Source organism: Bradyrhizobium sp. USDA 4472 (assembly GCF_054058595.1).
Window position 1 is genome coordinate 4,590,446 of the sequence record NZ_JBSSAM010000001.1, and the last position, 115,343, is coordinate 4,705,788.

At 59.8% G+C, this 115,343-nt stretch carries 104 protein-coding genes, 1 tRNA gene and 2 pseudogenes (2 of these 107 running past the window's edge); 76 read left to right on the forward strand and 31 right to left on the reverse strand.

Translation table 11 applies throughout. The annotated features are described in order from the left end of the window. Both ACVWZ4_RS21315 and ACVWZ4_RS21320 read left to right on the forward strand, forming a co-directional pair. Positions 1–1,533 carry the 3' portion of a sensor histidine kinase gene (locus tag ACVWZ4_RS21315; RefSeq protein ID WP_456736464.1) on the forward strand. It extends 18 nt beyond the left edge of the window, so 1,533 of the gene's 1,551 nt are visible here — the last part of the coding sequence; its start codon lies beyond the left edge, outside the window; it ends in the stop codon at positions 1,531–1,533. A 1,001-nt stretch (positions 1,534–2,534) separates the two neighbouring features. Continuing rightward, positions 2,535–3,083 carry a MarR family winged helix-turn-helix transcriptional regulator gene (locus tag ACVWZ4_RS21320; protein ID WP_456736463.1) on the forward strand — a complete coding sequence of 183 codons (549 nt, stop codon included), beginning with the start codon at positions 2,535–2,537 and terminating at the stop codon, positions 3,081–3,083. Positions 3,084–3,592: 509 nt separating this feature from the next. On the opposite strand, the gene ACVWZ4_RS21325 is transcribed toward ACVWZ4_RS21320, so the two are convergent. Further along, positions 3,593–4,105: a hypothetical protein gene (locus ACVWZ4_RS21325; protein WP_456736462.1), complete on the reverse strand. Its 513-nt coding sequence runs from the start codon at positions 4,103–4,105 to the stop codon at positions 3,593–3,595. A gap of 450 nt (positions 4,106–4,555) precedes the next feature. Between ACVWZ4_RS21325 and ACVWZ4_RS21330 the strand changes: the two genes are divergently transcribed. Further along, a complete protein-coding gene (locus tag ACVWZ4_RS21330) occupies positions 4,556–5,320 on the forward strand; it encodes an outer membrane protein (RefSeq protein ID WP_456736461.1) in 765 nt (254 codons plus the stop codon). 71 nt (positions 5,321–5,391) lie between these two features. Here ACVWZ4_RS21330 and ACVWZ4_RS21335 read toward each other — a convergent pair whose 3' ends face one another. From ACVWZ4_RS21335 to kaiC, 6 genes are all read right to left on the reverse strand, one after another. Further along, positions 5,392–6,072 (reverse strand): helix-turn-helix domain-containing protein, encoded by a 681-nt coding sequence (locus tag ACVWZ4_RS21335; RefSeq protein ID WP_456790509.1) that lies wholly within the window; start codon positions 6,070–6,072, stop codon positions 5,392–5,394. Between the two features lie 576 nt (positions 6,073–6,648). After that, positions 6,649–7,008, reverse strand: coding sequence for a hypothetical protein (locus tag ACVWZ4_RS21340; protein ID WP_456736460.1), 360 nt, complete (start codon positions 7,006–7,008; stop codon positions 6,649–6,651). Positions 7,009–7,300: 292 nt separating this feature from the next. Beyond that, entirely contained in the window at positions 7,301–9,868 is a 2,568-nt protein-coding gene (locus tag ACVWZ4_RS21345) for a PAS domain-containing protein (protein WP_456748950.1), read from the reverse strand. A gap of 312 nt (positions 9,869–10,180) precedes the next feature. Further along, complete coding sequence (locus ACVWZ4_RS21350) at positions 10,181–11,668, reverse strand: sensor histidine kinase (RefSeq protein ID WP_456736459.1); 1,488 nt, start codon at positions 11,666–11,668, stop codon at positions 10,181–10,183. Then, positions 11,668–11,955 carry a circadian clock KaiB family protein gene (locus ACVWZ4_RS21355; RefSeq protein WP_453982610.1) on the reverse strand — a complete coding sequence of 96 codons (288 nt, stop codon included), beginning with the start codon at positions 11,953–11,955 and terminating at the stop codon, positions 11,668–11,670. The genes ACVWZ4_RS21350 and ACVWZ4_RS21355 overlap by 1 nt, the downstream gene beginning before the upstream one ends. A gap of 3 nt (positions 11,956–11,958) precedes the next feature. Beyond that, positions 11,959–13,656, reverse strand: a complete 1,698-nt coding sequence (kaiC, locus tag ACVWZ4_RS21360) for a circadian clock protein KaiC (protein ID WP_456736458.1) — start codon at positions 13,654–13,656, stop codon at positions 11,959–11,961. 369 nt (positions 13,657–14,025) lie between these two features. Here kaiC and ACVWZ4_RS21365 point away from each other — a divergent pair, with 369 nt between their 5' ends. The 3 genes from ACVWZ4_RS21365 (at position 14,026) to ACVWZ4_RS21375 (ending at position 15,296) form a co-directional block, all read left to right on the forward strand. Beyond that, positions 14,026–14,190, forward strand: coding sequence for a hypothetical protein (locus tag ACVWZ4_RS21365; protein WP_456736457.1), 165 nt, complete (start codon positions 14,026–14,028; stop codon positions 14,188–14,190). A 654-nt stretch (positions 14,191–14,844) separates the two neighbouring features. After that, complete coding sequence (locus ACVWZ4_RS21370; protein WP_456736456.1) at positions 14,845–15,033, forward strand: hypothetical protein; 189 nt, start codon at positions 14,845–14,847, stop codon at positions 15,031–15,033. Positions 15,034–15,092: 59 nt separating this feature from the next. Beyond that, positions 15,093–15,296, forward strand: coding sequence for a hypothetical protein (locus ACVWZ4_RS21375; RefSeq protein ID WP_456736455.1), 204 nt, complete (start codon positions 15,093–15,095; stop codon positions 15,294–15,296). Between the two features lie 463 nt (positions 15,297–15,759). Here ACVWZ4_RS21375 and ACVWZ4_RS21380 read toward each other — a convergent pair whose 3' ends face one another. Next, complete coding sequence (locus ACVWZ4_RS21380) at positions 15,760–15,936, reverse strand: hypothetical protein (protein WP_456736454.1); 177 nt, start codon at positions 15,934–15,936, stop codon at positions 15,760–15,762. 867 nt (positions 15,937–16,803) lie between these two features. Between ACVWZ4_RS21380 and ACVWZ4_RS21385 the strand changes: the two genes are divergently transcribed. Then, positions 16,804–17,007, forward strand: coding sequence for a CsbD family protein (locus tag ACVWZ4_RS21385; RefSeq protein WP_035701108.1), 204 nt, complete (start codon positions 16,804–16,806; stop codon positions 17,005–17,007). Between the two features lie 272 nt (positions 17,008–17,279). After that, on the forward strand, positions 17,280–17,525 hold the full coding sequence (locus tag ACVWZ4_RS21390) for a hypothetical protein (protein ID WP_456736453.1): 246 nt from the start codon (positions 17,280–17,282) through the stop codon (positions 17,523–17,525). A 1,410-nt stretch (positions 17,526–18,935) separates the two neighbouring features. On the opposite strand, the gene ACVWZ4_RS21395 is transcribed toward ACVWZ4_RS21390, so the two are convergent. The 4 genes from ACVWZ4_RS21395 to ACVWZ4_RS21410 all read right to left on the reverse strand — a co-directional run bounded on the left by ACVWZ4_RS21395 (position 18,936) and on the right by ACVWZ4_RS21410 (position 21,978). After that, positions 18,936–19,193: a PilZ domain-containing protein gene (locus ACVWZ4_RS21395; protein ID WP_456738245.1), complete on the reverse strand. Its 258-nt coding sequence runs from the start codon at positions 19,191–19,193 to the stop codon at positions 18,936–18,938. Positions 19,194–20,121: 928 nt separating this feature from the next. Then, positions 20,122–20,310: a hypothetical protein gene (locus tag ACVWZ4_RS21400; RefSeq protein WP_456736452.1), complete on the reverse strand. Its 189-nt coding sequence runs from the start codon at positions 20,308–20,310 to the stop codon at positions 20,122–20,124. A gap of 288 nt (positions 20,311–20,598) precedes the next feature. Continuing rightward, positions 20,599–20,940 (reverse strand): hypothetical protein, encoded by a 342-nt coding sequence (locus tag ACVWZ4_RS21405; protein ID WP_456736451.1) that lies wholly within the window; start codon positions 20,938–20,940, stop codon positions 20,599–20,601. Positions 20,941–21,195: 255 nt separating this feature from the next. Beyond that, the gene (locus ACVWZ4_RS21410; RefSeq protein WP_456736450.1) at positions 21,196–21,978 is read right to left on the reverse strand and encodes an EAL domain-containing protein; all 783 of its coding nucleotides are present in this window, start codon (positions 21,976–21,978) and stop codon (positions 21,196–21,198) included. A gap of 134 nt (positions 21,979–22,112) precedes the next feature. On the opposite strand from ACVWZ4_RS21410, the gene ACVWZ4_RS21415 reads away from it, so the two are divergent. Continuing rightward, complete coding sequence (locus ACVWZ4_RS21415) at positions 22,113–22,316, forward strand: Myb-like DNA-binding domain-containing protein (protein ID WP_456736449.1); 204 nt, start codon at positions 22,113–22,115, stop codon at positions 22,314–22,316. A 16-nt stretch (positions 22,317–22,332) separates the two neighbouring features. On the opposite strand, the gene ACVWZ4_RS21420 is transcribed toward ACVWZ4_RS21415, so the two are convergent. Continuing rightward, a complete protein-coding gene (locus ACVWZ4_RS21420; RefSeq protein WP_456736448.1) occupies positions 22,333–22,569 on the reverse strand; it encodes a DUF6894 family protein in 237 nt (78 codons plus the stop codon). A gap of 106 nt (positions 22,570–22,675) precedes the next feature. Between ACVWZ4_RS21420 and ACVWZ4_RS21425 the strand changes: the two genes are divergently transcribed. The 6 genes from ACVWZ4_RS21425 to tnpC (ACVWZ4_RS21450) all read left to right on the forward strand — a co-directional run bounded on the left by ACVWZ4_RS21425 (position 22,676) and on the right by tnpC (ACVWZ4_RS21450) (position 26,580). Then, positions 22,676–22,849 (forward strand): DUF2934 domain-containing protein, encoded by a 174-nt coding sequence (locus ACVWZ4_RS21425; RefSeq protein ID WP_456736447.1) that lies wholly within the window; start codon positions 22,676–22,678, stop codon positions 22,847–22,849. A 336-nt stretch (positions 22,850–23,185) separates the two neighbouring features. Next, positions 23,186–23,368 carry a hypothetical protein gene (locus ACVWZ4_RS21430; protein ID WP_456790324.1) on the forward strand — a complete coding sequence of 61 codons (183 nt, stop codon included), beginning with the start codon at positions 23,186–23,188 and terminating at the stop codon, positions 23,366–23,368. A 279-nt stretch (positions 23,369–23,647) separates the two neighbouring features. After that, positions 23,648–24,040: a hypothetical protein gene (locus tag ACVWZ4_RS21435; protein WP_456741115.1), complete on the forward strand. Its 393-nt coding sequence runs from the start codon at positions 23,648–23,650 to the stop codon at positions 24,038–24,040. Between the two features lie 94 nt (positions 24,041–24,134). Beyond that, positions 24,135–24,536 carry an IS66-like element accessory protein TnpA gene (gene tnpA, locus ACVWZ4_RS21440; RefSeq protein ID WP_253624599.1) on the forward strand — a complete coding sequence of 134 codons (402 nt, stop codon included), beginning with the start codon at positions 24,135–24,137 and terminating at the stop codon, positions 24,534–24,536. A gap of 23 nt (positions 24,537–24,559) precedes the next feature. Continuing rightward, on the forward strand, positions 24,560–24,880 hold the full coding sequence (gene tnpB, locus ACVWZ4_RS21445; RefSeq protein ID WP_430642467.1) for an IS66 family insertion sequence element accessory protein TnpB: 321 nt from the start codon (positions 24,560–24,562) through the stop codon (positions 24,878–24,880). 47 nt (positions 24,881–24,927) lie between these two features. Next, positions 24,928–26,580, forward strand: a complete 1,653-nt coding sequence (gene tnpC / locus ACVWZ4_RS21450; protein ID WP_456790325.1) for an IS66 family transposase — start codon at positions 24,928–24,930, stop codon at positions 26,578–26,580. A gap of 1,952 nt (positions 26,581–28,532) precedes the next feature. On the opposite strand, the gene ACVWZ4_RS21455 is transcribed toward tnpC (ACVWZ4_RS21450), so the two are convergent. The 4 genes from ACVWZ4_RS21455 to tnpA (ACVWZ4_RS21470) all read right to left on the reverse strand — a co-directional run bounded on the left by ACVWZ4_RS21455 (position 28,533) and on the right by tnpA (ACVWZ4_RS21470) (position 31,316). Next, on the reverse strand, positions 28,533–28,823 hold the full coding sequence (locus tag ACVWZ4_RS21455) for a hypothetical protein (protein WP_456700490.1): 291 nt from the start codon (positions 28,821–28,823) through the stop codon (positions 28,533–28,535). Continuing rightward, entirely contained in the window at positions 28,823–30,478 is a 1,656-nt protein-coding gene (gene tnpC, locus ACVWZ4_RS21460; RefSeq protein ID WP_456700491.1) for an IS66 family transposase, read from the reverse strand. The genes ACVWZ4_RS21455 and tnpC (ACVWZ4_RS21460) overlap by 1 nt, the downstream gene beginning before the upstream one ends. 71 nt (positions 30,479–30,549) lie before the next feature. Then, positions 30,550–30,897, reverse strand: coding sequence for an IS66 family insertion sequence element accessory protein TnpB (gene tnpB / locus ACVWZ4_RS21465; protein ID WP_141340086.1), 348 nt, complete (start codon positions 30,895–30,897; stop codon positions 30,550–30,552). Then, entirely contained in the window at positions 30,897–31,316 is a 420-nt protein-coding gene (tnpA, locus tag ACVWZ4_RS21470; protein ID WP_310880253.1) for an IS66-like element accessory protein TnpA, read from the reverse strand. The genes tnpB (ACVWZ4_RS21465) and tnpA (ACVWZ4_RS21470) overlap by 1 nt, the downstream gene beginning before the upstream one ends. Positions 31,317–31,849: 533 nt before the next feature. Here tnpA (ACVWZ4_RS21470) and ACVWZ4_RS21475 point away from each other — a divergent pair. The 3 genes and pseudogenes from ACVWZ4_RS21475 to ACVWZ4_RS21485 all read left to right on the forward strand — a co-directional run. Further along, complete coding sequence (locus ACVWZ4_RS21475; protein WP_456790326.1) at positions 31,850–32,887, forward strand: HD-GYP domain-containing protein; 1,038 nt, start codon at positions 31,850–31,852, stop codon at positions 32,885–32,887. 193 nt (positions 32,888–33,080) lie between these two features. After that, positions 33,081–34,058 (forward strand): DUF2336 domain-containing protein, encoded by a 978-nt coding sequence (locus ACVWZ4_RS21480; RefSeq protein WP_456736443.1) that lies wholly within the window; start codon positions 33,081–33,083, stop codon positions 34,056–34,058. A 59-nt stretch (positions 34,059–34,117) separates the two neighbouring features. Next, positions 34,118–34,405: pseudogene (locus ACVWZ4_RS21485) on the forward strand (Ku protein); the annotation flags it as partial. 1,825 nt (positions 34,406–36,230) lie between these two features. Here the strand turns inward: ACVWZ4_RS21485 and ACVWZ4_RS21490 are convergent. Next, positions 36,231–37,634: a tyrosine-type recombinase/integrase gene (locus ACVWZ4_RS21490; protein ID WP_456736442.1), complete on the reverse strand. Its 1,404-nt coding sequence runs from the start codon at positions 37,632–37,634 to the stop codon at positions 36,231–36,233. Positions 37,635–38,623: 989 nt separating this feature from the next. On the opposite strand from ACVWZ4_RS21490, the gene ACVWZ4_RS21495 reads away from it, so the two are divergent. The 8 genes from ACVWZ4_RS21495 (at position 38,624) to ACVWZ4_RS21530 (ending at position 48,031) form a co-directional block, all read left to right on the forward strand. Further along, positions 38,624–40,186 carry a 2-isopropylmalate synthase gene (locus ACVWZ4_RS21495; protein ID WP_456698911.1) on the forward strand — a complete coding sequence of 521 codons (1,563 nt, stop codon included), beginning with the start codon at positions 38,624–38,626 and terminating at the stop codon, positions 40,184–40,186. Positions 40,187–40,368: 182 nt separating this feature from the next. Beyond that, positions 40,369–41,370: a TRAP transporter substrate-binding protein gene (locus ACVWZ4_RS21500; protein ID WP_456698910.1), complete on the forward strand. Its 1,002-nt coding sequence runs from the start codon at positions 40,369–40,371 to the stop codon at positions 41,368–41,370. Between the two features lie 192 nt (positions 41,371–41,562). Continuing rightward, positions 41,563–42,168: a Spy/CpxP family protein refolding chaperone gene (locus tag ACVWZ4_RS21505; RefSeq protein ID WP_456741117.1), complete on the forward strand. Its 606-nt coding sequence runs from the start codon at positions 41,563–41,565 to the stop codon at positions 42,166–42,168. A 168-nt stretch (positions 42,169–42,336) separates the two neighbouring features. Next, positions 42,337–42,412 (forward strand) — tRNA-Lys (locus ACVWZ4_RS21510). A 1,719-nt stretch (positions 42,413–44,131) separates the two neighbouring features. After that, complete coding sequence (locus ACVWZ4_RS21515) at positions 44,132–45,412, forward strand: CaiB/BaiF CoA transferase family protein (RefSeq protein WP_456741118.1); 1,281 nt, start codon at positions 44,132–44,134, stop codon at positions 45,410–45,412. A gap of 19 nt (positions 45,413–45,431) precedes the next feature. Continuing rightward, entirely contained in the window at positions 45,432–46,640 is a 1,209-nt protein-coding gene (locus tag ACVWZ4_RS21520; RefSeq protein ID WP_456741119.1) for an acyl-CoA dehydrogenase family protein, read from the forward strand. Positions 46,641–46,793: 153 nt separating this feature from the next. Further along, on the forward strand, positions 46,794–47,783 hold the full coding sequence (locus tag ACVWZ4_RS21525; RefSeq protein WP_456741120.1) for a 3-hydroxyacyl-CoA dehydrogenase NAD-binding domain-containing protein: 990 nt from the start codon (positions 46,794–46,796) through the stop codon (positions 47,781–47,783). Then, positions 47,780–48,031, forward strand: a complete 252-nt coding sequence (locus tag ACVWZ4_RS21530; RefSeq protein WP_456741121.1) for a hypothetical protein — start codon at positions 47,780–47,782, stop codon at positions 48,029–48,031. Before ACVWZ4_RS21525 ends, ACVWZ4_RS21530 begins: the two co-directional genes overlap by 4 nt. Before the next feature lie 6 nt (positions 48,032–48,037). On the opposite strand, the gene ACVWZ4_RS21535 is transcribed toward ACVWZ4_RS21530, so the two are convergent. After that, positions 48,038–48,967, reverse strand: coding sequence for a LysR substrate-binding domain-containing protein (locus ACVWZ4_RS21535; RefSeq protein ID WP_456741122.1), 930 nt, complete (start codon positions 48,965–48,967; stop codon positions 48,038–48,040). A 435-nt stretch (positions 48,968–49,402) separates the two neighbouring features. Between ACVWZ4_RS21535 and ACVWZ4_RS21540 the strand changes: the two genes are divergently transcribed. The 4 genes from ACVWZ4_RS21540 to ACVWZ4_RS21555 are packed head-to-tail and all read left to right on the forward strand — an operon-like array spanning position 49,403 to position 53,411. Beyond that, positions 49,403–50,215 carry an acetoacetate decarboxylase gene (locus ACVWZ4_RS21540; protein ID WP_456741123.1) on the forward strand — a complete coding sequence of 271 codons (813 nt, stop codon included), beginning with the start codon at positions 49,403–49,405 and terminating at the stop codon, positions 50,213–50,215. A gap of 30 nt (positions 50,216–50,245) precedes the next feature. Further along, positions 50,246–52,249: an FUSC family protein gene (locus ACVWZ4_RS21545; protein ID WP_456741124.1), complete on the forward strand. Its 2,004-nt coding sequence runs from the start codon at positions 50,246–50,248 to the stop codon at positions 52,247–52,249. Continuing rightward, positions 52,246–52,455, forward strand: coding sequence for a DUF1656 domain-containing protein (locus ACVWZ4_RS21550; protein ID WP_456741125.1), 210 nt, complete (start codon positions 52,246–52,248; stop codon positions 52,453–52,455). The genes ACVWZ4_RS21545 and ACVWZ4_RS21550 overlap by 4 nt, the downstream gene beginning before the upstream one ends. A gap of 2 nt (positions 52,456–52,457) precedes the next feature. Next, entirely contained in the window at positions 52,458–53,411 is a 954-nt protein-coding gene (locus tag ACVWZ4_RS21555) for an efflux RND transporter periplasmic adaptor subunit (RefSeq protein WP_456741126.1), read from the forward strand. A gap of 43 nt (positions 53,412–53,454) precedes the next feature. Here ACVWZ4_RS21555 and ACVWZ4_RS21560 read toward each other — a convergent pair whose 3' ends face one another. Then, the gene (locus tag ACVWZ4_RS21560; protein ID WP_456742247.1) at positions 53,455–53,952 is read right to left on the reverse strand and encodes a winged helix-turn-helix transcriptional regulator; all 498 of its coding nucleotides are present in this window, start codon (positions 53,950–53,952) and stop codon (positions 53,455–53,457) included. A gap of 111 nt (positions 53,953–54,063) precedes the next feature. Between ACVWZ4_RS21560 and ACVWZ4_RS21565 the strand changes: the two genes are divergently transcribed. From ACVWZ4_RS21565 to ACVWZ4_RS21590, 6 genes are all read left to right on the forward strand, one after another. Further along, the gene (locus ACVWZ4_RS21565) at positions 54,064–54,690 is read left to right on the forward strand and encodes an isochorismatase family cysteine hydrolase (RefSeq protein ID WP_456741127.1); all 627 of its coding nucleotides are present in this window, start codon (positions 54,064–54,066) and stop codon (positions 54,688–54,690) included. Between the two features lie 31 nt (positions 54,691–54,721). After that, positions 54,722–55,936, forward strand: a complete 1,215-nt coding sequence (locus ACVWZ4_RS21570; RefSeq protein ID WP_456741128.1) for an MFS transporter — start codon at positions 54,722–54,724, stop codon at positions 55,934–55,936. 14 nt (positions 55,937–55,950) lie between these two features. Further along, the gene (locus ACVWZ4_RS21575; protein ID WP_456741129.1) at positions 55,951–56,244 is read left to right on the forward strand and encodes a putative quinol monooxygenase; all 294 of its coding nucleotides are present in this window, start codon (positions 55,951–55,953) and stop codon (positions 56,242–56,244) included. Positions 56,245–56,349: 105 nt separating this feature from the next. Next, the gene (locus tag ACVWZ4_RS21580; RefSeq protein ID WP_456741130.1) at positions 56,350–56,493 is read left to right on the forward strand and encodes a hypothetical protein; all 144 of its coding nucleotides are present in this window, start codon (positions 56,350–56,352) and stop codon (positions 56,491–56,493) included. A 262-nt stretch (positions 56,494–56,755) separates the two neighbouring features. Then, complete coding sequence (locus ACVWZ4_RS21585) at positions 56,756–57,214, forward strand: tautomerase family protein (protein ID WP_456763330.1); 459 nt, start codon at positions 56,756–56,758, stop codon at positions 57,212–57,214. A gap of 174 nt (positions 57,215–57,388) precedes the next feature. After that, on the forward strand, positions 57,389–57,664 hold the full coding sequence (locus ACVWZ4_RS21590; protein ID WP_456741132.1) for a hypothetical protein: 276 nt from the start codon (positions 57,389–57,391) through the stop codon (positions 57,662–57,664). A gap of 367 nt (positions 57,665–58,031) precedes the next feature. On the opposite strand, the gene ACVWZ4_RS21595 is transcribed toward ACVWZ4_RS21590, so the two are convergent. Then, positions 58,032–58,172: a hypothetical protein gene (locus tag ACVWZ4_RS21595; protein WP_456741133.1), complete on the reverse strand. Its 141-nt coding sequence runs from the start codon at positions 58,170–58,172 to the stop codon at positions 58,032–58,034. 218 nt (positions 58,173–58,390) lie between these two features. Here ACVWZ4_RS21595 and ACVWZ4_RS21600 point away from each other — a divergent pair, with 218 nt between their 5' ends. The 4 genes from ACVWZ4_RS21600 to ACVWZ4_RS21615 all read left to right on the forward strand — a co-directional run bounded on the left by ACVWZ4_RS21600 (position 58,391) and on the right by ACVWZ4_RS21615 (position 60,526). Beyond that, positions 58,391–59,287, forward strand: a complete 897-nt coding sequence (locus ACVWZ4_RS21600) for a LysR family transcriptional regulator (protein ID WP_456742248.1) — start codon at positions 58,391–58,393, stop codon at positions 59,285–59,287. Positions 59,288–59,427: 140 nt separating this feature from the next. Continuing rightward, entirely contained in the window at positions 59,428–59,610 is a 183-nt protein-coding gene (locus ACVWZ4_RS21605) for a hypothetical protein (RefSeq protein ID WP_456741134.1), read from the forward strand. Positions 59,611–59,658: 48 nt separating this feature from the next. Further along, the gene (locus ACVWZ4_RS21610) at positions 59,659–59,985 is read left to right on the forward strand and encodes a hypothetical protein (protein WP_456741135.1); all 327 of its coding nucleotides are present in this window, start codon (positions 59,659–59,661) and stop codon (positions 59,983–59,985) included. A gap of 55 nt (positions 59,986–60,040) precedes the next feature. Next, positions 60,041–60,526, forward strand: a complete 486-nt coding sequence (locus tag ACVWZ4_RS21615) for a hypothetical protein (protein WP_456741136.1) — start codon at positions 60,041–60,043, stop codon at positions 60,524–60,526. Positions 60,527–61,005: 479 nt separating this feature from the next. Here ACVWZ4_RS21615 and ACVWZ4_RS21620 read toward each other — a convergent pair whose 3' ends face one another. Then, on the reverse strand, positions 61,006–61,488 hold the full coding sequence (locus tag ACVWZ4_RS21620) for a winged helix-turn-helix transcriptional regulator (protein WP_456742249.1): 483 nt from the start codon (positions 61,486–61,488) through the stop codon (positions 61,006–61,008). 205 nt (positions 61,489–61,693) lie between these two features. On the opposite strand from ACVWZ4_RS21620, the gene ACVWZ4_RS21625 reads away from it, so the two are divergent. The 12 genes and pseudogenes from ACVWZ4_RS21625 (at position 61,694) to ACVWZ4_RS21680 (ending at position 75,725) form a co-directional block, all read left to right on the forward strand. Further along, positions 61,694–62,332, forward strand: coding sequence for a DsbA family protein (locus tag ACVWZ4_RS21625; protein ID WP_456741137.1), 639 nt, complete (start codon positions 61,694–61,696; stop codon positions 62,330–62,332). A gap of 59 nt (positions 62,333–62,391) precedes the next feature. Then, positions 62,392–63,939: a class I adenylate-forming enzyme family protein gene (locus tag ACVWZ4_RS21630; RefSeq protein WP_456741138.1), complete on the forward strand. Its 1,548-nt coding sequence runs from the start codon at positions 62,392–62,394 to the stop codon at positions 63,937–63,939. 47 nt (positions 63,940–63,986) lie between these two features. Further along, a complete protein-coding gene (locus tag ACVWZ4_RS21635; RefSeq protein WP_456741139.1) occupies positions 63,987–64,724 on the forward strand; it encodes an SDR family oxidoreductase in 738 nt (245 codons plus the stop codon). A 12-nt stretch (positions 64,725–64,736) separates the two neighbouring features. After that, a complete protein-coding gene (locus ACVWZ4_RS21640; RefSeq protein WP_456763329.1) occupies positions 64,737–65,918 on the forward strand; it encodes an acyl-CoA dehydrogenase family protein in 1,182 nt (393 codons plus the stop codon). Between the two features lie 105 nt (positions 65,919–66,023). Continuing rightward, complete coding sequence (locus ACVWZ4_RS21645) at positions 66,024–67,154, forward strand: acyl-CoA dehydrogenase family protein (RefSeq protein ID WP_456741140.1); 1,131 nt, start codon at positions 66,024–66,026, stop codon at positions 67,152–67,154. 15 nt (positions 67,155–67,169) lie between these two features. Further along, positions 67,170–68,357, forward strand: coding sequence for an acetyl-CoA C-acyltransferase (locus ACVWZ4_RS21650; RefSeq protein ID WP_456741141.1), 1,188 nt, complete (start codon positions 67,170–67,172; stop codon positions 68,355–68,357). A gap of 19 nt (positions 68,358–68,376) precedes the next feature. Then, entirely contained in the window at positions 68,377–69,384 is a 1,008-nt protein-coding gene (locus ACVWZ4_RS21655) for an NAD(P)H-dependent flavin oxidoreductase (RefSeq protein WP_456741142.1), read from the forward strand. 83 nt (positions 69,385–69,467) lie between these two features. Then, positions 69,468–70,673: an ABC transporter substrate-binding protein gene (locus ACVWZ4_RS21660; RefSeq protein ID WP_456763328.1), complete on the forward strand. Its 1,206-nt coding sequence runs from the start codon at positions 69,468–69,470 to the stop codon at positions 70,671–70,673. A 71-nt stretch (positions 70,674–70,744) separates the two neighbouring features. Then, complete coding sequence (locus ACVWZ4_RS21665) at positions 70,745–71,914, forward strand: iron-containing alcohol dehydrogenase (RefSeq protein ID WP_456790327.1); 1,170 nt, start codon at positions 70,745–70,747, stop codon at positions 71,912–71,914. 74 nt (positions 71,915–71,988) lie between these two features. After that, entirely contained in the window at positions 71,989–73,809 is a 1,821-nt protein-coding gene (locus tag ACVWZ4_RS21670) for an AMP-binding protein (protein WP_456741144.1), read from the forward strand. Positions 73,810–73,893: 84 nt separating this feature from the next. Next, a pseudogene (locus ACVWZ4_RS21675) lies at positions 73,894–74,722 on the forward strand (enoyl-CoA hydratase-related protein). A 301-nt stretch (positions 74,723–75,023) separates the two neighbouring features. Continuing rightward, the gene (locus ACVWZ4_RS21680) at positions 75,024–75,725 is read left to right on the forward strand and encodes an SDR family NAD(P)-dependent oxidoreductase (protein WP_456741145.1); all 702 of its coding nucleotides are present in this window, start codon (positions 75,024–75,026) and stop codon (positions 75,723–75,725) included. A 564-nt stretch (positions 75,726–76,289) separates the two neighbouring features. Here ACVWZ4_RS21680 and ACVWZ4_RS21685 read toward each other — a convergent pair. From ACVWZ4_RS21685 to tcuC, 3 genes are all read right to left on the reverse strand, one after another. After that, positions 76,290–77,201, reverse strand: a complete 912-nt coding sequence (locus tag ACVWZ4_RS21685) for an ABC transporter substrate-binding protein (protein ID WP_456704964.1) — start codon at positions 77,199–77,201, stop codon at positions 76,290–76,292. 308 nt (positions 77,202–77,509) lie between these two features. Further along, positions 77,510–78,325 (reverse strand): substrate-binding domain-containing protein, encoded by an 816-nt coding sequence (locus ACVWZ4_RS21690; protein WP_456741146.1) that lies wholly within the window; start codon positions 78,323–78,325, stop codon positions 77,510–77,512. A gap of 14 nt (positions 78,326–78,339) precedes the next feature. Further along, the gene (gene tcuC / locus ACVWZ4_RS21695; protein ID WP_456741147.1) at positions 78,340–79,644 is read right to left on the reverse strand and encodes a tricarballylate/proton symporter TcuC; all 1,305 of its coding nucleotides are present in this window, start codon (positions 79,642–79,644) and stop codon (positions 78,340–78,342) included. Positions 79,645–79,995: 351 nt separating this feature from the next. On the opposite strand from tcuC, the gene ACVWZ4_RS21700 reads away from it, so the two are divergent. From ACVWZ4_RS21700 to ACVWZ4_RS21775, 16 genes are all read left to right on the forward strand, one after another. Next, positions 79,996–80,661 (forward strand): response regulator, encoded by a 666-nt coding sequence (locus ACVWZ4_RS21700; RefSeq protein WP_456704961.1) that lies wholly within the window; start codon positions 79,996–79,998, stop codon positions 80,659–80,661. Then, on the forward strand, positions 80,661–82,055 hold the full coding sequence (locus ACVWZ4_RS21705; protein WP_456704960.1) for a sensor histidine kinase: 1,395 nt from the start codon (positions 80,661–80,663) through the stop codon (positions 82,053–82,055). The genes ACVWZ4_RS21700 and ACVWZ4_RS21705 overlap by 1 nt, the downstream gene beginning before the upstream one ends. 265 nt (positions 82,056–82,320) lie before the next feature. Further along, positions 82,321–85,017 (forward strand): aconitate hydratase AcnA, encoded by a 2,697-nt coding sequence (gene acnA, locus ACVWZ4_RS21710; RefSeq protein WP_456741149.1) that lies wholly within the window; start codon positions 82,321–82,323, stop codon positions 85,015–85,017. A 33-nt stretch (positions 85,018–85,050) separates the two neighbouring features. After that, complete coding sequence (locus tag ACVWZ4_RS21715) at positions 85,051–86,073, forward strand: isocitrate/isopropylmalate dehydrogenase family protein (protein WP_456704958.1); 1,023 nt, start codon at positions 85,051–85,053, stop codon at positions 86,071–86,073. Between the two features lie 26 nt (positions 86,074–86,099). Next, a complete protein-coding gene (locus ACVWZ4_RS21720; protein WP_456704957.1) occupies positions 86,100–87,752 on the forward strand; it encodes an acetolactate synthase large subunit in 1,653 nt (550 codons plus the stop codon). A gap of 95 nt (positions 87,753–87,847) precedes the next feature. Continuing rightward, complete coding sequence (locus tag ACVWZ4_RS21725; RefSeq protein WP_456705350.1) at positions 87,848–89,038, forward strand: iron-containing alcohol dehydrogenase; 1,191 nt, start codon at positions 87,848–87,850, stop codon at positions 89,036–89,038. Then, a complete protein-coding gene (locus ACVWZ4_RS21730; RefSeq protein WP_456704956.1) occupies positions 89,031–89,681 on the forward strand; it encodes a poly(R)-hydroxyalkanoic acid synthase subunit PhaE in 651 nt (216 codons plus the stop codon). Before ACVWZ4_RS21725 ends, ACVWZ4_RS21730 begins: the two co-directional genes overlap by 8 nt. Further along, positions 89,678–90,766, forward strand: a complete 1,089-nt coding sequence (phaC, locus tag ACVWZ4_RS21735; RefSeq protein WP_456741150.1) for a class III poly(R)-hydroxyalkanoic acid synthase subunit PhaC — start codon at positions 89,678–89,680, stop codon at positions 90,764–90,766. The genes ACVWZ4_RS21730 and phaC overlap by 4 nt, the downstream gene beginning before the upstream one ends. 4 nt (positions 90,767–90,770) lie before the next feature. Continuing rightward, entirely contained in the window at positions 90,771–92,723 is a 1,953-nt protein-coding gene (locus ACVWZ4_RS21740; protein ID WP_456704954.1) for an acyl CoA:acetate/3-ketoacid CoA transferase, read from the forward strand. A 290-nt stretch (positions 92,724–93,013) separates the two neighbouring features. Next, entirely contained in the window at positions 93,014–93,931 is a 918-nt protein-coding gene (locus ACVWZ4_RS21745) for an alpha/beta fold hydrolase (protein ID WP_456790328.1), read from the forward strand. A 48-nt stretch (positions 93,932–93,979) separates the two neighbouring features. After that, on the forward strand, positions 93,980–95,926 hold the full coding sequence (gene acs / locus ACVWZ4_RS21750) for an acetate--CoA ligase (RefSeq protein ID WP_456742251.1): 1,947 nt from the start codon (positions 93,980–93,982) through the stop codon (positions 95,924–95,926). Between the two features lie 13 nt (positions 95,927–95,939). Further along, positions 95,940–96,479 (forward strand): inorganic diphosphatase, encoded by a 540-nt coding sequence (ppa, locus tag ACVWZ4_RS21755; protein WP_456704952.1) that lies wholly within the window; start codon positions 95,940–95,942, stop codon positions 96,477–96,479. 12 nt (positions 96,480–96,491) lie between these two features. Then, the gene (locus ACVWZ4_RS21760; RefSeq protein WP_456741152.1) at positions 96,492–97,064 is read left to right on the forward strand and encodes an adenylate kinase; all 573 of its coding nucleotides are present in this window, start codon (positions 96,492–96,494) and stop codon (positions 97,062–97,064) included. A gap of 186 nt (positions 97,065–97,250) precedes the next feature. Beyond that, positions 97,251–97,649 (forward strand): hypothetical protein, encoded by a 399-nt coding sequence (locus tag ACVWZ4_RS21765; protein ID WP_456741153.1) that lies wholly within the window; start codon positions 97,251–97,253, stop codon positions 97,647–97,649. Beyond that, positions 97,649–98,665: a patatin-like phospholipase family protein gene (locus tag ACVWZ4_RS21770; protein WP_456741154.1), complete on the forward strand. Its 1,017-nt coding sequence runs from the start codon at positions 97,649–97,651 to the stop codon at positions 98,663–98,665. The genes ACVWZ4_RS21765 and ACVWZ4_RS21770 overlap by 1 nt, the downstream gene beginning before the upstream one ends. A gap of 65 nt (positions 98,666–98,730) precedes the next feature. Further along, the gene (locus ACVWZ4_RS21775) at positions 98,731–98,892 is read left to right on the forward strand and encodes a transposase (protein WP_456741155.1); all 162 of its coding nucleotides are present in this window, start codon (positions 98,731–98,733) and stop codon (positions 98,890–98,892) included. A 1,861-nt stretch (positions 98,893–100,753) separates the two neighbouring features. Here the strand turns inward: ACVWZ4_RS21775 and ACVWZ4_RS21780 are convergent. Continuing rightward, a complete protein-coding gene (locus tag ACVWZ4_RS21780; protein ID WP_456735936.1) occupies positions 100,754–102,061 on the reverse strand; it encodes a caspase family protein in 1,308 nt (435 codons plus the stop codon). A 7-nt stretch (positions 102,062–102,068) separates the two neighbouring features. Beyond that, positions 102,069–102,977 carry a DUF4399 domain-containing protein gene (locus ACVWZ4_RS21785; protein WP_456735935.1) on the reverse strand — a complete coding sequence of 303 codons (909 nt, stop codon included), beginning with the start codon at positions 102,975–102,977 and terminating at the stop codon, positions 102,069–102,071. A gap of 260 nt (positions 102,978–103,237) precedes the next feature. On the opposite strand from ACVWZ4_RS21785, the gene ACVWZ4_RS21790 reads away from it, so the two are divergent. Together ACVWZ4_RS21790 and ACVWZ4_RS21795 are read left to right on the forward strand one after the other, a co-directional pair. Beyond that, entirely contained in the window at positions 103,238–104,110 is an 873-nt protein-coding gene (locus ACVWZ4_RS21790) for a formylglycine-generating enzyme family protein (protein WP_456704944.1), read from the forward strand. A 20-nt stretch (positions 104,111–104,130) separates the two neighbouring features. Then, complete coding sequence (locus tag ACVWZ4_RS21795) at positions 104,131–104,544, forward strand: hypothetical protein (protein ID WP_456704943.1); 414 nt, start codon at positions 104,131–104,133, stop codon at positions 104,542–104,544. Positions 104,545–104,907: 363 nt separating this feature from the next. Here ACVWZ4_RS21795 and ACVWZ4_RS21800 read toward each other — a convergent pair whose 3' ends face one another. Together ACVWZ4_RS21800 and ACVWZ4_RS21805 are read right to left on the reverse strand one after the other, a co-directional pair. After that, a complete protein-coding gene (locus tag ACVWZ4_RS21800; protein WP_212488974.1) occupies positions 104,908–105,141 on the reverse strand; it encodes a DUF6894 family protein in 234 nt (77 codons plus the stop codon). Positions 105,142–105,591: 450 nt separating this feature from the next. Next, positions 105,592–105,735, reverse strand: coding sequence for a hypothetical protein (locus ACVWZ4_RS21805; protein ID WP_456741156.1), 144 nt, complete (start codon positions 105,733–105,735; stop codon positions 105,592–105,594). A gap of 286 nt (positions 105,736–106,021) precedes the next feature. Here ACVWZ4_RS21805 and ACVWZ4_RS21810 point away from each other — a divergent pair, with 286 nt between their 5' ends. From ACVWZ4_RS21810 to ACVWZ4_RS21835, 6 genes are all read left to right on the forward strand, one after another. After that, positions 106,022–106,246, forward strand: coding sequence for a hypothetical protein (locus ACVWZ4_RS21810; RefSeq protein ID WP_456704942.1), 225 nt, complete (start codon positions 106,022–106,024; stop codon positions 106,244–106,246). A 942-nt stretch (positions 106,247–107,188) separates the two neighbouring features. Then, complete coding sequence (locus ACVWZ4_RS21815; RefSeq protein ID WP_209296633.1) at positions 107,189–107,404, forward strand: hypothetical protein; 216 nt, start codon at positions 107,189–107,191, stop codon at positions 107,402–107,404. 618 nt (positions 107,405–108,022) lie between these two features. Further along, entirely contained in the window at positions 108,023–108,235 is a 213-nt protein-coding gene (locus ACVWZ4_RS21820; protein ID WP_456735934.1) for a hypothetical protein, read from the forward strand. 295 nt (positions 108,236–108,530) lie between these two features. Beyond that, positions 108,531–108,746 (forward strand): hypothetical protein, encoded by a 216-nt coding sequence (locus tag ACVWZ4_RS21825; protein ID WP_456704940.1) that lies wholly within the window; start codon positions 108,531–108,533, stop codon positions 108,744–108,746. A gap of 1,163 nt (positions 108,747–109,909) precedes the next feature. Further along, the gene (locus ACVWZ4_RS21830) at positions 109,910–110,122 is read left to right on the forward strand and encodes a hypothetical protein (RefSeq protein WP_456704939.1); all 213 of its coding nucleotides are present in this window, start codon (positions 109,910–109,912) and stop codon (positions 110,120–110,122) included. A 26-nt stretch (positions 110,123–110,148) separates the two neighbouring features. Continuing rightward, on the forward strand, positions 110,149–110,361 hold the full coding sequence (locus ACVWZ4_RS21835) for a hypothetical protein (protein WP_456704938.1): 213 nt from the start codon (positions 110,149–110,151) through the stop codon (positions 110,359–110,361). 473 nt (positions 110,362–110,834) lie between these two features. On the opposite strand, the gene ACVWZ4_RS21840 is transcribed toward ACVWZ4_RS21835, so the two are convergent. Together ACVWZ4_RS21840 and ACVWZ4_RS21845 are read right to left on the reverse strand one after the other, a co-directional pair. Then, entirely contained in the window at positions 110,835–113,738 is a 2,904-nt protein-coding gene (locus ACVWZ4_RS21840; protein ID WP_456741157.1) for an NHLP bacteriocin export ABC transporter permease/ATPase subunit, read from the reverse strand. Continuing rightward, positions 113,735–115,343, reverse strand: partial view of an NHLP family bacteriocin export ABC transporter peptidase/permease/ATPase subunit gene (locus tag ACVWZ4_RS21845; protein ID WP_456704935.1) — the 3' portion only. It continues 614 nt past the right edge of the window; 1,609 of the gene's 2,223 nt are visible here — the last part of the coding sequence; the start codon falls outside the window, past its right edge — the gene reads right to left on this strand; its stop codon occupies positions 113,735–113,737. Before ACVWZ4_RS21845 ends, ACVWZ4_RS21840 begins: the two co-directional genes overlap by 4 nt.

The window sequence follows — 115,343 nt, forward strand, 5'->3', positions numbered from 1 at the left end:
TTTTCCACCTATGACGAAATGCTGCCAATGATGCGTGGCGGCAGCCAGCAGGAGACCTACTGGAACTACAGCATTAGCCCGATCCGCGGCGAAGATGGCGAGGTTGCGGGCATCTTCAATCAAGGGAACGAAACAACTCAAATCGTCCTGGCGCGGCGTAGTGCCCAGCAGGAGATTGCGCGTCTCTCTCTTATGTTCGAACAGGCGCCAGGCGCGACGGCCATTCTGCGCGGGCCCCGTCATGTCTTTGAAATCGCGAACCCCGCTTACCTGCAGTTGGTGGGCCGTAACGACATCCTCGGCAAATCGGTCGATCAGGCCCTGCCCGAGGTGGCGTCGCAAGGTTTCACCGAACTACTCGACACCGTCTACCAGAGCGGAGTGCCTTACGCCGGGCGCGCCATCCCGGTCGTCCTGGATCGAAGTGGAACTCGCGAGCAACGGCATCTCGACTTCGTCTATCAGCCAATAAGCGACGGCGCAGGCGATCGGTACGGCATCTTCGTGCAAGCGACCGATGTGACGGACACGATCCGGGCGGTGGCTGCTCTTCGCGAGAGCGAGGAACGTTACCAGGCCATCGTGAACTCTATTGACCAGATGATCTGGTCGACGCTGCCCGACGGTTATCACGATTATTACAACGACCGCTGGTACGAATACACAGGCGTGCCCAAAGGTTCGACCGATGGTGAGGCCTGGAACGGAATGTTTCACCCCGACGACCAGGAGCGAGCCTGGAAAGTTTGGCGCCACAGCTTGGCTACGGGCGCCCCCTATCACATCGAGTATCGGCTGCGGCACCGATCGGGCGAATATCGCTGGGTGCTCGGACGTGCACAATGCATCCGCAACGAGGCGGGCGAGATCATCCGCTGGTACGGCACTTGCACCGATTTGCATGAATTAAAAATGGCCGAGGAGGCTCGCCAACTGCTGATGCAAGAACTGAATCATCGGGTGAAGAACCTCTTCTCGCTCTTCAGCGCCATGGTGTCCATGACGGGCCGATCGACCAACACGGCGGCTGAAATGAGCGCCGCCCTTAACCAGCGTTTGCAGGCGCTATCTCGGGCACATGACCTCGTCCGGGTCGGCGCGGCGGACTCGATGCCGGCGCATTCGGTGTTGCTCATCCATCTTGCTGAACAAATATTGGCACCGCATTTGAGTGGCGCGCAGCATGGCAAAGTGAGCTTGACCGGACCGGAAATCCTTCTCGGCGAAAAATCAGCCACTTCAATGGCGCTCATCCTGCATGAGCTTGCGACGAACGCTATCAAGTATGGCGCACTGGGTCGTGCAGACGGGAAGGTGATGATCGGCTGGAAATCTGCTGGAGATGTTCTGGTTCTGACTTGGAGCGAGCACAGTTTCTCTGCTGCGATCGGCAAGCCGACCTCGACCGGTTTCGGCAGCAGGCTCATTAAGTCTGCAGTCGAAGGGCAGCTCAGCGGAAAGGTCGATATCGTTTGGAAGCCTTCTGGCGCACAAGTCCGCCTGGAGCTAAGCCGGGCACGGCTGCGCGACTGATCTGGTCGGCTCGCTTCGTTCAACGCAGAAGTGGGTCACTGGTACGTGCTTCAGCGCGAAATACGATGTACTCCAGTCGCGTCCTTAGAGCCGACTTTGTCTGATGTCTCAAGGAGTCAACTGCGACGTCAGCCTTTTTTGGCGCTGATCCGGTCTACGTCGGATAGCAGACCCTGCGGAGGTTCGCGCGAAGGCAAAGATTTTAGGCAAGCAAATCTGGCCTGGTCTGGCGTAATGAGCGGACCTATCTCAGACACGTCACAACTTCGCAGATGCGCTAAAGGCGAGCATGAGCCGAGAGATATCAGTTAAAGCCTTCGATGTATTCTCGCACTGCCCTTGTGTCGCCAGCCGCGGCGGCACAGATGCCCAGTGCATGGATTTCATGAGGCAATGAGGGACTCGGGCTGTTGAGGATATCCATCATCATCCGAGAAACGGCCTCGCGTATGCGGCCGTCGCTTAGGAGTGCGAGAGCGTTTTCCTTGCTACGTTCAAGATATTCTTCTCGCGTTAGCATTGAGGTCCAAACCCGGGGATGAGGTGAAAAGCCTGTTCCTCGCGGCCTTGGCAGTCAATACCTTGAGAGTGCCAAAGAGCGGAGCCCATGACGGATTCTCCGCAAGGTTGCGGTGAGTAACAGGGGCGGTTTAACCCGGTTTAAGTTACGTCCGGTCGTTCACGCCCGACATATTCTCGCCAAGCGCTGCGGCAGCGACGGGCCACAAGGGGACTTGCCGCAGTAGCTTGCAGAAAAAGGCTTGTTCCTGGCGACTTGAGTCCGAACGGTGTTTTTCGACAAGAGCCGCTTGACCCCAAATGACAAATCATTGGCGTGCAATCACAAGATGATACACGGGACGGTCTCCTAAATCTCACCAGCAAGCCCTTTAGCGCCCTAGCTGCGACCTTCAAAAAGCAGCAGCGTATTCTGTCTTGATCCGGTTCAACCTAATCCCTGTCCTCAAACTGACCATGCCTCTCATCCTTGAACGGTTGACTTGTTGCTGCAAGCGGCCAAGGCCTGCCAAGCTCCGAACGATCTGCGCGGATTGCGATATCGGGAATGGAAGGCGCTGCGCTTTCTCGCCCGTGCAAACAGATTCTCTAAAAGCCCGACGGCAGTAGCCGACTATATCGGCACGACCCGAGCCACGGCGACGCAGGTAATCAAGGCTCTAGAAGATAAATCATATATTGTTCGCGAGGCCGCAGCACACGACAAGCGCTCCGTGATGCTCTGCGTTACGCCGCAGGGCGAGAAGATGCTTGCTCACCACGATCCGATCTGCGGCATGGTGAACGCGATAGAAAAGCTAGTTGCGGAACATCGTTCGCAGTTAAGGAATACGTTGAATGAGATACTGAGGCGGATCGACGCAACGGGCTCCAAAATTAGCGTTGGTTGTTGCATCGATTGTCTCTTTCTTCGCAGAGGTGCAGTAGCGCGCCACGGCAAAGCCCGCCCCGACTTCATATGCCGACTTCACGGTGCCCGGCTCGCCGCAAATGAGACCGAGTTGCTATGCACCAGCTTCGAACGCGCATGATGGGGGGGCAGCTAATGGCGACAACGCACAGTTCGTTGCTGTATGGAAGTCAACCTGGGCTGAATGAAAGGGGTTCGCCAACTCAGCGGCTCAAAGGGCGGCTGGTCCTTCATCGCGTTGAAGCGAGGGGCGCCTGGAGTAGATGCGCTGCAGCCGCGCCAACGCAGCGCGAGCATGAAGACATGCCTCCTCGTCGCCGGTTTGTTCGATCTCTTCGATTGCCCAAGTCAAATACTGGATGGCGGCGTCAGCACTAGGTTTGTAGGCGGTCCCCATTGTTTATTCCATAAATGATTGCTCAAACAACTTCGCACGGCCCCAGTTGTATACGCCAGCCTACACGCGCTGAGGAATAAAGCAATCAGGCCCGTCACCAGCGTCGTTAGCACAATTGCGGAGCGCTTCCAGCATGACCCAAAGCTCTGGAAATCTAGCTGCGATGCGCCACCGGAGGCGACGGGTCAATCGCGACGGTTTGGTCCGATTTAAGTTAGGTCCGGCACACCCGGTCAATCACGATAACGGCAGAACTCATCTCCGTTTTCGTATTCGACGCAGGTTTTCACGCGAGGACGGGGGCGGGCTTCATAGTAGTAGCGCCCTTCGTTCCGCTCCGCATACCCACGACCGCGATCCATGTCGTTGTCGTCCAGACGCCAGTTGCGTCCCACGGTTCGATGATCCTCGTCTTGATCCATCATGCGGCCCATCTGGCGTTGACGCATCCGGTCGCTGTCCATCCGATCCTCGCCGCGCTGCCGTGTAGTCCAGTCGCGATTGATCCTTGTGTCCTCGGCGCTCTTGCGATCTCGCTCACGGGACTGGTCTGACTGCTGCGGTGTCCGTTCAGGCTGAACCGGGTTGTTCTGCGCTTGGGCTTGATCGGATCGTTGTGGGTCCCGCTCTCCTTGGACTTCGCTTTGCGATTGGTTCGCGTCTCTTTCGTTTTGCTGAGCAGATGCAGTGGTGGGATAAAGGCTCGCAACCACGAGCAGGGGGAGGATAAAATCTGAACGACGCATGGCCATACCTCGCAGGGTTTGCTGTTTAACAGCGCACCTGAGCGTTCGTTCTTAGCCGCGAAAGAATTCCGCTCGCCGGTCGGATGGTCAACGCTGCTGACCAAGCAACAGAGGTAAACTCATCGGACGAAGTCCGCGTTGTGCAAATGCTCAGCCTCGCCGACCAATGTCTCAGCGTTGCGGATCGCACTATCCACCCTCACCGAGTGCCGTCCTTCAAACGTAGCGCTCAGCATCTGACGGGCGCATTGCTCTTTTCTATCGGAAGCCGGTTCCAAAGCGTATGCACGTTGTCGGGCATAACTCCTTAATCGAAATTAGGAATCTCGGCCGAACAAATGCGCGCAGTGTTGCCTCCGCACTACATCAACCTGCAGGCGCAAACCGTAACGTGGATTCGGCAGGTGGGTATTCGTGTCGTATTCGAACTTCGTGGGGAGATCGCTTGTAATGAAGAAGCTTATGATAATCGCGGCCGGAGTGATGGCCGTATCTGCGCCCGCGTCGGCCGCTGACTTGGCTGCACGGCCCTATACCAAGGCACCGCCGCCGGTGGTTGCCTCGGTCTATGACTGGACCGGTTTCTACATCGGAGCCAACGGCGGATGGGGCCAAAGCCGTGGATGCGTTGATTTCGTGACACCGGCGGGAACCGTCGCTGCAGGCTGTGCGACGCGCTCGGGGGGCCTCGTGGGCGGACAAATCGGCTACCGCTGGCAAACGAGCCAGTACGTGTTCGGCTTAGAGGCACAAGGCGATTGGGCAGACATCAAAAACACGCGCGTGACCTTGGTTGATCCGCTGATTTCGACCACAGGCAAGACTGATGGCATCGGCCTGTTCACGGCTCAACTCGGCTGGGCATGGAATGCATCCTTGCTCTACGTGAAGGGCGGCGCTGCTGTGACCCACAATCGACTTGACGTCTTCAACAATCTCACCGGCGTCGGTCTGGACTCGGCAAGTCACACGCGCTGGGGCGGTGCACTTGGCGTTGGCTGGGAATACGGCTTCACGCCAAACTGGTCGGTCGGTGTTGAATATGACCACCTCTGGATGGGGCATGACACTCGCACCTTTGCAGGCGCAGGTCTCGTCACCCCCGGTGGTGTGACTCTCTTGAGCGACCGGGTAAGCCAGGACGTCGATATGGTCACGTTGCGGTTGAACTATCGCTTCGGTGGCTATGGAGCTCCGATCGCCGCTCGCTACTAGTCGGTATAATCTACAAAATGAAAGCCCCGGTTCGCCGGGGCTTTTTTGTACCTATCGTGTGCGGCAGAACGTCAATTCGGCGTATCGAAGGCCATCAGGCGGTCGTGGTCGAGCACCACGAGATCGCGCTGCGTATTGCTGAGGAAGCCTATCACGCCGTCCGCATGGAGTTGGGACATCGCGCGGGATACGGTTTCTAAAGTCAGTCCCAAATAGTCGGCGATGTCCCGGCGAGACATCGGCAGCGACATCACCCCTGCCGCTGTCGAGCGAGCATTCATGTCGCGCAGAAACGCAGCAACGCGCTCCATCGCGGTTTTGCGACCGAGCAGGAGCAGATGGTCTTCGACGTGCTGCAAGTTGGATGAGGTCATCGTTCGCAGGTTGCGCGCAACAACTGCGTCTGACTCCGCGAGATTTTCAAGGGTGGTTCGCAGGATCAGGCGGACAGTAGTTTCCACCACCGCCTCAGCGGTAAACCGATGAAGTGCTGCGTTCTCCAGCCCGAAAATGTCTCCGACCAAATGAAATGCGCCGATTTGCCGACGCCCATCCGAGAGTAGCTTGTGAGTTCGTACTGCCCCGCGTTTGACTTGGTAGACATATTCGGTTGGCTCTTTCTCGCCAAAAATCTCAGTACCCTTTTTGTACGTGAACTCATTCAAGCTGATGGGTTGCTGGGTGCAGCTGGCGATGCCGAAGTTGCTGAGCAAAGTAGCGCGATGTGCTGCATCTTTTGTTCGGACCAATATGGGAGACTCCCACCAGTAGCGAGTGCGCCTTAACGCAGGTTAGTCTTCCGTCATGTTCAAGGTCAACAGGTGGTTGTGTTCCCGAGAGGGACCAGCTCAGAATCTAATCCATTTTGCGGCGCAGCTTCCGAAGCATCTCTCGCAACTCAGCGGCGTAATCATCTATGACTTTGCGCGCTTCCTCCAAGCTCGATGGCCTTTGCCCATCCCGCGCCTCCCTGTGGTTGGTGTCATCTTCCTGCATCGGGAACTCTCCCGGTCTGTTTGTCCACTAATGTACACATTCAACAGGAGACGCCCGTCTTGGCCGGCAGTTCCTGTAAGGAAGCTTGCGCTGTCGGGCGGTTGAAGAGAACTTGCAGAAATCAACCGGTCAAGGCCGTATGCGACATAAGGTTCGCCTATAGAGGGAGTGCGAGGAGCCTCTCCGTCAGCCTTCTGTGCATCGTCAGACGCCAGCGCGCCGCGAACGCTCTCATACATCATCGTGAGGCTGTCATTGGTGAACGCGCGATAGTCCATTCAAATCCTGAAAATCGTTCGCCTAGCTAGATGGGTAAGCGTCAAGGTAAGCCCTTAGATGTTGGCATGGAATTGTTTGACTACAAGCGTTCGGATCGAAACGAACGCTTTCCAAATTGTGGCGAACCAAGGAATCATGAGCAGCTTCGGCTTCACCATGACGAAAAGCCGCTCCACGACCAGAATGCTGACCGCGTAGCACCCCACGACCATCGCGGTGCCAGTGATCCAATGACCTTCTCCTGCCACCGCCACCGCAACGAGCTTCAAGGGCTCGACGATCGCGACCGGCACCGCGAGCAAAAACAATGAAGGGTAGGGGCCAAGCCTTTCGATCGACCGTTTTACGCTCATTGGATGCTCCTTCCGACGGAGAATTGCCGCCGCCCGCCGTTGTTCCTCGAGGCGGAACATCTATCGTCTCACGTCGTTATGCTCGCAGCACCAAAGGGAGAATAAGAGATGCAGTCGGCGGCCGACCACGATGGCGAGGGGACCTCTGTGGCCTTGAGCTTGGAAGAGGAGGTGGCTGCCTGGCGCAACAGGCGGGGCCCACGACAAGGGGCCACGACCGGCAGGATCCAAGTCGTTCGCATATCGAAACGTGCGGTCATGTCGCGTGAGCCGTTCCAAAGCTTTCCACCAAGGCCAAGGCCGTAGTCGAGCAGCGAAGGTACTTCTCGAAAAGGTGTTTGCGTCTTTGGCGCTATGCGCTGGCGCCGTTGATCGCACTTGGTTTCAGAGTTGCAAGGCAGGTCATCAGTTCGTCTTTTCGAAATGGCTTCGTCAGCCTAGGCAGGTCCGAGGCTATGCCTTCCACCTCTGAATAACCTGAAATAATCAAGACCGGAATATCAGGAGAGATCGCGCGAATCGTGCGCGCCAACTCAGCGCCGCTCATGCCGGACATGAGATGATCTGTCACTATCAAGTCGATCGGAGTTTTATCCTGCACCACTTCGAGTGCCTGTTCGGCCGACGTCACCTCTATGACGCGATAGCCAAGGTCGACTAGCATATCCGCCGTGCTTAAGCGAACGAACTCCTCATCATCTACTAACAATGCCGTACCGCGGCCTCGCACTGAGTGGACATCGCGTGAGATATTGGGTACGTCCGGGGTAGGCTCGGTTTGAGGCAGCCAAAGCTCGATGTTGGTACCGAGACCCAGCTTGCTGTTGACTATCAATGCACCGCCGAGCTGGGAAGCTAGACCGTGGACCATGCTGAGGCCCAAGCCAGTGCCCTTCCCTAGGCCCTTGGTAGAGAAGAACGGTTCGACCGCTCGAGCGAGCGTTGCCTCGTCCATGCCGATCCCAGTATCAGCCACGGAAATTCGAACGTACTGTCCCGGCAATATCCTCCGGTCCGCCTCCAATTGGGTTTCAACTGACGCGCTTATCCGGAGCGTGCCTCCATTCGGCATAGCGTCGCGAGCATTCACTGCTAGATTTAGAAGAGCCATTTCTAGCTGGTTGTGGTCCGCCTTGGCTGGCGGCAGGTCATCTTCTACGTCGACTACAACTTTGATCTGCGGACCCGTCGTGCTCGACATAAGCTCAGCCATGTTTTCAACCAGCTTGGACACGTCGACCGCAACCGGTTGAAGCGGCTGACGCCGAGCAAAGGCGAGTAGCCGCTGGACAAGGACCTTCGCTCGCTCCGCCGATTGCGCAGCACCGGCTATCAGGCGCTTTTCACGATCACCACCGACCTCGCGGCGCTGCAGCATATCGAGCGCACCGACAATCGGCGTAAGCAGATTATTAAAATCATGAGCAACGCCTCCAGTGAGCTGCCCCATCGCCTCCATCTTCTGACTTTGACGCAGTGCTTCTCGCGCAACTTCGAGTTCAGCTTCGCGAGATTTGGTGGCACTGAGATCGCGACCAACCGCAATGAAGTTTTCACCGTCTGGCTCCGGCGCGACAGTCCACTCGATATGTTTCCAGCCGCCCTGCACAGTCGCGATGCGATTTTCGAACCGACTCGGCTGACGTGTCTTGGCCATCCGAGCAATCGCTCTCAGCGTAGATTGCCGGTCATCTGGATGCATGAAAGTCGAGTAGCCACGTGCAAGGAGCTCCGCTTCGCTCCATCCCAGTATTTGCGTCCAAGCAGGGCTCACCGCAGACATCATGCCGGCGTAGTCGGCGCGCGCGAGCATGTCCTGAGAGAGATTCCAGAGGCGGTCGCGCTCCGCCGAACGGGCCGCAACCTGAGCTGCCAGTGTTTCGCTCAACTGCCGTAAGCGGCCCTCGCTCAGTCTTAGCTCATGCTCTGCTGCGCGTCTGGCTATCGCAGCGTGCGTGCGCTCTGCAAAGTCGCGAACGAGAGTAACTTCCTCGACGCTCCAAACGCGCGGTACCGGCGAATGGACAAACATTTGACCAACGGTTCGCCCATTCTCCGTAATGGGTAAATCCAGATGTGCTCTAATTCCAAGCGCTCGAAACGCACCTGCATTCACGGCAGTGCGCGGATCTTTCTCGACATCAACGTTCGTAACCACGCGGCCTTGCCGTAGGTCGTCGATATACGACCCGTAATCTGAAAAATGATGAAGTCCGGCAAGATTATCGTATCCAGGGGCGAACCAATTCCTTTCAACAAAAGTAGTTCCGGCCTCGTGATCAATCGCACCATACCCCACTCGCGAAGCCCCTAAGACCTTGCCCAGCAGTTCAGACGCAGTGAACGAGATGTCTGCGGTGTCCGCGACGTTGCGAAGACGCTCATCGAGTTGCAAAAGCGCATCCCGCCGCCGCGCTGCCAAGACCTGGCTCGTCGTCTCGGCGACGGCGCAGAACATCCCTGCGACGTGACCTCTCTCATCGCGCACCGGCGAGTAAGAAAAGGTAAACCAAGTGTCCTCGTTGTGACCGTGCCTGTTCATTGTCAGGGGCAGGTTCTCACGGTATGTCGCCTCACCGGCCATGGCGGCGTCGATCAACGGCGAAATGTCAGGCCAGATTTCTGACCAGATGTCGAAGAAGCGCGCGCCAAGTGCGCGCGGGTGCTTGGCACCGAGTATTTCCGCGTACGCGTCGTTATAGAGAAATCCTAGCTGTTCGCCCCAAGCTACGAACATTGGAAATTTGGAATTGAGCAAAAGGCCAACGACTGACCGCAAGGACTGCGGCCAATCTTCGGGTTGACCAAGTGGTGAATTCGACCAGTCGTGAGAGCGCATAAGCGCCCCGACGGTGCCGCCGCCGTTCAGGAAGTTGAATTGTCCGGTCCAGTCGGCTCTTCCGGACATCCAATCGGCCATATGCCCTCACAGTCGCAAAAGTTGACCCGTTGCGGAAAACGATGACGGGAAGAATGCATCCAAATAATACGCAACGCGAGAGGTCTTTGATTGCAGCATTGCAGCAATTACTCAAAATTAGCCAACGGAGGTACGCGATTGAGATCGTTCGGCCGTAATCCTGCTCTGGCGATCCCGGAGAAGGTTGACCCACATTTTAAGTCAGTCACGTCGCTTTGCTCGTGCGCTACTTTCCCGCTACGGGCAACTCGTAACCGGGCACAAGCGGGAGCGATAATCAAATTCCTAGACAGAGAGCTATTGCTATTTTCGCTAATGCGAATGGAAATGGCCGTACTTCGGGATTACGATCTGGCAGACGACCCCGCTGGGCCGGTACTCGAGCTTTGTCCCTCCGCTCGGTCCACTGCCCAGGCTTCGGGAGATGAGCGTCTGGCCGAAGCCGGATGAGGTCGGCGGCGTCACCAAGGGGCCCTCGCGCTCCTCCCATTCGATCTGCAGAGCACCGTCATCGAGCAGGCCGATCCGCCGCACAGACAGCTTGCCGGATCGGGTCGAGAGCGCGCCGTATTTCACCGCGTTAGTCGTCAATTCGTGGAACACCAGCCCGAGGGAGACCGCTGTCTTGGAATCGATGGAAATGTCCAATCCTTCCATCGTGATGCGTCCGCCGGAAAGCGTCGCATACGGCGCGAGCTCGACCCGGAGCACATCCTTGATCTGCAGGTTTTCCCAGGAGGCATTGGACAGCAGCGTGTGGGTGGCGGCCAGCGCCTGGATGCGGCCCGAGAATGATTTCTGAAAGTCCTCAATAGTGCGTTCGTGAGATGCGGTACGCGCGGAAATCGCCAGCACCATGGCGAGCGTATTTTTGACACGGTGGTCGAGCTCGCCCATCAGAAGAGCCTGGCGGCGCTCGGCGGCTTTGCGTTGCGATAGGTTGATCAACGTCACCACGCAACCTTGCGTCCGATCGCCGGTTACGACGAGTGGCGCCGCGCTTATCATAACGTCAGTGACGTCGCGGGTCGACGTCTTCACGGCGGCTTCGAGCCCCTGCACGGGCGTACCGCTCGCAGCCATTGCCACGATGTCGGCGCCCGACATCAACTCGGATGCATCGGCAAAACTCAGCTCGATGGCCTCCCCAAACGGCCTTCCGATTGGAGCCTCCTCGCATATCCGTTCGGCGGCCGCATTAATGTGAGTCACCCGGCCAGCGCGGTCGCAGACGATGACGGCCTCGTTGGCGGAGGCGAGAACCGACCGCGCCAACCGCTCCGACTCCTTGGCGGCAGCGATTTGTTCACGCTCACTGATATCCGTAAAGGTAATCGCGACGCCGCTCACGATGCCAAAATCGATCGGGGCTCCGGTGAGAAGGAAGCTGCGATCGCTGTCGCCGACGCGAACGTGGATTTCAGACGATTGCCGCTCGCTCAACGCTTGCGTTAGAAGGCGGCGGAACGTGGTCTGATTGACGGCGTCGAGCATGCCAAGCAGTGCTTGTCCCGACAGCGCGCCGGCCGGACGGTCCAGCAACACGCACAGGGAATGATTGGCATAGAGCAATTGTCCCTCGGCATCGAACGCAGCCGCGCCGATGTCCATCGCCTCCATGAATGTGCGGTAGGATTGCCCATCGCCTTCAAGAGTGAAGACCTGTTCGGTAGGCCCACCCTTGATGACGACGGCGTCGATTTCGCCCTCGCGTATGGCCCGGAGCGTCTCCTCGGCCTCGTAAAGCCGAGCCTCGAGTTCGTCCCGGGTCAACGCAGATACGAGCGATACCACCGTCATTATTCCTCAACCGACAGATGAACTAGAACCTTTTGGGTGTCGGAAAGGTCCCCGATAATCTTGCGGATGGGGACCGGGAGCTCTTTGACCAGGGTCGGGATCGCGACAATTCCGTGTTCGCGGGCGAGCTGCGGCTGCTTCTTGAGATCAACGACCTCAACCTTGTACTTGCCGGCAAGGTGTTCCGAGCAGATCTTTTCGAGGTTACGGATCGCGGCGAGCGATTTAGGTGTCTCGCCCGCGACATAGAGGACAAGCTTAACGGGATCTTTGCTTGATGCGACCATGACTTAGTCCTGTTTCGTCTTGCCGGCAGGGAGGTCCAATCCCCGTCCGCGCGCCATTTCGGCGGCGTCTTGCCGGCTCTGTCTGAGATAAACATCTTCAGCCTTGACGATCCGTTTGAGCTCGGCCTCGTCGGCATCAATATCGGCCCTGAGCGCCTCGATCTGGGCGAGCGCGCGTCGTCGTCGCTGGCTGATCTGGTCCTGGACCCGCGCGACCTCGGCCAGCCGACCGACTTCGGCACGTCGCGCGCGAGCCTCCTCGTTGCGCCGGGCCGACCCGGTCAAGGCGCCACCTTCACCGAGATAGGGTTCAAGCAGGTGGATACCGTCGTTTGACATGACGAACTCGCGTACCTGATTAGAATGCGAGATGCCTCGCGCCTTCAGCAAGTAAAGTTCGCGATTGAACTCGCCGTTTGCCTCGCGATTGAGAAGCAGGATCCAGCCGTCCATTAGAGACGACAGCCCGGCATCGGTCTCGGCCTGCTGGACGTTTGCCAGGTGGGTGAACACGGCCGTGATACCGTAGGACTTGAGAAAATCGACGATGCGCAGCAGCATCGCCTGTACCTCGCTGATGTCCGCGGAGCCGGTAAAGGCGGAGATTGGATCAAGCACGACAAGCTGTGGTTTGAACTTGCCGACCTCGCGCAGCATGATCGCAAGGTGCATCTCCAGCGAGTAGAATGTCGGGCGCGTCGCGATATAGCGCATCAGCCCGTTCTTCAGCCATTTGTCGAGGTTGGTGCCGATCGACCTCATGTTGCGGACGGTCTGCGCCTCGGACTCCTCGAAGGAGAGATAGAGCGCGCGCTCGCCGCGCTGGCAGGCAGCGTCAGCCATCATGCAGGCGAGGGAGCTTTTGCCGGAGCCGGCAACGCCGGTGAGCAGGATGCTACTGCCGCGGTAAAAGCCGCCGCCGGTCAGCATGGCGTCGAGGTCGGGCACGCCGGTTGAAATACGCTCGTCGAATACCTGGTGGCCGAGACCGAGCGAGGAGACCGGCAGGACCGAGAAACCATCCTCGTCGATCAGGAACGGATATTCGTTTGTACCGTGTGCCGTTCCGCGATATTTGACGATCCGCAAGCGTCGCGTCGAGATCTGGTTTTCGACGCGATGATCGAGCAGGATCACGCAGTCGGATACGTACTCCTCGAGACCTTGCCTTGTCAGGCTGCCGTCGCCGCGTTCGCCGGTGATGACGGCCGTAAGACCTTTCTGCTTGAGCCAGTCGAACAGGCGGCGGATTTCGGCGCGCAGGATGGCCGGGTTTGAGAAGGCCGAGAACAGGCTCTCGATCGTATCAAGCACGATGCGCTTGGCGCCGATCTGGTCCACAGCGAACTCGAGGCGCAGAAAGAGGGCTTCGAGATCGTAATCGCCGATCTCGGCGACTTCTGATGGGTCGATTGCGATGTGCTCGATAACGATCTTGGATTGGTCAATTAGGCTCTGCAGGTCAAAACCGAGCGAATCGACGTTCGCGACGATATCGACCGGACGCTCCTCGAAGGTCACAAAGACGCCCGGCTCGTCGTGTTGCCGCGCGCCATTGAAGAGAAATGTCGAGGCAAAAAGCGTCTTGCCGCAGCCGGCCGAACCGCAGACCAACGTCGGCCGTCCAGTAGGAAGTCCGCCTAGGGTCAACTCGTCAAAGCCGTCAATTCCTGTGAGTGATTTAGATATTCCCTCAGTCATGCCCCGGTTCCGTAACTTATCCAAGCCAGTTCTAATTCGTGGGAACTGAGCTGCCCAGCCCTAAAAGTGCGAATATTCCACCGGTCGAGGCGGAACCAATTTCAAGATACGAGATGCCCTGATAAACCTCCAAATTGCCGCAGCTATGGAGTTGCGAGGATAATTCCGTGGACGGACCGGCTGGCCCAGTAGTGCTTAAGCCATCTCCCCGAGCGGAATTTGTCCGAGGCCGAGGCCTTGCGAGATCAACACAATGCTTGCAAGGCTCGCCGAGGGCGGGAGCTAGTGCCTTGCTTTTAGTTCGAGCTTTTTCAGCCTTGTGTTCACTTTTGAACGGCAACCAAAGGACTATGAACGCGTCTGGACTGAATGGACGAAGATGATCTGCGCATGCTGCGAGAACGCATAAGGCATTATCGGAAGGTTGCGGACCAAAGCACCGATCCGATGACGCAGATATTGTTGGCGGACATGATCGCCATGTTCGAAGAAATCGAACAGTTGGAGCGGTTGAGGCCTCTGCAACGACACTAGTACAGAAGCCGGACTACGAGCCACGCTCCAATCGCTCCGTTCTCTTTTATCACAGCTGTTCGTGTGTTGTTCGAGTGGTGTTCTCCAAAACACAACCTGACGGCGTGAGCGCGGTTGTATGGGGTCTGGAGTGTATCCACCGACGATACGCCTCGATGAACTTGATTGCATAGGCAAGGTCGATACCGGTTAGGGTCGCACCACGTCCAAGCAAAATGCGAAAGGCGATGGACACGGCACTTACTCTAAAGAGCAAAATGAGTAAGCAACTCAAACAGCCCAAAAGCAACGTGGCTTGAGCTTCTTCCAAGACTAACTTTTATTGTATCGGGCGCCGAGGTATAGGCGTACTATTCCACTATCACCGCAAGGCCCGCGGCAAACATCGGTGATGAGAACGCCCATCACAGCGCTCCCGCCTTCCTCGAAATGGAAAGGAGCGCGCATGCAGAAGCGGCGCAATTTCAAAACATCTCAGTCTCTCGAAAGGCGTCTCGGCGAGGAGGCGGCTGAGCTGCGCCAACAGGCCAGTGAGCTTCCGGAAGGACTGAGGCGCGACCACGTGCTGAGGAAAGCGCGACAGTGTGAGACCGGCGCTCACATAACTGATTGGATGAATTCCCGAGGCCTTCAGCCGCCGAATTAGGAGAAAGAATGAAACTTAAACGGAACAGGTTCAAACAAACCGACTCGCTAGAGATCAGGCTTCAACAGTTCGCCACCAACATGCGTCGCAAGGCAGAGAAGACCTCTGACTGTGATGAGCGCAAGGCGTTGTTGCAGCGAGCGTCTAATGCGGACCAGGCGATTGACCTGGAGCGTCAACTCAGTCTTACTCAGTAAAGCACCGCGATAGTCCGCAGCGCGGCCGCGACGACGTCGGTTGGCTCTAGGAAGATGGAATGAAGCTCTTGGTCGAATATCTGGAGCGGGCCGGTCAGCTGGAACTGTTGGCTGCGAGCGAGCGCGATATTGATTTCAAGGAGCAACTGTCTACGCAGGCGCAGGCCTATCGGAAGCTCGCAGCTAAGCGAGCGAGAGACTATGGGCTTCCGGACCCGAGCCCGTATGAAGCCGCTCGAGCACAGAAAAACTCGTGCACTTAAGCTAAAAGATGGGCAAACGTAGGTGCTTCTGCACGATGGCGAGGCGGGCCGCCCGTAGTTCCGGTAAGGAGGGCGGCTCCAGCTACGTTGGGATCGGACTGAAGCCGCCTTTGTCCGGAGCGGAGGCGAAGCCAAACCGGATGGCATGAAGATAGACTGAGGCTGCGAGCCCAAGTGTTCAGCTCTGAACACTACGAGCAGCATCTCCCAAGAGATGGTTTGCGATTAAATTCGACAAGCTGCGCGAGAAGCAGCAGCAGTTAAATGCTTCGCTCCACGAACCAAAAGAAAGACCCCCGTCATAGCGAAGGGGGCCGAAGGCTTGTCCATGAACGCCGTGTTGGAGGCGACGCTCACATCGATAAATGGACTGAGATGATTTTCGTTCCTTGCCGCCGTGAGACGCTGCTGCAAGGCGTCCCGAAGTCATACAGCAGTCGAAAAGCCTCAGGGCAAGCCGGGATTACTCGTTGTCCCGCTTGATGACGGTCTTTTCACGGGTCCCATCAGCATCTTCCTTCTTAATGACGGTCGTGCTTTCCGTCGCGGGCCTTTCCTTCACCACCGTTGTGCGCTCACGCTCGACCACAGCCGGATCCCGGGGGTGGCCTACAGTCACGCCAGCGTCAATCTGTTGCAACCTGTCTTCGCCTGCGGGGCAGATTGGTTTCGCCGCGGTTTAGGAACAACTTCGTGGGCTAGGGGGGCCGCATACATGTTGCCAGCGGAGTGGTGCTCCGTTCAGACCGCGCTGGCGTTTCTCACGCGGCATCGCTAGGAACTAAACGGTCAAAAGCCGCGGTTGAACTGCAAAACGGCCCCGCGCGCACGCGAGAACGCACGGGACCGGACGGCCGCCAGCGGGATTGCGGTCTCGGGTCGCGGCCATCCGATAAGATACGGCTCGGAATAGGAATAGTTTCAGCCCACTGATCTACACTTGGGTAGCGCATCAACGCCAAGCGGCTTCGTCCGAGATTTGACGGCAAAATGGGTACGCGGTCTAAGTGGCGGGCTTCGATTTCGTTCGGTAAAATTACAGATGTTTGCCGCGCAAGCGCCAATAGCCGAAGAGCGCTTGCCACTCTAATCCCGCGACCATGATCGCCATCGTCGCGGTACCGACACCCGTCATGATCAATATCATTTCCAGCATCGAATCACCTCGCGCTACAGCGATGTTCCTAAGTACCAAAGTGCACAGTCGATCTGAAGGCTTATTGTTTGCTTAGGAACGACAGCGGCGCTGGTCCTGTTGGGCGGTTGGTGCGCTAGGTGTAATAGAGTTGGCGCGCTCGCGGCCCCGGCGTCCCGTTTCTCTCCTCCCGCCCGGCGCCTGTAAGAAGCCATTGCAACTTCACGCGGGGCCGTAATCCACATCTCCACCTCCACAGGCGTCGGCGCGATCACCGCCCCCGGCCTTGTTGACTCGTTCGACCACACAGCGGGCCGGGAACGAACCAAGCGCCATTTGGTTGCTAGCCAATACACACCAGGGAGGTAGCGAATGGATTGGAATCGTGTTGAGGGCAATTGGAAGGAAATGAAGGGCAAGGTCAAAGAGCAATGGGGCAAGCTCACCGACGACGATCTTGATGTCATCGCAGGCAAACAGGACCAGCTGGAAGGTCGTTTGCAGCAGCGTTACGGCTACGCCAAGGACCAGGCTAAGAAGGAAGTTGACGACTGGTACGGGCGCCAGAAGTGGTGAACAGGAAGGCCCTGCCAAAGCAGGGCCCTTCTTTCTTACGAGCTATTCGAGTCCCAAAGACCATGACCAGACGAACGGACGAAGAGATGTGAGCGAAAGCGTATCAGCTACGGAATCAGCTGGCAAAACGGAAGGACAGGCTGAAGTGTTTGGCATGAAGCCGGACAGGCATCACTTAAGCGTGCGGCTAGCACAGTGACGTAACGAAATTGCCGCCAGTCAGCTTCAGAAGGCACCCTGGCGGTGCTTCTTCGTTCAGACTGGAGACGCACGTGTCCGAGGCGATGAGGTTGATCGTAGCGGGGTACGTGAAAATGCAAGATGGGCACGCACTGGAGGCGCTGCGGGACGCGCGGCGGAAGGTACTGCGTGATCTCCAGTCGGTCACCGGGATGAACACGGCAAAGCTCATCGAAACTGTGGAAGGCGATCTGGCGGAGGTTGAAGCCGGCCTCGAACAACTGAAGTCGCCGCCAGGCGCCCTGTCGGACAACGAAAGAAGCGAGCCCTCAGCGTAGTCCGAAGAATGAAAGGATTGCGCCGATAACCACGATCAAACCGATCAAGTAAATTAGCCCGTTCATTGTCCTCTCCTCCGATATGTATTGACGTCAACATCGAGCCTGCGAGAACGGTTCCATGGTTGTGCAGGAATGGTATTTCAACTCTTGTCATTTGTGCCAAAGCAGGGCGCGTTAACGCTCAGGGGCAAGATGAGTAAAAAAGCCTCAGGGGGACCTCCTAGCCCGCGGTTCATGCCGCAGACCATCTTTAGATTGGAACGTCCGATTTCGGACGCGGATGCAAACGAGCATCGACCAGGACCTGGCGTCTAGAAGAGTCGCAATCGAGGATGCGGATGAGCCGATCAATCGTGGCTTCTGCACCTTGCTCATGCGTTAGGTAATCGGCCAGTGAGCGATTATCGCGAGGTCATAGCTCTGTTCGATACGCTGGGCTGGATTTCAGCGAGTCATCACAGGCAACTCCACCCAACGAACATTCGGGTTCAAGTCATTCGACGGGGATTCGCTCGGGCATCGGGTGCGCCAAATCCACAGCATTGCGGCTGCGGCTAATGACGCGCCGCCCGACGGTTGAAGCGGTATCCGCTTGTCACCTGCTATGAGATAAAGATCAGTCCAGCCGATCGGGTGACAACTGTCGCGATATCGCAGGGCATAATAAACCCGCCGGCTCGGGTCGGCGGGTTTCACTGATCTAAAGTCTGCGAACGTGTATTCTATTTTTCCTGAGTAATCGCCCGCGCGGTTCCTTCCGAGCTTCGCTACCCCGGTTTACTCCGGTCCTGCACTCGGGCCGTCGGTGATGTAGTACCTCAGTAATGGTACAGACCGTTGATGGAATGGAACTGCAACTCGCTCTGGTCGCAAAGGTGGAGCAATGCCGCCGGCTGGCATGCCGCATCGGTGATCCTAAGGTCGCTCAACGTCTCTTTGAGCTGGCCGAGGAGTACATACAGCGCATCAAATACTCTCGGGAAGTGCGGGGACGCCCGCCACCTAACCACGGAAGTCAACAATGACTGACCCATTGTCATGTCTCCGATGCCAAGGCTCGATGGAGGCAGGTTTCGTTCCTACTCCGGGTCGGGGCCAGATGACGTGGTTTAAGGGGAGCCGCCGACGACGTACCGTGAATCCTTCATGTTTGGCAGGACGCCCTTGGTGGTCCTTACGTATCGTTGCTCAACGTGCGGCTATCTGGAGTCGTACGCCGCGCAGCTCCCGCCGAACTGAGGTGCTACCAGTTTTCTCCGTATGATCGCCATTTCGGTCCCGTTGCTGCCGAAGACAATGATTGACGCGCGCATGCCGCAGGTGTGCAGACGATCCGCGGCTCGAGTTGCGAGATCCTGATGTCGCTTGACCAACGGTAAGTAGTCAGCTCAGAGCTCAAATTGATGCTTACGCCCCCGCTGTCTCTCCGGATGTAAGGGCGATGCCGATCCGCTTGTCCGAGCGCCACACCGTTCGACATGGCCGGTGCAATTCCGCCGTCGGGATGCTCAGCATGAACTCGTGCGGTATGCCAATTTGACTTGGTATATCCAAGTTGGCACCCCGATCCGATAGGTCACGGACGACGCAACTAAAGGCGCAGAACTCACCGAAAGCGCGACCGGCAGCAGATGATGGCGCATCGACCGCGGCTGAAGCGCTGATAGCAAAAGGCCCGCCGGTCGTACTGGCGGGCCTAGCACTCCAAGCGCTCTAAATCCGCAATTGGATCGGCAGCCGGGAGCATGGGGGCTGGAAACCGAGACGTGCCATGTTCGCTCTCTAGGTGCAATCCTTAGGATAGTGCCATTTTCGTAACGGGGTGTTCTGCTGTAAGAACACCGGCGAGATTTGAGTCTCAGCCTTATTCAAGTTGCCCTGGATGGTAGGGCTGGAACCACGCTGCAGCCTTTCCCTTTTCATCGCTCCCGCGTCACACAACGCAGCGCCAGTGTGCTAGCAACCAATGTTGAGGCGGTGGGTTTGGCCACCATCACCGCCCGGACCTCGGTTTAATCGGTGACTGAGAGTGTTGAACGCCCGCCTCAAGGGACATTCACGTGGCCAGACGCGACCAAGAAGATCAGCGATGGAAGATGAGCGAGCTTCCATGCCCATCTTGTCAGCTCACCATGCAGCTTGTCGGAAAGGAGCGCCCGGATGAGCCAAGGTCGAAAGGCTACTTACTGACTTTCCAATGCGACTGCGGCCAAATCTTCTCGACTAGAAGTGACCAGTAAGGCCACTCGGTTGGCGTCAGCACGCCGAAGGCTGCAGCGAACTCAATCGCTGCGGCCCGCGCACTGTCAAATGAACCGGGTGAAAACGATCTAAGTGAAATATGCAACCAGCCCCGGTGCAAGAACTCTGCGCCGACCTTGTCCCCATTGCAAACGAAATTCGGCGGCACCAAAATGCCTATAATGGGCATTCAGTTCCATGGCTCACGCAGGAAGGGCTCATCGGGGGCTGGAGAGCCGAGATGCACCGAGACCGCCCGACGGACCAGACTCAACGCAGCGCCGCTTGACATCCCCGTCCCTCGACTCGCCCCGCGCCCTAACAAATGTGGAATGTCCTAGATTAACTTTGCTCAGGCGGCTGTGCCCTCACGCGGCAAAGAAGCCTGATGGGTTAGGCTTGCGATTGCTAACTGTTCCTCGTTGAGGCGCTGTTCCAAAAATTGGCGCTCAAGGTCTGAAAGATTAGTTTTCAGTAGGCGGCGATATCGGCTGATATTGCTGTCATAGGCGCGAAGACGGGCGATTGACTCGTCGGTCATGAGGGCTCCGCAGAAAAGAAATTATTCCGAGAAAAATAAGAGCAAAGGTGCACTACAGCAGTATGAAATTGAATGTTCATCCCTTGGACCCGGTTTGTCAATCAATCAAAGCCCGCCGCTTCACGCGGGCCGGTTACCTGAAGTACAAGGCCGCAGCAGAGAAACGGCCGCGGCCCGCGCTTATTAGATGCGAAAAACAGACGTGAGCTCGACCGTGTGCTGGCGGCTCTTGGCCTGGACGACCTCGACAGCGCTTTTCGGCTATCTCTGTAACGGAAGCCCGAAAATCTATTTCGTGACGTGCCTTAATCGCTCTTCCGCCTCGAGATCCAGGCAACGTGAAAATCGCGGCCCCGACCATTCAGGCGATGGTTCAATGCATTCCACGAAACGGGTGCAGTAAGCTTCTTCCAGCCGCCTTCGAACAAGGACATCTTCAATAGTTTCCGAAGGAGACCGTTTTTTAAGTTTTTTCGAGAGTTCAATGCTCTGCATCTTGTACTGCTTATTGGCCGCTGTGAGACATTCTTCCGCCGCCATATCGGCGCTAGCCTGCAATGAGCTCGCGGAGAGGGCAATCAGGCTTGAAAAAGCGATCCAACATGACCAACGAGATTCCGAACTAAACATAGCCTTTCTCGTCACCGGATTCTGCCTTCATGGGGAAAGCAGCGGTGTTAGAGCCTTGGCGATGAACATGCTGTGAATTTCGACCGAGAGGGGCCATTAAAGAGCGTTAATTTACTGGCCTTCTGAGCGGTCGCGAATGCATGAGTTCTGGAGAATGGCACGAGTTGACCATGAGGGCCGCCTGGTCGGGAATGTCGAGCGTCGATAGCGGCCCGTTCGCAGTTAGCACGCCAGCAAGCTTTGCCGTCGCGGGTCTCAGCCGACCGCGAGCTTGGTGTCCAAGCTTGTTCTCGTGTCCAAGTTTGTTACTGAAGGCAGAGCCATGAGCGCTGGCCTGGCAAAGTAATATCCCTGGAAAAGCGTGATGCCGGCCGCGCGGAGCAGAGTGAGTTCGGCCTCGCTCTCCACGCCTTCTGCAAGCACAGTAATGCCCAGCTGGTGCGCAATGGAGGCCACGCCTGATACGATCACCTGACGGGACGGACTGCGATGGATGTCTCTCAGGAGCTCCATGTCGATCTTGATCAGGTCCGGCTGAAGACGCGCGAGAAGGTTGAGCCCGGCATACCCCGCTCCAAAATCATCAAGGGCGGTCAGGAACCCGAGCTTCTTGTAGGCCGCGACAATATTCTCCACGTGAGCGGGATTGTTCATCCGCTCGTTCTCGGTGAATTCGAACATCAGGTTTTGCGACGGGAAGTTTGCCCGTCGCGCGGCCTCAAGCGACTTCTGTATGCAGGCTCTCGGCTCATAGACCGCATTAGGCATGAAGTTAATGGAAAGCCGCGTGGAAGGATCGTTGAACAGCTTGCCGGCCGTCTCGATCGCCATGACGCGAGCCGCCTGATCAAACCGGTAAAGCTGATCTTCTGTCAACTGGCTCAAGACGCTGTAGGCACCTTCGCCTTGGGGGCCGCGCACCAGCGCTTCGTAACCCCAGATGCGGTTGAGAGTAACATCGACGATTGGCTGGAACGCCATCTTGAACACGAAGGGCAACTCCGCACCATCGCCGCATCCCGCACACTTTCCGGCCATTTCCCACCGCCTCTTTGTTGCGCGGCCACAATAGGTTGCAGCCCTTAAGAATCCACTCATCCGCCGGAGGGTGCGGAAGTGAACAGTAGGGAATTTGCTCAGGGCTTAGCTTGCCCCCTTTGAGGACCGGAATCATGCCATTGACTCAAAGCACCCCGTCGCCGAACAGGGCGAGAGTTTGGTCATCCGAGGATGAGGCAAGGCTATGGGAATTGCGCTCAAAAGGATCGCCCTGGTCGGTTGTCGCCAAGGCGCTGGGAAGAACGCAGGCTTCCTGCGAGAGCCGCTTTGCTGCGCTGAGAAAGCTCAGGAGTATGACCAGCAAGGATGAGACCTAATAATTCGTACGGTCGATTAGCTATCAGAATCGTCAACCAATACTGCGGTGGACACCCGCAGGACAAGCCCGCTTCGGTTCCTGACTTCGATCTTTGAAAACCACGCGGCATTGGCTACCGCGCCATCCAGGATTGTCTGACCAAGAAATTCGAGCGCAAGCCGGCGCGCCTCACGTCTGCTGGCAAGATCAAGCCCGCTGTTATCAATCCTGACGCGGTCTCCGCTATGAAGATCGAAATAGTACGTGTCCATCGCGATGAGAACCTTCGGATGGACTCCTCGTTCCCCGCCTCCACCGTCAGAACTGATGGGAACCGCCCCTTATAGCTCCGCGTTTGTTACCGAAATGAGGAAACCCATGGGCTTGACCGAGGAAGACATTCGTACCCGGGCTTATATACTCTGGGAAAAAGCCGGCCAGCCAGCAGGGCAAATGGACAACTTCTGGTATATGGCCGAGAAGGAGCTCATCGAAGAGCGGCAGGTCCAAGGCGAGGCGCCTATCTGGATGCAGGACCTCGCGGCTAATTAGGTCCTACGAACCGGGGATAGCTTCTGCCGACACGGTCTGGGATACTGTTTTTGGCATATCCTTGTTACGGGTCGCTTTTCTCAGGCGTGTCACGCGTCCGAATGTCTCGTTACTCCTCCGAAAACATCGCCACTCATTCTTGGGAAAAAGCCCCCAGGCCGTCTCGTGGGCATACCGTAAATCCTTTCCTGTAAGTGCTGAATGTCCGAAAAGCCTTCGAAACTCGTCGTACCCAAAATCGCTCAGGCTCGTCGTTCGGCGCCGGTGCTCGTCTGTCGCAAATGTCTCAAGCGCTGCGACGAAGGGCGCAAGGTGAGGCGGGCGCTGAAGTCGGAGTTGAAAGCCGCGAAGCGCGAGGGAACTAAGACCGCGAACTTTGTGATGACAAGCTGCTTTGGCCTGTGCCCGAAGACTTCCATCGTGGTCGCGAGCGGGGCAACTTTGAGGCGGCAGGAATATGTGCTGATCAGCGATCGCGAGCAGGTGCCGCGGGCTCTGGTGATGCTCGGTGAGGAGTGATCGCGAGTTCGAAGCGCTCTCCGCTATCGATCGTCAGTGCCGTCCCGAGGAGCTCCTAGTTTAGCAGCCTGGCCCGAGCACGTTCACGAAGCCGCCGCTAGATAAATTTAAGCTGGTATCGCCGTTGCTTCTTTTTCCCTTGCCGGAACGCGGACTCTGGTCGCGCGTTCGTTTGATGTTATCGGAGCGAATGACATGGCATCAAACACGAGCATCTTCTTTGCGGGAGTCGGAACCACATTCCTAATCCTTGGCGCGGGCTTCGGGAGTGGACTCTTCATGGCCAACTCGGCCTTGAAGGAGCCGGCTGGCTATCATGCCAAAGCCAAGGAAGAAATGCCCGCGCCTATTCGCGTCGTCCTACCATCCTCTGCGCAAGCGGCGGAAGTGAAACCCGTTGTTCAGCAAACTGAACACCCGGTAACACCCACTCCGCAAATACAAACACCAGTAAAGGAAGCTCAGGCGACTCCTGAAAAGGCCGAAAAGACAGATAAAAAGGCGGATGCCGATAAGCGAAGGCATCGAGCTGCAGAACGCAAAGCCCAACGGCTTGCCGCTCGGCGCAATCACCGGCCTGAGGGTGGGGCCACGAACCAAGCGCCGGTTCTCGCATTCGGTAGCGACGAGCCGCGTACAGGAGGCGGAAACTTCAGCCTGTTCGGTAATTAGGATGCGCGTACGCATCCGACGGGGGCCGTCTTGCGTGACGGATGGTAATTGGCGAAGCGTGTGACCTTAAGTCTAGCTTTAAGGTCATCAGGCGATGCGGGTCGAGGTTTTGGGCGGGCTGGAGCGGCGGCGGCGCTGGTCGCAGGACGACAAGGCACGGATTGTCGAGGAGACGTTGGCGCCGGGCGCGAAGGTGACTGAGGTTGCGCGTCGCAACGGAGTAGCGGCCAGCCTGGTGTTTACCTGGCGTCGACAAGCACGGACATCGGAACAAATTGTACCATCTTTTACGCCGGTGCAGATCGCCGCCGTAGCGGCATCGGCTGAGGAAACTCCGAAGCTTTTGCCTACGGTTGATGGCCGAGTTCGCTCCGTGGCAGCCGCGCGTACTGGTTTGATAGAGATTGATCTCGGCAACCGACGGTGCATCCGGGTGGATGCGCACGTCGATCCGGAGGCGCTGGCGCGGGTCCTCGATGTGCTTGGACGCCGATGATTGCTATACCGGGGAATGTGCGAGTGTGGCTCGCGACAGGCTACACGGATATGCGCAGAGGCTTTCCGTCGCTGGCACTCCAAGTGCAGGAGGTGCTGCACAAAGACCCGCTCAGCGGTCATCTGTTCGTCTTCCGCGGTCGCCGCAGCGATCTTGTGAAGGCGATCTGGCACGATGGCCAGGGAGCCTGCTTGTTCACAAAAAGACTCGAGAGAGGAAAGTTCATCTGGCCATCGGTTGCCGGTGAATCGGTAACGATCTCGCCGGCGCAGTTGAGCTATCTGCTGTCCGGGATCGATTGGCGTAACCCTCAAGAAACCCATCGGCCGACGCGGGTCGGATAGCCGCTTTTACGGTTTGAATCTGCTGCTTGATCTGATTCAATGGCTTCATGATATCGAAGCCGGACGATCTTCCATCGGACCTTGCGAGTGCCCTGGCGGCGCTGCAGGCCGAGCGTGAGGCGCGGCTGCGAGCCGAGGCGGTGGCTGCCAGTGCGCAGGCGGAGCTGTCGGACAACGAGGCGCTGATCGCGCATCTCGAGCTGCGGATCGAGATGCTCAAACGCGAACTGTACGGGCAGCGCTCCGAGCGCTCGGCACGGCTGCTCGAGCAGCTGGAGTTGGAGCTCGAAGAACTCGTCACCACGGCGAGCGAGGATGAGCTTGCCGCGCAGGCCGCAGCGGCGAAGACGCAGAACGTCCGCCCCTTCATGCGCAAGCGGCCGGTGCGCAAGCCATGGCCGGATGACGTCGAACGCGAGCGCGTCGTCATTGAGGCTCCAACGACCTGTGCCTGCTGCGGTGGATCGCGGCTGGCGAAGATCGGTGAGGATGTGACCAAGACGCTGGAGGAGATCCCGCGCCGCTTCAAGCTGATCGAGACGGTACGCGAGAAGTTCACCTGCCGCGATTGCGAGAAGATCAGCCAGCCGCCCGCGCCGTTCCACGCCACGCCGCGCGGCTTCATCGGCCCACAATTGCTGGCGACGATCCTGTTCGACAAGTTCGGCATGCATATCCCGCTCAACCGCCAGAGTGCGCGCTTCAAGGCCGAGGGGATCGACCTGCCGTTGTCGACGCTGGCCGACCAGGTCGGCCACGGGACCTTCGCCGTCATGCCGCTCTTCCACTTGATCGAACGCCATGTGCTCGCGGCCGAGCGCCTTCATGGCGATGACACCACCATCCGTATCCTGGCGAAGGGCAAGTGCACGACCGGGCGGATCTGGACTTATGTGCGGGATGACCGGCCCTTCGCCGGGCCTGCGCCGCCGGCGGCGGTCTATTACGCCTCGAGCGACCGACGAGGCGAGCATCCCCAGAAGCATCTGGCCGCCTTCGCCGGTATCCTGCAAGCCGATTGCTACAACGGCTTCGAGCCGCTGTTCGACCCGCAGAAGAAGGTGCTGCCGATCACGCCGGCGTTTTGCTTTGCCCATGCGCGGCGGGGCTTCTTCGAGCTGGCTGACATCGAGAAAAATGCCCGGGAAGGTAAGAAGGGCAAACCGGTCTCTCCGATCGCGCTGGAGGCGGTCAGACGCCTCGATGCGTTGTTCGAGATCGAGCGCGCCATCAACGGCCGCGGCGCCGACGAGCGGCGCGCCGTGCGCCAGGAAAAGAGCAAGCCGCTCCTCGGCGACATGCACGCCTGGTTGTTGCGCGAGCGCGAAACCCTCTCTCGCTCCTCCGACGTCCTGAAGCCTATGAATTACATGCTCAGGCGCTGGGACGACTTCGGCCGCTTCCTCGACGATGGCAGGATCTGCTTGACCAACAATTGTGCTGAGCGCGCATTGAGAGGCATCGCCTTGGGAAGGCGCAACTGGACCTTCGCCGGCAGCCAGCGTGGTGCCGACCGTGCCGCCATCATGCTGACGATGATCACGACCTGTCGTCTCAACGACGTCGATCCGAAAGCCTGGCTCGCCGACGTCCTCGCCCGCATCGCCGATCTTCCCGCATCGCGTCTGCACGAACTGCTGCCCTGGGAATGGAAGCTCCTGCGCAAAGCCGACAAACCCGCCGATCAGCAGGCCGCCTGACGCAACGCCAAGCCATCATAGAGCTCGCCGCTCTCACGCGCATGTGCCAATCTGGCGGCCTTCGTCGTATGCGTACGGATGCGCTGAGCTACCGGTTGATGCGACCACCAAAAAGGGATGCTTAATCACTCTAGACCGAATGTCCTGATTGCGGCGTCATTTCAAATCAGTCTGTCAGGCCGCGCGGACGGCGCGCCGGTCTTTGACCTGCATAAGGAAGGCGCGGTTGCGTCCCGTCTTCTTTGCTACATAAAGACCCTGATCTGCGCGCTCGATGACGTCCTGCACGTCACGGTCAGGCTTCAAAAGGAAGGAGCGTTCTCGCGCCTCTGGCGATTGCGCGGGCCGGGGCGATCGTCCCATGTCACATACCCACACCATCGGCACCGATACATCGTCACCGTTCCGTCGATGCGAGCGTTCACCAATTCGCTCACGGTTACATCGCTGTTGCCGTCGCACCGCCCGCAGCTCGGCAAGGATGCAGGCGTCTTGTTGAAGTCCGTCGCCGTTGCCACGCGGATAGCTCCCAGCACGCCTCACCGCACGCTTCGCTGTAGCCTCACCTTCCTCGGGACCTAAGCTAGAAAGTCCAACTCGAGAGCCGTACGAAGAGACATCGCCGCGGCGTGGAGGAAGTCAGGGTTGTCCAGGCACTCGTGAAGCATTTGTGATGCCGTAACCCAATGCCGCTGGCGTCGCTTGTCCTCTGGAAGCTCAGCTATAAACGCGACCGCCTCGCCGAATGTTCTGATAACCCGCCCGTCGAATAGAACCAACGTTAGAGGCAGGGAAGAAATCGGTGTCGCCAGCATGGGATTAAGAGAAGCGAACAGTAGCCGGGGTAGTTCCTGTCTAAAGCATTGTCCAAGGTTCAGCGCCCAGTGTGGTCATCGGCTACGCGAGGGAGGGGTGGAAGCCGAACTGAGGCGGCCTTACTCCTTCCAGTATAGACGTTTGCAGGTCGGGCAGTCGTAGACGTTGAGGTAGCGGTCTTTGCGTACATCTAAGATGCGCGCTCGGAAGGTTGTCGGCGTTCGGCAATCCTCGCACCGAGGGGCATTCTCGACCATCGTGTCCTCTGCCACTGCCATATCCCGGTGTCCTCGCTGACAGGATTGGGGTGCATACAACAAATGTTGGGTGGCGGGCATTTAGGCAAGTTAACCGGCCAAGCCACAGCACTGGCCGGTAGGACAGATTAGGACAGTGAAACTATTCCTATTGGGGATCGTATTTATCCCGACGGCCGCGACCCGATGCAAACCCCGCTAGCTGCCGTCCGGCCCCGGCGTTTACTCGCGTACGTCGGGGCCGCTTTTTGTAGAGGCGGAGAGACGGCCCCGGCTCGCGGGAAGGCTTCGGGATTATCGGCCGGTGCCGCTTACGCCAGCTCGGCGGCGGGCCGGCGGGACTCAAAGCTGACATCAGCGTGTTCTTGCGGCCCAAAGGTCCCTTCGGGCCCTGCATAAAAAACGGCCCCGGCGCGCGAGCAGCACAGCGGGGCCGGACAGCTGCGAGGGGCGGGGTGGAGACATGGTGCAGCCGTCCCAGCAGCTACGGACGGTCATTAGGTCGGTTTCACTGTCCTATCTCAATTTGCCGCCTGACCAGGGCCAATCCGCGAGTCCAGTAGAATTCCGGAGTGTCCTTTTAACGTTCAGCAACCTTCAAGGCGGATGCTGTTGGCATTATGCCCAAAGTATTTTTGACTATCGCCCTTGTATTCGCCGGGATTATTTCCGCTGATCAGCATTACACGTCCGGCATCTACACGGATGCAGCGCTGCACATGCTACGCCAAATGAGGCATTCGTTCGGACTGTAAAGTCTCCTCTATTGTAAGCATGCGGCGTAGGCCGCGGGCGGGACGATCGGGCGGCGGCATAACTACTGCTTGTCCGTAAGCATGCGGCGTAGGCCGCGGGCGGGCTGGTTTGTCCGGTTAGCGGCTAAACCTCGGGCTTTTCGGCCTTCGGCTTAACGATCGCCGCGAGTACCTGGCGGCGTTCTTCAATAATCCAAGGAGCGTCCTTGTGGATTGCGATCAGCTCTTTGAGGTTCTCGATCCCGTCATCGGTGAACGCCATCACCCCGTCTTCACCGACGCCGACGACCCATAGCTGGCCATCCTCGGTGTCCATTTCTTCGGCGACCTCGAACAGCCATTCCCCGTCTTCGCCGAGCATCTCAGCAACATGGCTGAGAGTGAACACGTGGCTAACCTTGTTGACGTGTCCCATCAAGCCGCCTGTGCCGCAAGGCCTTGCTGTTGCGCTGTCTTCCAGTTCCAGGGCAGCAGCTCATCGAGCCTGTGGGCGGAGTGGGTGGCGATGCGAGCGAGTACATCGGCGAGCCAGGCCTGAGGATCGACGTCGTTCATCTTGGCAGAGACGATGAGGCTATACATGGCGGCGGCTCGGCGCCCTCCGCGGTCGGACCCACAGAATAACCACGACTTTCTGCCCAATGCGATGCCGCGCAGCGCTCTTTCGGCTGCATTGTTCGAGAGGCAGACGCGGCCATCGTCGAGGAAGCGGGTGAAGGAGGTCCAGCGCTTGAACATGTAGTTCATGGCCTTGGCCAGATCGTGACCGCGGGTGAGCTTGGCGCACTGCTCGCGCATATAGGCTTCCAGATCGGCGACCAGCGGCGCGCTCTGCGCCTGGCGAACAGCTCTTCGGTGATCGGCGCTTTGGCCATTGATAGAGCGCTCTATCTCGAACAGAGCGTCGATGCGGCGCACGATCTCCATGGCGACGGGCGAGATGACGATCTCCTGCTTTCCGGCCGCTTTGCGCCGCGCGTTCTCCTCAAGATCCGCCATGGCGAAGAACGGCCGCCGGGCATGGACCCAACAGGCCGCTTCCCTGATAGGCCCAGGACTTCGCTGGGGCTCGTAGAGTTTGGTGTATCCACCGAAGGCGTCGGCCTGCAGGATGCCGCTATAGTTGGTCAGATGCGCCTGCGGATGCTCGCCCCTTCGATCGCGCGAGTAATAAAACATTGCTGCCGGCGGATCTGAGCCGCCGAAGGGGCGGTCGTCCTTCACATAGACCCAGCATCGAGCGACATCGCACTTGCCCAAGGCCAACACGGGCACGGTGGTGTCGTCGCCGTGGAGGCGTTCAGCTGCCATGACGTGGGCTTCCAACAGGCGCGATAGCGGCTCCAATACCGTGCAGCAAGCCCCAACAGCGTCGGCTGCGGTCGACAGACTGACGGGCACGCCCTCCAGCGCGTAACGCTCAGTCTGCCGGTTCAGAGGCTGATGCTGGCCGAACTTCTCATAGAGGAGCATGGCCAGCAGGCTCGGCCCCGCCCATCCTCGCGGAATCACATGGAATGGCGCCGGTGCCTGACTGATTTTCTCGCAGTCCCGGCAGGTGAACTTTTCCCGCACCGTCTCGACCACTTTCCACTGGCGCGGTATTGATTCCAGGGTCCGGGTCACATCCTCACCAAGCTTGCGCAGGCGATTGCCGCCGCAGCATTCACACGTCGTTGGCGAATCGATCACCACGCGCTCGCGGGGAAGATGATCAGGGAAGGTATTGCGTTCGGGACGCGTGCGCGTAAATCCGCGCACGGTCGTTGTCCTGGCGACAGCTCTCTCGGCCGCAAGCTCGTCTTCGGTGGCGCTGGATTCCAGCTCTTCAAACGTAAGCGCTAACTGGTCGATCAGACGAGACGAGCGTTCTGATCTTTGCCCGTGGACCTGGCGCTCAAGCTTGGCGATCCGCAGCTTCTGGCGGGCAATCAGCGCACTGTCTTCCGACGCCTTGGCACGGGCGACCGCAAGCTCCGCTGCAATATCCAGAGCCTTCGCGCGTTCGCTCGCCAACGCCTCTTTCAGAGCGGCTATGTCTTCGGGAAGAGCGTCGCGAGGCGTGTCCATGCAACCAGAGAATCACAAATTCAGTGCTTTGTGGTGCCCCAAAATGCGCATGATCTCATATTTTATTTCGCTCAGCCGGCGCTCTGCGGTCGCCATGTTAGTTGCGGATTCCTCCAGTCGATCCCTTCCAGCATATAAGCCATCTGAGCCGCTGAGATCGATACCGCATCTCCCGACGTCGCAGGCCAGATAAACTTGCCGCGGTCCAAGCGCTTGGCATACAGCGACATGCCTAACCCGTCGTGCCAAAGAATCTTGAGCAGATCACCGCGGCGGCCGCGGAAGATGTAGAGATCCCCCGCATGCGGGTCACGCTTCAAACTCTCCTGGACCGCGAGCGCCAGGCTTTGCATGCCGCGGCGCATGTCTGTGTGACCGGTGGCAATCCAGACCCTGACGTTGCTTGGGATCGGAATCATCACCGCCTCAGAAGCTCGAGGACCCGCTGCAGTGCTTCAGTGTCCACGTCACGGTCAACGCGGACCCGACAGCCGCTAAGCTCGATCTCGATTATGCCTACCTTCGCGCGCTCTTTAGCCGGCGATGGCCTTGTCTGCGCGACCACGGCCGATGCCGGAGTTGGTGTCGAAGTGATCTCCACAGGAACAAGCAATGGCGCTGCATCCCCGCCCAGCCGACCCTCGCGCGCCAACCGTCGCCACGTGAACAACTGGCTCGTGGACAACCCGTTGCGCCGCGCCGTCGCCGACACCAACCGGGAACCATCATAACTCTCAGCAACGATCCGCTGCTTCTCGTCCACTGTCCAACGACGGCGGGCGCCAGTCGAAACTACTTCCAATCGGGAGACCTTCGAAATAGGCGTATGGTCAGTCATACGCCTATGTCTTCATCCTCCGTCCTCAGCGCGCAAGGCGGCCCTCGCCGGAGCGATACCCTCTATTTACGCCTTCTCCAAAGCAACCGGTCTAATCCCTCCAGACAAGTCGGCTGCAAATTCGAGCAGTTGCAGACGCATATCTCGCGTCCGTCGCGGGGATCGAGAATGGTCGATTGCAAGGCTGTGGCTACATGGCAGTCCTCGCATCGGGGCCGAACGTTGATGGATGCGGTCCCGTTCACCACGATCTGTCCGCGCATGTGATTGCCCCCCTTGCGATGGGAGCAGACCGTGCCTCCCGGATCAATATCTTGGGCTAATTGCCGTGGCCGGACCCGTCCTCCTTTTTTTAGCTTAGTACACTTCCATTCGCGATACTGCCCAGACCGTCCGTCACTCGCCCGCTCCCGCAGCGCACAGCAACTGCTTGTTAGGAAAACTATTGTAGGGTCCGTCGCTTGGGATTTCGACGGCAATGCATTCGGATTGAGTTGCAAAATTAATTCTGGTGATTTCTTTGGTCAGCACAGATGTTGGTCCATTTCGTCACCGACACCACAAACAAGATACCAGTCATCCGCGCGATGCTGGAGCAGCGACACGCCGTTGAGTGCTATCTGTTGGGTTGCGCCGACGTACAGGCGCTTTCCGACGGCGTCTTGGTAGTCGAAGCGGACTTGCGCAAAAGGGCTTCCGTCGAACAGTTGAAGGCGATCTTCCGGAACCTGCAACGGATTTCCGAAAAGCTGTTTGTCATCCAGAACCACCTGCATCACGCTGCCGCTCAGGCGTTCGCGCTTGGTGCGACCGCAGTGTTATCCCAGACGTCGGAGATCCTACCGAAGCTGGCCCAGGTCGAGCTTGAAGAGAAAGCGCGGGAATCCCGCTCATGCGACAAGCCAACCAATGTTGTGAACGGCATCACATCCTTTCCGTCGCTGCTCTCGGCAATCAGGGCAGGCAAGAAAATATCATTATCAGATGCCGAGAGGGCCACATCGGAAGTTATCAGCGGCATCAGGCGAAGAGGACTTCATGCATGGCTTGACGACGTACGTCGCTATCACGAAGGAACATTCCAGCACTGCCTCCTTGTAACCGGAGTAGCCGTCGCGTTCGCATTGAAAATTAAATTTCCTGATCCCGACGTAGAGCGGCTTGGACTGGCCGCCACGCTTCACGACATTGGTAAAGCGAAAATACCGCTCGCCATCCTTGACAAGCCTGGACGCCTCGACCCCTGCGAACAGGACATCATGGAGCGTCATCCGGTCATCGGATACGAGCTATTGAAAGCCCTCCCTGAGATCGGCCCCGAGGTTCTCGATGGCGTAAGACACCACCATGAATATCTGGATGGCTCCGGCTATCCGGACAGACTGGCCGGAGCGCAGATCTCTGACCTGGTAAGGCTGCTGACAATTTCCGACATCTTTGCCGCACTCGTCGAGCGCCGGCCTTACAGGGCGCCGATTTCCAACCAAGAAGCCTACAGGATCCTATGCGACATGGATGGGAAGCTTGAGATGGCATTGGTGAGGGCGTTCCGTGACGTGGCTCTGGGATGACGAGCACGACGAACAATGAGCTGACGAGACCTTTTGGGGCGTGCGGTCGGGTAACGCAGCCAAGATGCATTTTGGAGCTAGCGCTATGGTGGCGGCCGCCCTACCCAAATTGATCACGGAACTGGACGCAGCTGTGAGGACTGCACCGCCCGAGCGTGGCGATAGGATCCTGAGCCAGTTGACGAACCTATTCTTGTCCAACGTCGATTGTCTTGGAGAAGCACAGTTAGGCGTGTTGGATGATGTTTTTATCCGTCTGGCTGAATCGACGGGGGCAAGGTCGTTAGCGCAACTCAGCGAAGTCTTATCCAAAATAGAGGGCGCGCCACCACAGACGGTTCGCAAGCTTGCGTTTCACAGCGATCCGTTGGTCGCAACTCCGGTTCTTAGAAACTCGAGCCGTCTGTCTGAGAAAGATCTGATCGAAGTCGCCATGACGCAGAGCCAACAGCATCTGTTGGCAATCTCGCAGAGAAGTAAGCTCCACGAAGCGCTGACTGACGTGATAATCAGACGTGGCGATGCAAGCGTCTCCAGGGCGCTCGCCCTTAATCCGGGAGCGACATTCTCTGAATGTGGCTATGCAACGCTGGTCGGGCGAGCCGAGCGAGACGAAAGCCTCGTCGAGAAACTTGGGCTTCGGTTGGACGTTCCCGCGGTTCTACTGCGGGAACTCTTGGCGATGGCGACCGATGTAGTGCGTGCGCGATTCCTGACTGCGCGCCGGCCCATCGCCAGAAAAAAGGGGGCCGTCGAGACGGTAAGATCTCGGCCGAAGACCGACTACACGAAGGCTCAGAATGAGGTGCTTGCACTCAACCGCGCCGCAAAACTGAACAAGTCGGCAGTGAATCGGTTTGCGATCAGTGGAGACTATACCAAGGTGCTGGCTTCGCTCTCATTCATGGCAGACGTGGCGATCGACGTCATCGAGCCATTTTTCGAGAGCGATCGGCTCTATGCACTCATCGTGACCTGCAAGGCAGCCAGATTGGATTGGGCAACCACGACCATGATCGTTCGCAATCGGCCCGGTTGTCCACCGCTCAGTTCCCAAGAGATTGAACAAGCGCGAGAAATATTTGATGCGTTATTGCTATCGATAGCGCAGTGGACCGTTCGGTTCGCGGCGGATGGTATCGACACCAATCGGTCGACGCCCGCAAAATGACTGCATCCAAGTTCTTGATCGTTTGTTCTCACCGTCGCGTCATGCGGCCTGTTTCAGCCTCTGGCATGGTCGAACTGATCAACGAAAAGCGGGCAGGCAAGGTGATCCGACGGAAAGGGCGGCCGAAGGGTGAGAACGTTGTCGATCTGATGGAGGCGCTGCGTCGCAGCGTCGGAAGGGAAGCATCGGCCGAACCCCAGAGCGCACCGAAGACGTCGGCCAAGAAGCTGCGCAAGGCTGCATCCGGTCAGAAAGAAATGCTGATGCCAATCGCAGGAAAGAAGCAGGCCAAAGAAGTAAAGGCGAAAAAGCCGGTGGCGGCGAAGTCGCAGCGTCGGTCTGCTTAGCTCGGGCATCTTGTTGCGGGCTTTCACTCGACCCCAGTTAACAAATGTGAAGGTAGAGCCCGCTCGAATCCCCATATTCCACGCTTTTCAATTTCCGCGCGGAATGACCTTTGCAGCCTCGCTATCCTTTGCTGAAAAAATGGAACCAAGAGGAGCACGAAAGGCTCAAGGCCATGGCGGAGGCCGGTCATCGACCTGACGAGATTGCGAACGCTCTCGGGCGTAGCCAGGCAGCCGTACGGGCGCGAGCTTGGCAGCATGGTATCGCGCTGCGCCTTATCACTCAGAAGCGAGGTAAGTAGCGTGGTCGAACACACGTTCTGTGGTGGAACGGTCCGCTTTAACTTCTATTGAGTGCCATGGACCGAGAAGAAAAAAGGCGCCAGCTCCAGGAGCAGCTACAAAAGTTCGAGTATTTGGCTCGGTACTTTCCCAGTGGGGCGACAAATCAAACGCTTCTCGATTTGCTGGATGACGCAAGGGAACAAATCCGAGCGCTCGAGGAACGCTAAGGCCATCTTCAATTGTCCTATTTTTTGGAACGGGCCGTCGGGCACATCGTTGCCCGGCATGTTGACGCCAGCAGAATACAGGAACCTGGCCGACCACTACGCGAAGGCAGCGGACGAGGCTTCCGACAAAGTCACTCGGTCGCAGCTCGAAGCGCTGGCAACCAGCTACTCGGTCCTCGCCCAAAGTACGGCTGTCTTGAACCGATCCGCCCAAGCCCTTAAGACGATAGAGCAGCGCCGAAAGTAGGCCCACGGTGTTCACGCAATGGCCTCGGTTGATGATCTTAAAAGTGGTCCCAAAAGGTGCGCTTGAGCATTTAGCCATTATGGCGAGCAGGACCGATAAAGAACGCAACGCGGAAGACGAAGCCCGCACCAACGAGGGAAGGCGGCCAAAGAGCATTCCGACGAGCGGCGGAAGCTACGGGCTAGTCTCCGGCGCAAGATGAACTAAGAGCGCGCCGTGCGGGCGGCAGCGCGCGTCCAAACCGCTGACGATTACCCGAAGGGCTCAGAGTAAACACCACGGCTGCCATCAGCGCTGTCGCTAGCTCCACGCTGGTTTCTCATTGGTGAATGACAACGAAGTCGGACGATCTCGGATGAAGTTTAGAGCGCGAACTGCGGAGGAATGCCGGAAGCTGGCGATGGGCTACCGGAGCCTGGCCGATATCGTCGGGATCACTCCGAGGACCGCTAGCGTGCTCAAGAATATCGCCAACAACCTCACGGCGCTCGCCGAGGAGTAAGAGATGCTGTCCGCCATCGCAGACGAGGAGCAAGAGCCGAGCGTCCATTGATGACCGCTTGAGCGCAGACGCTGCAACAGATCAAACAGAGCGCCTGCGCCAAGGTGTAGCGCGACAGTTTCTGGTCTGTTCTCAGGCGCGACCGTATGTTCGCCAGCTTCTGACCGCACTGGCCTCTTTTGTTCTTAGTGCTACCATAAGGTGTATCCGCAAACGGAACGCCGCTGTTGTTCAGCGTCCCTGCCGATAGCCGCGGCGTGACGGGAGGAATGGAATCGCTGCGCACATTCGCGGCAGCGGCTCTGTATGAAACCGCTGACGCTGACATGATGTGCTCAGAAAGAAAACACGACGAGCGCAATCAGCACTGCCGAGCCGATGCCCGAGAGCACCACCAAAGCTGTAAATAAGCGGTCGCGCACGCCTCACCCCGCGAGTTGTACTATAGTAACTATACGTCGCTTGCATGACGCCCGCGTTTCATAATGTGAAGAAGGTTCCATTAATGGCAGCGAGGCCCGCGCGAGCAAGCAGCAGTAAGCCTTCATCGGCTACCGCAGCTCATCAGGCTGCGGGCTGCAGCCTGTTCTCCGAGGCCTTTGGCACTGCCGGACCGATGATCCGCCGCAGCTCGGCCGCGACGCCATTCATCACCGCGCGCTTCTCCTTCATCCGCTTGCTGTGATTGTAAACCCTGCCGGTAACGGTGGGCACGATCTGCTCAGCTTTCCTGCTCGCGGCATGATCGAGGCACTTCGCGATCCATGCGTCATCGAAGCCGAGGTCTCCAGCCAGAGTCGCCGCCGTCCGGCGCAGGTCGTGTGGCGTGAACCGCTTCAAGCCCAGCAGCTCGCACAGGCCGGCAGTTTTGGTCTTATCCTTGTTCTTCTCGTTCATGGTGCCGCGTAGGGCGTCGGCCATCGCCTTCCGGTGGATCGGCTGGCCCTTGTACATCGGGCTCTCGAACACGAACTGCTGATCATCCGAGGCCAGCGCCTCCTTGATGATCTCGACCGCCAGATCAGACAACGGCTGCTGGATCACCCGCCGCTTCTTCACCCGCTTGAGGGGCACGTCAAAGCGGGGGTAGTCGCCATCGAGGTCGAACAGCTCGTCTCGGCGCGCACCGAGCAATTCGCGTGAGCGCAGCATCGTGACAAGCTCGAACTTGAGTGCGAGCCGGGTTCTGCGGTCATAGGGGAGGTCGTCGCGGTCGAGGCCATGCCAGAAGATCCTGATCTCGTCCTCGGACAGGACCCGTGTGCGGGGATGCTCGGGATCGAGATTCGGCAGGTTCACGCAGGGGCTGGCCGTCACGTAGTCGCGGCCTGCCTCGGCCGCCCAGTTGAACAGGCCGGAGGCTGCCTTGCGCATATGTCGCGCGTTGCTGACGGAGGGCTTGCCGAACTTGCCGGCGACGATGTCATTCGAGAGCGTGGCGATGTCGTGCTTCGTAACCTCCATGGCCAGCTTCTTGCCGAGGCGGGGTCGGAGGAAGCGGTCGAGATGGCTCGCGGTGCTCTCCCAGCTCTCAAGCCGGGGCCGCATCTCGCCGTCCGGCTTCTTGACCAGGGTCTTCATCCACTTGATGCGCTCGTCGATGATCTCGGCGACCGTCTTGCCGCATTTCACCTTCGCGGTCTTCTGGTCGCGGAAGGTCTCGGTAAGCGCATCGCCGCCCATGGCCTTGAGGCCGTAGACCTTGCTGCGGGCGTCCTCGACCGTGAAGGTCTCGGGATTGTAGACGCCCAACCAGCCGGTGCGCTGCTTGCCGGTCTGCCTGTCGGTGAACTTGAAGGAGAAAGTGGCGACCCCCGCCGTGGTAATGCTGACATAGAGGCCAGGGCACTTGCGGTCGTAGAACTTGGTGCGCTTGGCGACCCGCTTCTCGCACAGGCGGTCGGTCAGAATGACGCTGCTGTTGCGGCCTCGCTTGCCGGCGGGGGTGGGGACGGTGATAGTATTCATCTGGTTTCGGCTCCTAAGGCTTGGGACCAAAGGGCTCGGCCGTGAGTCTTTCAGTTTGTCGTGCGGACGCTGAAAGGCTTAGGGCCGGGCCCTTGTTTTGGTGAAGCCCGCTGAAACAGCCCGCATCAGGGTAGTCAAAAAGAGCTTGTTTTAAAGACTTTTCTTAGTTTCGGCGTGTTTCACCGAATGCCAAAATATAGACGTGTGGTCCTGGCCGTCGTCGCTACGGTCAAGTCTTGCGGATGCGGCATCGGCGCCAACCGGCGCGCTGCCGGTAACTTCCGTAAGGCGAGGGAGGCCAGAAGGAATTCGGCTCCCGGGAGAGCACGGCATAAGCCGTCCGACCACTGCGCAGGGAAGGCCGTGTGTTCGGCCACACCTGTATGCTGCTGTGCGGTCTCCTTGCGCTACGCTTTCGCGCAGCAGACCGTGGGTGCGAGGTCGGCACCCGGCCTTCCCTGCGCCCTTCTGTCGAGGGCGTGACGAGACGAGCAAAACTCGGGCGCAACGCGCCGCGGGAAGGCGTAGGTGTGTCTGATGTTTCAGAGTTCATCGCAGGGGAGCATTCTCGTGCCCCGGGGTCGCAACGCAGCGCTTCCGCGTTGCACTGCGTCCTGGACACCGAGGCAACCAGGTCAGTTCCCCTGACCATCTTTTGGCGTTGCAGTTGCTGCCATTTCTCGTCTAGAACGACTTCACTGGGCCTCCCGGCAACCAGCCGTCAACGGTTTTGATCGAGGATTCGGGGCTCAAAGGGTCTGGCAATGCTGATTCGCGGCCAAATTGATGGGATTTCGGGGGAGGCGGCACTGGCCGCCGCCACGATCCCGGCCGTGCTGCTGCCCACCCTCCTTCTTGGCGGGCTTCTTCTTACTTGCCCCTGAGGGCCGGCTGGGCGCAACGCGCCTGGGCGCTCAGGGGTTGGTCGAGATCACCGGATACCTCAGGCGCCCGGCAGACTGGCGCGAAAGCTCAAAAGGAATTTTGCAATGGCCCCCGCGAACAAGTCCGATAAGGACCGCGTCATCATTTTCGACACCACGTTGCGCGACGGCGAGCAGTGCCCCGGCGCTACCATGACCTTCGAGGAGAAGCTCGAGGTCGCCGAGCTGCTGGATGATATGGGCGTCGATGTCATCGAAGCCGGCTTCCCCATCACCTCCGAAGGCGACTTCCAGGCGGTCAGCGAGATCGCCCGCCGCTCCAAGAATTCGATCATCGCCGGACTGTCGCGCGCCCATCCGGCCGACATCGACCGCTGCGCCGAGGCGGTGAAATTCGCCAAGCGCGGCCGCGTCCACACCGTGATCGCGACCTCGCCGCTGCACATGCGGGTGAAGCTGAACAAGACCCCGGAGGAGGTGATCGAGACCTCGGTTGCGATGGTCGCGCGCGCCCGCAACCAGATCGACGACGTCGAATGGTCGGCCGAGGACGGCACCCGCAGCGAAATGGACTATCTGTGCCGCATCGTCGAGGCCGTCATCAAGGCCGGTGCGACCACGGTGAACATCCCCGATACCGTCGGTTACACGGTGCCGGAGGAATACACCCACTTCATGAAGACGCTGATCGAGCGCGTGCCGAACTCCGACAAGGCCGTGTTCTCCGTGCACTGCCATAACGATCTCGGCATGGCGGTTGCGAACTCGCTGGCCGGCGTCGTCGGCGGCGCGCGTCAGGTCGAGTGCACCGTCAACGGGATCGGCGAGCGCGCCGGCAACGCCGCGCTCGAAGAGATCGTGATGGCGATCAACGTGCGCAACGACAAATTCCCGTACTGGAACAAGATCGACACCACGCAGCTCACCCGCGCCTCGAAGCTGGTGTCGGCGGCGACCTCGTTTCCCGTCCAGTACAACAAGGCGATCGTCGGCCGGAACGCGTTCGCGCACGAGAGCGGCATTCACCAGGACGGCGTGCTGAAGGATGCCTCCACCTACGAGATCATGCGGCCCGAGATGGTCGGCCTGAAGCAGTCCTCGCTGGTGCTCGGCAAGCACTCCGGCCGCCATGCCTTCGTGCACAAGCTGGAAGAGATGGGCTACAAGCTCGGCCCCAACCAGCTGGAAGATGCGTTCACGCGGATGAAGGCGCTCGCCGACCGCAAGAAGGACATCTATGACGAGGACATCGAGGCGCTGGTCGACGAGGAGATGGCGGCCTCGCACGACCGCATCAAGCTGACCTCGCTGACCGTGATCGCCGGGACCCATGGCCCGCAGCGTGCGACCATGAAGCTCGACGTCGAGGGCCAGATCAAGATCGAGGAGGCCGAAGGCAACGGTCCTGTCGACGCGGTGTTCAACTGCATCAAGCGTCTCGTTCCGCACGAGGCCAAGCTCGAGCTGTATCAGGTCCACGCGGTCACCGAAGGCACCGACGCGCAGGCGGAAGTCTCGGTGCGGCTGTCGCACGACGGACGTTCGATGACGGCGCGCGCCGCGGATCCGGATACGCTGGTGGCCTCGGCGAAAGCCTATCTCGGCGCGCTCAACAAGATCGTCATGAAGCGCCAGCGCGACACCGTGACGACGGCTGCGGCGAGCTGACGCGGCTTGCTTCGCCTCTCCCGTTTGGGGGAGAGGCGGCTTTGTCGTTCATCATGAATGGCAGCCCTGCGAACGACCGATAGCGGCTCAATGCGCGAGTCGCTATTGATGCTCCCGGCTTGGGGATAGACGCCCGCGTTGGGCGGCCCGAGAGAACAACAAGAGAATAACAGGGAGAGATCATGCGCACCTTCGCGATCGCGGCGTCCATTGCGGCATTGACTTTGAGTCTTGCCGGCCCCGCCAGCGCCGACCCGATCATCATCAAGTTCAGCCACGTCGTCGCGACCGATACGCCGAAGGGCAAGGCAGCCGAGAAATTCAAGGAACTCGCCGAGAAATACACCGGCGGCAAGGTGAAGATTGAGGTCTATCCGAACTCGTCGCTCTACAAGGACAAGGAAGAGCTCGAGGCGCTGCAACTCGGCAGCGTGCAGATGCTGGCGCCGTCCAATTCCAAGTTCGGACCGCTCGGCATCCGCGAGTTCGAGGTGTTCGATCTGCCCTATATCCTCCCTGACCTGAAGACGCTGCGCAAGGTGACGGAAGGCCCGTTAGGGGCAAAGCTGCTCAAACTGCTCGAGCCGAAGGGCATCACCGGTCTTGCCTATTGGGACAACGGCTTCAAGGAGATGAGCGCCAACAAGAAGCTGGTGGCGCCGAGCGATTATCAGGGCGTCAAATTCCGCATCCAGTCCTCGCGCGTGCTGCAGGCGCAGTTCAAGGCGCTCGGCTCGCTGCCGCAGGTGATGGCGTTCTCGGAGGTCTATCAGGCGCTGCAGACCGGCGTGGTCGACGGTCAGGAGAACACCTGGTCGAACATCTATACCCAGAAGATGCACGAGGTGCAGAAGTACATCACCGAGACCAACCACGGCTACATCGGCTACGTCGTGATCGTGAACAAGAAGTTCTGGGATGATCTTCCGGCCGACGTCCGCGACCAGCTGTCGAAAGCAATGAAGGAAGCGACCGACTTCAACAACGCGCAGTCGCAGAAGGAGAACGACGACGCGCTCGCCGAGATCAAGAAGAGCGGCAAGAGCGAGATCATCAAGCTCACGCCGGAGCAGGACGAGGCGATGCGAAAGGCGATGGAGCCCGTCTACAAGGACGCGGCAAGCCGCGTCGGCCAGCCGTTGATCGACGAATTCCAGAAGGAAGCCAAGAGCACGACGAACTAGTCTCGACCTACGACGATGAGGCTTCCGTGCGGTTTGCACGGAAGCCGCTTGTTGCGAATGATTTCCGGTTCTGGCTGAACCAAAATTCACGGCCGTTACATCTTCGTTAGAACGCCCTCTCTGTCCAAGTTGTAAGTTGCGCCTTGGCCCCGGGCACCTCATCTTCAGGGCACCCTTCCAAAGGAGGTTCGTATGAGGAAGTTCACCATCGCCGCCATCGCCGTGCTCAGCATCGCCGGCTCGGGAGCGGTCTATGCCCAGTTTCATCGCCCGTGGATGGAGCACTTCCGCCACATCCGCATGAACCCGGAAGACCGCGCTGCCATGGTCGACGCGCGGATCGCCGCCGTCCATGCCGGGCTCAAGCTCAATGCCGACCAGGAGAAGCTGTGGCCGCCGGTCGAGGCCGCCGTGCGCGACTTCGCCAAGCTGCGGCTCGACCGCGCCAATGCGCGGATGAACGCCGGTCCAGGGGACGCGGACCGGGAGGGCGACAAGCCGGATGACCCGGTCGCCCGCTTGCGCCAGCGCGCCGACGACATGGGCGCGACCTCCGCAGCCCTGAGGAAGATCGCCGACGCCGCCGATCCGCTCTACAAGACCCTCGACGACGGCCAGAAGCGGCGTCTTGCCCTGCTGACCCGCCACCGCGGCCCCTTCGGCGACGGTGAGGACGGCCCGCGGCACCACTTCATGGAGCGCGGCATGGGCCGCATGATGGAACGTGGCATGGACCACTTCCGTGGCGGCGATCATTTCGACCGCGATAACGGCCCGGATCGGGAGGGGCGTCTTTGAGCGTAACGGGATTCCGCGGGAATTAACCCTGGAGAAGCCGCTGGAAATCCAGCGGCTTTTCGCGTTTCCGCGGCTGTGGAAGAAGCTTGGAAAACATGCGTCGCATCGCTTGCCATATCCGGATCGCTTTGCTAAACGACCGGCCTCGCAAGGCATTGACCGCCTTTCGGGCGCATAGCTCAGTTGGTAGAGCAGCTGACTCTTAATCAGCGGGTCCCAGGTTCGAGCCCTGGTGCGCCCACCAAAGGAAAATCTTTGGTTTCCAATAGCTTCGCCAGAAGTCTATTGAGGATAAAAACGAGTTTCGTGCGACGTTTTCATAATCGGACGTCGCACGGCCGGCTTGCGGCGCGACCTTCCTTTGTTTCTGCATCTTCTCCTTGGTTATGTATCTTCACGCCATCCGATACAGAGCGAAGATCAGATCGTACAGGGCGATTACTTGCTCGTCGTAGAATTGGATATTGCGGCGAGCAAAAAGGACATTCTGCTCTGTCCGTCGCCGCAGGGTACCGCGTGTTGCAGAACCAGAACCGGATCGTTTGTGTCGGGGGGGCAAGTCGCTGCCCCGCTACCAGACAAATCAATGACTTACGACAATTCCATCTTAGAAGAATTTTTCGTACCACGTCTTGCGCCACATTTTCAGTTCGATATCTGCCGTACCAACAAACTGCACGTGCGGAGAAACAGCAGCGCGAACCGTTGCGTCCGTTCCAGCATAACCATCGAACAAGTCCACCGGCCGAGTCAGCACCTGGAGCGCGTCCGCGACATGGGACCTTCCCCATGTCTTCATGAGCCCGCATATTGGAGGCCTATTCGCGGAGTATCAGCAGATGGCCATGCCACTGATTATCCGCAACATGACCGCATATCTTGCCGATCGCGTCGATCAGATGACGAACGTCATCGATCGCTCGGGGAAGGCCACATGACCGCATGATCGACCCCACCAGTCGAGTGTCCCACCGAGCCGCACCGACGCCGGCATGCGGTTTCTGGCGTAACGAAAGCGCGACATTGGTGCGGATGTGATACAGGACTAAACGCAGGGGCCCAGTCGATATGAAGGTCGAGCTGGCCGTTATTCCTGTTTCGGTCGTCGAACGCGCCAAATGCTTCTACGAACAGACTGGCAACAGCATCGCTTGCCATCGGGCGCTGCGTTAACTGGGCGGGTCGGGACGCATTGAAAATTGCAGCCTGCCATCGCAGGGGCGTGCGGGCTTACATCTCGTCCGGAGATACCGCTGCGTGCCAACGGCCGCGATCGAATTTTTCAAATGGCGGCAGAAAGAGCGTGCAGAGATTGGCGGAGATATTTGCCGCCGCAGAGCCGGGCCTCAATATCCTCGTGAACAATGCAGGAGCAGCCTGCGCTCATCCTTTATTGTTAAGCGTCGCCCTAAACGCTCCACCTCGCGCGCACTGCAAATCGGTTTAAAACTAGCTCAGGAGGAAGTCACGTTCGCTGCCCGAACTCAACCGGATAGTAGACATCCTCAATACGAAGACCGCAGCAGCAATAGAGCTTCTGAGCCGCTACCGATGTGGAAACGGAGGTTTAAAGGTCCAGCACCCGCGCTGTTCCTGCGCGATGTGCTTATGAAAGTGCAAGCAACAGAGCGCGGCACGCCAATCCGCCAAAGACCCTCTCAAGAGCTTTTGGTCGGGAAATAGCCATCACCACGCAGGACGTTGCGAGCATAGGATCGAGTACCGAGTTGGGAAGCTTGCGCGGGCAGGGTGCACTTTCATTCCGAACCGCAGCCCAACGTTGGACACGTCCTTGTCTGTTGCCAGGGGCACTTTGCATTTCAAGGTGGCGGTGTCGAATTCGAGCTGCTTATTCCTCGACCGAAATTTAATCTGGCAGCCAGATTAAAATCCAACAAAACTATGTTGGATGTGCAGATAGCGACGTGTTGAGAATGCGGCTCCATAGATAAGAGGTGCCGCGATGAAATCCATCTTGCCGAACGCAGTGTTTGATGAGCGCCCGCTGTTTTCGGGACTTAGGGTTCTCGATATCGCCAGCTTCATCGCTGGCCCTACTGCTACGACCGTGCTGTCGGATTTTGGTGCCGAAGTGGTCAAGGTAGAAGCACCCGGGATGGGGGATCCGTATCGACGCACATACTTGAGCCCGCCAAATCCATCTTCGAAAGAAAACTATGCATGGCAGCTCACCAATCGCAACAAGCGAAGCCTGGTGGTGGATTTGAAGAACCCGCATTCGGCGGATGTTTTGGCCCGCCTAGTAAAGTGGGCCGACGTTCTCGTGACGAATTTTCCTCCTCGGGTGCGACAAAGGCTGGGTTTGAACTACGAAGATGTGTCTTTGCTGAATCCGCGTCTCATCTACGCCGATATCACGGGATATGGTGAGGTGGGGCCGGAAGCGGACAAGCCCGGATACGACACGACGGCGTATTGGGCGCGTTCGGGTTTGATGCATGTCACTCGCCAAGCGTCTAGTCCGCCCGCCTTGCCGGTGCCGGGGATTGGCGACCATGCCACTGCGATCTCCCTCTACGCCGGAATCGTGAGCGGTCTTTATCGGCGCGAGCGCACCGGCAAAGGCTGCAATGTCCGCACCTCTTTGATCGCCAACGGAGTGTGGGCGACAGCCATGTGGCTGCAAGCCGCGCTGCAGGACGCGAAGTTCAGCCACGAAATAGATCGACGCTGTCCCCCGAATGCACTCTTCAACAGTTACCGAAGCCAGGACGGTCGCTGGATTCTGCTTGCGTTCGTCCAGGAAGACAAGAACTGGCCCGTTTTTGCTCAGGCTATCGAGCGCCCCGACCTGCTGGCGGATCCAAGGTTCGCCGATGCAGAGCGCCGTCACGCAAACTCCGGCGCCTTGGTGGCTGAGATCGATCGTGTGTTCGGCGCGCACCCGCTCGCGCATTGGAGGTCGGTTCTCGATGCCGCTCACCTGCCTTATGGAGCCGTGCAGGTCTGGGACGAAATCGTGAAAGATCCGCAGTTACTGGCCAACCACATTCTCGTTCCGATAGCGGAAGGCGGCGAAGTGACAACGACGGTGGACAGCCCCGTGGTCATCAAGGAGTCGCCGAAGGTCGCGCCGCGCACGGCTCCCGCGCTGGGCGAACACACCGACGAGGTGCTGGAAGAACTTGGCTTCGATGCAGCTCAGATCGATGAGCTGCGCGCCGCCGGCGCAATCCCGCATGTCCCGCAAAGCAGCAGACTTCATGAACAAGTGAGCATCTGACAAACAAAGGAGAAAGAACATGTCAACAGTTACTGAACACACCGCGACCGAAAAGGCGATCTTCCATTGGGATGATCCGTTGCGGTTGGACTTGCAGTTGACGGAGGTCGAAAAGGAAGTTCAACAGAAAGCGTTCGAATACGCGCAGGGAAGTCTTCTGCCTCGCGCGCTCGAAGCACACAGGACGGAAAATTATGAGGACATCCCAACCCTGGTGAAGGAATTGGGTAGCAACGGGTTCTTGGGTATCAACCTGCACGGCTTCGGCTTCCGTGGGCTGAACCATGTCTGCTACGGCCTTGTGTCCCGCGAGCTCGAGCGGGTCGATTCGGCCTATAGGACCGTATACAGCGTTCAATCCAGCCTGGCGACTGAAGCAATCTATCTGAACGGATCAGAGGAACAGAAGGCAAGATTCCTTCCGGGTTTGGCCAGAGGTGAATTGATCGCGTGTTTCGGTCTAACCGAACCAAATCACGGCTCGGATCCAGGGTCGATGGAAACCAGGGCAACGAAGGTGTCCGGGGGCTATCAGCTCAATGGACACAAGAAATGGATCGGCCTCGCAACCATTGCGGATATTCTGGTTATTTGGGCGAGGGACGAAGAGGGCATTGTCCGAGGATTTATCGTCGAAAAAGGCACTCCCGGACTAAGCGCGGAGAATATTCATGGAAAGTTTTCCTTACGCGCCGCTCCGACGTGCGAGTTCCGATTGGATCAAGTGTTCGTTCCCGAGACGAATATACTTCCGAAAGCCAAGGGGTTGTCGGCCCCGTTCATGTCGCTGAACAAAGCACGATTTAGTATCGCCTGGGGAGTGATCGGCGCTGCCGAGGCATGCTGGAAAATTGCGAGAGACTACACCTTGCAACGGAAGCAATTTGGTCGACCATTGGCTGCAAACCAACTCATCCAGCGGAAGTTGGCCGATATGGAAACGCAGGTTGCCTTGATGTCGCAGGCATGCCTGAGAGTCGCAAGAATGCTCGACGAGGGTGAGTGCGCGCACGAGGTGATCAGCCTGGTCAAGCGCTACTGCGCCAAGACAGCACTTGAGATCGCATTGACGGCACGAGACATGCTCGGGGCTAACGGCATCATCGATGAGCATCACGTCATTCGGCACGTGCTGAACCTGATGGCCGTAAATACCTACGAGGGTACTGACGATGTCCACGCTCTAATCCTGGGCCGTGCTCAAACCGGGATTTCCGCCTTTACCTGAACGTGGTCGTGCCGCCATCACGTGCGCGTAGCGTGCAAGGAAGGGACGCGCGCACTCGGCGCGTCCAGTGCCACCGCCTTGCAAGTACCGAAGGATCTCCGCGCAGCATTAGGCACGCGGAATGAAGATTCACGATCGATGAGAGACAGTACGATGTCCAATAGCAAGGAAGTTCGAAAGATAACAGTCGTCGGTACGGGAGTTATCGGCGCGAGCTGGACCGCCCTGTACCTGGCGCGTGGCTTCAACGTCGTCGCGACCGATCCGGCTCCCAATGCGGAATCCGATCTGCGTCGATACGTTGAGGCCGCCTGGAAAGCGCTCGAGGTTCTTGGACTTTCACCGAATGCCTCGCGAGATCATCTTGAATTCGCTCGCGATATGAAGCGCGCGCTGGCGGACGCGGACTTTGTCCAGGAGAGCGGGCCGGAGCGGCCGGATTTCAAGATCAAACTTTTTGCTGATATCGATGCGGCTACTCCTCCGGATTCGATCATCTCATCGAGTTCGTCCGGGCTGACGATGAGCGTCATCCAGTCAGCGTGCAAGCATCCAGAACGCTGCGTCATCGGCCACCCCTTCAATCCTCCTCACATGATGCCGTTGGTCGAGGTCGTCGCGGGCGCCAAGACCTCACCTGAAACCGTGCATCGAGCACTCGAGTTTTACAGATCGATCGGCAAAAAGGCGATCCATGTTCGAAAGGAGATGGTCGGACACGTCGCGAACCGTATCCAAGGCGCGCTGTATCGCGAGGTCGTTTACCTGATCGAGCAAGGCGTGCTCGATGTGGCTGATGCCGACGCTGCTGTAAGCTGGGGACCTGGGCTGCGTTGGGGCGTAATGGGACCCAACATGCTGTTTCACCTTGGTGGCGGTCAAGGTGGCATTCAACATTTCATGGATCACCTCTCCGGCCCGATCTCGACCTGGTGGAAAGATCTCGGGACGATCACCGAGTTTACCCCGGAGATCAGGCAAACAATCATCAGCGGAGTCCTCAGGGAAGCCGGTAGCCGCCCCTTAGAGGAACTTCAGCGCGAACGTGACACCATGCTGCTGGAATTACTTGCCGCACGCGCGAATGTAGCTCGCCGCGAAAGAAGCGACGCGTCTTTAGCTCCAAAAGAAGAAGTTCAATGACGACAACCAAACTCTTGTCGGCTGGATTGATCGCTGCCTTCATTTTCACAATCTCCGCCCATGCTCACGAAAACTCCGTGACCGGGCCACATGTCGTCACGAAAGGCAATGCGAGGGCCTTCTCCACCGGCCATTGGATTAATCGCAATGCTCGCATTCCAACACCGCACGCAAGTGAATTTGCTGCACCGCCCGACGACGAGCCCGGCGGCGTTTGCGACGAGGGCGACGATCCGAGGATATGTTGAAGCGTCTCACTGCGCTTGCCGAGCCGGCCGTTTCGGTTCACGACGCCGGCCGAGGGCGGTGGCCAAGTCGATGAAGGTGCGCACGGCGGCAGAAGGCTCGGCCGCGCGGAATGCGACCGCCAGCTCCACCTTCTCAGGAAAGTCTGCGAGTGGTCGGAATACAATCTCAGGGAAGCCCAACGCGCGCATGGAGTCAGGTCCCAGCACCACGCCGTAACCGCCGGCGGCCATGGTGAGCGCCGTTACGAAATCGCAGACGTCATGCACCATCCTGACCGTGAAACTGCCGACGGTCGCCAGCCGTTCCAGGTAGCTCCCGAAGCCTAAGCTTTCAGTCAGCTGAGGGACGAGAAAGGGCTCATTGCCCAGGTCGGAGGCTCTTAGCGTGCGCTTGCGCGCAAGCGGATGATCGGCGGCGAGTGCAAGGCAAAGAGTTTCGCGATGAATCACACGGGCCGCCAGCCCCGCCGCATAACTCGGTCGGGGGCGTATTAGCGCGACATCCAGGCGACCTTCGGCGAGCGCGTCGAGCTGCCGCGGTGTCTCCATATCGGTTAGGCGAAGCTGCACGGCAGGGCGACTGCGCCGGTATTCCCGCAGCAGGCTTTGGAGAGTCCGGTTCATGGCCGCCGATGTCACGTACCCGACTTCGATCTGACCAAGCTCGCCGCGCGCCGCAAGGCGCCCGACCTGCTCAGCCCGTTCCAGCTGGCGGATGGCCGCTACGGCTTCCGACAAAAAGAGTTGCCCCGCCTCGGTAAGTGACACCGCCGCCCGCTTCCGGCGATTCAGAAGACGAGCGCCGAACGCCTCCTCCAGTCCCTTGATCTGTAAGCTCACCGCAGATTGCGCCACGTTCAGCCTGTCCGCGGCGCGCGCGAAGTGGAGCTCTTCCGCGACGGCGATGAAATAGCGGAGCTGGCGAGCGTCAAGCATGTGCGATTTAATCAGTCTCCGCGATCAAAATCAAACGACCTCTTGTGCAGGCAAGGTCGCAGTTTCCAGTCGCAAGTTCAGAAGAGACCCGTTCTCTCACCCCCTTTCCCAGGCCCGCTGGAAAGCTAGCGAAAGCCGCCGCCGCGACCGACTGAAGCTGGCTGAAATTCATTCCAATCTCGTCGGTAGAATGCGCCGTCAGCGCGATAAGTGGGATGTAGAGCAGAGCGATTTGATCAGCTTATACGATTAAAATCCAATAATTCTATGTTGGATGTGCAGATAGCGCGTGTGGTCAAAATGCGAGACGTCCAAACGAGAAGTCTGCCAGCGCCAGCTCGAGACGGCCGTGAGCCTGGCACTAAGCCGAGACGCGATAGCGCTCAACAATCGTTGTGTCCACACCCACCGAATTCGAGCAACAGGAGTTCAGCTATGAAACGAACAGATGTCCAACGCCGCGCGTTCGCAATGCCGCTGACGAGTCCGGCCTACCCGATCGGACCATACCGATTTTATCATCGCGAGTTCATGATCATCACGTACCGAACCAATCCCGAGAAGTTACGCGCGCTTGTGCCTGAGCCGCTGGAGGTCGACGAGCCGGTGGTCAAGTTCGAGTTCATCCGGATGCCGGACTCCACGGGGTTCGGCGACTACACGGAAAGCGGGCAGGTGATTCCGGTAACGTTTGAAGGCCGGAAGGGGAACTACACTCATTGCATGTTCCTGGACGATCATCCGCCGATTGCCGGCGGGCGCGAACTCTGGGGATTTCCCAAGAAACTCGCGAAACCGACGCTGCAGGCTGAGCTCGATACGCTCGTGGGTACACTCAACTACGGGCCGGTCCGGGTGGCGACCGGGACAATGGGATACAAGCACCGGATGACCGACCTTGCGGCTGTGAAAGCCTCATTGGCCGCGCCGAACTTCCTCCTCAAGATTATCCCGCACGTCGATGGAACGCCGCGCATTTGCGAGTTGGTCGAATTTAGTCTGGAAGATATCGACCTTAAGGGGGCTTGGTCCGGTCCAGCCGGCCTTACCCTGGCCTCTCACGCACTTGCTCCGGTGGCCGAATTACCGGTGCTTGAAGTCCTTTCCGCGACCCATCTCATTGCTGACTTGACGCTCGGCCTCGGCAAGGTCGTGCACGACTATCTGGCGGACACCTCTCATCGAAGGGAAAACAGGCCAGACAAACCTGCGGTCGCGCAGACCGACCTACTCGAGCCAGCTCGCTAGTACAGTTAGCGCCGATCTTGGTGAAAGGCCATGTTTGACGACGGACGGATCAAGATCGAGTTGCAGGGCGCGGGGCCGGCGCTGCTCTTTGGACTACGGTTATGGGTCTCGGTCTGCCTGGCGATGTATATCGCATTCTGGCTGCAGCTCGACGAACCATCCTGGGCGGGCACAGCGGCTGCTATCGTCTGTCAGCCGACGCTCGGGGCCTCGTTACGAAAGAGCTGGTTCCGCCTGATTGGTACCGTCGTTGGCGGTATAGCCATCGTCGTGCTGACCGGCTGTTTCCCGCAAGACCGCGTGTTCTTCTTCGTCAGTCTGGCACTATGGGGCGGAGCGTGTGCATTCATCTCGACAGTCTTGCCGAACTTTGCATCATACGCCGCAGCTTTGGCGGGATATACCGCGGCGATCATCGCCGGCAATCAGCTTGGTGCTGTCGGTGGCTTGAACGGCGACGCATTCGTGCTTGCGGTAACCCGGGTGACAGAGATTGGCATCGGCATTGTCTCCGCCGGAATCGTTCTTGCCGGCACGGACTTGGGCGCTGCACGCCGACGATTGGCAACGCTTGTCGCCGGCCTAGCCAACGGGATAGCGACAAACTTCATAAGAACCTTGCAGGCAGCCGGGCCGAGCCTGTCGGATATGCGGTCCAGTCGGCGCGATTTCCTCCGACGTGTCATTGCCCTCGATCCTATGATCGATCAGGCGGTCGGGGAATCGTCCGAGATCCGCTATCACTCGCCCGTGCTGCTGCAGGCAGTCGATGGTCTGCTCGCCGTCCTATCGGGGTGGCGTGCGGTCGCCAATCACCTTCGCTGGCTGCCACATGATCAGGCCACGAGAGAGATGGCAATCGTGCTCCAAAGCCTTCCGCCCAAGCTAAGTTCGTTGCTCAATCAATCAGACCCCGCCGGCTGGGCGGCCAATCCCGTCGTTCTGCGTTCGGTCTGCGAAGCAGGAATCGACGAGCTAGTTGTTTTGGACGTCAAGACGCCGTCGCTGCGTCTGCTCGCAGATAAGGTAGCCGCAGCACTGGCAGGTATCGCCGACGCGCTCAACGGTTTGGCTTTGCTGGCCGGCGATCCCACGTTGCCTGTTCGCCGCTCTCGGGGAGCCTTCCACCTTCATGTCCCGGATTGGTTGCCTGCTTTGGTGAGCGGCGCGCGCACGCTGCTGACGATTCTCGTCGCTGCCGCATTCTGGATACTCACCGCGTGGCCGGCCGGTGCAGAGGCCATCACCTTCGCTGCTATTTCCAGCATCCTGTTTGCTGGACGGGCGGATCAGGCTTACTTCAATGCCAGCGGCTTCGTGAAAGGAATATGCATCGCCGCCATGGCCGCAGCGGTCATCAATTTTGCCGTGCTGCCGAACCACGAGACGTTTGCTGCTTTCTGTCTCTCGATTGGCCTGTGGCTCGTCCCGGCGGGTGCCGCAGCGACACGATGGCCGAGTATCGAATTCAACTATATGGCCTCGTATTTCGTACCGCTGCTCGCGCCTACGAACCAGTTGAGCTATGATACCGTGCAGTTTTACAACGATACGCTGGCAATTCTGTCCGGTGCCGGTACAGCGGCCTTGTTCTTCTGCATCATACCGCCGCTGACGCCGGGTTTTCGAGCGCGCCGTCTGCTGGCATTGACCTTGGCTGACCTGCGTCATCTGGCGCGGGGACGGGCGTTCCACGATTGGGCGGGGCACGTCCACAGCCGGCTTTCCGCCATGCCAGGGGAGGCGACACCGCTGCAGCGCGCCCACCTGCTGGCTGCGCTCTCACTTGGGACAGCGATCCTGCAGTTGAGTTCGAATGCCGCCCCGTTCGGTGTCAGTGTCGTCGTTAACGACGCACTCACCGCGATTGCGGAAGGCAGGAGCGCGGTCGCCGCCACGGAGTTCCAGCGCCTCGATGAGCGGCTTGCCGCCCATGCGGCCGACCCTGCGGCCTTGCGGGCGCGAAGCAGCATCATCGAGATCTCCGAGGTGCTGAACCAGCATGCCGCCTACTTCGACGCGGTGAGGACATGAAATTCAGTGAGGTGAGCCTGTTCGGAGTCTATGTCGCTCCGATTTCCCTGATGATGTCCACGGCTTGGCTGGTCGTCGTCGCTTTGCGCCGAGCGGCCGATCGGTTCGGATTGCTACGCAATGTCTGGCACCCGACACTGGTCGTCGGAGCGACCTACAGCATCGTTCTGTGGTTCATTGTGATGACAGCTGCGCGGTGGCGGTAGCCATGTCACATATCGACGCGCAAATGAGATCCGAGACCGCTGAATCGAGCCGAGATATCGCCAGGTCGCGGCGACCCGCCGATCGGTCGCACCGTGGCGGCCAGACTATCCCGCGGGTCATCCTCACCCTGGTCTTCGTCGGACTGGGTGTCTGCGCGGGACAAGCGATGTGGGGAATCTATATGGACACGCCCTGGACCCGTGATGGAACGGTCCGCGCCTATGTTGTGGCGATAGCGCCTGAAGTCGCGGGCCGCATTGTCGCTTTCCCGGTAGCTGACAATCAATATGTGCATAAGGGCGATCTGCTGCTGACGATCGAGCCAACGGACTACGCGATCATGGTCCAACAGGCCGAGGCGGCGGTCGATCAGGCTCGCGCAAAAGCCGAGAATGCCGAACGCGAGGCAACCCGGCGCCAGCACCTGACAGATCTCGCGACGTCTGAAGAGCAAAGAGACTCCTACAGTACGGCCGCGCTCGCCGCGAAGGCAGCCTATCGACAAGCTCTTGCGAGGCTGACGCAGGCGCGCGTGAACCTGGGGCGCACCTCGATCCGCTCGCCGGTGAATGGGTATGTGGCCAATTTGACGACGCAGCTCGGCGACTACGCGAACGCCGGCAAGCAGATCATCTCTTTGGTGGATGCCGACTCGTTCTGGGTAGATGGCTATTTCGAGGAGACTTATCTCGGCGGGATCCACGTAGGGAATTCCGCCCGGGTAAAGCTAATAGGGCGTTCCGAGCCATTGCAGGGACATGTCGAAAGTATCGCCCGCGGCATCGCCGTGGCGAACGCCGAGGCCGGTCCTTCTGGTCTTGCCAAGGTGAATCCGATCTACACCTGGGTACGGTTGGCACAACGGATTCCGGTACGCATCCATATCGACCATGTGCCTGCCGGCGTCGACCTGGTGGCCGGTCAGACCGCCACGATCGAGATCGACTCGAAATAATCGATCCTGGCCGGGACGGCGCGCCCAAACCGGTGGACATGATTTAGCGGCTTGCCTTGAAGGCCTCCCATCGCGCCTCTCGCTCTCTCCGGTATTTGGCCGCTTGGTCAGCGATCAGATCATCACGACGCAGCGGCTTTCCGCAGGAATCGCAAACTGGGCCGAGCCCAGCCAGGTTGCCGCAGCTGCGGTGGGTAAAATTCACGGCCCGACCTTCCTTCGGCGACTTGACCCAGGTCTCACCCCAGGCACGCAGCGCCAGCAGCACCGGGTAGAAGGCTTCGCCCTTCTCGGTCAGATGATATTGGTGGCGCAGTGGCCTCTTGCTGTAGACGCGCCGTTCTACCAGTCCGTCTGCCTCCAGCTTCTTCAGGCGAGTTGCGACCATTTGCGGCGTGGCCTCGGTTTGGGCCTGGAGCTCCTCGAAGTGGTGACTGCCCATGAACAGCTCGCGCAGCAGCAGCACCGTCCAGCGGTCGCCCACCACGGCCTCGGAGCGCGCCACGGGACAGAGTGTTTGATCAGCCGTGTTGTCCTTCATCTGCCTCATCACGATTTCTTCATTGCTCTTGTTACTATGATTTTCATAGCAACGTAGATTATCATGGATCGAAATTCAATGGGCCAGCGAGGCCGCCACAGGAGATAACCGATGCCCGAAACCACCTATCTGCGCGAGAGGACCGCGCTCCTCTTCGTCGACCCCTACAACGATTTCCTGTCCGAGGGTGGCAAGGTCTTTCCACGCATCCAGCCCATCGCTGATGAGGTCGGACTTCTCAATAACCTGCGCCAGCTAGACAGTGCGATCCGTGCAGCGGGGATCCAGGTGGTGATCGTTCCACACCGACGTTGGGAGCCGGGCGACTACGAGGACTGGGATCATCCCAACCCGACCCAGCAAGCGATCATGCATCGCCACAGCTTCGCGCGCGGCGAATGGGGCGGCGAATGGCATCCTGACTTCGCGCCGAAGCCTGGCGACCTCGTCGCTCGCGAGCATTGGGGACAAAGCGGCTTCGCCAACACCGACCTGGACTTCCTCCTGAAGCAGAAGGGCATTACGCACGTGATCGTGGTCGGGCTGCTCGCCAATACGTGCATTGAATCCACCGCCCGGTTCGCCATGGAGCTCGGCTATCACGTCACTTTGGTGCGGGACGCGACTGCTGCGTTCTCGCACGAAATGATGCATGCCGCCCACGAGCTGAACGGCCCCACCTATGCGCACAGCATTGTCGGCACCCAGCAACTCATCGAGGCACTGCCCAAGGCGTGATCGGACCCTCCTTCATCAGGCATTCTTCGCTATGTCAGAGAAAGCTTCCTTTACGGTGACACAAGGATTCTCGCGGCGTCAGGTCTTCCTGATGGCCCTGAGCTGCGCGCTCGCCGTCTCGACCATCTACTACCACCAACCGCTGCTGCCGCAGATAGCCTCGGCGTTTGGCGTCACCGTGGCACACGGAAGCCTCATCGGCACGTTGACACAGCTTGGATATGCAATGGGCCTGCTGCTATTCGTGCCGCTCGGCGACGGCATCCAACCGCGAAAGCTGGCGTCGCTGGCGATTAGCGCGAACGCAGTCGCGCTCATCGCTTGCGCAGTGGCGCCGACGTTCTCCCTGTTGGCCGGCTGCAGCTTTCTTGTCGGAATGACCGCGGTTACCGCACAGATCATCATTCCGGCGGTCTCGGGCCAAACGACGCCGGAGAGGCGAGGGCGCGTCGTCGGTTCGCTATTGGGGGGCCTCTCGTCCGGTGTCCTGCTGGCGCGTACGGTCAGTGGTGTCGTCGGAGCCCACCTGGGCTGGCGCGCAATCTTCGTGTTCGCCTCGGTCGCCGATCTGGCGCTGCTGGTCGTAATCATCAGAAACCTGCCCTTGTCAGAACTCCTGAGCACGATCCGATACCGCAGGCTGATGGGTTCGTTGACCATGCTGATACGTGAGGAACGGCTGCTGCGTATCTCCGCCGCGACCAGCTTTCTTCTGTTTGCAGCCTTCAGTGCGCTTTGGACAACACTTGCCGCGCTTCTGGCGCGACCACCCTACGGGTTCGGTCCCGCTGCCATCGGGGCATTCGGACTCGTTGGAATTCTCGGCCTCGCGGTGTCCCCTCAGGTTGGAGCGATCGCCGATCGGATCGGTACCCGCAACATGGCTTCGTTAGGCGCGATCACCGTCACCGTGGCCTTCGCTTTTGTTGCGGCGGGCGGCATTAGCCTCTCCTGCCTGATCGTCGGCATGGTTCTGCTGGACCTTGGTAATCGAGCCGCACTCGTCGCCAACCAGACGCGGATTTACGCTCTGCGTCCGGAGGCCCGCAGCCGGCTGAACACGGTGCTTATGGTGTCGTACTTCCTCGGCGGTGCGAGCGGTTCCGTGCTTGGTGGCATTGGCGCTCATTTTGAATCCTGGATCGGTCTCGCGGCAGTCGGCGCCACGCTTTCACTCGCGGCCGCAGCGGTGAATGCGCTTTCGTATAGACAAACCAGCCCAGTACTTATCGAAGAACGAGCATGAAAGGAGAATGTGTCATGTCCAAACTTGCAATCATGGGAACGGTTGAATTTGCGCCGGAGAGGCGCGATCAGGTGCTGCCGCTGCTGATGGCGCACCGGGCTCGTTGCCTGAAGGATGAGCCCGGCACCCTGCGATTCGAAGTGGTGCTCCCTCGCGAAGACTATTCAAGAATACTCATCTATGAAGTCTACCAGGATGACGACGCTTTCGAGGTGCATCGAAATGCGCCGTCCCGAGCACAATGGCTGCAAGACACGACCGGAATGGACGTCAAGGTCATCGCGACAAGGTGTTCGCCTGTTGAGTAATCGCGCCTTGGCCCGAAATCCCGCAGCCCGCTGATCTTTGCTTTTAGTTTGGAAATGCGCCGTTTCCTGAGGCGAATATCAGGAGTTCGACAAAGGAGAACCTCGATGACAGCGCAATTTACCAAGTCCCATCGCTACGAGCTGGTGCACGGTGAGGATAGCGACTTCATTGCCTATCAGCTACATTTCGGCGATGGCGTCTGGCGAACGGTTTCGACCTGGATGATTCCGCGCACCGCCCTTTGCTGAATAAGGCTGGAGTCGCCGTCCCGAGAACGCGTGGAAAAGATCTGCACGAGCGCACAAGCGGAAGGCGTTCTACATACGCAGTTTGGACGATTGCATAGACTGACATCGTCATCGATCTGCTGGAATTGGCGTGGTCGTGTGGCCAAGGGATCGACCAGCACGCGATCTGATTTCGGCGGCTCGGCCCGTTTTTTACGCGTTCTATCAATCGCGTCCGTCGCAGGCCAACCGTATTGTGGTGATCAAACCAAAGGAGATGAAAATGCCGACATACGTTTGTTCGCTCGCGGAAGGCTTCGTGAATGACAGCCAAAAGGCCGCAATCGCCGAGGCCGTGACACGGGTTCACAGTGAGGAGACCGGCGCGCCAAGCTACTTTGTACAGGTGGTCATCGAGGAGAAGAAACCTGCTGATCGTTTCCTTGGTGGTTCGCGTGCCTCAGGTCAGATCTGGATCCGGGGCGATATCAGGGCCGGCCGGGCCCAAGCTCAGCGGAACGCGATGATGTTGCGCATAATGAAGGAGGTTGCGCGGATTACCAATGCAAAGGAGGAGGAGATCTGGGTTTACCTCTGCAATCTGGAGCCGACGGATATGCTGGAATACGGTCACGTGCTGCCGCAGCCGGGTGAGGAGCCCGAATGGTTTAGCCGGCTACCGAAGCCGCTGAAGGATTACCTTGCGCAGCTTGGGACAACCAAAGACACGTTTACTCTTTGACCGATGTGCTATTCCGGATCGACCGAGCGCGCTACGAGATCGACTTAAGCCGACACAACCAGAGCCGGGTATTGGGCCAACCGAGGGTTGGTTTTCAAATCGATCTGCGTTCGCTATCTGCTCCTCGCCCGCGGGTGTCATTCCTTTCCATCCCTCCGCTTCTGCATAGCGCTGATGATTGAACAACTAGATCTCGAAGATTGGGCGTGGCAACTTTCGACCGAAGCGTACCGTCTCAATCTGTATAGCCACCTTACGAGACAAACAGAGGCAAATCGATCATCGGTCACCGAAGCAGAGTTGGCCGAAGCAATCCGCGACAGTTTCACTCAAGTGAACGAGGGGGCCTACCGCGAAATGGTCGAGTTGGCGACGGAGGCGGCGCTCGAGACCTACGATCGGGTCGTATCGTCCACCATAAAACGTTCACGTGTTCAGCCACGTAGCTGAACTCTCCTCTTCGCACGCTCAGAAATCCGCGCTCAACTCGATCCTTCGGCTTTATCGGCATCGATAACCCCTGACAACGGGGCCTCTAGCGCAATCTGACTATAAATTGCGGGGCTCGGGTGGATCTTGATTTTTAGCTTTTGCAGCCGACGGAAGTCCGCGAACAGTCCGGGGGCAGACACTCCGGGCAGGTTATCGCCGATCGAATCCCGGACGTCGCGGATTTCCCGCGGCAAGGCTACGGAGGTGGAACCTTCCACTTTTCGACTAGCCGCCGCGACACCACGAGCTGGCGGCGGAGTGACCAGTGCCTCGCTCTAGTTGCAAATTGAAGGACCGGTGGGCCCCGCGAGGGGCCGGCCAGCACTCAGTAATCCGCCGAATTCGGAATCATCCACACCGAAACTGTCTGCCACACGCCGTCGTTCGACCTGCGTTGGTAGGTGACGAAGTCGGCGTCGTCGTTGTGTTGGATTTCGTACCGGTGGGATTCGAAAGGCGTTGTCATTGAAGTCTCCTTCGCTATTCAGGACGGCGCTTTCCGCGCCATCATTCAAGGAGATCGATTGAAGGACCCGCTTTGGAAAGGCTTGTTCGTGGAAAGCGCCCTTCCAAGCATCGGAAGGTTCGATGACCAACCCGCTTACCCAAGCAACGCCTTCTTCCGCAGCCCGGCATGATATGGCAAAATCGGAAGCTAACTTCCCGAATTATGAAAGGGACCCGATGGATCGCCTGGAAGCGATGTCGACCTTTCTGACCGTGGTCGAGCAGGGCAGCTTGTCCGCGGCGGCGCGGCGATTAAAAACGCCACTCACAACAGTCAGTCGCAACGTATCCGAGCTCGAGGCTCACCTGCGGACCAAGCTCTTCAATCGATCGAGCCGGCAACTGGTGCTGACGGATGCAGGCACGTCCTACGTTGCGGCTTGCAAGCGCATCCTCACGGATGTGCTCGAAGCGGAGCGTACGGCGTCCGGCGAGTATACCATGCCGACAGGCGAGCTGGCGGTAACCACACCATTGGGTCTTGGGCGCATCATTCTGATGCCGATCGTTGCGGACTTCCTCAAGACCTATCCGGACATCAAGGTCAGAATGATCCCCACAGATCAGAAGTTGAGCCTTGCCCAGGAGCAAATCGATGTCGGGGTACGCATCGGCGAATTGCCGGACTCGAGCCTGGTCGCGCTACGGCTCGGCACGACGCGCCGGGTGGTATGCGCCAGTCCCGCCTACCTGGCGGCGCGCGGAACGCCGCGTACCCCTGAAGATTTGGCCAGGCATGATTGCATCAGCTATCCCGGCTTCTCACCACCCGATGTCTGGACATTCGTCAGAGGCAAGGCGACCATAGCCGCGCCGGTGCATACGCGGCTCACCGTCGGCAGCGCGGAAGCGGCTTGTACGGCTGCCCGCGCTGGCGTGGGAATTTCCATCGCGTTTGCTTACCAACTCGAGGTTGGTTCGGAAGCGGGAGCCCTGACAACCGTGCTGGATGAATTCCAGCCGCCGTCAATGCCGGTCAATCTGGTCTATACCGCCCACCGGTTTCTGCCGATCAAGGTCAGAGCGTTCTTGGACTTTGCAGCGCCGCGGCTGAAGCGAGTTTTCGCCGAGTAAACCGAGGCCGTGCTCACTCCGCTGCCGGGCTTCCAAAATCCGGAAGGATGACTTCCGCTTTCCGCTCCTGTTGACCCGGGCCTTTCGCCCCACCTCCAGTCATGACCCGCCGAAAACGGCGTTACCAACTGGAGGCGAACATGGGTGAAGTCATCCAATTTATCCCGAAGGCCGAGCGCGACCGGCTCCGCCTAATACGAGAAGCCCGCGCGATCTACGACAGCGTCTTCCCGCCGGCCGATCCGGTCAACGGTCAGTCGAACAACGCACCGATCGTCGTCAATGGCACCTGGATTCATCGGGGCGGCGAACCGTTGTCGTGATCAACGACTTCCGCGGTGCTCGATCGTCAACCATCAGGAGAAATCGTCATGACAATCCGCAACACGCTTTTCGCCGCTGCATTTGGTATCGCCTCCCTGACGGCCGCCCAGGCAGAAGGGCTGCGCCCAATCGAGGGCAAGAGCATTGACCTTGGCGCGATATCGGGGGTCGCCTACTATACTGTCGAACGCGATGGATTCCGCGTGGTCGCGACCCTGGCACAGGGCGAGTCAGGAACACCGATCCGCGTCGTATCTCTTCTTACTCCCGGTCAGAGCTTGCTTCTCTCGACACCGCAGCCAGCGCGCGTGATCGAGATCAGCCGGGAAGGGGACAGCGTGCTGGTCCGTAAACCGGCCACGGGCTCGAACTAAAGTTCAACTTGAACGGCTGCGCTCACCAAGCGGAGCGCAGAGAGGGAAACCGCACATGTCCACCGTCCATCTTCATCGGAAGACCACAGCGACGCCCGAACAGTACGTCGCCGGCCTGACCGATTTCGGGCCCGGCCGCTCGAAGCTCTTCGGCAACAGCGCCGATGCCTATCTCGAGGTGCATCACCGAGGCAACTCCTTTGCCGATGTCACGGAGGGCTCGGGCGGGATCTGGGAGCGCCTGCATTATGACTGGTCTGATCCTGAGCGCGTTGTTCTCACGACAACCGACTCCAACGTGTGGGGTGGTGCCTCAGGTCACAGCTATGCCTTTACGCGTAAACCCGACGGCACGACCGACATTGATGTGGTCGTGATACGAGACGGCAAAAACCTGATGGGGCGGCTGCTCGGCTTCGTGCTCGGGACCATCGGCAGGGGTGTTCTGGAAAGGGCATTTGAAAACTCGGTCAAGGCCATCGAAGCCCGGAACGGCAGGGCTGGACGGCCAGACCCAGACATTTCCGACCTCGCCGCCTAAGCAGTTGGATAGCGCCCCGGTGCCCTCATTGAGGGCGCCTAGTAGGATGTTGCCCAGAGTTCTGGTTGAGAGATGACCCCAACGGACTGCTCCGGAAGGGGCAAGGTGAACAGGCAGAATAATCTGGCGTTCGCCGGCATCCGAGTGGCCGAAGCCACAGGCCCGCTCGGCGTACGACGGGTCTTGGGAACTTTTCTTCGTGACGCAGAGCGGAGCGTGCGAGCCGACCTAGAATTGCTCGGTCGACATCACTGACAGCGTCGTCCGCGCGTCGGTGAGCGTTCCGGGCACATATGCGTCCGGCTGAGGTCGGCTCTTGAGTAATACCGGTCGTGGGACATGGAGCGGCTATTCGGGAGGCGCGAGTTGTTCGGGGTATTGGTCTCCCAGCGCGGACCTGACGAAACTCTTCCCGATTACTGGTTCGCTCGATGCAATGCTGGTGTTTCGGCCGGGGACTGCTGAGCCGCGTCAGGCGATCATCGTGCGGCTGCGTCGGTGCGGGTGAGTTTCCGCGCGCCGGGGCCCGGATGAACGTGAACCGCCTTCGCCGTCAGCGGCTCGCCGCACTCGGAGCAGACCATGACGGGATCAAACATCTTGTGGCAGTTCTTGTGTTCGTGCAGCAGCGGCCGTCCGCGCGAGTCGACCATGTGGACGTTGCCCCAATGCACGATTGACATGATGATCGGATAGAGGTCGAGACCTTTCTGCGTCAGGATATATTCGTAGCGCTTCGGCGCTTCCTGGTAGGGAATCTTACGCAATACGCCAAAGCGTACCAATTTTTTCAGCCGATCGGCGAGCAGATGCCGGGTGATTCCAAGTGACGCTTGAAAGTCATCGAATCTGCGGATGCGCAAGAAACATTCGCGCAGGACGAGCAGGCTCCAGCGGTCACCAATGACCGCCACGGTGCGGGCCAGTGAGCACGGCTCTTCTTCGAGAGCACTCCATTTCATCAAAGTCTCCAGCGAATCTGCGATCTTCAAAAATAAATTCTAAATTAGAACTCACTGTTTTTCAATAGGATGCCCGGTTTTTCACGAGAGCTAGGAAATTGAATGATGATCATCATATTGACAGTTCTGAAATAGAACTTTAGAGGTTACGGCACTTTTCAATCGGTTAGCCGGCAATCGCCGCCGTTAAAGAGAAGGGCGTGAAATGGCAGCTCCGCTCAAGGTCGAGTTTCACTTCGATTTCGGCAGCCCCAACGCCTACCTCGCGGAGCTGGCGCTGCCTGCCATCGAACAGCGGACGGGAGTCAAGTTCGACTACGTGCCGGTGCTGCTCGGCGGCGTCTACAAGGCGACCGGCAACATGTCGCCCGGCGAGTCGCTGCGCGGCATCAAGAACAAGCCAGAATACAATGCGCTCGAGACGGAGCGTTTCCTGCGCCGCCACAACATCACGAAATTTCAGTTCAACCCGTTCTTCCCCGTGAACACCCTGATGCTGATGCGGGGGGCGGTTGCGGCACAGTTCGAAGGGATGTTCGAACCCTATTTCCGCGCCGCTTATCACCACATGTGGGTTGAGCCGAAGAAGATGGATGATCTGCAGGTGTTTCGCGCGGCATTCGCGTCCGCTGGCCTCGACATCGACCGAATCATTGCCCGTGCGCAGCTGGACGAGGTCAAGAAGAAGCTGATCGAAAACACCAGTGCTGCCGTCGCGCGCGGCTCGTTCGGCTCGCCGACCTTCTACGTCGGGGAAGAGATCTTCTTCGGCAAGGACAAGTTGCGCGAAGTCGAAGAAGAGATTGTAGCTCAGCTCGCCGCGGGTCAGCGCAAGTCCGCGTAGTTAAGATCGCGCGAAGGTAACAACGAGGCTCGAAGAGCCGTCACAGGGAGGATTGGTCGGTGGCTTCGACGCAGACCGCGCACGCCATTCTCGGGACTTTGCCGAACCGGCTTCATGAGGTCATGGACCGGTACGTCGATGCAACGCCCGACAAGCTGGCGCTGGTCGACGACCAGGGCTGCCTGACCTATCGCGCGCTGGATCGAACCGTGAGCGCGGTTGTAGAAGCGCTCGAGGTGCTCGGCGTGCGCGCCGGCGATCGCATGCTGATCGTCAGCGAAAATTCAATTCCACTGGCCTGTCTGATCCTCGCTGCGAGCCGATTGGATGCCTGGGCGATCGTCGCCAATCCTCGTCTTTCGGCACGCGAGCTCGACCAGATCAGCGATCATAGCGGCGCACGTCGGATATTCCTGACTGCTGAGGTGTCCCAGGAGGCGGCCGCCCACGCCGCGCGCCTGGGTGCATCGGTGCAGGATGTCGGCGCGCTCCATGGCATTGGTGTCACGTCGCTCAACGAAATCACCGCACCTGAGCTGGTCGAGCCCGACGGTGGAAACCAGGTCGCGGTCCTGATCTACACCTCGGGGACGACGGGGACGCCAAAGGGCGTGATGCTGACGCATCGCAATCTTCTGTTCAGCGCGCGCGGCACCGCCTTCCTGCGCGCCATGACGGCAGCCGACGTGCAATATTGCGTGCTGCCGATTTCGCACATCGTCGGCATTTCGCTGCTGACGATGACGCTGATGGTCGGCGCGACCGTGCGCCTCGTTGCCAAATACGATCCTGCCGCGCTTGTGAAGGCGATGACCGATGAGGGCATCACCATCCTCAACGGGGTGCCGGCCACCTATCAGCGCCTGCTCGAATATCGCCGCAACGCTGGTCTGCCGAAGCTCGATCGCGGCGCACTGCGCCTGATCGCGGTCGCCGGCGCGCCGCTCGATCTCGACCTCAAATCGCGGGTCGAGCAAGAGCTCGGCCTTTCGCTGCTCAACGGCTACGGCATCACCGAGTGCTCCCCCGGGATTTCCGGCGTGCGGCCGGATGCGCCGCGGACTGACCACGCCGTCGGCACCGTCTTGCCGGGTGTCGAAGCGAGGCTCGTCGGTCGCGACGGTAGGGTGGTTGCCAACGGCGAGGTGGGCGAGCTTCATGTTCGCGGTCCGAACGTGATGAGGGGCTACTACCGCGCGCCCGACCTCACGGCAAAGGCTGTTGATCCCGACGGCTGGTTCAATACCGGAGATCTTGCTCGCTTTGAGGGCGAGGCTCTCTACATCGTCGGGCGTACCAAGGAGATGATTATCCGCTCGGGCTTCAACGTCTACCCCGCCGAGATCGAGGCCGTCATCAGCACCCATGATGCGGTGGTTCAGTGCGCCGTGGTCGGACGGCAGGTCGAGGGGAACGAAGAGGTCGTGGCGTTCGTCCAGTTGATCAAGGGGTCGACTGCGACCGCGCAAGATTTGCTGGCGCATGTTGCTCCCCAGCTCACCTCGTACAAGCGCCCGACGGAAATCATCCTGCTCGACGCGCTTCCGGCGACATCGACCGGAAAGATCCTGAAGCATAAATTGGCGGAGCAGTTGCGCGGCAGCTAAGGCAGCTCACTCGGCAACAACGTTTGCAGAACACAGTGGAGAACATCATGCAGAAGAGAAACGCCACCGTGGCCGTGATCGGCGCAGGGGACTATATCGGCGGTGAGATTGCCAAGAAATTCGCTGCCGAAGGCTTTACGGTGTTTGCCGGCCGCCGCAATGGCGACAAGCTCGCACCGCTGGTCAAGGAGATCGAGGCGGCTGGCGGTGAAATCCACGCCCGCTCGCTCGATGCGCGCAAGGAGGAAGAGATCATCTCGTTCCTCAACGATGCCGACAAGCTCGCTCCGCTGGAAGTCTGCATCTTTAACATCGGTGCGAACGTCAACTTCCCGATCCTCGACACCACCGAGCGCGTCTTCCGTAAGGTCTGGGAAATGGCCTGCTATTCCGGCTTCCTGGCGGGACGTGAAGCGGCGCGGCTGATGCTGCCGCGTGGCGGCGGCAACATCTTCTTCACCGGTGCGACCGCCTCGTTGCGCGGCGGCAGCGGCTATGCCGCCTTCGCCAGCGCCAAGTTCGGGCTACGTGCGGTCGCGCAGGCGATGGCGCGCGAACTGGGGCCGAAGAACATCCACGTCGCCCATCTCATCATCGACTCCGGCGTCGATACCGAATGGGTGCGACAGCTCCGGCTCAAAGCGCTTGGCCCCAACGCGCTAGACAATCCTGATCTACTGATGCCGCCTTCGTCGGTCGCCGCGTCCTATTGGCAGCTCTATCAGCAGCCGAAGAGCGCGTGGACGTTTGAGTTGGAAATCCGTCCCTTCGGCGAGAAGTGGTAAGGGAGATCAGCGATGGAGCTCGCGCTATCGCCAGAGGACGCGGCCTTTCGCGATGAAGTGCGCGCCTTCATCGCGGAGAACTATCCGGCGGAAATGCGCGTTCCGAATCCCGAGACCGATCTGACCAAGGACCAGTCGCTGCTCTGGCATCGCATTCTCTACAAGAAGGGCTGGGTCGCGCCGTTGTGGCCGAAGGAGTATGGCGGTCCCGGCTGGTCGATTACGCAGCGCTTCATCTTCGAGCAGGAAACCTCGCGGGCCGGGACGCTGCCGCCGCTGGCTTTCAGCGTCACCATGGTCGGTCCCGTCATCTACACCTTCGGCAACGAGGCGCAGAAGAAGAAATTCCTGCCGCGGATTCTGTCCGGCGAAGATTGGTGGTGTCAGGGCTATTCCGAGCCGGGCTCCGGCTCGGATCTTGCGACCGTCAGAACGAAGGCGGTGCGGGACGGCGACCACTACATCGTCAACGGCCACAAGACCTGGACCACGCTGGCGCAGCATGCCGACTGGATCTTCTGCCTGGTACGGACCGATCCGAACGCGAAGCCGCAATCCGGCATCTCCTTCCTGCTGATCGACATGAAGTCGCCAGGCGTCACCGTGCGGCCGATCATCACGATCGACGGTAGCCACGAGGTCAACGACGTCTTTCTCGAAGATGTCCGCGTGCCGGTTGAGAATTTGGTCGGCGAGGAGAACAAAGGCTGGACCTACGCCAAATTCCTGCTCGGCAACGAGCGCACCAGCATGGCCGGCATCGGCCGCTCCACCCGCTACATCAACAAGCTGAAGCAGGTCGTCAAAGCCGAGATCCCGGCCGATGATCCGGCTCATCTCGAATTCCTGCGCGACATCGCCCGCATCGAACTCGACGTGCTGGCGCTTGAGGCGACCGAGTTGCGCGTGGTCGCCCAGATGGCGCGCGGCATCGATCCGGGTCCGGCGGCCTCGCTGTTCAAGATCCGCGGCACCGAGATCTTCCAGGACATCACCGAGCTTGCCCACCGCGCCATCGGCACTTACGGTCTTGCCATCCGCGAGCATCCGGTCAGCGCCAATCGCTTCATGCCGGGCCCCGATTACGGCCACACCGCGTCGGAGAAATACCTCAACGCGCGCAAGCTCAGCATCTATGGCGGATCAAACGAGATCCAGCGCAACATCATCGCCAAGGCCGTGCTCGGGCTCTAACGCATGATCCGGAAAAGCGCGAAGCGATTTTCCGAAAAGATCATGCGCAACCAATACCTGAAGCGTGAACTCACCGCGCTTTAGTCGCGGATGTGGGAGGATCGGATGGATATTCAGTTCACGGAAGAGCAGGAATTGCTGCGCTCCAGCGTCCAGCGACTCCTGCGTGACCAGTATGATTTCGAGGCGCGGCGCAAGATCGTGGCAAGCGAGGACGGCTTCAGCCGGACGCACTGGCGCGCCTTCGCCGAACTCGGCCTGCTCGCCGCGTCCTTCTCGGAAGACGCCGGAGGTCTCGGCGGCGGTCCGTTGTCGACCATGATCATCATGCATGAGTTCGGCCGCCACCTCGTCGTCGAGCCCTTCGTCGAGACGGTGGTGCTGGCCGGCGGATTGATCGAGTATGTCGGCACGTCCGAGCAGCAGCAGGCCTTCATTCCCGGCATTATCGACGCCTCCAGGATCTGGGCGCTGGCCTGGACGGAGAAAGCATCGCGCTTCGATTTCACCCATGTCACGACGCGGGCGCGGCGCGAAGGCAACGACTACGTGCTGAGCGGCGCGAAGACCATGGTGATCGCCGCGCCCTGGGCCGACCATCTGATCGTTTCGGCGCGGACCTCGGGCGACGAGCATGACCGCGGCGGTGTTAGCCTGTTCGTGGTCGACCGCCGCGCCGCCGGCCTCGATCTCCAGAGCTTCAAGACGATCGATGGCCGCCGCGCCGCGGAGATAAGCCTGCGCGAGGTCCACGGGCAATTGCTCGGGCGGGAAGGGGAGGGCGTTGCGGCGTTGAAAGGTGCCCGCGACCGCGCCATCGGGGCGCTCTGCGCTGAGGCGGTCGGCGCCATCGGCGAGTTGAATGCCGCGACGCTGGACTATTCCAAGACTCGCAAACAATTCGGAACCACCATCGGCTCCTTCCAGGTGCTTCAGCATCGCATGGTCGACATGTTCATCGCCCATCAGGAGGCGCTCTCGCTGATGCAGCACTTCAATCTCAGCCTTAGCACCCGCGATACCGGATTGTCGCGGCTCGCCTCCGGTGCCAAATCGAAGATCGGCTATGCCGGGAGGTACGTCGCCGACCAGGCGGTGCAGCTTCACGGTGGCATGGGAATGACCGACGAGCTCAACGTCGGGCATTATTTCAAGCGTATCTCCTCCATCAACATCCAGTTCGGCGATCCCGCGTTCCACCTGCTGCGCTACGCGCAGCTGGACGCGGCCGCGTAACCAGAAGAGGTCAGCATGACGACTGAAGCAGTCATTGTTTCCACCGCACGCACAGCCGTCGGCAAGGCCTATCGCGGCGCGCTCAACAACACGGACGGCCCGACCATGGCAGGGCACGTGATGGCCGAAGCGGTGAAGCGCGCCGGCATCGCACCTGATGAGGTGGAAGACGTCGTGATGGGCTGCGCGATGCAGCAAGGCACGATGGTGATGAACGTGGCGCGCAAGGGCGCGATCCGGGCCGGTCTGCCCGTCACGGTCGCGGGCACCACCATTGACCGGCAATGCGCCTCCGGCCTCCAGGCGATCGCGGTAGCCGCACGTTCGATCATGCTCGACGGCGTCGAGGTCGCGATCGGCGGCGGTATCGAGTCGATCAGCCTCGTTCAGAACGAGCACATGAACAAGTACCACGCCGTCGACGACGAGCTGATGGCAATGAAGCCCGAAATGTACATGTCGATGCTCGACACCGCCGAGGTCGTCGCCGAGCGCTACAAGATCGGGCGCGACAAGCAGGACGAATATAGCCTCGAGTGCCAGCGCCGTGTCGGCGCCGCCTTGCAGGCCGGCCGGTTCAATGACGAGATCGTGCCGTTCACGACCAGAATGGCGCTCGTCAACAAGGACACCAAGGAGATCACCTTCGAGCAGGTGACTCTCACGAGGGACGAAGGCCCGCGCCCGGAAACCACCGCCGAGGGGCTCGCCAGGATCAAGCCGGTGTTCGAGGGCAAGACTATCAGCGCGGGCAATGCCAGCCAGCTATCGGATGGCGCCTCGGCATGCGTGATCATGAGCGACAAGATCGCGGCGAGAAAGGGCCTCAAGCCGCTCGGCATCTTTCGCGGCTTCGTCGCCGCCGGCGTCGAGCCGGACGAGATGGGCGTCGGCCCGGTCGCCGCGATCCCGCGGCTGCTCAAGCGTCACAATTTGAAGATCGATGACATCGATCTCTGGGAGCTCAACGAGGCATATGCGGTGCAGGTGATCTATTGCCGCGACAAGCTCGGCATCGATCCCGACAAGCTCAACGTTAATGGCGGTTCGATCGCGATCGGTCACCCCTACGGCATGACCGGCTCGCGCCTCACCGGCCACCTGCTCATCGAGGGCCGCCGACGCAAGGCCAAATACGGCGTCGTGACCATGTGCATTGGCGGCGGCATGGGCGCGGCCGGCCTGTTCGAAATCGTCCACTGATCGGAAACGGAGCTTTCACGTGAAGACAGCAATAACCGAACTGTTCGGCATCCAGCATCCGATCATCCAGGGCGGCATGCACTATGTCGGCTTCGCCGGGATGGCTGCGGCCGTGTCGAATGCCGGCGGTCTCGGCATCATCACGGGCTTGACGCAGAAAACGCCGGAGCTCCTCGCCAAGGAGATCGCGCGCTGCCACGACATGACCGACAAGCCGTTCGGCGTGAACCTCACCTTCTTGCCGACGCTGTCCGCCCCGCCCTATCCGGAATACATCGCAGCCATTCGCGAAGGCGGAATCAAGGCGGTCGAGACAGCGGGTCGCAGCCCGGAGGCGTACATGCCGGCGCTGAAGGCAGCGGGCATCAAGGTGATCCACAAATGCACCTCGGTGCGGCATTCGCTGAAGGCCGAGAAGATCGGCTGCGACGCCGTCAGCGTTGATGGCTTCGAGTGCGGCGGTCATCCCGATGAGGACGACATCCCGAACATGATCCTGCTGCCACGGGCGGCGGATGAGCTGAGTATTCCGTTCGTAGCCTCCGGCGGCATGGCGGATGCGCGAAGCCTCGTTGCGGCGCTATCAATGGGCGCGGCTGGCATGAACATGGGCACTCGCTTCGTGGCCACCAAGGAAGCTCCCGTCCATGACAACGTGAAGCAGGCGCTCATCAAGGCGACCGAGCTCGACACGGTTCTGGTGATGCGTGCCCTGCGAAACACCGAACGCGTGCTCAGGAACAAGGGCGTCGATGAGCTGCTCGAGATCGAGCGCGAGAAGGGCGCAAGCCTGAAGATCGACGACATCCTCGACCAGGTGGCCGGCGTCTATCCGAAGGTGATGGTCGATGGGCAGATGGATGCCGGGGCATGGAGCTGCGGCATGGTGGTCGGGCTGATCCACGACATCCCGACGGTCAAGGAGCTGATCGATCGCATCATGGCAGAAGCGGAAGCGATCATCCGCCAGCGTCTGGTTGGATTCCTCGATGGCACCGAGCCTCTAAAGGCGATGAAAGTCGCATGACGTGGGCCGGCTCGTCCGGCCACACGACCTGACTACCAGAGAAGCAAAGCGCGGGGCTCGAACCGGCGCAAAGGGAGAGAGACATGGGTATCAGACCAGGCTTCGCGGCCGCATGTGTGACCGCATCGCTGCTCGCGTCATCGGCTCTGGCCGCCGACGAGCCCGGAGTCACCAGTACGGAAATCAAGATCGGCGGGATATTCCCGTTCAGCGGTCCGGCGTCGTCGATCGGGCTCGTTGGCAAGGGAGTGGTCGCCTACGTGCGGTCGATCAACGATCGCGGCGGCATCAACGGCCGCAAGATCAACTACATCGCGATGGACGACGCCTACAGTCCTCCGAAAGCAATCGAGCACGCCCGCAAGCTGGTCGAAAGCGACGAGGTATCGTTCATCTTCGGACAACTCGGTACGCCCGGCAATTCGGCGACGGCCAAATATCTCAGGGGCAAAGGCATTCCTTCGATCGCGATGTTCAGTGGCTCCAGTAAATTCACCGAGATCGGCGATTACCCGCTGACGACCACCGGCCTCGTCAGCTACCAGACCGAGGGAAGAATATACGCCAAGTTTCTCGACAAGGCGTTACCTGGCGCGAAATATGCGATTCTTTTCCAGAACGACGACCTGGGCAAGGATTACGTCAACGCCTTCAAGTCGTTTCTGAAGGGAGAATTCGACAAGCGTGTCGTCACCGCGGCCTATGAGGTGACCGAGCCTACCGTGGACTCGCAGGTCGTCAATCTGAAGAGTTCGGGCGCCGAAGCGCTGTTCGTTGCCGGGACGCCGAAGTTTGCCGCGCAGGCGATCCGCAAGGTTGCCGAGACCGGCTGGAAGGCCAAGGTCATCGTCAACTTTCCGTCGAGTTCGATCGGGGGCACGTTGAAACCGGCGGGTCTGGAAAACTCGACCGGCGTCATCGTCGGTACCATCAACAAGGACCCAACCGATTCGAGGTGGAGTGGTGACGAAGGGATTGAGGCCTACAAGGCGTTCTTTAACAAGTATCTGCCGGGCGCGGACTTCGAGAACTCCAGTTATCTCTCCGGCTACATGCAGGGGATGATTCTTGAAAGGATACTTCTGCAGTGTGGCAACGATCTCTCCCGCAAAAATATCGTCAAGCAGGCCAAATCGCTCAGCCATGTCGTACTTCCGACAGCCTCCCCGGGAATCGAAGCCAACACTAGCGAAACTAACAACATGATCTGGAGTCAAATGCAGTTGCAGCGCTGGACCGGGAGCAACTGGGAACCGCTCGGCGGGGTTCTGGACGCAAGCTCCGAGTGATGCCGGCGGAGAGCACTTGAAGCACGGTGGATTCCCTATTTCGCGATGACGGCCACCAATGGAGAACCAGCATGACTATAGTCGGATTTCATCAATATCCGCCGATGGATCAGGTGATCTTCGGAAAGCCGGCCGGTCAGGCCTTGCGCGAGGAAGCCGAGAAGCGTGATGCCAAGCGCGTATTCCTGATCGTCAGCAAAACGCTGAACACGCACACTGACGAGATCGAGAAGATCCGCACCGCGCTAGGCGGCCGATATGCCGGTAACTTTGATGGCGTTCCGCAGCATACGACGCGCGCGTCGGCTGTTGCGGCGACAGCGGCTGCCGCAGCGGCGAAAGCGGATTTGATCGTCGCCGTGGGAGGCGGATCCGTGGTCGATGCGGCCAAAATCGTCCTGATGTGCCTTGAACACAATATCACGGACGAGTCCGGCCTCGATGGATTTGAACTGGTCTCGACGCCGGAGGGGCCGCGGCCCGGTCCATTTCGCGCTCCGAAGGTCAGAATGATCGCGATCCCCAGCACGCTCTCCGGCGGAGAGTATAACTCCGGAACGCTGGTGACGGACTCACGCAGGAAGCTGAAGCAGATATTCAGCCACCCATTGATGATGCCGCTGTCGATCATCCTGGATCCCCGGATCACGCGGCACACTCCGCAGACGCTGTGGCTTGGATCCGGCACGCGCGCGATGGACCACGGGATCGAAGCCATCTGTTCGCCGAGAGGCAATCCTCTGGTGGAAAGTGTGTGCCTGCGCGGTCTGCGGTATCTGTACGACGGGCTGCTGGCCACGAAGAAAAATCCGGACGATCTGGAAGCTCGGCAATACTGCCAGCTTGGCTCCTGGATGTCCGCCTTCGGCTTGCAATGTCGCGTTCCGATGGGAGCAAGCCATGCGATCGGACATGTGCTGGGCGGTACCTGCGATGTTCCGCATTACCTTTGCACGGCGGTCATGATGCCGAGTGTGCTGAAGTACAATCAGCCGGTGACGGACGAGGCGCAAAAGCGAATAGCCAAGGCTTGGCGAGCACCGGACGCCACGGCCAGCGATACCTTCGCCCAATTCATAACCCGATTGGAATTACCCGGCCATCTTTCGGAGGTCGGCGTGACCCAGGACAAGTTTGAGCTGATCGGTCGTAACGCGATGCTGTCGGTGTTTACCCGGGCGAACCCGAGGACCATCAAGGGGCCGGAAGATATCGTCGACATTCTCAGGCTTGCTGCATAGAGGCGGCGCGGCCCCAGCGGGCTGGACCTTCTGGATTCAACGCGAAACATCGATCGTCGGATAGGAGCAGCCGCATGACCCTTCATCAATCGGTCCTCTCAGAAGGGCCCCAATTCGCGCCACGGGAAATCCGGGTCGAGAAACGTTCCGACGGGACGCTCGTCCTGCGGTCCCCGATCGCGTTCGAGACCCCGCAATGGTCGATCCTGGATTACATTCCGGAATGGGCGGAGAAGGCGCCACAACGGGTATTTCTTGCCCAGCGCGGCGGCGACGGCGAGTGGCAGAAGCTCTCTTACGCCGAACTATGGCAACGCGTGCAGTCGGTCGGGCAGGCCATGATCGATCTGGGGGCCAAGCGCGGCGACAGGTTGGCCATCCTCTCCGGCAATTCGATCGAGCATGCGGTCATGATGTTCGCGGCGATGTCTGTAGGGATCATCGCCGCTCCGATATCGCCGAACTATTCGTCGATGCCGGGTGGGTTGGCTCGCCTGCAGGATATTGCGACGCTGCTTCAGCCGTCCTTCGTCTTTGTGCAGAACAGTGAGGCCTATTCGGGCGCACGCAAGATCCCGGAGCTTTCGTCCGCGACATGGATCGCAATGGATCAAGGGTCCGAGGTCGTCTCACTGCAGTCACTCTATCTGACGCGGCCCGGCGCAGAATTCGAGCAGGCCTTTCGTTCGATTGACAAGGAGGCGGCCGCAAAGATTCTGTTCACATCAGGTTCGACGGGGCTGCCGAAGGGCGTGATCAACACGCACAGGATGATGGCAAGTGCATTGCTGATGGGAACGTTGCTGGTATCGCCTCGCGAGGCACCGGTGCAGGTCGAATGGCTTCCCTGGCATCACACGATGGGAGGCAACGTCATCCTGCACGGCATTTTGAAGCATGGTGGTACACTCCATATCGACGAGGGACGTCCGGTCCCGCAATTGTTTCACAAGACGATTGCCAATCTGAAAGACGTATCGCCGACCGCAATGTTCAACGTGCCTGCGGGATATACGCTGTTGTGCGAAGCCCTGGAAACCGATCATGATTTGCGGATTAATTTTTTCCGACAACTCGACCGGATGACTTACGCAGGCGCAGCGATATCGCGGAGTACGCTCGACAAACTTTATCAGTTGGCGAATGCCGCGAAAGGCAGGCCCATTCCGGTGATGTCGGGTTACGGTACCACCGAAACGGCTCCCACGATTGCCACCACGCATTGGGCAACGGACACGCCGGGCGAGCTGGGACTTCCGGCTCCGGGAGTGGAGTTGAAACTCATCCCCGCCGGGGACACTTACGAAGCCCGCGTGCGCGGCCCCAATGTGACGCCAGGCTATCTTGGCCGGCCGGATCTGACGTCGGCGGCCTTTGACGAAGAAGGGTTCTATCGGGTCGGCGATACCGTGTCGTTCATCGATCCTGCCAACCCGAGCCGTGGCCTGCGCTTCACCGGCCGGGTTTCGGAGAATTTCAAGCTCGCGAACGGGACATGGGTGGCGGTCGGCAATTTGCGGGCAGCGGCGCTGGCGGCTACCCACGGTGTCTTGCAGGATGTCGTCATCGCCGGTGAAAATCGCCACTCTTGCGCTTTGCTGGGTTGGTTGAACCCGGTCATGGCCAGGACGCACGCCACCAACGCCGATGGCGACCTTAACCGTGACCCCGGTGTGATCGTGTTTCTCCAGCAGTGCTTGCGGCTTTACAATGCCAGTGTCGGAAGCAGCGAGCGCGTATGCGCCGTCACGCTTCTTGCAGAGCCGCCCTCGCTGGCGGCGGGCGAGATCACTGACAAGGCATATGTCAACCAACGCGCTGTCCTGATCAATCGGGCGGCGCAGATGGAGCTGATCTATTCGTCCGAGCCGTGCGGTCAGGTGATCGTCATCTAAGGAGATTGCTCGACATAGTCCATGCACGGTCGATGGCGACGTGGAAGATCGCGACTTCGGTGGAATAGAACAGGAGTGGTTGAGATGGCAGAAAGTCGGGTCGAAATCGACACGGGAACAAGCGAATTGTTGTGTGAAATCCGCGATCGGGTCGCGCTCATCACGCTCAACCGCCCCGAGGCACGCAATGCGCTCTCTGATCATCTCACGCCGGCATTGCGGCGGATGATCAAACAATGCGGCGATGATCCAGGAGTCGGCGCGCTGCTGATCACGGGCGCGGGCACGGCTTTTTGCGCCGGCGGCGATGTCAAAGGGATGGGTGGCAATTCCAGCAAGGCCGAAACGCCGTTCGAGGAGCGCGTCGCCGATCTGCGCACCAAGCAGCGCACCTTGACCGGCGCACTGGTGGCGGTGAGGAAGCCGACGATCGCAGCACTGCCGGGACCAGCGGCCGGCGCCGGGATGGCGCTTGCGCTTGCCTGCGATATCCGCGTTGCCGCGGAATCCGCGATCATGTCCACGGGATACGCCCGGATCGGGTTGACCGGGGATTACGGCATCGCATGGATGCTGACCCGGCTAGTCGGGACATCGCGGGCGCGGGAGCTGCTGTTCCTGTCGGAACGGATCGACGCGCGTCGTTGCGAGACGCTGGGTCTCGTCAACCGGGTGGTGCCCGATTCTGAATTGCGCGAGGCAGCGTTTGCGCTCGCGACGTCGCTGGGCGGAAGGGCCGTCGATCGCGCTGGCCCACATCAAGGACAACCTTGATCACGCCTTGCGGGCGGATTTTCCGGATTCAATGGATCAAGAAGCCGCGAATATGGTCCGGTCGTCGCGGACGGCCGACCACAAGGAGGCGGTGCGCGCCTTTATCGAGAAGCGCAAACCGGTATTTGCTGGGCGGTAGGTTTCGTCATGTTATCCCGACTCAGTTGCTGGCGATTCGAATCGGAAGGATCGGTTGTGCCGGTATCTGCTTTGCACGAACTTGCGCTGTTCATGAACGAGCATGTGCGGGCTGAACAATTGACCGCGCTGGGTCTCGACAAGGTCGTGCACGCTGGCGCCCGCAGCGAATATCCTTTGCTCATTTCGACCGGCTCATCGAGCATGAGCACTTTCGTCCTGATCTCGCACCCTATGTCCAGAAGCTGCTGTCCAGAGCCCCGGCATGAAGGCCGCCGGCCCCAACAGGGAGGTCTGATCGCATGACCGCGCCAGTTTGCCTGATCTCGGGTGTCGGCCCCGGTACAGGCTCGGCTCTTGCCAGGAAGTTCGCCGAAGGTGGTTATCGCGTGGCGCTGCTCGCTCGCAATGAGGAGCGCCTTGCGGCGCTCGAAGCGCAATTGCCGGGCGCGAAGGGATTTCGCTGCGATGTCTCGGACCCCGCGCAGGTGGATGCGGTGGCATCGGCTGTGGAGCGCGATCTTGGCCATCCCGCGGTCGTCATCCACAACGCCGTCGGCGGTGCGTTCGGCACGTTTCGGGAGATCGATCCGGCGATCCTCAACCGCAATTTTCAGGTCAACACGATGGGGCTGTTATATCTGGCTCGGCGATTGGCCCCGGCGATGATCGCGGCCGGAGCGGGCGCCATCGTTGCCACCGGCAATACCTCGGCGTTGCGCGGCAAGGCCGGCTTTGCCGGTTTCGCGCCGACCAAGGCGGCGCAGCGGATCCTGGCAGAGTCCATGGCCCGCGATCTGGGACCGCAGGGAATCCACGTCGCCTATGTCGTGATCGATGCCGTGATCGACCTTGAGTGGACGCGAAAGCGGTGGCCTGAGCGGCCGGATGATTTCTTCATCAAGCCGCAGGCGATCGCGAGCGAGATCTGGCACGTCGCCCACCAGGACCGCAGCGCCTGGTCGTTCAATGTTGAACTCCGACCGTTCGGAGAAAGCTGGTAGTCGAGGTGTGTCGCCGATTGCTGCAGGCTGTGAGTTCGTTCGTGAACTCGAATGTCCGAGGTAACACATCTGCAAGACGGAGCGGCTAAGTCATTGGCGTTCCAGTCTAGTAAGTTGCGATCCAGAGCCCCGGCGAGGCCGCCGGAGTATCGTCGTACTAATGGCGTCGACGCTTGCTCAAGCCGAGATCAGAAAGGGGCCTCCTTCAGCGAATTTCGTGATGTTGCGGCGTGTGTTCAGATATCAGGCAGCGCAACGACTATGGTCGTGCGACGAATGCCCATTATCGGCCGGTTAGGCCCGGCGGTGCGACCAGTAAGCCATTGATTGTCCTCGACCCAGGGCTGACTCTTAATCAGCGGGTCCCAGGTTCGAGCCCTGGTGCGCCCACCAAGCAAATTCAGGTGCTTGCAGCGAATGGGCATCAGAACGGGACGTTTGGTTTGACGTTTTCGACGTCCGACCAGGACGAGCGCTGCTTACGCCTCGCCTCCTGATCTGAGGCGCTTGAACGACGGCTTCGATCGGAGGGTCGTCTCTTAGACCAACGGAAGCTTTGGGAGGTTACCGTCCATCCAGGGCGCGGCGCCATTCGCGGAAGAAGGCTTTCCGTTTGGATTGGTCGAGATTCGCCAGAAGGTCTGGTCCCACGCGGATAGGACGTAGCGTGTCCTCGCTCACGGTTGCCCTAAGGCCGGTTGGGAGATCGGAGCGTACCGTCCCGAAGGAGCGCGCTGCTAACTGCTCCTGACCGTTCCGGGAGAGCAGGAAGTCCATGAAGAGTGCAGCCTGTGCCGGATTTGGCGCGTTTTTCGGTAAAATCGCAATCCGCGTAATCAACGCGGTATAATCGGTGAATAGAGTCACACCGATCGATGGATCCTCCTTCGCCCTTTCGAGCGCGTATGAAGCGATCATGTTGTAGGCCAGCAGATGCTCTCCGCTCGCGACCCGATCGAGGATCGTGTGACTGAACGTGTAAAGCCGAACGCCGGCCTGTCCGAGGCTGCGGATCAGGTTCCATGTGTTCGGCGTGATTTGGACGTCGTTACTGAAGAAGAGAAATCCCGTACCGCTCAGCTCAGCATCGTAGGTGGCTACTTTGCCCTGATAGATACTGCGCTTCGCGCTCAACAGCTTCAGCAGATCGGCTCGTGTGCGCGGAACATCCTCCGGCGGGACTAGCTGCTTGTTGTAGACGAGAGCGATCGGCTCAGCGGTAATTCCGAAGGCCTGCTTCCTCCAAATTGCCCAATCGGGAATTCGATCGGAGTCGGTCGGCGAGAACAGTTGCGCATAGCCGTCGTTCACGAGCTTGACTTGCAGGTCCATCGCCGAACTCCACGCGATGTCGGCGCATTGACCGCGCTCGCGGCATTTGACGACCTCCTCGTAAATCTCCAGAGAGCTCTGATGGATGTAATCGACGCGAATATTGGGATGCAAGCGATGCCACTCGCCGAGCAGGCCTTTCACTTCGATGGTATCCGATGTCGAGATGATGCGTATCGCACCCTCCGTCCCGGAGCCCGCCGACAGTCGGTCTCGGTCAAGTGGATCGGTGCGAACCTGGTCCTCTTGGCTGCTCGTCGGTGTGGCCGCGAGGGCGCACAGGACGCTTATAGCTAAAAAATGTAACCTGCTCCCCAGCATCGGAACTGCCTCGATCTGCCGGATGAGGCGGGTTTCTTAACTAGGTCCGCCGGCCGACGTCTAAAGCAGACAGTATAGAGGAGGCCCGCGCGGGAAGAAAAGCTCGGGCCAATTCGGTATCCCGGAGATTTCTATCGGGTGGGTGCGATTGGCTCCATGCCGGATTTTATGAGTGCGGGCGCCGCAGCCGGTGAAGCAAGGAAGTCGATGAGTGCCTTACCCTGCTCGCGTGCCTTGCCGTCCTGGGTGAGGGCAGCCGAGAAGATCGTGATCTTTTGGAGTTCTGGTGGCAGCGGTCCAACCAAGTCGGCGCCTGGGATCGGCAGCACCTCGCTGATTTGCTGAAAGCCGAGTTCGGCGTCACCGCGGGCCACCACGGCGGCAACGGGCTCTGCCGGGATCATTCTGGCCTTGCCTTCCATCTCCGAGGCGATGCCAAGCTTCTTGAACAGCTCTGTCCCCACGTAGACACCGCTCGCACTGTCGGAATAGGCCACCGACTTGGCACCGAGGAGGGTTGCCTTGAGGGCCTCCGGGGTCGAGATGTCGGGCTTCGCAGCGCCCGCGCGAACGACCATGCCGATCGGGGAGCGCACCAGGTCGACACGGCTGTCAGCATCGGCAAATCTCTTGGAGATCATGACACCGAGCGCATCACCCACCATGATCAGAACGTCGGCAGGTTCGCCGCGCCCCAGACGAATGGGGATCGCATTCTCGGTGTTTCCCATCGAAGGCCCGTAAGATGTGAGGACGGTATTGCCAGTCGCCCTTTCGAATTGCGGGACGAGTTCCTTGTAGGCGGCGCTGAGGCCGCCTGAAATCATGACTCGGACTTCCGCCGCCTCGACCTCTGGCGCGCACAGAGCGGCAACCAGTACTGCTACTGCAGCGAGCCAAACCGGACGAATGGGACGTACCAGGCTACGTTGGGGCTGTTCATTCATGGCGGGTCCCTTCCTCAGGTCCCGACGGTGTTCAAGCCGGCGGACACTTCCGAGGCCGTCGCAACCGCCTGCGTTCTATAGACCAACAGGGTCCCAACAAGGCCACATGCCGCCGCGGCGCTCATCCACCAGCCGGGGGCAGCGTTGTCGCCGGTCACCGCAATCAGCCAGGTGCAGATGGCCGCCGTAAAGCCTCCAAATGTCGTCGCAAGGCTGTAGGCAAGCGAGAAGCCCGACGTGCGCACGCCGACCGGCATAACTTCCGTCAGCGCGACGATCATCGCGCCATTGTAGCTTGCATAAATGAACGACAACCAAAGTTCGACGGCCAGCATCTTGCCGAAAGTCGGCTCAGCGGCGAGCCAAGAGAGAGCGGGATAGGCCGAGACGAGGCCAAGCAACGAGAAGGCCACGAGGATCGGCTTGCGGCCGATCTTGTCGGACCAGGCACCCATCACCGGAAGCCAGAAGAAGTTCGAAATGCCGACGCAGATTGTCACGAGCAGACTGTCGGTGGCAGAGAGCTTTAGGACAGACTTTCCGAAGGTGGGTGTGTAGACGGTGATGAGGTAGAACGAAACGGTCGTCATAATCACCATCATCATGCCGCACAGAACGATCGCCCAGTTTGCGAGGATCGAGCGGTAGATCTGACCGACAGTCGGATGATGCTTGCGCGCGAGAAACTCCTCCGTCTCCTGCAGCGAACGCCGGATGAAGAACACAAAGGGCACGATCATGCAGCCGACAAAAAACGGAACGCGCCATCCCCAGTCGTCGACCTGCTGCGGAGAAAGCCAGGCATTGAGCGCGAAGCCGAATGCGGCAGACACGATGATTGCGACCTGCTGGCTCGCCGATTGCCAACTGGCATAGAACCCTTTGTGGCCAGGCGTCGCCATTTCGGAGAGATAGACGGAAACACCGCCCAGTTCGACTCCCGCCGAGAAGCCCTGGAGCAGCCTTCCGATCAGCACGAGAAGGGGAGCCGCGATGCCAATGGTCGCGTAGCTTGGGACGAATGCGATCAGCACGGTTCCGCAAGCCATGATCGAGAGCGTCACGATCAAGCCCTTTCGACGTCCGATCCGGTCGACGTATGCCCCTAAGAAGATGGCCCCGAGCGGACGCATCAAGAAGCCGGCTCCGAAAGCGACAAACGTCAAGAGGAGGGATGCGTACTGACTTTCCAGCGGAAAGAACGCCTTGGCGATGTAGGAGGCGAATACCCCAGAAAGAAAGAAGTCGAACATCTCCAGGAAGTTGCCACTGGTGACGCGCAGCACCATTCCGATCTTCGAGTGCTCGGATGTCGTCATGTTATCCTCCCGTGGTTCGCGTTGTTTGACCCGATTACGGGTTCTTGTGTTGCGCATCGATCGCGCTTTGCGTTGGGATCGTCTGATCCGGCGCAGTCGAAAAGCGCAGTTGGTTCGGAGCTGCTGCAGCGAAAGCGATGAGACAGCGTAGACAGATGAGCTGTCGTCAACCTGTCGCGGCCAGGCGACGCGGCGCGTCAGGACCGCGCAGGCAGCGCTTATGCGGGTTTACCGAACGAGGAAGAATGTTTGCAAAGATGGAGATGCCATCGCGACTGCTCTGTGATAGAGGTCTGGCAAGGTGCAAATAAAAAGCGCCGGAGCCTGGAATTCAGTGGCGGGGGAGGCGCCGTGAGAATCCTGATCGTTGAAGACGATATGGCACTTGTCCGGGGGCTTTCGGCCTCGCTCAAGTCGATGGGCTTTGCGGTCGATCACGAACCGAATGGCGCCGAAGCGGCTTCAATCGCCATTTCCGAACCTTACAGTCTTGTGGTCCTCGATCTCGGCTTGCCCAATAGCTCGGGTTTTGAGGTTCTACGTCAGGTCCGCGCCAGCGGCTCGAAGGTTCCGATCATGATCTTGACGGCACGCGATGCCACCGCAGACAAGGTCAAGGGACTGGATCTTGGGGCGGACGATTACGTTCGTAAGCCGTTCGATCTGTCGGAGTTCGAAGCGCGTGTTCGCGCGCTGGTCAGGCGCGGTCAAGGTCGCACGGATCCACTTTTGACCTGCGGATCCCTCGTGATTGATCCAGCGATGGGACGTGCAACGCTCGATGGCAAGCCGCTCGACTTGCGCCGGCGGGAGATGGCGGTTCTCAAGATATTGATACTTCACCACGGCAAGCTGGTGCCGAAAGATCGTCTTATCGCGGAGGTGTTCGGCTTTGACGAGCCGGTTGGCCCGAACGTCTTGGAGCTTTATATCGCCCGTCTTCGCCAGAAACTCGGTCCTGATGGACCTACGATACGCACCATGCGTGGGCTCGGATATCTCCTGGAAGGGCGCTGATGGCAAGACGTCAGCCGTCCCTCAAAACCCGGTTTCTCCTCGGCCTTCTGGTTCCTGTTTCATGCCTTGCAATTGCTGTGGCGGTAGGCGGCAGCCTGGTCATCTCCCATGTGGTGGAGGTCACGCACGACCGATTGCTGAAAGGCTCGCTGCTGGCGATCGCCGAGCGTCTGGCCGTGGAGGACGGAGAGGTTACTGTCGATCTGCCGCGAGTGGCGCTGGGCATGCTCGAGACGCAGTCTGACGACAGTATTTTTTACAAGGTGAGCGTAGATGACCAGACGGTCACCGGATACAACGATCTGCCTATGCCCAAGAGTGCGGCACTTGAGCCGGAACAGCCGATGTTTTGGGATGACCGCTATCGCGGCAATGCCGTCCGCATAGCGGCCGGATCACGACATGTATATGGGATCGCTAAACCTGTCTTGGTTGCCGTGGCCGAGACTAAACACGCACGAGACCAGCTCTGGCGCGAAATGATCCGCGAACTTGCCTTGGCCGAGATGGTGCTCCTCGCCGTCATCGCCTTGCTCACATGGATCGCGGTCGAACGCGGGCTCGGGCCGCTTGCCCAATTGAAGCGGCAGATCGATCGCCGTGGAATCGGCGGATCAAAAGATTTCCAGCCGCTCGATCTGCACACTGTGCCGAAGGAGGCGCTCGCGCCCGCGCAGGCGATCAACGAATTGCTCGACCGCGTCAGCTTCGCGACCCAGATCTTGCGCCAGTTTACCGCCGATGCGTCACACCAGATGCGAACACCTCTCGCGGCGCTGAGAACGCATCTGGATCTCCTCAAGCGTCGTCTGGCCGGCTCGAGCGAAATGACCGAGATGGTCATGGAGGTGGACGCCCAGGTCGTCCGCCTGGATCGGATGATTTCGCAATTGCTGACGCTTGCTCGAGCCGACGAGGACGCATTGGTCAGATCGCCTGCCGAGAGAATTTCGCTCGTGACGAAGGCGAAGCAAGCCCTCGCTCTGCGAGCGCAAGCTGCGGCGGCTCGCAACATCGAGCTCCAACTGGAGGTGGAGCAGGACGAAATGTTCGTCGAAGCCAACGAGCTTCTGGTCGACGAGATATTTGGCAACGTGATCGATAATGCGATCCGGTACGGGCCAGCCGGCGCGGTGGTGATCGCGAGACTGTCCAAGGACGGCGACGCCGGCATAGTTGACATCGAAGACGACGGCCCCGGAATCCCGCCGGCCGAGCGGCAGAAGGTATTCGAGCGGTTCTACAGAATTGCCCGTCCGGATGCGCCCGACGGAAGTGGTTTGGGACTCGCGATCGTTCGCGTGTTGCTCGATCGGATGGGCGGCTCGATCGAGCTTGGCGAGGGTAAGCACCGTAGTGGCCTCCGTGTCACGATGAGATTCCGCCTCACGTGACGTTGCGAATGGCCAGACCCAATGTCTTTGCCTTGGCAGCCGCGACAGGTTGTTGACAGGTAACCGCCTCTATCCTGCTCCCTAACAGTGCAGGGTTGATGCTGGCCCCTCAGCGGACAGCGCAGCCATCACGCTTTAAAAAAGTGGGAGGAAGTCATGGCTTTACCGGCTCAGAACGGTAAGCGCATTCGCAGATACCCCTTCCTCCGTAGGTAGAGCCTCCGGCTTCTTGGGCCGGGCGGCGTGCGGATGATGGGAGGTGATCATGACGGCATTGGACAGCTTTAGATGTCAGCGTACCCTCGACGTCCACGGACGGAGGTATGCCTATTTTTCGTTGCCCGAAGCCGAGAAAAACGGTCTCGCAGGCATTTCGCGGCTGCCTTTTTCTCTGAAGATCCTGTTGGAGAACCTGCTGCGTTCCGAGGATGGCCAGTCCGTGACGAGCGCCAACATCGAAGCTCTGGCGAAGTGGACCGACGACCGCGGATCAGCGGCAGCGGAGATCGGCTTTCGTCCGGCCCGTGTTCTGATGCAGGACTTCACCGGTGTGCCGGCCCTGGTCGATCTCGCGGCCATGCGGGACGGCATGCAGAAGCTCGGCGGCGATCCGGCAAAAATCAATCCGCTGGTTCCGGTCGATCTGGTGATCGATCATTCCGTCGTGGTCGATCATTTCGGCAACCCGCAGGCCCTGCACGACAATGTTGCCAGAGAATACGAGCAGAATGGCGAACGCTACAACTTCCTGAAATGGGGTCAGGGCGCGTTCGCCAATTTCCGCGTAGTGCCGCCTGGCACCGGCATTTGCCATCAGGTCAACCTCGAATATCTGGCGCAAACGGTCTGGACGAGCGAGCGCAACGGCAAAACCTTTGCGTATCCCGATACGCTGGTCGGCACCGACAGCCATACCACCATGGCGAATGGTCTTGCGGTGCTTGGCTGGGGCGTCGGTGGGATCGAGGCGGAGGCAGCAATGCTCGGGCAGCCTCTGTCCATGCTGGTGCCGGAAGTGATCGGTTTCAAGCTCATCGGCAAGCTGCGCGAGGGCGTGCTGGCGACCGACCTCGTGCTCACCGTCACCCAGATGCTGCGCAAGAAGGGCGTCATCGGCAAGTTCGTCGAGTTCTACGGCTCGGGTCTTGACCACCTGACGCTTGCGGACCGCGCGACCATCTCCAACATGGCGCCAGAATACGGCGCGACCTGCGGCTTCTTCCCGGTCGACCAGGAGACGTTGAACTATCTCAATCTCTCGGGTCGCGCCAGCGATCGCATTGCGCTGGTTGAGGCCTATACGAAGGCGCAGGGCCTGTTCCGGACACCTGATATGGCGGACCCGGTCTTCACCGATACGCTGGAGCTCAATCTCGATGAGGTCGTTCCGTCGCTCGCCGGACCGAAGCGGCCCGAGGGGCGTCTCGGCCTTTCTGTTGCCAAGAGCAACTTCCTCACCGCGCTCGAAAGCGAATATGGCAAGCAAGACCAAGCCGCAAAGCAATTCGCGGTCGAGGGTAAGGAGTTCAAGCTCGGCCACGGCCATGTCGTGATTGCCGCGATCACCTCCTGCACCAACACCTCGAACCCCTCGGTGCTGATCGGCGCAGGCCTGTTGGCGCGCAATGCGGTGCGCAAGGGGCTCACGGTCAAGCCCTGGGTCAAAACCTCGCTCGCCCCCGGCTCGCAGGTCGTGGCGGAGTATCTCGAAAAATCGGGTCTGCAGAAGGACCTCGACGCACTCGGGTTTTATCTGGTGGGCTTCGGATGTACGACCTGCATCGGCAACTCCGGTCCGCTGCCGAAGGACATCTCGAAGTCGATCAACGACAATGGCGTAATCGGCGCGGCCGTCTTGTCCGGCAACCGCAATTTCGAAGGCCGCGTCTCGCCCGACGTGCAGGCCAACTATCTGGCCTCGCCGCCCCTCGTTGTTGCCTATGCTCTGGCCGGTTCGCTTCAGGTCGACCTGGTCAACGAGCCGCTGGGTATCGAGTCGGATGGCGCTCCCGTTTTCCTGAAGGACATCTGGCCTTCGAATGGCGAGATTCAGCAGTTCATCCGGGACAACATTACGCGCCGACTGTTCGAGAGCAAATATGCAGAGGTCTTCGAGGGCGATGCGAACTGGAAGGCGGTCGAGGTCACGACAGCGCTGACCTATCGCTGGAACATGTCCTCCACCTACGTTCAGAACCCGCCCTATTTCGAGGGCATTACGATGAAGCCGCCGCCGACCCGAGATATTGCTGGCGCACGCATTCTCGGGCTGTTCGGCGACAAGATCACGACCGATCACATCTCGCCTGCGGGCTCGATCAAGGCGTCGTCGCCGGCCGGAGAATTTCTGCGCGGCATGCAGGTCCGGCAAGAGGATTTCAACCAGTACGGCACGCGGCGTGGCAATCATGACGTGATGGTCCGCGGTACCTTCGCCAACATCCGCATCAAGAATTTCGCCGTGAAGGGCGAGGGTGGCGTCACCCCGGAAGGCGGCTGGGCGGTACATCAGCCCTCCGGCGACCGGATGTCGATCTTCGACGCCGCGATGCGCTACCAGCACGACAATGTGCCTTTGGTCGTGTTCGCCGGCGTCGAATACGGCAACGGCTCTTCGCGCGACTGGGCCGCCAAGGGCACCAAGCTGCTTGGCGTCCGCGCCGTCGTCGCGCAGAGCTTCGAGCGCATTCACCGCTCCAATCTGGTCGGCATGGGAATCCTGCCTTTCGTCTTTGACGAGGGTACCTCCTGGAAGAGCCTCGGCCTTACCGGCGCCGAGCAGGTTTGGATCAAGGGCATTGCCGACATCACGCCAGGTCAGCGCGTCACCATCGACATCACGATGGCAGACGGAACCGTGAAGCAGGTCCCGCTGACCTGCCGCATCGATACGCTCGACGAGCTCAACTACTACAAACACGGTGGCATCCTGCCTTACGTGCTGCGCCAGCTTGCGGCGTGATCCCAAGGACACGATCAACACGGGGAAACGAACATGTCAGGAAAAATTCCGGCGACCTTGATACCTGGCGACGGCATCGGTCCCGAGATCACGGCTGCGGTGACCCGCATTCTGGATACGCTCGGCGCGCCTTTCGAGTGGGACCTTCAGCAGGGCGGCATGGCCGGAATCCAGAGCGCGGGCGACCCCTTGCCCGGCGCGCTGATCGACAGCATCCGCCGCACCAAGCTCGCGCTGAAAGGTCCGCTGACGACGCCGGTCGGTGGTGGTTTCCGCTCGGTCAACGTGCGCCTGCGCGAAGAGTTCGGCCTCTATGCCAATTTGCGCCCGGTCAAGACCATGGTGCCCGGCGGGCGCTACGAGGACATCGACCTCGTCCTGATCCGCGAAAACATCGAGGGTCTCTACGTCGCATTCGAGCACTTCATCCAGGTGGGCGACGATCCGCACGCGGTCGCGATCTCTTCGGGCGTCAACACCCATGCGGAAGCACGCCGTATCGTCCGCTTCGCGTTTGAATATGCCGTCGCACACGGCCGCAAAAAGGTTACGGTCGTTCACAAGGCCAATGTGCTGAAGGCCCTGACCGGCTTGTTTCTCCAGGCCGGCCGCGAAATCGCCAAGGAATACGAAGGGCGGATCGCGATGGACGATCGCATCGTCGATGCCTGTGCCATGCAGCTGGTAATGAACCCGTGGCAGTTCGACGTCATCGTCACCACCAATCTGTTCGGCGACATCCTGTCCGACCAGATGTCCGGCCTGGTCGGTGGTCTCGGCATGGCGCCTGGCGCCAACATCGGGGAGAAGGCCGCGATCTTCGAGGCGGTGCACGGGTCGGCACCTGATATCGCCGGCAAGGGCATCGCCAATCCGCTCGCGCTGTTGCTCGCCGCCGGCCTCATGCTCAAGCATGTCGACCGGGACGATCTCGCGACCAAGCTGCGAAGCGCAATCGAGCAGACCTTGCAGGTCGACAATGTGCGGACGGCGGATCTTGGCGGCAAAGTGTCGACTTCGGACTTCGCCGGCGCCGTGATCAAGCGGCTGGCCTGACGCCGACAGACATAAAGGAGAAAGACATGGTGAAGGGCTCTGACCTGTTGGTCGCGGCATTGGAGCATGAGGGCGTCGACCGGGTCTTCGGTGTTCCCGGCGAGGAAAATCTCGACGTCGTCGAGTCGCTGCGCAACTCGAAGATCGAGCTGGTGCTGACGCGCCACGAGCAGGCCGCCGCGTTCATGGCGGCGACGCATGGACGGCTCACGGGCCGGCCCGGCGTCTGCATCTCCACGCTTGGGCCGGGCGCGCTAAACTTCTCGACCGGGGCGGCCTACGCCCATCTCGGCGCGATGCCGATGGTGCTGCTCACGGGACAGAAGGCGATCATGAGCAGCCGCCAGGCGCGCTTCCAGATCGTGGACGTCATTGCGTCAATGAAACCGCTCACCAAGCTCTCGCGGCAGATCGTCAGCGCGTCCAGCATCCCAACGCTGGTGCGTGACGCCTTCCGCGTCGCGATGGAGGAGCGGCCGGGTCCCGTCCTGCTGGAGCTGCCCGAAGACATCGCCGGCGACGAGGTCGAGCCGGTGCCGATGGTGCCGATTCATCCGATCGAGATCCCCGTCGCACATCGTGCGGCGCTCGACCGGGCCGCTGAGATGATCCTGGCGGCGAAGCGTCCACTGATCATGCTCGCGGCGGCCGCGAGCCGTCCGCGCTCGACCTTCGGCATTGCCGGCTTCGTGCGGCGCACGGGCATTCCGTTCTTCACGACACAAATGGGCAAGGGCACCGTTCCCGGCGGCACCAACCTCTATATGGGCACCGCGGCACTGTCGGAGCGCGACTATGTGCACGAGGCGATCGACCAGGCCGATCTGATCATCGCCATCGGCCACGACACGGTCGAGAAGCCGCCCTTCATCATGGGTCCCAAGGGGCCGCAAGTCATCCACGTCAGCTACACGCCTGCGACCGTCGAGCAGGTTTACTTCCCGCATGCCGAGGTGGTCGGCGACGTCGGCCCCAGCCTCGAGCTGCTGGCGGATCGGCTCGAGGGCAAGCTCCACAACGCCAGGGCGCTGCTGCCGCTGCGCGACGGCATTCTCGGCCGCATCGCCGATCGCGACACCGAAAGCCGCTGGCCGGTGACGCCGCAGCGACTGGTGCATGATGTCCGAAAAGTGATTCCGGAGAACGGCATCGTTGCGCTCGACAACGGCATGTACAAGATCTGGTTCGCTCGCAATTACCGGACCTATGTCGCCAACACATTGCTGCTTGACAACGCCCTCGCCACGATGGGCGCCGGCCTGCCATCGGCGATGATGGCGGCGATGCTCTATCCGGACCGCCGCGTCATGGCGATCTGCGGCGACGGCGGCTTCATGATGAACAGCCAGGAGCTGGAGACGGCCGTCCGGCTCAAGCTGAATCTCGTGGTGCTGATCCTCAATGATGGCGCTTACGGCATGATCCGCTGGAAGCAGGCCGTGGATGCCTTCCCCGACTTCGGTCTCACCTTCGGTAATCCGGACTTCGTACGCTACGCGGAGTCCTATGGCGCGAAGGGCTCGCGCGTCACCTCCGTCGATGCGTTGTTGCCGACGCTTGAGGCCGCGTTCAAGGGCGGCGGCGTGCATCTCGTCGATGTCGCGATCGACTATTCGGAGAACACGAAGGTCCTCGTCGACGAGCTGCGCAATCGCAAGCTTGGTAGCGAACCGAGCTGATGCGGCGGGGCGCTGATGCGTGGACGTTGCGCTCCGCGTAGCTGCTACGAACGAATACCCCGTACGCGCGCGAGACAAGAAGGAGCACGAACATGATCGGGAAATTCACCTTCCAGGCGCCGTCGAGCATCATGTTCGAGCCCGGCGCTTCGCGGAAGATCAATGAACTCGTGGCGAGCTACGGCGCCCGGCGCGTGATGCTGGTGACCGACAAGGGCGTGCGGGGCGCGGGGTTGACCGGGGATGCGGAGGCCTCGTTGGGAGCAGCCGGCATCGAGCTCAGCATATTCGATGAGGTGGTCGCCGACCCGCCATCCCATATCGTGGAAGCGGCTGCGGACGCGTGTCGGGCCGGCCGGATCGAGCTCGTGCTCTCGATCGGCGGCGGCAGTGCTCTCGACACCGCAAAGCTCGTCGCCTATCTCGCCAAGACGCCGGACCGTCTGGACGACATCTACGGCGTGGGTCTCGCGAAAGGAAAACGCCTGCCGCTGCTGCTGGTGCCGACGACGGCCGGGACCGGCTCCGAGGTGACCCCGATCGCGATCGTCACGACGCCAACCACGGAGAAGAAAGGGGTCGTCTCGCCGGTCCTGATCCCGGATTGGGCAATCCTCGATCCCGAGCTGACGCTCGGTCTGCCGGCGCCAGTGACTGCGGCGACCGGTATCGATGCCATGGTGCACGCGATCGAGGCCTACACCAGCAAGGTCAAGAAGAACCCGATGTCCGACCAGCTCGCCCGCCAGGCGTTGGCATTGCTGTCGGCCAATGTGCGGCGTGTTTGCGAGAATGGGAAGGATCTCGAAGCCCGTTCGGAGATGCTGCTCGGCTCGATGCTCGCCGGCATGGCCTTTGCCAATGCGCCGGTCGCCGCCGTTCACGCGCTGGCCTACCCGATCGGAGCGATCTTCCACGTACCGCACGGTCTGTCGAATGCCCTCGTGTTGCGTCACGTGCTCGAGTTCAACCTGACCGCGGCGGAGGCGCTTTACGCCGAGCTTGCCGAAATCGTGAAGCCGGGCCTGAGCGGCAGCGTGCCTGAGAAGGCGCGGGCTTTCATCGACGAAATGACGGCGATCGGCCGCGATTGTCGGGTGCCGGCCTCGCTCGCTGCGGTCGGGATCGGCCGGGACGATCTGAAGAAGCTTGCCGAGGACGCGATGAAACAGACGCGCCTCCTCGTCAACAACCCGCGCGAACTGACGCTGGACGATGCCTACGCGATCTACAGCGCGGCGTTCGGTGACGGCAGCAATCGTTATGTGCAGGCTTCCCATGGTTGAGGAGGGGCCCGCCGCAAATCCGTTCGGCCGGCTCGCCGCGCAGTGGATGGACTCCTGGCGCGCCATGGCAAGCGCAGCCGCCGGTGTCAGCGAGAACTGGTCGGGCTCGATGCTGCCTTTCATCATGAAGCGCGCAGCCGAGAGCGGGTTCGGCGTCGGCCCCGGCAACGACCTCGCCGAGGCGATCGAACGCATGGCCAAGGGACCGCGCCTCGCCGATGTCCTCGATTTCGATCGGAAGCTGGCGAACTTGACGGCGGCCTGGGGCGAACTGCAAAGCAAGCTTGCGGCGTATCAGCTCGTCGCCTCAAAGCCCTGGATGCGCACGGCGCAGCAATACAAGATGAAGATGCCGCAGTCGGGCGACAGCCCCAATTGGCGCGAGCAGCTCGGTGCCTGGAACGATCTCGCCAATGAGGAGCTGATCGCCAACCAGCGCTCGGAAGAGTTTCTGGTCGCGCAGAAGCAATTGTTGCAGGCCGCAACCGAGTTCAAGGCCCGGCAAACGGAGATATCGGACACAGTCGCCGCCGTGCTGGGCATGCCGACGCAGCGCGATTTCGACGATCTGACCCGCCAGATCACCGAGCTAAGGCGCGAGGTCCGCGCGCTGGAGCGACGGATCGCCGGAGGCAAAGCATGAGCCCGCAGGCACCGAAAAGCGACGGATTCGCCGAGATGAGCGACAAGCTGCTCAAGGCCGGCAAGCTGCTGTCCGCCATCAAGGACGAAGACGTCGATGTCGGCGCGACGCCGAAGACGCTGGTGATGCGCCGCGATAAGGTCGAGCTGTTTCGCTACACGCCCTTGACCGAGCAGAAGGTGAGGACGCCGGTTCTGCTCGCCTACGGTTTGATCGGCCGCTACACCATGGCGGACCTTCAGGAGGACCGCTCCCTCGTCCGCAGTCTGTTGCGGCAGGGGCTCGATCTCTGGCTGGTCGATTGGGGGCAGCCGAACCGCAGCGAGCGCTGGCTGACGATCGACGATTATGTCGACGACTACATCCATGCCGCCGTCGAGCGCATCTGTCGCGAGACCGGTCACGACAAGATCACGCTGCTCGGCATCTGCGAGGGCGGCGTCTTCACCACCTGCTACGCCGCGCTCAATCCGGACAGGGTCAAGGGCCTCGTGCTGACGATCACGCCGATCGACTTCCATGCCGATCGTGACGATCCCGACACCCATCACGGCTTCCTGAATGTCTGGACGCGCAGTCTCGATCGCGCCGACATCGACCGCTTGGTCGACGTCTATGGCGGCCTACCCGGCGAGTTCATGAGCTCGGTGTTCTCCCTGATGACGCCGATGCGCTCGCTCACCAAGTACAACATCGACCTGATCGACGTCATCGACGACGAAGCCAAGCTGATGAATTTCCTGCGCATGGAGAAATGGCTTGCCGACCGGCCCGCTCATCCGGGCGAAGCTGCCAAGCAGTGGCTGAAGGATCTCTATCAGGACAACAAGCTCGTGAAGGGCGAGTTCGAGCTGTCGGGACGGCGCGTCGATCTCTCCAAGCTCATCGCGCCGGTGCTCAACGTCTTCGCCGTCAATGACCACATCATTCCGCCGACCTGCTCGCGAGCGCTCGGCGCGCATCTCGGGACCAAGGATTACTCGGAGATCGAGCTGCCCGGCGGCCATGTCGGCCTGTTCGTATCGAGCAAGTCGCAGGGCTCGCTGAGCAAGGGGATCTCGGAGTGGCTTTCCGCGAGGGACTAGCGCGATGAACAAGGACAAGATCGTTTCAGCCGACGAGGCGGTCGCCATCATCAGGGATCGCGATACGGTCTGTACATCCGGTTTCGTCGGCATCGGCACGCCCGACGAACTCCTGATCGCGCTGGAGAAGCGCTATCGCGAAACCCGACATCCCGCAGACCTGACGCTGATGTTCGCGGCCGCGCCCGGCGATGCCGGAGACCGCGGCCTCAACCGGCTCGCCCATGACGGCCTGTTGAAGCGCGTGGTCGGCGGCCACTGGGCACTGGTGCCCAAGCTCGGCGAGCTCGCGCTCGCCAACCGCATCGAGGCCTATAATCTGCCGCTCGGCTGCATCGCGCACCTCTATCGCAATATCGCCGCGCGCGGCCCCGGCGTGATCTCCAAGGTCGGCCTCAAGACCTTCGTCGATCCCCGTTTGCAGGGTGGCAAGCTCAACGAGAGCACGACGGAAGATCTTGTCGAGTTGATGCGGATTAACGACGAGGAGTGGCTGCGTTACAAATCGTTTCCGATCAACGTCGCGCTGTTGCGCGGCACGACCGCCGATCCCGCCGGCAACATCACCATGGAGCGCGAGGCGCTGACGCTGGACAATCTGGCGATGGCGATGGCGGCGAAGAATTCGCGTGGCTTCGTCATCGTGCAGGTCGAACGCATCGCGGCCAGCAATTCGCTCAATCCGCGGGAAGTGCAGATTCCCGGCATCCTGGTCGATTGCGTCGTCGTCGCCGATCCCACCAATCACGTCCAGACCTATGGCGCGGTCTATAGCCACGCCTTCTCCGGCCGCCAGCGCGTACCGATGGACCGCGTCAAGCCGCTCGAGCTCGACGAACGCAAGATCATCGCGCGGCGCTGTGCGTTTGAGTTGCCGCCGGGCGGCGTCGTCAATCTCGGCATCGGCATGCCCGAGGGCGTCGCGGCCGTCGCCGCCGAAGAGCACATGCTGAAGTTCCTGACGCTGACGGCCGAGCCCGGTATCATCGGCGGCATGCCGCAGGGCGGGCTCAATTTCGGCACCGCGCTCAATCCGGATGCGGTGATCCACCAGAACCAGCAGTTCGATTTTTACGACGGCGGCGGGCTCGATCTCGCCTGCCTCGGCATGGCGCAGGCGGATAGCGCTGGAAACGTCAATGTCAGCCGCTTCGGTCCACGGCTGGCGGGTGCCGGCGGCTTCATCAATATCTCCCAGAGCTCCAAGAAGCTGGTCTTTGCGGGCACGTTCACCAGCGGCGGATTGAAGGTCGCGGTTGAGGACGGCGCACTGCACATACTGCGCGAAGGTACGACTAAGAAGTTCGTTTCCGCGGTCGAGCAGATCACGTTCAGCGGCGATCATGCGGTCGCCACCGGCCAGCCGGTGTTCTATGTCACTGAGCGTTGCGTGCTGCAGCGGACCCCTGCGGGTGTGGAACTGATCGAGGTGGCGCCCGGCATCGATGTCGGCCGCGACATCCTCGCGCACATGGAGTTCGAGCCGCTGATCCGCAACGTCAAGCCTATGGATGCACGCATCTTCCGCGATGGGCCGATGGGGCTGGATCACATGCTGCTCGGCCGAAGTCTGGCTGACCGGATTGGCTACGATGCCGAGCGCAATACTCTGTTCGTCAACTTTGAAGGCTTCGACGTCCGGACGGTCGAGGACGTCGACTTGGTTCGCCGCGAGGTCGAGCGCGCCTGTCGTGCCGTCGGCAAGCCGGTAGCGCTCGTCGCCAACTATGACGGCTTTCATCTGGAGCCATCTGTCAGCGATACCTATTTCTCGATGATCGCTTATCTGGAGCAGCGCTACTACAGTTCGGCGTCGCGCTACACCACCAGCGCATTCATGCGTCTTAAGCTCGGAGAGGGCCTAGCCGAGCGACACGTCGCCCCGCACATCTTCGAAACCCGCGCAGAGGCACAAGCCTTCGCGCGCGGATTACGCAAGGAAGAAGCCAGCATCTAACCGAAGGAGCTGATCATGAGCCAGGATATCGAAGCCGCGGCGAGAGCCATGAAGGAGCAGTTTGCGAATTTCGCTGAGAACCCCAAACGGCAATTGCGAACGCACGCGAGCTTGCTGAAATGACGCTCAAGTCGAACACCGAGGTCTTCAACGTCGTGAGGCAGCGGGTGACGGAGGACTTCGAAAGGGTGCGCGCGTTCCTGCAGGGCGACGGCAAGAAGTAGGCGAGAACGCCATGGCCGTGTCGGGTTGCAGGGCATGGAGCTACCGATCAAGGGCGTGAGGACGACATGTTTGAAGCCGCTGGGGGCCTGATAGGGGATAGGGCGGGTGGATCGCCGAAATCCGGGCAGCCGGATCGCGAAGGCGTTGTACTCGGCCTCTCGCCCTTCGGCTTTCACCAACTGGCCTATACCGATTGGGGGCCTCTCGAGGACGACAGGCCGGTCGTTTGCGTGCATGGACTCACACGGCAGGGGCGGGATTTCGACCATCTGGCAGAACAGTTGGTGGCTGCCGGAAGGCGGGTGATCTGCCCGGATCTGCCGGGACGCGGGCGCAGCGGCTGGATCGGCGATCCCGATCATTATGCGCTTCCGCAATATTGCGCCGACATGAACGCGCTGATTGCGCGTCTTGGCGTCACCGAGATTGAGTGGGTCGGAACTTCGCTCGGCGGGTTGATCGGCATGATCATGGCCGGGTTCTCCGGCAGCATCGTTCGCAAGCTCGTCATCAACGATATCGGCCCGTTCGTTTCGTCGACGGGGCTTCAGCGAATCGGCCAATACATCGGCAAGATGCCGGCCCTGTTCGCGACGATTGAAGATGCTGAGGCGTACTTTCGAACCGTGCTGGCACCTTATGGTGAACTGCTCGACGAGCATTGGCGCCATCTCACGATGCACAGCGTCCGTTGGGACGACGTCCGACAGGGATACGCGCTGTTATGCGATCCCAAGATTGCGAAGGGCTTTCGGTTGCCCTGGTTTCAGCCGCTCAATCTCTGGACCTATTGGGAGGCAATCAGGGTGCCCGTGCTCGTGTTACGCGGCGCTCACTCCGATTTGCTGTCATTCGACCTCGCGGTCGAGATGCAAAAGCGCAACCGATTAGCCAGTGTTTTTCAGTTCGATGATTGTGGCCACGTGCCGCCGCTGATGGTTCGCGAACAGATTGATGTGGTCGCTCAGTTTCTTCAGGCGTGATGGAACGACTGTGTAGAGGAGGACACGATGGATAGCCCGGTCGGAGATATGTCCGAGAAGATCTACGACGTCCCCGCGGAATGGGCCAAGCGCGCCTGGGTCGATCAGGCCAAATACAAGGACATGTATGCCCGCTCGGTCGCGGACCCCAACGCGTTCTGGGCCGAGCAGGCCAGGCGCATCGACTGGATGCACGCGCCGACCAAGATCGAGAACGTCTCCTTCGCGCCGGGCAACATCTCGATCAAGTGGTTCGAGGATGGCATCCTCAATGTCGCTCACAATTGCATCGACCGGCATCTGCACAAGCGCGCCAACCAGACCGCGATCATCTGGGAAGGCGACGATCCCTCGCAGTCCAGGCACATCACCTACAAGGAACTGCACGACGAGGTCTGCCGGATGGCCAACATCCTGCGCACCCGCAATGTGAAGAAGGGCGACCGCGTCACCATCTATCTGCCGATGATCCCGGAAGCGGCCTACGCGATGCTGGCCTGCGCGCGGATCGGCGCCATCCACTCGGTGGTGTTCGCGGGCTTCTCGCCGGATTCGCTCGCCCAGCGCATCAACGACTGCCAGTCCAAGGTCGTCATCACCGCTGACGAGGGCCTGCGCGGCGGCAAGAAGGTGCCGCTGAAGGCCAGTGTCGACGCGGCCCTCGCAAAATCCGAGGGCGTCGACTGGGTCGTCGTCGTCAAGCGCACCGGCGGCAAGATCGACATGAACCCGACCCGCGACCTCTGGTATCACGAGGCCGCGGCGATGGTGACGACGGAATGCCCGGTCGAGCACATGCATGCCGAGGATCCGCTGTTCATCCTCTATACCTCGGGCTCGACCGGCCAACCCAAGGGCGTGCTGCACACCTCGGCCGGCTATCTCGTGTTCGCCGCGATGACGCACCAATACGTGTTCGACTATCACGATGGCGACATCTACTGGTGCACCGCCGACGTCGGCTGGGTCACCGGCCACAGCTACATTCTCTATGGACCGCTGGCCAACGGCGCGACCACGCTGATGTTCGAGGGCGTGCCGAATTACCCCGACAATTCCAGGTTCTGGAACGTCATCGACAAGCACAAGGTCAATATCTTCTACACCGCTCCGACTGCGATCCGCGCGCTGATGCAGGGCGGCGACGAGCCCGTGAAGAAGACCTCGCGTGCCTCGCTCCGCCTGCTCGGCTCGGTCGGCGAGCCCATCAACCCCGAGGCCTGGGAGTGGTATCACCGCGTCGTCGGTGACAACAGGTGCCCGATCGTCGATACCTGGTGGCAGACCGAGACCGGCGGCATTCTCATCACGCCGCTGCCGGGCGCGACCAGGCTCAAGCCGGGTTCGGCGACGCAGCCGTTCTTCGGCGTGGTGCCTGAAATCGTCGATGCCGACGGCAAGGTGCTGGAGGGTAAGACCACGGGCAATCTCTGCCTGACCCGCTCATGGCCGGGCCAGATGCGCACCGTCTACGGCGACCATGCCCGCTTCGAGCAGACCTATTTCTCGACTTACAAGGGCAAGTACTTCACCGGCGACGGCTGCCGGCGCGACGCCGACGGCTATTACTGGATCACCGGCCGCGTCGACGACGTCATCAACGTCTCCGGCCACCGCATGGGCACGGCGGAGGTCGAGAGCGCGCTGGTGGCGCATGAGAAGGTGTCGGAGGCCGCCGTGGTCGGCTTCCCGCACGACATCAAGGGCCAGGGCATCTACGCCTATGTCACCCTGATGGCCGGCATCGAACCGACCGAGGAGCTGCGCAAGGAGCTCGTGACCTGGGTCCGCAAGGAGATCGGCCCGATCGCCTCGCCCGACCAGATCCAGTTCGCGCCAGGCCTGCCCAAGACCCGTTCCGGCAAGATCATGCGCCGCATCCTGCGCAAGATCGCCGAGGACGAACCGGGCAGCTTAGGGGACACCTCGACGCTCGCCGATCCCGCCGTGGTCGATGATCTCGTGAAGAACCGGCAGAACAAGAAGTCGGATTAGGAGAGGGCGGTAGATGAACATCGATGCGATTGCCATCGGTCACAACCCACCTGATGATATCAACGTTGTCGTTGAGGTGCCTCTCGGGGGAGAGCCGATCAAGTACGAACTCGACCAGCGTTCTGGCGCGCTTGTGGTCGACCGATTCCTCTACACGCCGACCCGTTACCCCGGCAATTATGGCTTCGTACCGCGTACGCTTTCCGAAGACGGTGACCCGATCGATGTGCTCGTCGCCAATACCCGCCCGATCGTTCCGGGAGCCGTGATCAACGTGCGCCCTGTCGGAGTATTGAGAATGGAAGATGACGGCGGGGGCGATGAGAAGATCATCGCGGTGCCGTCGGCCCGGCTCACCCAACGCTACCAAAACGTGCAGACGTACACCGATCTGCCCGAAATCACCTGGAAGCAGATCGAGCACTTCTTCCTTCATTACAAGGACCTTGAACCCGGCAAGTGGGTGCGACTTGCAGGGTGGGGAGATGCGGACGAAGCTCGCAAATTGATCGAGACGGCGATCTCGCGCGCCGCGATCCGAAAATCGCGCTGAGGGAGTACTGGAATGAGGCTTGTCCTATTGGGACCTCCCGGCGCCGGAAAGGGGACGCAGGCGCTCAAGCTTTCGCAGATCCTCGCGATTCCCCAGCTTTCGACCGGCGATATGCTGCGTGCGGCAGTAGCTGAAGGAAGCGCGATCGGGCGAGAGGCGGCACAGATCATGGAGCGGGGCGATCTCGTGCCTGATGCACTGGTGCTCGAGGTGATCGCCGAACGCGTTGCGCAGCCGGATGCGGAGAGGGGTTTCATCCTGGACGGCTTTCCGCGCACCGTGGTCCAAGCGGAGAGCCTCGACGAAATGCTCAATGGCCACATGTTGAACTGCGTGCTGGAACTCAAGGTCGACGAGCGCCAACTGCTGGACCGAATACTTGGACGGGCGAGGCAGGCCCGTGCCAACGGAGAAGCAGTGCGAGCAGACGACAATGAGGAGGCGCTCGGCGCTCGACTGCTGGCCTATGCCAATCAAACCAAGCCTCTGACCGACTACTATGGTGCCAAGGGATTGTTGAGAACGGTAGATGCCTCGTTACCAGTCGACCGTGTCACAGCGGCGCTCCTCGAAGCCCTTAATTGAACAAAGGCGGTGGGGCCTCCCCTGATTCAACTCTAACGCCCTATGCTCTCGGACCGCCGAGACGCAACCGGCAGCGCGGCCGCAGATCCCCGCTCGTTGGTTTTTCGTAGCGGAGAAGATCGGCGTCTCCGGAGTGCTGTCCACGTTCTCCTGCGGCATGGTTATGGGGTGGTTCAGCATGATCTCGTGTCAGCCGAGGCGATTGTCGCGGTCGTGATCGTCGCGAGGTTCGCATGGATCTTCCCGACGACTTGCATTCCTCGCGCGTTGATCCCCGCCCGAAATATTGACGTCGCACCGCGCGGATCACTTCAAGACCGTCTTGGCAACAATTTACGTTTCGACGACGTCCATGAGCTGGTCCCCGTCGTCGCGGAAAATGCCGGCAAGGCGGCCCAGTCGACGCTGATGACCCACAGCGGTCATACCCCCGACCCGAAATCTCGCACCGGGCCGCCTCCTGCCGTATCGCCGTGTGATATCCTCACTCGCAAGAAGTGGAGGGACTGCACAGTGAAACGCCGCGAGTTCATTCCGCTGCTAGGCGCCGCAGCGGTGGCGCACAGCGTGGTCGGTGAGCGCTGATGGGTATAGCAAGCAAGACGGTCAACCTTGCTTTACAGGGGGGCGGTGCGCATGGCGCCTTCACCTGGGGCGTTTTGGATCGCCTGCTCGAAGATGAGCGGATATCGTTTGAGGGGATCTGCGCTACCAGCGCTGGCGCCATGAACGGAACGGTCATGGCGTACGGCCTGACGATAGGCGGCCGCGAAGGCGCAAAACTCGCTCTCGCCGAGTATTGGCGCCGCATCAGCGAGGCTGCGGCCTGGGGACCGCTGCAGCCGTCCATTTTCGATCGTCTGTCGCAAAATCGTTCGATCGAGAGATCGCCGGCCTTCATGTTCTTCGACATGATGACACGACTGTTGTCACCTTATCAGTTTAACCCGTTGAACTACAACCCGTTGCGGGACGTGCTCGAGAAGACCATCGATTTCGACCGGCTGCGCAGGGAGAATATCGTCAAGCTGTTCCTTTGTGCGACAAACGTCCGCACTGGAAAGGTGAAGATCTTTGAGAACCATGAACTCACCGTCTCGGCCGTTCTCGCTTCCGGGTGCCTTCCGCAGCTCTTTCAGTCTATTGAAATCGATGGCGAAGCCTATTGGGATGGCGGTTACATGGGTAACCCAGCAATCTTCCCGTTGATCTATGGCTGCCAATCCACAGACGTCATTGTTATTCACATCAATCCAATTGTGCGTGGGGAAATTCCTCGCACGGCGAGCGATATACTAAATCGATTGAACGAAATTAGCTTCAATTCGTCGCTGATGCGCGAGATGCGAGCAATTGCCTTCGCCAACAAGCTCGTCAGCAGAGGCGCGCTGCGCGACGAGATAAAGACGATGCTGATTCATGCCATAGAGGCGGAATCGTTCATGAAAGATCTGGGCGTCGCCTCCAAGTTTAATGCAGACTGGGAGTTTCTCACCTATCTGCGCGACGTGGGCCGTACCTGCGCTGAGGAGTGGTTAGCCGCAAATTATTGCCATATCGGTGTGCGTTCGACCATCGACATTCACGGCAGATACTTGTAGCGCGCTTAGATTCGTGCGGCAATGCAAGCAATCCCAAATTGTCACCAGGAATTTGGTGCTCCACAGTGGCATCGATCAAGCGCGGCGAGCAAACGGCTGGACGCGATCCCGGCGTCGGGCCGGCGCTGGCAACAGCCCTGGTCGCCAGCATTGCTGATCCCAAGGCCTCTCGATCGGGACGAGACTCCTTGGCTTGGGTTGGTCTTGCGCTACGCCGAGAGAGGTAGAGCCCGATCTGCCGTTCGCGGCCGATCCGGCCAGTCAGTGTCTCTCAAAGCGGCGGCGATGTTGTCCGCGCCTGTCTCTGCGTCAACGAAGATTTTGTGAGCTCGGACTTCCGCGATGCTGTAGTACGGAACCGACGCTCCCATGTTCTTGATCGTGGAGGCGCAACCACCAACGCTCGCTGACAAGGTTCGTAACGTGATCCCGGTGGGTGTCTCGAGCAGACCTGCGAGTCAACCAAGCGAGACCGCCTGTGCCACCATGAGGCCGGCACCCAGGATGCAGATTAGGCCAGCAAAAAGCTCAAGGACCGACGGTCCGGGGCGGCCCACCGCTAGGAGCGCAAGGATGGTCGCGATGCCTAGCCGAATGCCCTGTGGCGTGAGGCTATCCCACCCGATAATATCCCAGCCCACCAAAGGAAAACTCATTCCTGCCTCCTGTGTTTGAACATTCTGTTCTCAAGATTACTGCACACGCAAAGCCTATGACGCCGTGGAAGGCCTGTGGCGGAGGTGACCGATGCGGAGGGTGCCAATAGGCAAAGACGCGCAGCCGCCCGCGTGGGGTCTATTACTGGTCATAGCCGGCTGACCCGGTGGAGAACACTGGACATCGGAGCCGCAGGCTCGAGGCCATTGGCGTCTTGTGGCAAGTTTACCTGACGATCGCGAGCGGTCTCTGATCTATTGAAATAGAATCGACGAAGTTCAACTTGGTCTTCTCTCGTGTCGGACGGGGATCGTCGCGACGAAGGCAACAACGAAAGCGGCTGGTTGGGTCAGCACTGGCGACAGATATGGGCGAGCAATCGTCCTCGCAAACGAAGGCCCGTCGCACCGCCTAATGCTGCGGCAAACGGAAACAAAAGAGGCCGCCCGACCGAAGCGGCCTAACTGCCGTCGCCCCCGCTAGCAGGATGGCGTCACGATGCCGGCGACACCTTCACCTCTGTGGTCGGCCTTTCGTCGCCGAACGTAGCCATCCCCTGATATGCAGATCGGAGAACGCTCGCAACCGACTCAACCGCAACCTTGCGCCGGTGGACGATACGGATACGCGCACCGCGAATGGTCCGCCAGCTATGGGAAATCCTAATCCGAGTCATTTAACCTCCGAGGTTCAATGGATGGTGACGGTTGGCTCAGCAGCGTGCTTTCCAACTCACGCCCGGGATAGCCGATGCCAAGGTCAATGACCGTGATGCGCGTCACTGGAACTTCGAGGAGTGAATTGGCTCATGACTTAGCACTGGGACGGCGGGAGGTCGGTGCTCTTGGCCGGCACTCTCGGCGCTTATGCTGCACAAATCGACGCGTGCATGTTTAGCGGATTCGGACGCTCGCCAGCGATCAACGGCTGAGCGGCTTTCGCTGGGACTTAGCTATCGCGCCGCAAGGCAGCGAATAAGCACGCGGCGTGTTGCGGCATGTGACCCTGATCACGGCCCTGACGCACGACTTATAGGATTGTCGCGTCTATCGGTTGTTTGCTGCTGTTCGAGGGAACACACTATGAGCGTCGTGATTCAAAGACTTAATGGACTGTGGCACGTCGTCGTCGGGTCATGCCAGCTCCCAACTCCTTTCCTTGAGACGCAGGACCGGGAGCGGGTCGTCACGTACGCCCGGCGAATTTACCCTGGTGCCAAAGTCTTCGAACGCAGCTGATCTCAAAGCGACGCACTCGACCGGATGCTGTCTGATACTTGAGGATTGGTAGGTGCCTTCGCGTGGAACCACTCGGCTCAGTCGTTGGAGCGCGTCTGGCGAGCGTTCGGATCCGGTCACACTTGGATGGGTATTGTTGTGTCGAGCTTCAATCGTGAAATGTCCCGACACAGAGTGAAGTGTCCAGGCGAGATCAAGGAGCGACGCTCTCGCGTAATCGGCGGAGCTGCGACCGGAGCCGTTCGCAACTCAATTCCCGCTCGAAATTGGTGATCGCCTGAAGTGTGGGTTCAGCGCGCAGGCTCTGCAACCGCGCCATGTCGCGGGTGCAGGTATCTTCGGACCGGACATCCTCATTCCGGACCTGTTGCTTCGCAACCGCTTGGGGCGCCGCATTTCCATCAGAAGGCAGAGCGCCAGTGCTGGCGATACTCTCAAATAGGCGCTGTATTTGTGGACGCAGCCGCGTACAAGCGACCTCGCGTTGGAAGTTGATGATCTCGTTCGGCACAGGGGTGGCGCGCAGACGTGCCAGCCTCGCTTCGTCGCGGACACAGGGGTCCGTGGTTTCGGAGGGCGGCTGCGCGGGAAGCGGCTGCCTGGGAAGTTCCGCCTTCACCGCCGGCGGCGCGCTTGGCGGCGCTGGATTGACGACGACCGGCTTAGGTAACGCCGGCACCGAAACCGGCGGAGCGGGCGGCGGTACCGGCGATACATTTGTTGTAACAAACTGCGGCACCAGGGCGATAGTGGCGCCGCCGAGAGAACCATAGATGAACGGCTCCTGCCGTCCACCGGTCATGGTGATGACCTCATCGCGCACGCGGCCTAGCGCGATCCGAATGTCGACACCGGGCTCGGCAAGGTGCCGGAGCAGCGCGGTTGCATAAGGGCTGTTCACGCCGTCGCCGTCATAGGAAATCGAGCCTGCCTTCGCCGCGAAGGCCACCAGCGTGTCGGCGCTGATTTCATCAAGCTTCGCCAGACCGCCTCTTGTCGGCGAGCGGCTTGCGGACCGCAACTTGGCCGCAAACGGGTTGTCGCGGCATGCGTCGAGCAGTATCAAACGCAGGCGGCGTACCGGTTGCAGCGCCCAGATGATGCGATCGAGCGCGATAGCCTCGTCGTCGACGTCGTAGTCGTGGCTCAGCTTGGCATCCATCGGTATCAGATAATTCACGCCGCCGATCTCGATGCCGTGGCCGGCGTAATAGACCACTGCCACATCGGCATTCTCTGCAGTAATCAGGAACTCGCGCACAGTGCGCTTGAAGTCGACGACGCCGAGATCGTTACGTGCAATGACGACGTCGAAACCGATCGATTTGAACAGCGCTGCAATGGCTTTGGAGTCGTTGCCGGTATTGGGCAGCGGCGGTGCGTTCGTATAGGAGGAGATTCCGACCACCAGCGCGACCCGACGCTCCGCTACGGCCGCATCCGCGAACATCGCGCTGATGATGAGGCAGAGGACGTAGATCAGGAGCCGGCGCGGTTTCATCGTTGCATCAATATCCGTAACTCCGCCAAGGGCGATGGCGGTGCTTGCGCTTTTTCGGCGGCTGGCCGTTCTCCGTCACGGTGACGTTGATGACATCGGAGAACACCGCTGGATCGTGCGGCACGTGGGCATAATCGGCGAACAGAAGGCGCAACTTGTGCTGGCCGATCGGGAGCGTGATCTTCGCTTCGGTCTGGCCAGCGCCGAAGTGCAGGTGGTTGAAGTCGCTTGGGATTGGTTGGTCGAGTGGAGGCAACTCGGCATCCACGAGCAAATGATGATGGCCGGTGTTGGGCTTGTCGAAGCCCGCCGGCGCCACGCCCATGTTCAACAAACCGAAGCGGATAACCGGGTTCGGAGAGATATAGGAGCCGTTCTTTGGATAGATGAAATAGACCTTCGCGTCCTTCGGCGCGGAATGACGGCCACCCGCCGCAGGCGTTGCTTGCGCCACCGCGGGGCCGGTTTGGTCAGCTACCTTGACCTTGATCCGCTCGGAGATCACCGGCGGCGAATGCGGGACATGATTCTTGTCGGCGAACACCAGCTGCAAAGTGTGCTCACCGGGGGTCAGCGAAATCTCTGCCTCGGTCTGTCCGGCCCCGAAATGGAGGTGCTGGAAATCGTTAGGAATTTCAGCGTCCAGCGCAGGCGTTGGCGAGTCGACGATCAAATGATGGTGACCACTGTTGGCGCGGTCCGAACCTGCCGGGGCAACGCCCATCCCGTGCAGGCCAAAGTGTAGAGTGGTCTTGGTTGGCAGCGTGTCGCCATCCTTCAAGCCGATGAAATAGACGGCCGCCCCGGGCGGCGAGGGCGTTGGGCCGCCCGTCTGGGCTTGAGCCTGTGCGGCGTGCCAGTGCATCAAGCCGCCGAAAAATGGAACCAGAACCGCTAGGAGCAAACGTTGCATCATCGCAATCTTCCTAATGGATAGACCACAATCTGGACCGCAAGAGCCGCGGGAATCTGAAATAGCTACAACTTTCGATAATGGGCCCGTCCTATCGCCATCCAGAACGGGGCTGAAACGATATCCCTTTGCTCGCCAATGTAAACCACAATCGAGCGGGGCGACTGTCTCCTTGCCGGTCGCAGCCGAATGAAGCATTCTATGCGGCATTGAATGTGACGTATGCATACTCCTGATCGTTCGAGCCGACCGGAGATCACAAGATGAAATCCGCCGTCTTGTCTGTGATTTTTCTCACAGCACTATTTGCAAGTACTGCGGCAATTGCCCAGCGAGGGCTAAGCAGCGGCCCATCTGGCGACCCTTCATCCGCGCCATCGGACTCCAGAGTGGCTCAGCAACAGGGCGCCAGTCTGGACCCTGGAGAGTTGTTTCGCGATTGCGATAATTGCCCCGAGCTCGTGGTTGTGCCTCCGGCAGACTTTGTGATGGGATCCAATGACACGCCCTATGAGAAGCCCGAGCACCTGATCAGCATTCGCAAGCCCTTCGCGATCGGGCGCCGCGAGGTGACGTTCGCGGAGTGGGACTCGTGTGCCGATGCTGGCGCCTGCAAAGTGCGTCCCGAGGATCACGGCTGGGGTCGCGGTGACCGTCCAGTCATCAACGTCAGCTGGGAAGATACGAAGCTGTACGTCGCCTGGCTCTCGCAGAAGACCGGACAGAAATACCGTCTGCCCAGCGAAGCGGAGTGGGAGTATGCCGCGCGCGCGGGGACCAGAACGCCATTCTGGTGGGGCAAAGAGGCCGGCGCGGGTCATGCGCAGTGCGACGGGTGCGGAAGTCCAATCAAGCAGCAGGTCGTGCCAACAGGCTCGTTTCGGCCAAATGGATTTGGTCTCTACGACACTTCTGGCAATGCTGCGGAATGGGTCGAGGATTGCTGGAATGATTCCTATCGCAATGCGCCCAAGGACGCGTTGCCGTGGACGTCGGGCGACTGCCGCCTGCGGGTGCTGCGCGGGGGCAACTTCCTCAGCAAGGCCAGCGACGTCCGATCTTCGGCGCGATTTCGCTACGACGTTGACGTGCGCTACTATGCCAACGGATTTCGTGTCGTGCGGGAGTTGCCGTAATCATGCCGCGGACGGAAACGATGCGCGCGATCGTCGGAGCAATACTCGTGTTGTTTGCTGCAGCCCCTGCCGCCCGGGCGCAGTCCTACTCTGCCAGCGGGCAAATCGGCTATCTGCACGAATGGGAAATAACGGGTAATCTCGCGAAAACGGTGACGAGTCCAGGTACTGAATATTCAGGGACGATCACGCTGCGCCACGTCGGCCTTTGCAGCGTCAATGGCGTAGAGCAAAAGCAGGCTCGTTTGCAGCTGAAAGTGTCCTCCAGGCGGCTGGAAGGCGTATTGATCATGGACGGGGATCGATGCCGCATCGTCGCATCCGGATCATCAGGTTCGGGGCAGCTGACCTGCGGCAGCGGACAGGACGTTCCGATCAATCTTCTGATCGGCAAAGCGGTCGAGATCGAGGCAGCTGATCGCGCGCGACTTTAGAGCGCAAGGATTGCTGTCCTAAGTGCTGCTTGCTCGCTGCGCGAGCGTCTGCGACGACTATGATACCGGCGACCGCGACAACACACGCTGCTGCGCCCGCGACTGAGTTGGCCGCTCCGCCTCATCCGCAAACTCCATTGGAGAGGAGTGCACGATTCCGCGAGGCAAGAGCTTTGCGTGGTCGTTCCCAAATGTGCCGTTGGAGCCGCAGGCTGTTCTAGAGATCGTGTCCGGGCTGCGACGGAAGCGCCTTTGGGCGAATATCGCTCCGGCGAAGGCGCACCGGATGATTGCTGTCGTGACCGCATTCACCCCCTGACGGAGAAGTATCAATGATTGTAGCTCCGGCAGCATAGCACTCTCTCAGTGCGGATGGCCGAGCACGAATGCGAACGGCAGAACGAAAATCTCGTCGCCGGCCTCATCGCTGACATGCAGAGCCCACTGACGCCAATCTTCCAGGTTGGCAGCTGCGACCAGAGAGCGCACCCTGCGGGTGGCCTCCTCACACGCTTCGATTAGGTCGGATACGAACGTACCGCGACGATCCATCAGGACCCCCTTGGTGTTCGAGCAATGGAAATAGACCTGAGTCATGTACGCCTCCTTGCAATATTCGGGTCAGCAAGCCCGACCCTGCATGTCGGAGTCCTACTAGGCCGCAGAGCAGATTGTCCGTGATCACCCGCACATTGCGCGCCTTGGTGGCCCCGCGGGGCCGTGGTCAGGCACGCCACATATCCCCCGGCAAGGTATGGATCCAACGTCTGCGTTAGGCCGATGGCTGGTATCAGCCGTGGCTGCTCTGTCAGCCGAAACCTCCGCGGCAGCTCGTCGATCGTATGTCGGGTTTGGCTCGGCCGGCGCCGCTGGAAGCGGGGCGCATGCCGGCAGAGATTGCAACAGAGCGCGGCATCATCTTGCAGTGCTTGCAAACGCGATGCAGGGAAGAGGCTGGGAGGTCTGTCTAGAATGGTGGCGGGACCGAATTGCCCCGCCCTTGGCCCACAGAGGGCCGTACGAGCATCTCTATATTGATCGGCCAGTCTAGGTCGTCACCCCCCGGCCATAGATAGAGCCCACCGCCAACTCTGAGTGATAAAGCGGTGGCTTCAGGGTGGTCATAAACGCCACAAAGCACAGCGCTCCGATCGCGAAGATGATAAGACTAAAAAAGTGGTTCAGGTTCATCTGTGTTCCTCGCTGCCTCTCGTTTGGGGCCCAATCATACAGCCGTGAACCGGAGGATGAAGAGATCGACCCGCTTCTTCCGTGACGCCGCTCACATCGAGAGAATTGCCTCCTCGGCCTCCGCCGAGTCACGCAGCGGCCATTGCTGCTTGGCTACCTTCGCGATGGCATGGGCGCGTTGCCGTGGCCGCCGCGTGATTTCTGTCACAGATGGAAAAGTCAACCTCCAATATGGTTCGAGCCACATGTTGTTCATTGCAAACCCTGAGGAGGGAACATGAGTGGAATGCGTGAACTGATCGATACGGAACTCGACACCGTGAGTGGTGGGCATCACGGGCATCATCATGGACATCACGGGCTGTTCAGCTTAGGTAACATCGGCAATATCGGCCAATTCGGCAATATCGTCATAGAGCAAAACATTGCCGTGCAGATTGGCGTGGCTATCGGCAATAACGCCAGTGTCACACAGCTGCTCGGTCAGCTGAACTTCAGCGCCATCCACTAACTGGCGGATCCCGAACACTGCTTGCCCGCTCCCGAGCGTGTTCGGTTACGAATTCAATCGAGAATTCTCATGGATACGGTCGCCGTGACTCGAGGCGCTCGAAGAGTATCGACACGGTGTCGATGCCCAGCGAGCGTACCTGTTTCTCATTCTGCAAGGCGCCAGTTCGTGTCTATTCCGATCGCGTTTGCGACCGTTTCTGCAACCGCTTCGTTCGCGGGGCCCTGCGTGCGGAGCTGGTGTCACGGACGCGCTTGCCGCGGCCAGTAGTGCCGCCGTCCAGATGATCGAAACCTCGATTGTCGGCGTAGATCAGCATTGAGCGTGCATCACCTGGAATAGAGTTCAATCAATGGGACGCTCCATTGGGTGGATTAACGCACAGTTTTATGCGGTAGTTGCCGAGCATCGGCTTGTCGGGAAGCTCCTGTCTCCACCTCAGGGCTGGGTCAAAATTTGTTGTCGACCGCGGCCGCAACGCCGATTTAGATCAAAGACCTCGCAATCAGGTGTGGCGGCTAGGCCAACGTCCGGCCGAACATGAATCGCGAGGCCAGGCTGTCTTTTTCCATCCCTCTACCGAACTCGAAATGTCGTGGAGCGCTTCGCCCTATGGCGAGCTCGTGGCCGTCTCACTCGCGCTCGATCAGCTTGTTGCGCAAAATGGGCGTTAGCTCCGCGCTCGATCCTTACGCGTCCTGCCTGAGACAGCCACATTCGTTTGAGACATGCGAGAGCCCAGGCCACATGAATCGGAAACGCCGTGGGAGCAAACAGCGTGGATCCGACGTGCCATATCGTAGCCGAAGCTGACTGCCGCGGGGCGCGCCCGTGATTTCTGTCACAGATCGAAAAACCATCCTTCAGTATCAACACGCATAGTGAGGCACCGGCTTGCTTTGAGCTGGATGTTGTTCACCCCGCAACCCTGAGGAGGGATTCATGAATGAAGTGCGTGAACTGGTCGATATGGAACTCGAATCCGTATCTGGTGGAGGGCTATTCGACGTGAGCAACTTGTCCGGCAATATCGTCGTACAGCCGCAGATTGCTACGCAGGTTGGTGTTGCCGTCGGCGGCTTCAGCGTCTTCGGCAATGGGGGCAACGCAAACCTCACACAGCTGCTCGCTCAGGCGAACGTCAGCTCGATCGGCTAGGTCTTTAATGCCCGCACACTCCCGGCTGCTCCCGGGAGTGTGCGGTTACAACTTAATTACTGTACGGTGCCCGCTGCAAGGCGTTCCGCCATCGGCTGAACGTAGCCACCAGGGTCAGTCAAATCCCCCAACTTAATTCGACACACCCCCGCCAGGTCTTTTGACCTGCTGATCCGGGAAATGGCTTTAACGTCCCGTCCGATAGGTTCGCAGAAATTGTCCACGTCAGTCTGAGAAGTCCCGCGCCGGCAGTCGCAACCGAGCAAGTACTGCGGCGCTAGCCACGACGCCGATTCCATCGGAGAACTCGACATCAGGAATTGCGCCTAGCCGTCATCCCGGCGAAAGTCGCCCATTCGTCTACCGAGCCAGCAATGTCGTTGAAGCGTCTTCCACAAGATCTAGTGTGTCGTCGGGTCGCATGCGCTTCGACGACCTAGCGGTCGACGGCCTCGCAAATTCGGCGGGTGATATCGCAGCCAAGGCAAACTGCGTACTGGGTCGCGCGTGATTCTTCTCACAGATAGAAAAACAACCCTCCGGTAAGAACACGAGCAGTGAGGCGCTGGTTTGCTTTGAGCCAGATGCCGTTCACAGCAACCCCTGAGGAGGGAAGTCATGATGAAAGCATGTGAGCTGATCGATCTGGAACTCGACACCGTGTCTGGTGGGTTCTTCGATTTTAGCAATTTGTCCAACAACATCGTCGCGCAGGCGAACACTGCGACGCAGGTTGGTGTCGCCCAGGGCGGCTCCAGCGTGTTCGGTGCCGGTGGTGCCGCTGCCGTCACCCAGCTGCTCGCGCAGGGGAATACCAGCTCGATCGGCTAAGTCACCAATACCCGCACACGTCTTGGTTGCTTCCGGGGGTGTGCGGGTACTCATTTCAATCGAGAACTCTCATGGACACAAGCAGCCCTGATAACGAGAGCGGTGGATCTGGCAGAGCCACACGATGCGCGGTTTGTGATCGCAAGTTTGGACTCGTCCGGCACTATTCGTGGCGCACCCCTTTATGCTCCAAGAAGTGCGTCAATCGCTACAGAATTCGCCAGGCGAGTGATGGAAACTGGCTATGCCGGCTTCTCACTTTAGACCAGGCGCCAGAGATCGAAGCGAGGGCTTGATGGCTTCCCAGATTTCACAACAAGGCAGGGAATACCGACAAATAGCACAGAGCTTGCTCCGCGCTGTCAAAACCATGACCGACCGAACGATTGCCGCCCAGCTCAAGGCTCTCGCCGACGACTACGAGCGACGAGCCGAGAAAGCTTCGCATGCTGGTGCGGCCAAAGCAATCACGCGATCGGCCTCCAGTGCTGAACGCGAGTGGCGCACGTGACCAAACGGGCAGATTCATAGCCTATGCGGAAGAAATGTTGCGGCCGAGGCGTCAAGTCGCGACAGTTTTCACGACCCAAGGCCACTCGGGTGAGTACGTGGCTGGTAGGGTGCTCGGGGATCCAAGCCTGACTGCGCTTGGCCGGGAGGCGCGGCATGGAAGCCCGCGTATTCGCGCTGGCAACAGCGGCGGGAAGAACATGAATACGCTGTGCTTATCTAATTGATCGCTGCTGGTAGGACATGAGTGGCTCGATTCAGCAGGAAGCTGCTTTACTCATCGCTTTAGTCTTCCGCGTCGCGAATGGCCAGATGATGGCCGGCGTCCGCCCATGTGAGAATTCTCTTCGTGCGCTGAAAGAAGACTCTTTCTGCCGCGTGCATCGCTCGACGCGATCGACGATGCGCCGCCCTGAACCTCGAGGGTGAGCAGGCGTCAACGCAGTCAGGATTGCCATCCTGGGGAGTTAGGTGCTGTCCGCCTTTAGCGATCCCGATTTAGCCGACGGGTTAGTTCTCGAGTGCGTCAGGCGCACGATCGGGGTGAATCGCTCAGACCTAGGAAGGCATGCGGCCAGTGTCGAGGTGGTTCGGTTGGTCGCGCCATGGCACTGCGACGGTCGAAGCAAATTCGTCTCGCCATCTTCGGTGCTGTGTCGTCCAAAGAGCTGATGCGGGGGGACGGCCTATCAGTGGTGTTATGTCTCGCAGCGGCTTCCGGTGCTCGCTGGGCGCGACGCTGCACCAGGTCGTTCGTGGAGCAGCCCAACGTCCCATTCAAAGCTGCGTGATAGCCGGCTAGCGCTCATAGATGTGTCGGAGGAGTGCAGCTTCAGCAATCAAACGTCACGCGACTCGTCCATCGCATGATTGGCGCATTTCCGGGACGCGTGATGCCGGGTTGCGAAGCCAATCGCGAACCGAAACAGTTGCGGACTAACAAGCTAACTCCAGCGGCTGGTCAGAGCAGGATGACCGAGTAGTCGATTTCCGCAGCTCCATGCTCGGACAACAACAAGCATCTCAAGCCAAGGCTGACTGCGAACTGTGGGTCGTGCGTGATTCTTCTCACAGATATAAAAACAACCCTCCGGTAAGAACACGGGCAGTGAGGCGCTGGTTTGCTTTGAGCCAGATGTCGATCACAGCAACAAGAGGGAAGTCATGATTGAAGCGTGTGAACTGATCGATATGGAACTCGACTCCGTGTCTGGAGGGTTCTTCGACCTGAGCAATCTGTCCAACAACATCGTCGCGCAGGCGAACACGGCCACGCAGGTCGGTGTGGCTCAGGGCGGCTCCAGCGTCTTCGGTGCCGGTGGTGCCGCTGCCGTCACGCAGCTGCTCGCGCAGTCGAACACCAGTTCGATCGGCTAAGTCACAAATAACAGAGGAGGGAAGTCATGATTGAAGCGTTTGAACTGATCGATATGGAACTCGACGCCGTGTCTGGAGGGTTCTTCGACCTGAGCAATCTGTCCAACAACATCGTCGCGCAGGCGAACTCTGCCACGCAGGTCGGTGTGGCTCAGGGCGGCTCCAGCGTCTTCGGTGCCGGTGGTGCTGCTGCCGCCACCCAGCTGCTCGCGCAGTCGAACACCAGTTCGATCGGCTAAGTCACAGATACCAGAGGAGGGAAGTCATGATTGAAGTGTGTGAACTGATCGACATGGAACTCGACGCTGTGTCTGGAGGGTTCTTCGACCTGAGCAATCTGTCCAACAACATCGTCGCGCAGGCGAACTCTGCCACGCAGGTTGGTGTCGCCCAGGGCGGCTCCAGCGTGTTCGGGTGCCGGTGGTGCCGCTGCCGCCACCCAGCTGCTCGCGCAGGGGAATACCAGCTCGATCGGCTAAGTCAGCAATACCCCGCACACTCCTTGGTTGCTCCCGGGGGTGTGCGGGTACTCATCTCAATCGAGAACTCTCATGGACACAAGCATCCTCGCGCAATGAACTGCGGGAATAGGCCGCGACACGGTGTCGATGCCCAACGAGCGTACTCGTGTCCACCTGCCGAGAGATCCTCATCCACGGGGAATGACCCGGCCTAGCGATGCGTCCGGATTATCGTCTCCTTCGCCGTTAGACTAGCGTTGAGCCGATTCGAGCAACTGCCGCTTGGCGAAATCCGCAAACGGCCCGGGCTCGTTCATGAGCTCCGCGTAGCTTCCCGCTTGCACCACCTTGCCGCGCGACAGCATGACAATACGGTCCGCATTGCGCACGGTGCTGAGGCGATGCGCAATCACAATCCTCGTAATGCTCAAGCGTTCCAGCGAGGTGGCGACGATGCTTTGGGTTTGGTTGTCGAGTGCGCTGGTTGCCTCATCAAACAGAAGAATCCGTGGTGAGCGCGCAAGAGCGCGGGCGATCAATAGTCGCTGCCGCTGACCGCCTGATAGCGTAGTCACGCCTTCAGCAACCAGCGTATGCATGCCCATCGGCATCTGCGCGATGTCGGCATCCAGCGCCGCCAGTCGGGCGGCCTCCCAGGCCTTCTCCAGCGGTAGATCAACGCCGCCGCAAATGTTGTCGTAAAGGCTTCCGGTTGCGAGCTTGGTATCTTGCAGCACTACGCCAAGCTGCCGGCGCACGGCGCTGATGTCGAGCGTGTTGAGGGCCTTGCCATCGTAAAACACCGTGCCGGCTTCCGCCCGCTCAAAACCGAGCAGCAAACGAAAGAGCGACGATTTCCCGCTGCCTGAGGGACCGACGATCGCGACGTAGTCACCCGTCGCAATGCTTAGGCTGACGTCGTCCAGAACCTTCGGCCCGCCCTTCATATAGCGGAAGACTATGCCGGAAAGTTCAATCTCTCCGGTGAGTTCTCCGGGCGATCGGCGTTCTTCGGAGATCTCGGCAGGAGTGGAAATCACGGGCTTGAGGCGGCTGAGGTGAGGAATGGCCGCCAGGGACTCGCTGACGCTCGAGGCCCAACTGCCGATCGCGGCCGTTGTCTGTCCGAAGGCTGCCAGAAAGCCGAGAAATGCGCCGAGGTCGAGTAGGATGTGACTCTTCGTGTAGGAAGCAAGCGCAAAGATGGTCAACGTCGCCAGCATCGGAAAAGCGGTGTCAAAGGTGCTCAGCGCGTTGGCCGCTTGCTGCGAGGCGATGAAATACCGCCTCTGTACGGCAAATTGTTGCGACCAGCGCGCTAACGCGCGCGCCGTTGCGCCGGCCACGCGAAGCTTGCCCACGCCCGCAATCAATTGCAGGACAAAGCCGCTGGCCTTGCCTTGCAGGTTGAAATGCTTGGTTTCGTAGTAGAGTCGCACGGCGCTCGCGGCTAGAATTGCTGCCGCTCTAACCATAGTGAGCAGCAGTGCAATGCTGCCCAGTCGGAGGTCATAGTAGAGCATCAGCCCAATGCTGAAGAAACAAAAGAACGAGGCCGTAAAACCGCCCAGCACACGTCCGGTGAAGATCCGGCGCGTGGCGTCGATGCCCATGGCGCGATCGACCAAATCGCCGCTGGTATATTCGCGAAACAGGGAGGTCGGTAGGCGGAGCAGTCGGTCGATCAGCGCGGCCTGAAGCTTGTAGTCGAGCAGACCTTCGAGCCTTAACGTGACCCGTCCTTGCATCACCTGTAGGCTGGCCATCGCCACGGCGGTGACCGTCAGCGCAAGCGCGCAAACAACGAGTTGGTCGATCTCGGTTCGCGGGATAACCGAATTCACCAAGACGTTGGTGATCAGTGGCGGCATCAGCGACAGTAGGCCGATTACCATAACGGCCAGCGCGATGCGCGCGATGCTGTCGGAAACGCCCCGCATCGCAAAGGCAAGCAAATCGCGATATTGGAGCGGGCGGGGCGGCAACGCCGGATAGAAGGTGATGGCCTCCGGCTTGAGCTCACCGGCAACGGAGCGATCGACGAAGCGGCGACTTCCACTCTTTGGGTCGAACATCGTGTAAGTGTTCGCACGCTTGCGCACCAGAGCCACCGGATTGCGTTCGGCTCCGTGCCAACCGAGGAGCGGTCCAGCATCGGTCGTCCACCAGACATCGCGCAGATGCACACGGCGGATCCGCAACTGGGCAGTGCGAGCGATCTCCAGAATGTCGCTGAAGGCCTGTCTTGTGGGTTGAGCGCGCTGCGAAAGTGCAACGGGTATTCCCAGTTCGTCTCCGACAACCCGGCAACTGCAAAGCAGCGGGTCTGCCGGATCCCATTCGGATTGCGCGCGATCGGCTTTCTTGACTACGACGTCGGCGAGCCGCTCAAACGAGTCGAGCGTTTGCGACACAGTGAGTTCGTCGCGGCGGACCAGGCGTTCCCGCTCTCGACTGAGGCCCTCTGCCAGGCTGCGCTCGAGATGGGATATGAATGCAACCTGGAATCGGTCAATGGCGGGCCAGAGAACCGGGGTATCTGGCGGGTTCGGGTCGAGACGCAATTTGCACCCATGCTGGCCAGCTTCCACCCACATCCCGGCGGTCAAAGGGAAGGGAGGCTGCCCGGGAGCGAAGCTCGAGCCGAGGTCCATGACGTTTGCAGTCCCGGTGTCGAGGTGGGCCCACACGAGGTCCCGCATCGGACCACGACGTCGTTCGCCTGGGTGCAGTTCAATCGCCTCGCCGCTCACCAACTCGGAGATGGCTTCGTTTGCCGCCGAGCGGACCATGAACACCGCCAATTGGGCGATCCAGCTAGACACAGAGCCAAATGACGCTGCGCTGCGCGGCACCTCCGAAATCGCATTCCCAGGCGGGCCGACAGCGATGATCTGCAGTCGGCTGCCCGAGGTTTCGCAGGCATTGTGGAGGTCCAGAATGCATCCGCCGTTTTCGACGCGAAACAAATGCTGGCGCGTGCCTGTCGGCCGAACTGCAAACAAATCGACGTGACCGGCGGCCACTTGAAGAACGTGTTCGTGGTCGCTGAGAAGCATTGGGCGACGCGCATCGAGCGAAGTCCGGTGCGGAAGACCGCTCGGCGCCTCGGGTTGTTGCCCAACGAAACTCTCGCTGACAAATCGATCGGTCATTCGCGCTCCACCAGTTTGGCATAGGAGGCCTGAAGCGCAAGAAGCTCCTCATGCGTGCCGCGCTCAACGATGCGACCGCGTTCAAGCACGACGATTTCGTCGCAATCGCGTATCGTGCTCAAGCGGTGGGCGATGATGATGCAGCTGCAGCCGCGGCGCCGCAGGTTGTCGTCGATGGATTTTTCCGTAATCGGATCAAGTGCAGCCGTCGCTTCATCCAAGACAACGATCGAGGGATTACAAACCAGAGCTCGGGCGATTTCGATGCGCTGACGCTGACCGCCGCTGAAGTTCGTGCCGCCCTCGTTTACGTGGCAGTCATAATTGCCCGGTCTCGTCGCAAGGTCTTGATGAATCAGCGCGTCCTTGGCCGCCGTCAGGAGGTGACGCTCATCGGTTGTTGAATCCCAGAGCGTCAGATTGTCTCGCGCCGTTCCCTCGAACAGAAAGACGTCCTGGTCGACATAGGCGACGGAGTTCGCAAAAATGTCCGGAGGGATATCCGTCAGCCTACATCCATCAAAATGAATCTCGCCGGACCAGGGTTTGTACAGTCCGCAGATCAGTTTGCCGAGGGTTGATTTTCCGCTGCCCGACATGCCAACGAGTGCCACGCGTGAACCGGCAGGGATCACCAGCGAAAGATCGGCCAAAAGCGGCGGTTCGAGCACCGAATAGCCGAAGCTGATGTTGTGAAGTTCGAGCCGGCCGGTAAGCTTCGGCGGCAAGGCACTCGCATGTGTCGGTGGTTGCGGGGCTAGAGGGTATCGGTAGACATCCTCGAGCCGTTCGAGTGCTCCCTTGATGGTTTGCAGTCCACCGAAATAGTTCACGAGATTGACGAAAGGCTCGGAGAAACTCAATGCTAGGGATTGGAAGGCGACGAGGCTTCCCAGTGTCAGGGAGCCCTCAATGACCCGCAAGCCTCCGACACCAAGAATCGCTGCGATCATGAGACCCGTGAGCAAGGTCGGGACCATGTCCAATATGATGGCGGAGGCGCCGATCCTCTGTTCGGCGTTGAGGTTCTTAGCTTGAAGACCGGCCCACCGGCCGAACGCGTCGTCTTCCAACCCACTTGCTTTGATGGTTTCGATAGTCCGCACCATGCTCACGGTTGCCCCGAGCAGCTTTCCCTGATCGAGCGCCAGCCGATAGCTCAGTTCCTGGCGGCGTGAAGCGACAAGCCGCAGGAGCAGAACATTTATCAAAGAGATTGCGACGCAAAGAGTGGTCAGGCTGACGTCGTAGACGGCCATGGCTGCGGCGAACAAGACCACCGACATCAGGCTGAGCGCATTGGCTGCAATGCCGCTTGAAAGCAGACGGGCGATCTGTTCGTTGGCTGCGATACGACCCGCAATGTCGCCTGCGTGGCGTTGGGTGAAGAATTCCAGCGGCAGCATCATGAGGCGCCACAGAAAACGGCTGGTCATCACGACGGCGAGCTTGGTCTGCAGCCGCAATAGCAGCGATTGACGTATGATCGTCAGGACGGCCCGGAGGGTCGCCGTCAGCGCCATGCCGATCAGGAGCGGCACAAGCCAGTTGCGCGTGTGCTGAATCAAAATTTCATCGACAAAGATTTTTGAGAATCCCGCGGCA

Coding starts and splice junctions, on each gene's coding strand:
- ACVWZ4_RS21550 (WP_456741125.1), top strand. CDS start 52,246: ATGAAATTCAGTGAGGTGAGCCTGTTCGGAGTCTATGTCGCTCCGATT.
- ACVWZ4_RS21340 (WP_456736460.1), bottom strand. CDS start 7,008: ATGTTCCGCCTCGAGGAACAACGGCGGGCGGCGGCAATTCTCCGTCGG.
- ACVWZ4_RS21650 (WP_456741141.1), top strand. CDS start 67,170: ATGACGACTGAAGCAGTCATTGTTTCCACCGCACGCACAGCCGTCGGC.
- ACVWZ4_RS21660 (WP_456763328.1), top strand. CDS start 69,468: ATGGGTATCAGACCAGGCTTCGCGGCCGCATGTGTGACCGCATCGCTG.
- ACVWZ4_RS21565 (WP_456741127.1), top strand. CDS start 54,064: ATGCCCGAAACCACCTATCTGCGCGAGAGGACCGCGCTCCTCTTCGTC.
- ACVWZ4_RS21680 (WP_456741145.1), top strand. CDS start 75,024: ATGACCGCGCCAGTTTGCCTGATCTCGGGTGTCGGCCCCGGTACAGGC.
- ACVWZ4_RS21425 (WP_456736447.1), top strand. CDS start 22,676: ATGGGCTTGACCGAGGAAGACATTCGTACCCGGGCTTATATACTCTGG.
- ACVWZ4_RS21605 (WP_456741134.1), top strand. CDS start 59,428: ATGGGTGAAGTCATCCAATTTATCCCGAAGGCCGAGCGCGACCGGCTC.
- ACVWZ4_RS21835 (WP_456704938.1), top strand. CDS start 110,149: ATGATTGAAGCGTTTGAACTGATCGATATGGAACTCGACGCCGTGTCT.
- ACVWZ4_RS21730 (WP_456704956.1), top strand. CDS start 89,031: ATGGTTGAGGAGGGGCCCGCCGCAAATCCGTTCGGCCGGCTCGCCGCG.
- ACVWZ4_RS21600 (WP_456742248.1), top strand. CDS start 58,391: ATGGATCGCCTGGAAGCGATGTCGACCTTTCTGACCGTGGTCGAGCAG.
- ACVWZ4_RS21490 (WP_456736442.1), bottom strand. CDS start 37,634: ATGAATACTATCACCGTCCCCACCCCCGCCGGCAAGCGAGGCCGCAAC.
- ACVWZ4_RS21640 (WP_456763329.1), top strand. CDS start 64,737: ATGGAGCTCGCGCTATCGCCAGAGGACGCGGCCTTTCGCGATGAAGTG.
- ACVWZ4_RS21670 (WP_456741144.1), top strand. CDS start 71,989: ATGACCCTTCATCAATCGGTCCTCTCAGAAGGGCCCCAATTCGCGCCA.
- ACVWZ4_RS21590 (WP_456741132.1), top strand. CDS start 57,389: ATGATTGAACAACTAGATCTCGAAGATTGGGCGTGGCAACTTTCGACC.
- ACVWZ4_RS21615 (WP_456741136.1), top strand. CDS start 60,041: ATGTCCACCGTCCATCTTCATCGGAAGACCACAGCGACGCCCGAACAG.
- ACVWZ4_RS21585 (WP_456763330.1), top strand. CDS start 56,756: ATGCCGACATACGTTTGTTCGCTCGCGGAAGGCTTCGTGAATGACAGC.
- acs (WP_456742251.1), top strand. CDS start 93,980: ATGTCCGAGAAGATCTACGACGTCCCCGCGGAATGGGCCAAGCGCGCC.
- ACVWZ4_RS21740 (WP_456704954.1), top strand. CDS start 90,771: ATGAACAAGGACAAGATCGTTTCAGCCGACGAGGCGGTCGCCATCATC.
- ACVWZ4_RS21625 (WP_456741137.1), top strand. CDS start 61,694: ATGGCAGCTCCGCTCAAGGTCGAGTTTCACTTCGATTTCGGCAGCCCC.
- ACVWZ4_RS21780 (WP_456735936.1), bottom strand. CDS start 102,061: ATGAAACCGCGCCGGCTCCTGATCTACGTCCTCTGCCTCATCATCAGC.
- ACVWZ4_RS21770 (WP_456741154.1), top strand. CDS start 97,649: ATGGGTATAGCAAGCAAGACGGTCAACCTTGCTTTACAGGGGGGCGGT.
- ACVWZ4_RS21620 (WP_456742249.1), bottom strand. CDS start 61,488: ATGAAATGGAGTGCTCTCGAAGAAGAGCCGTGCTCACTGGCCCGCACC.
- ACVWZ4_RS21345 (WP_456748950.1), bottom strand. CDS start 9,868: ATGGCCGATTGGATGTCCGGAAGAGCCGACTGGACCGGACAATTCAAC.
- ACVWZ4_RS21325 (WP_456736462.1), bottom strand. CDS start 4,105: ATGCGTCGTTCAGATTTTATCCTCCCCCTGCTCGTGGTTGCGAGCCTT.
- ACVWZ4_RS21555 (WP_456741126.1), top strand. CDS start 52,458: ATGTCACATATCGACGCGCAAATGAGATCCGAGACCGCTGAATCGAGC.
- ACVWZ4_RS21535 (WP_456741122.1), bottom strand. CDS start 48,967: ATGCTTGACGCTCGCCAGCTCCGCTATTTCATCGCCGTCGCGGAAGAG.
- ACVWZ4_RS21840 (WP_456741157.1), bottom strand. CDS start 113,738: ATGACCGATCGATTTGTCAGCGAGAGTTTCGTTGGGCAACAACCCGAG.
- ACVWZ4_RS21690 (WP_456741146.1), bottom strand. CDS start 78,325: ATGAATGAACAGCCCCAACGTAGCCTGGTACGTCCCATTCGTCCGGTT.
- ACVWZ4_RS21705 (WP_456704960.1), top strand. CDS start 80,661: ATGGCAAGACGTCAGCCGTCCCTCAAAACCCGGTTTCTCCTCGGCCTT.
- ACVWZ4_RS21405 (WP_456736451.1), bottom strand. CDS start 20,940: ATGTTTAGTTCGGAATCTCGTTGGTCATGTTGGATCGCTTTTTCAAGC.
- kaiC (WP_456736458.1), bottom strand. CDS start 13,656: ATGACTGAGGGAATATCTAAATCACTCACAGGAATTGACGGCTTTGAC.
- ACVWZ4_RS21530 (WP_456741121.1), top strand. CDS start 47,780: ATGACGACAACCAAACTCTTGTCGGCTGGATTGATCGCTGCCTTCATT.
- ACVWZ4_RS21720 (WP_456704957.1), top strand. CDS start 86,100: ATGGTGAAGGGCTCTGACCTGTTGGTCGCGGCATTGGAGCATGAGGGC.
- ACVWZ4_RS21500 (WP_456698910.1), top strand. CDS start 40,369: ATGCGCACCTTCGCGATCGCGGCGTCCATTGCGGCATTGACTTTGAGT.
- ACVWZ4_RS21520 (WP_456741119.1), top strand. CDS start 45,432: ATGTCAACAGTTACTGAACACACCGCGACCGAAAAGGCGATCTTCCAT.
- ACVWZ4_RS21785 (WP_456735935.1), bottom strand. CDS start 102,977: ATGATGCAACGTTTGCTCCTAGCGGTTCTGGTTCCATTTTTCGGCGGC.
- ACVWZ4_RS21795 (WP_456704943.1), top strand. CDS start 104,131: ATGCGCGCGATCGTCGGAGCAATACTCGTGTTGTTTGCTGCAGCCCCT.
- ACVWZ4_RS21635 (WP_456741139.1), top strand. CDS start 63,987: ATGCAGAAGAGAAACGCCACCGTGGCCGTGATCGGCGCAGGGGACTAT.
- acnA (WP_456741149.1), top strand. CDS start 82,321: ATGACGGCATTGGACAGCTTTAGATGTCAGCGTACCCTCGACGTCCAC.
- ACVWZ4_RS21575 (WP_456741129.1), top strand. CDS start 55,951: ATGTCCAAACTTGCAATCATGGGAACGGTTGAATTTGCGCCGGAGAGG.
- ACVWZ4_RS21365 (WP_456736457.1), top strand. CDS start 14,026: ATGGACGAAGATGATCTGCGCATGCTGCGAGAACGCATAAGGCATTAT.
- tnpA (WP_310880253.1), bottom strand. CDS start 31,316: ATGACTGACCATACGCCTATTTCGAAGGTCTCCCGATTGGAAGTAGTT.
- ACVWZ4_RS21410 (WP_456736450.1), bottom strand. CDS start 21,978: ATGGCCGGAAAGTGTGCGGGATGCGGCGATGGTGCGGAGTTGCCCTTC.
- ACVWZ4_RS21350 (WP_456736459.1), bottom strand. CDS start 11,668: ATGACGGTGGTATCGCTCGTATCTGCGTTGACCCGGGACGAACTCGAG.
- ACVWZ4_RS21665 (WP_456790327.1), top strand. CDS start 70,745: ATGACTATAGTCGGATTTCATCAATATCCGCCGATGGATCAGGTGATC.
- ACVWZ4_RS21475 (WP_456790326.1), top strand. CDS start 31,850: ATGTTGGTCCATTTCGTCACCGACACCACAAACAAGATACCAGTCATC.
- ACVWZ4_RS21455 (WP_456700490.1), bottom strand. CDS start 28,823: ATGGGACACGTCAACAAGGTTAGCCACGTGTTCACTCTCAGCCATGTT.
- ACVWZ4_RS21830 (WP_456704939.1), top strand. CDS start 109,910: ATGATTGAAGCGTGTGAACTGATCGATATGGAACTCGACTCCGTGTCT.
- ppa (WP_456704952.1), top strand. CDS start 95,940: ATGAACATCGATGCGATTGCCATCGGTCACAACCCACCTGATGATATC.
- ACVWZ4_RS21540 (WP_456741123.1), top strand. CDS start 49,403: ATGAAACGAACAGATGTCCAACGCCGCGCGTTCGCAATGCCGCTGACG.
- ACVWZ4_RS21805 (WP_456741156.1), bottom strand. CDS start 105,735: ATGAACCTGAACCACTTTTTTAGTCTTATCATCTTCGCGATCGGAGCG.
- ACVWZ4_RS21420 (WP_456736448.1), bottom strand. CDS start 22,569: ATGGACACGTACTATTTCGATCTTCATAGCGGAGACCGCGTCAGGATT.
- ACVWZ4_RS21595 (WP_456741133.1), bottom strand. CDS start 58,172: ATGACAACGCCTTTCGAATCCCACCGGTACGAAATCCAACACAACGAC.
- tnpC (WP_456700491.1), bottom strand. CDS start 30,478: ATGGACACGCCTCGCGACGCTCTTCCCGAAGACATAGCCGCTCTGAAA.
- ACVWZ4_RS21435 (WP_456741115.1), top strand. CDS start 23,648: ATGGCCAACTCGGCCTTGAAGGAGCCGGCTGGCTATCATGCCAAAGCC.
- ACVWZ4_RS21760 (WP_456741152.1), top strand. CDS start 96,492: ATGAGGCTTGTCCTATTGGGACCTCCCGGCGCCGGAAAGGGGACGCAG.
- ACVWZ4_RS21495 (WP_456698911.1), top strand. CDS start 38,624: ATGGCCCCCGCGAACAAGTCCGATAAGGACCGCGTCATCATTTTCGAC.
- ACVWZ4_RS21375 (WP_456736455.1), top strand. CDS start 15,093: ATGAAGCTCTTGGTCGAATATCTGGAGCGGGCCGGTCAGCTGGAACTG.
- ACVWZ4_RS21505 (WP_456741117.1), top strand. CDS start 41,563: ATGAGGAAGTTCACCATCGCCGCCATCGCCGTGCTCAGCATCGCCGGC.
- ACVWZ4_RS21745 (WP_456790328.1), top strand. CDS start 93,014: ATGTTTGAAGCCGCTGGGGGCCTGATAGGGGATAGGGCGGGTGGATCG.
- ACVWZ4_RS21800 (WP_212488974.1), bottom strand. CDS start 105,141: ATGACTCAGGTCTATTTCCATTGCTCGAACACCAAGGGGGTCCTGATG.
- ACVWZ4_RS21570 (WP_456741128.1), top strand. CDS start 54,722: ATGTCAGAGAAAGCTTCCTTTACGGTGACACAAGGATTCTCGCGGCGT.
- ACVWZ4_RS21610 (WP_456741135.1), top strand. CDS start 59,659: ATGACAATCCGCAACACGCTTTTCGCCGCTGCATTTGGTATCGCCTCC.
- ACVWZ4_RS21370 (WP_456736456.1), top strand. CDS start 14,845: ATGAAACTTAAACGGAACAGGTTCAAACAAACCGACTCGCTAGAGATC.
- tnpA (WP_253624599.1), top strand. CDS start 24,135: ATGCGGGTCGAGGTTTTGGGCGGGCTGGAGCGGCGGCGGCGCTGGTCG.
- ACVWZ4_RS21820 (WP_456735934.1), top strand. CDS start 108,023: ATGATGAAAGCATGTGAGCTGATCGATCTGGAACTCGACACCGTGTCT.
- ACVWZ4_RS21645 (WP_456741140.1), top strand. CDS start 66,024: ATGGATATTCAGTTCACGGAAGAGCAGGAATTGCTGCGCTCCAGCGTC.
- ACVWZ4_RS21790 (WP_456704944.1), top strand. CDS start 103,238: ATGAAATCCGCCGTCTTGTCTGTGATTTTTCTCACAGCACTATTTGCA.
- ACVWZ4_RS21560 (WP_456742247.1), bottom strand. CDS start 53,952: ATGAAGGACAACACGGCTGATCAAACACTCTGTCCCGTGGCGCGCTCC.
- ACVWZ4_RS21355 (WP_453982610.1), bottom strand. CDS start 11,955: ATGGTCGCATCAAGCAAAGATCCCGTTAAGCTTGTCCTCTATGTCGCG.
- ACVWZ4_RS21415 (WP_456736449.1), top strand. CDS start 22,113: ATGCCATTGACTCAAAGCACCCCGTCGCCGAACAGGGCGAGAGTTTGG.
- ACVWZ4_RS21815 (WP_209296633.1), top strand. CDS start 107,189: ATGAATGAAGTGCGTGAACTGGTCGATATGGAACTCGAATCCGTATCT.
- ACVWZ4_RS21515 (WP_456741118.1), top strand. CDS start 44,132: ATGAAATCCATCTTGCCGAACGCAGTGTTTGATGAGCGCCCGCTGTTT.
- ACVWZ4_RS21400 (WP_456736452.1), bottom strand. CDS start 20,310: ATGACCGACGAGTCAATCGCCCGTCTTCGCGCCTATGACAGCAATATC.
- ACVWZ4_RS21545 (WP_456741124.1), top strand. CDS start 50,246: ATGTTTGACGACGGACGGATCAAGATCGAGTTGCAGGGCGCGGGGCCG.
- ACVWZ4_RS21810 (WP_456704942.1), top strand. CDS start 106,022: ATGCGTGAACTGATCGATACGGAACTCGACACCGTGAGTGGTGGGCAT.
- tnpC (WP_456790325.1), top strand. CDS start 24,928: ATGATATCGAAGCCGGACGATCTTCCATCGGACCTTGCGAGTGCCCTG.
- ACVWZ4_RS21580 (WP_456741130.1), top strand. CDS start 56,350: ATGACAGCGCAATTTACCAAGTCCCATCGCTACGAGCTGGTGCACGGT.
- ACVWZ4_RS21385 (WP_035701108.1), top strand. CDS start 16,804: ATGGATTGGAATCGTGTTGAGGGCAATTGGAAGGAAATGAAGGGCAAG.
- ACVWZ4_RS21525 (WP_456741120.1), top strand. CDS start 46,794: ATGTCCAATAGCAAGGAAGTTCGAAAGATAACAGTCGTCGGTACGGGA.
- phaC (WP_456741150.1), top strand. CDS start 89,678: ATGAGCCCGCAGGCACCGAAAAGCGACGGATTCGCCGAGATGAGCGAC.
- ACVWZ4_RS21330 (WP_456736461.1), top strand. CDS start 4,556: ATGAAGAAGCTTATGATAATCGCGGCCGGAGTGATGGCCGTATCTGCG.
- tnpB (WP_141340086.1), bottom strand. CDS start 30,897: ATGATTCCGATCCCAAGCAACGTCAGGGTCTGGATTGCCACCGGTCAC.
- tcuC (WP_456741147.1), bottom strand. CDS start 79,644: ATGACGACATCCGAGCACTCGAAGATCGGAATGGTGCTGCGCGTCACC.
- ACVWZ4_RS21715 (WP_456704958.1), top strand. CDS start 85,051: ATGTCAGGAAAAATTCCGGCGACCTTGATACCTGGCGACGGCATCGGT.
- ACVWZ4_RS21825 (WP_456704940.1), top strand. CDS start 108,531: ATGGCTTCCCAGATTTCACAACAAGGCAGGGAATACCGACAAATAGCA.